This window comes from Hydrogenophaga sp. RAC07, from assembly GCF_001713375.1.
Lineage (GTDB): Bacteria > Pseudomonadota > Gammaproteobacteria > Burkholderiales > Burkholderiaceae_C > Hydrogenophaga.
The window spans coordinates 615,694-727,615 of sequence record NZ_CP016449.1 but is presented as its reverse complement, the minus strand read 5'-3'; the positions used below and the strand labels follow the sequence as shown (position 1 = coordinate 727,615).

The window sequence follows — 111,922 nt, the reverse complement described above, 5'->3', positions numbered from 1 at the left end:
CTTGAGCCCGAGCCACGATTGCCAGGCAAGCGCCGAGCAGGGTGAACAGACCAAGCCCGTGTCGCCGCCTCACTGTGACTGGACCAACTGAACGCCCTTCACAAGGCGCGTACCGTTGCGAACCAACGTGACGCTGATTCGCTTGCCGTCACGCTCCTGCAGTAACGGGCCAAGCGACGCGACACCAGTCAAAGGCACCCCATCGATCTCCGTGAGCAGGTCGCCGACAAGAATGTCTGCGTCAAAGGCCGGTGTGCCATCAACGATCAAACGCACGGCAACACCCCGATTTGATTGAAGCGCTTGGCGCTCCTGATCGGTCAACTCTCTCGGCTCCAGACCAAACGACCACTTGCGTTTGACGAAGTACGCTGCGCCAAAGTCCATGCGATTAACTGTGACTGGCACGAAGGTGGTGGAAGTACCGTAGGTAGTCGTGGTTCCCGAGCCGTAGGCGGTAACTGGTCCCCTTGGGCCGAATGCTGTGGCAGTCCCAGAGCTGTATGAGGTTGTTGTTTTTGGGACGGTTATGGGCATTGCCGTAGTGACCGACCCCGTGAATCGAGGGTTGAGGATCACAACCAAGTCGGCTTTGACCTCAGCGCCCTGCTGAATAGCCGCGTCCTCCGTCTCACGCCTGCCGCTGTTGAAGACCGAGGTGCCGATCAACCCGTAACCGCGCTTCGTGTATTGGTCAGCAACAGCCTGCATGTCGGATGAAGCAATCCGCTCCACAACGGGGACGGCAGGTGGTGGAGCTACCCTTGTAGAGGCGACACGTTCGGGTGTCGCGCCGGCCACTGGCTTATAGAAATCTTTGTACCCCGTGGCGCAGCCTGACAAAGAAGCAACGCAAACTGCAAAGAGCGCATTTCGGACGGTCCCCATGAGCATCGACAACCCCTGTGTCAAAACGTAAACACGCAGGATACGGCTCAAAGGGCTTCATGGGAACAAGTATGAGCAAGCACATCCCACAAATGTGCATTGCTCCCGGGTCAAACCCCCGGGAATCACCCTGCTGCGGACTCCTCAAGCAGCTCGACTACGGCACCCATACGCTCGTCGAAAGCATTGAAGGCCGGCTGGTTCCGGTTGTCTGCCAAGTTGCTCACCATCCGAGCTTCGAGCGCGCCGCGCACGTGTTCTTGAACGATTGGACTGGAACCACACGCCATCAGCACGCCGGTCAACACGGCGCTGTCGGCATCAGCCGTTCCCATCACGCCAGAGAGAATGTCACGAAGCTGGATGACAGCGTCTCTCAACACCGCGTTTTCGCGCTCCACGCGTTCGAGGCGATCAATCATTTCATCGCTATTCATCGTTCATTTCCTTCCAAGTTCATCAACGAGCCACTGGCTCTGAGATCTCAACGTCGCCCCGAGACCGCGAAGCATCGGCCTCACTCCGCCTCGGTATGCATTTACGGCCACGCGGCTCTTTCCCTCTGGTGTCTTCGGTCCTGTGGATTGCACCCACGGCCTCCATGACCGAATCGCTGCGGCCTGGCGCTGACGCCGTTCGGGTGTCCACTCTGATGCCTTCATGGGCTGCGGCCTCCAATAGTTTGTTTGGCGGGTTCGGGATTTCTTGCGCGCGGCTTTCTGGAGCCCCTTCGCCGGCTGGAGACTGAGCACCGTTGTTGACCTGCTGCGGGCCGTTCGCAATATTGGCCTGCTTCACGAACGTGGCCTGGCGTGGGAACTTCAGATCGATGAGCGTCTGAATGGTCGTTCTGCTCTGAGACTGAGCCTTCAGGGCAAGACCGAGAAAGGACTCGTACTGGCGCAAATGCTCTTGACGCTGTGCGCGCTTGGCCAAGCTCGTGAAGATTGTTTGCAGAGCTGTCGCCTGCCCCACCAGCATCCCTTCGATCAGCGTCAGGTCGCCGCCGTGAACGCGTGACATGTTGTCGCTGAGCGCACGCACGATTTCATGAAGCTCCATGTCTTTGCCGAGGATGTTCCCGTTGAAGTCATCGACCACCATGGCGGCATTCAGTGAGGCTTTGAGAGCAGCCTTGGCGGTTGCCTGAGCGGGAGTCATCTCGGGTGTCATTTCGATCACCACAGACTTGGCAACAGCCGTGGACTTGCTGGGCTTGCTGCTCATTGCCCGGCCCCTCTGAAGTTGCCAGTCTGCTGACCAAAGAGCATCCCGGCTTGGTCAGCAAGCCGCGCACGGTCTGCGTTGATCCTCTGCGTGAGGCCCACCAGACTGGAAAGCTCGTTGCGTCCCGTCTGCCCACCACTGAGAAGGATCTCGGAGAGTTTGTTACGGACAGGCTCAGGCGTTGACACACGATTCCATGCGTTGCCGGCGGCGCTCAACATACCAAGCACGTTCCCACTCGATGCACTGCTTGCCGCCTGCCCGGCTTCGGCCAATGCCGCAACATCCAAATCCCCCGCGCCGTACTGGCGCGCCGCCGTTTGAGAACCACGACCCACCGACTCCAATGCCTTGAGACGGCCTTCTTTCGCTGCCTCGGCCGCAAAGCTTCGGAATGCCTGCCCATTACCGAACATGGCGCGCAGTTTCTCCGAGGTAGCGGGCTCCTTCCACATCTTGAGGATCTCAGTCTGCCCGCCCTCTCGGCCCAGCTTCGTCCGCAGAGACTCAAAAGCACCGACACGGAACGCCTGCAGCTCCGAGGCGCTCAGGCCGTCCAGCATCTCGCCGATGGCTACGCCGTCCTTTTGCATCGCGGTGCGACCTGACCGTGCGGCATCCATCAATGCTGACGGGCCAGCAAACGCTTCCCGGGCTTGGCGATACAGGGAGCCACCTTGACCCGTGGTCACTTCGTCCAGCTTGTCGATCAGCGCAGCCTTCAACCGCATCAGGGACGCGCCCTCTGGCGTGAGACCCCCGTTGAGCTTGTCCACCTTGCTGGCGATCTTGGTGTCGAGTGCTTGCTTCACCAAGTCGAGGTCGCGCATGCTGAACGGCTGGGTAGAGCGAGGGTCCAGAGAGAACTGGATGCGATCTGCCGTGGCCATGTCCCGAGCCGTGCGCGTGACGCCGAGTTGATCCGCTGCCTCCACGAGTTCAGTCAGCGCGCGATCTGGCTGCACTTGTACGCGATACAGCCGGTCGTACAGCGGCGCGGCTGCGGTCTGACGCTCATCGATCCAGCGAGCAAGGTTGGGAGCCAGGCGCTCACCGTTCGTGCCCATGGAGCGCTCTGCAGCCGACACCATGCGTCCCGCCCTGCCAGCTTGGCGGGTGTGGATCAACGACTCGGTTGCGGACTTGGCCTTACCAGGAAGGGTTGCAAGCGTGTCCAGTAGTTGCCGGGTGTTCTGTCCTCCAGCATCTGCAACCACTGCGGAGTCACCCAGCTTGTCATAGCGGGCCTGTGCTTGGAGGATGGGATTGGATGCGCCGGATTGAACGACGGAGCCACGGCCATCGCGGACGAAAGCCTCTGCGATCTTGGCGCGTGCCTGGTTCAAAGCCGCGCTGTCGTTCACCCGTGCGGCGATGTTTCCGCCCACGCCAGCAACGGCCCGCTGAACCGGAACAGCGCCAGCACTCAGCACCCCAGAGACGGCCGCACTCTTGGCAGCGTCCCCGGCCACCCCGGCGAAGTCTTCAGCGGTCGAATTGCCCGCACCACTGATGCCCCCGAAGACGGCACCAGAACCCCCAGCCCGCGCACCTTGAGTGAGCATGTTCGTGGGCGCAGCAGCGGCAGGCGCACCCAAGAGCTTGGAGAACGGGTTTGCCACCATCATCGGGGCCGAGGCCATCATCTGAGTGACGCCGGTGAAAACAGGGTTCGCCTCGCGCTCATAGTCCTGCGCACCTCGGGCGTAGTCTCGAACCTCCCGGTAGTTCTCGGAGAACGTTTTCCTCTTGTTCCCCAATACAAGATCCGAGAGCGTGAGGCTTGACTGCGTGAGAGTCTTCCAGGCGCCACCGACACCACCGACGATCTCGTCAGCGAAACCCATTGCGGGACCATTGGCAACCGAGAGCAGTCCACGGACCGCCCCTGGTGCTTCGCGACCTTCTGTGTAGGCCTTGGAGGGCGCGGTTGATTCAGAACCACCTGCGCCTTTGAGCGCCATGAGGCCTTCGGTTGAAACCGTACCGAGGTCACCAGCCTTCAAGGCCAGCAAGTCTTCGGTTGAGAGCATGGACAGATCCATTACCTGCCCCCTTGGCGACGAGCCAGCTCAGCCTCAATGTCGCTCATGGACGGCATCCCGCCGGCTCCCTTTGTCGAGGTGCGCTGACCACGGTCAACGATTACGCGATCCGGATTGGCCCCGTAGTCCGTGGCGCGCTGCCGGTACGCAGCGTCAACCTCCCTCTGCGCGGACTTGGCTTCTTCAAACAACCCTTCAGCTGCAGATTTGAGGTTGCGTTTTTGCGTGGCCGTCATGACACGCCCGCTCTGCAAGGTGTTGGCAATGTTGGTTGCCCGGTCGAACCAGCCCGAGGCATTCAAGGCCATACCGAGTTCAGTCTCACGAACCACCGAGTTCGGATCAAGAAGCTTCATGAAGGCAGTACCAGCAGACAGTGCCGAACCGGGGTTTGTATCCGCCGTCTCAATTGCGCCCATGATCTTCTTCATCGCGGTCGCAGTCTCGGAGAAGCCTTTGCTCTCCGTGCGGTAGTCGTCTTGCAACTTGAGTTCAACGTCCTGAACCTTCTTGCTGACGATGGCCTGCCCTGCAATAGCGTTCGCGCCGCTGTCGGTCTGGAACTTGAGGTCTTGACCGCGCCGGGCCGTTGCCTGACTGGCGATGCTCTCAGGACTTTGCATCTTCTGCACTGGTGCGCCGCCCGTGTTCTGCCCGTAGGTCGGGCTGTTCGGGTTGGTGTCCCGAAAGCTGATCTGCTGCCCGTTGTCGATTTTGTCGGGCTTGGCGGCGAAGAGAGTCAACTGCTGCTCGGGGGTGAGCTGCATCGAGACACCTTCACGCAGCTTCATGCGCAATGCGTTGGGGTCATCGGGCATGCCAGCGATCGAACGCTGGTACATCTCGACGGGGATGATTCCTGCGGCCACAAGCTCCTGTCCGGCCTGCATGACAAGTTCCTTCGAAAGGTCCGGACGTTGGGAAAGGGCACCGAGCGACTGCTTGAAGGTGCTGAAGCGATCGTTTGCGAGTTTGAAGGCCTGTGCATCGACCTTTCCGGTCTGTTCATCAGAGGCAGCGAACTCCTTTTGCATGCCGGGGATCTGAGCGCCCATTCCACGCTGGGCCGCACCCTGGAATAGCTTGTTGCGGTCGATCTTTCCGTCGTGTCCGAGGGACGATTGATACAGCTCAGCAAGTTTGTTCTTGGAAGTTCGGGTCTCCTGTGCGTCCTGCATCTGCATGCGTCGCATCTGATTACCTTGCTGCATACCCTCAAGCTCAAGCATCTTGGCCAGAGCGTTGTGGGGGCTGTCGATCTGAGGGCTTTTGAAGCCGAGGATGATGGACGGGTCAAGTTGCATGTCAGTACCCGTAATAGGCTTCTGCAGATGAGGGGCGCATTGGGTACGAGCTTCCCGGCTTCTGGATCAACTGCATCAGATTGTTGGAAACCTGCCCAACACTGTTCGACCAAGCGTTTGCCTGGCCGATCGCACCTGCAGCCTGCGCATTTCCAACTGCGGCATTCGTTTGCGCGGTCGCATTCCCGAAGGTCTGCGCGGCGTTGCCAATCTGCGTGCTTGCACCCGTGCCCGTATCGATCATGGATTTGAGACGATTGAACTTGTTCGTCTGCTGACCGGTGAAGCGGTTGAAGGCGTTGCCGTACTCCTCCGAGGCGACACCCTGCCCGTACTTCACGAGGGCTTTTTGCGCCGCACCGGAGAGTAGATTTCCGCGAGCTGCCGCACCACCTTCCACGGCTCGTGTGCCTTCGTCCATTCGGAATTGATAGCCGGGGTCTGCTTCAAAGTCGTTCATGCTGAAGTCGCGCATGAGTGATCCGTTTTCATCACCCCCGCTTGCCATGCCGAGGAGCTGGAGAAGGCGGTTATTGGCTTGCAGCCCGGTTTGACGGAAGGGCTCTTGCAATTCGACCTGCTTGTCGAAGACGTAGCGATTTGTGGCATCGGTCCGCGCGGCGGATTGCGACTGTGCGTCTGATGCGTCACCTGCTGCATCTGCTCCGATGAGACCCCCGATGACTGGGCCTGCTACGGCGGCAACTATTCCAAAACTCATGGTGTCTGCTCCACTTTCTCGCGGTTGTCGCGCTGGCGTACAAGTTCGGTAAGGAAACCATCTACTTCTTGTTCCACAAAGCCCACGGCGCGCGGGCCAAGTTCAACAGGCGCTGGAAAGTCCCGACTGCGCAGTCGTTGATAGATCGTGGACCGGGACATGCCCGTCTTGCGGACGACATCGGCAATCCGGAGGATGCGGATGCTGGTTCGGCTCTCAATTTCTGGCACTACGCACTGCATTTCTACGCTCCTTGCTGCACGCTTTTGGACAGCTCATGAATAGGATTTGAAACGCTTGCAGGTGTATGGTCCACCCCGAGAAATGGGTCTTTTTCGGGATGCTCACGGAAGAAGCGACGAGCCTCTCCAAGCAGGTTTTGAACTGTCTTCAGCGTGTACCCGAGCGAGAGCACTTGCACCGCCCGAGCATCCTCGCGAGACACCTCAAGGAGGTGTTCGCTGAATGCAGTGAACAGTTCAACGTCTGATCGTGCGGGGCGCTGGTGTGCGCGTTCAAACCATTCGGCGGTGGCGCGGTGTCCATGAATGACACGGGCAAAAAACTCTTCGTTCCGCTTGCGTGGCCGGCCCCTCTGCTTCGGCTGGCTGCGTGTCTTGGGCTGGAAGCCGCGCATCACCTGGGCGATCTCGTTTGTTTGGAGGTCCATGGGCGCCTCACAACAGCGCAGGTTGCTGCGGAGCAGACGAACCTTGAGACGCAGCCACTTTGCAAGTTGTCGCAGGTGCCTCGGGTTCGTGGGGGGTGTAGTCATCTGCGAAGTCATCGACTGCCATGTCGAGGAGATCAACCAGGGTATTGATCTGGCCCATGTCGTGCGTCAGGTCAGCGTGCTTCCAGTCAGCGTGATTCGCAAAGCCGTGCTGAAGCTGCAGAGCGTGTTCGCGCACACGGAGCATGTTGCGTTTTAGGCGATCAAGGTCACGGGCCTGCTCAGCAAGCGTTAGAAACTCGCCCTCCTTTGGTGGTGGGATGAGGCCAACGCGCTCGGCGAGCAACCGCACTTGGATCGGATGAAGATCAACAATTGCGCCTTCTGAAAATCCTGTGTCCTCCAGGCGCAGGTTGCCGTTTTCAAGTGACTTGATGGTCAGGCTTGGGATTTCGTCGTGGTTAGTCATGGCTAGTGAGGTGTGTAGTTTGTTGAACGTGCGCAGAAATTGCGGGGCGCAGATCCTGCGGGGTGCGAAAGCTGCGGGGGTCATTGATGGACGGCTTGAGGGTTCTCATCGAGCACCCCAGCAATACCGGTAACGGCTGGCGATACGCCCCGCGCCGCGCGTCTCCAGGTGCAACACGCGGTCCATGACGAGGGCAGCGAGCATCTTTGAGGCGTCGGTGAAGTGCACGCCTAGCAGCTCACCTGCCTGCCTGCTGGACAAGAAGAACGGCTCAGGTGCGTGGTGGGCGGCAAGGGCCTCGCAGATGCACACAAGCCGATTGCCCGCCTCGCCATATCCAAGTTCAGCAATGCCTTCGGGCAGCGGCTTTTCATCAAGTCGTTCCATGAGCTTGTCCAGGGTCATGCCGAAAGGAGTCCGCACCGCAGCCAGGCCGCGAATGAAGTCGGTCCACGAGGTGGTGAAGTCGGCAGTCCCGATGTGCGGAAGCGCAAGCCGGTGCCATTCCTGGACCAATGCGCGCAGCTCGGCGGTCGTCGCGTCCGGGTGAACCCCTTTGACCCATCGAGCGAGCGCGAACAAGCACCGATTGCGTTCACCCACCCCACTTGGGATCACGGTCGGGGGCAGGGACCTACAGAAGAGGCCAGAAGATGACTGAGGAGAACTTCTGTCATCCTCTGTTGTCTTCTGTACCTCTTCTGTAGGTGAGAGGGAATCGACGGCAGCGAGAAAGCCCGGGAGGTCGCCTATCGGCCCGTTCTGAATGGGTCGGCCCGTCACGGTCAAGTAACGGCGGTCGCTGTACAACTCCACGTTGATGCCGTCGATCTTTCCGCGTCGGCCCGTTGGAGCCCCGCAGGCACGTCCAAAAGCGCGCAGGCCGGTCCCGGAGGGGGATAGCTCTACGTACCCCGCCCCGATGCGTTTGAGAAGCGCCAGCGCCTCTTTCTTCGGCTGGCCTGCGGTCACGCATTTATCAAGGTCAATCCCGACAAGTCCGTCACCAGCCAGGACAAGGCCAACCCCTGACCAACCGCCTTCACCATAGGCAATAGCTGCAGCTTCGAAAGGCGACCAGGTAGCGGGGTCCGTCACGCTGGCAGTGCTGTTCATCGAGTCGGCCCGATACGGCACCTTTGCACCTCGCCACACCACCCAGCGCGGCACACACCGAAGCTCTGCCGGAATGGCATCAAGCATTGGCGTGAGCACTTAGACGCCCCTGGCCTCGCGCGCGCGCGCGTATTGGTCGCAAAACGATCCACGCTCCAGAGCTGACAGCACCCTCAGAGCTTCAATTAGCCTCTGACGCACGTTCGGGATGTGCTCCAACTTGATGGAGTCACGCTCCAGCCCCTTGGCCTGCGCACGGATCGCCTTGGCGGCTTCGCGGAGCATGCCGGCAGCGTCGGTCTGGGGCTTGGGGACGAAGCCCGCTTCCGGCTCACCATCCAGGTGATATCGGGCAGCTCCGGGGTGGCAAAACGCGTCGCGGTCGTAAAGCGTGACGCGCTCGGTACGGATGACGTAACCGAAGCGATCCTTCAACTCCTTGATCCGGGCCGGAGCTTGATAGCAGCCAATGCGGCGGAGGTCGTAAGACGTCTTCGGACCTTCTCGAAGCGCGGTCAAGATTCGGTCACGCTGTGCTTCCACTGAAGTGCTGTGCGCCGTAAAATTGATATGCGTTTCTTTCGAGGCCCCGTTTGCATCTTGGTCGGTGTGCGGGGCTTCGTTCATTTGGTGGACCTCCGCGACTGGAGTCGGGTCCACAAATAGAAGATAGCGGCCATCATTTCGACACCGCCTTTCCCTGAGCGTCGCGCCATGCGATCAGCTCCGCACCATCGAGTACCGTGCAGCGCGAACTCAGGCGTTTCGGCTGCGGGAAATCCTCGCGCTCCTTGATCCATCGCCACAGGGTGGCTGGGCCAATGCCGAGTAGTTCGGCTGCTTGCTTAGGTCGATAAGACCGGACTTCGTTTAGTGCCACTATGCACCTCCATGAATGCCGCTTTGTCTCAATGACTGCGGGATGGAGGTACTTTCAATCTCGGCCCTACTGAAAAACAGGGGAAAAATTGCTGGGATTTGGCGCGCATTTTCTAGTAGGTGAGGCAGGAGCGGGCGAGCCCATCTCGATGGGTTGCCGCTCCCCGGCTTGTACACCCGGAGTAGGTGGTCAAATCGACAGATCTGACTGCTCTAGAAGAGGACTGTGATGGAAAGTTTTCCCGCTTGGTTTCCCACGGTCGTAGCTATCGGTGGCGTGTTGGGAACCCTCGTTACCGCGGTCGCGACCATTTTTCTCTGGCGTGTCACGAGTGTGTTGGCCGTCGAGACTCAACGGATGGCGATGGCTACATCGCAACCGCATGTTGTGGCGACACTAGACCCCAACCGCTGGTCGATGCGGCACTTTGATCTGAAGGTAGACAACACGGGCAACGCGACCGCCTACGACATCTCGGTCGAGTTCACACCCCCACTTGAGAACGGCGAGGGGCGAAGCGGCGGGATCGAAGTCCCCTTCGCAAAGATCAGTGTTCTGAAGCCAGGTCAAGGTGTTGCCAGCTACCTTGCCGACTACGAACGAGTGAAGGGCAAGGTCTACACGGTTCGAGTGAGTTGGCGCAGGGCAGCAGCAAAACCTGAGCGAGAGGAGAACGTCTACACGCTCAACATGGCTGACAAACAAGGTGTAAGTCAGCTAGGTGACGACCCATTGGTTCAAGTCGCAAAACACATCAAGAGGATGGAAGAGCAATGGAAGCCAATCACCAGCGGTGCAAAGCGAGTCAAGGTTGACGCCTTCACATCCGGAGACCGTTTACATGAACGTCGTGTTGCCGACCGCCAACGGCGCAAGTGGCAGGCACGTAGTCAGAACCCAACGACCGATCTCTCCGATTGAAATTGCTCTGAGGATGGCGTTCGCCTCTCGTAGTGTGTAGCCACAGGCCTCTAGTCTTTTGGACGCCTGCGCCGCCCCTCGTCATACAGGTTACGGAGCTTTTTCAGTCCAGCGGCTCGCTCTTGGTTGGGGGAGCTGTGTCCCATTCTTGAAGAGAGGGCCGGCCACAGAAACTCAAGGGATGTCGCAATATTTGACCCACTCTCGGCTTGATGGGCTGCGACCATTCCGTAAACCTCATCTGGGGCGGGTCCAGCAAACGTCCCCTTAGGTCGGCCAGGCCGACGCTTGGGCGGTATCGGAAAGCGCCCTTGCATGATGGCAAGAAGCCGATTTGGCGAGCGACTCACTAGGCTTGGGCTGGAGGGTCTACCCACTCTCACCTTTTTCTGCAAAGACCGACAGGCCTGTGCATAAAGCTGCTGCTCTTCAGCTTCAACCTGCAGTTTCGCCACCACCATCGTGAGGGCATCCACCAGAGATTCTGCTGCGGGCGTAACAGGCAACCCCACGACATTACTCAGTTCCTTTTTTGTCTCTTCAGCCATGTCGGACAGCCACGAGGCGAAGTCCTCATGAGAACTTGCCTTGATTTGCCATACCTCACGCGAGACGGCCTGATCTCCCCTTTTGTTCAATCTCATCCCATGTCCTTCATTGACCTGCGATGGGCGAACCACCGTCCATGGTCGACTTTCAAACAACCTGTTCGTAGGTCTATGTTGGCAGGAGTGATGGCAGCCGAGCGTCCACCGTACAACGTTACAGATCCAAAAAACTTCAAGACGCTGCCAACGTTTTCCATGTCGATTTTCGTGTTCCCTGGTTGATCTCCTGCAATCGAAGATCAGACATCAAAGGTCAAAATTTTCAGACTGCTTGCCCACCTATCGTCTGCGTCACAAATTCAAGGGCGGTACGGTCTCGCTTCGAGAGGTTGCACGGGACACAAGCGGCGAACAGGTTCGTGATCTCGTCCAGCCCGCCCAGCGCCTTCGGGAATGCATGCTCAATGTGCCACTTGCCATCAAGGCGGAGAGGCGTTGAACAGTAGTGGCACCGACCACCGCATTTGTCGAAGATTTCCCTCCGCCTTCTAGAGACTTGCGCCTGCACCGTGTCTCGAATGGGAGGCTGCGCAAACGCATCAGGTGGCCACAATTCGCCCTGCCCTAGAGATTGCTCGCGGTCCGCTGCCTCAACCCGGGCCAGTTCAGCGGTGGCTCGCAACACTTCCCGAGCAGACGCGAGCGCACTCAGCTTGTCACCTGCGATGCTGAGCACGATCCCCGGGCCGGGTTCGATCACGAGATAGTGCAGGGAATGCAGGCCGTGAGACACGCTCGGCAATGTGGCGAGGGCGTACTTACCCATGCCGAACAAGCCCCCATAGATGGGACGATGTCGGAGCGCCGAGGCGTTCACGGCTTGCACACTCAGTCCATGACGATGATGCAGTTGCGAGTACCGTACTTCGCTTGCATCAACTTCAGAGCCTTTTGGGCCTTGTCACTGCTGTGGAACCAAGGAGTCTTCTGCTCCTTGCCCTCCTTGAGGAAGTGGACGATGTAGCGCGGGGCAGCGATGGGGGCCTGCCAGCGATTGCGCTGATCGTGGAAAATCTGAGAAGCCATGTGAACCTCCTACGTTCAACTGGTCAGGGGCTGGTTGGTGTTAGCGCACCTTCCGGCCCCGTCTTTTTGCCCTGCATAGGCCGCTGCAGGGCTGAGCGGTTACTTCTTGGGCGGCTTTGCCTTGTCGATACGTTCCCGCACCCAAGGCGCGCCGCCGAGTTCACTGAGCTTCTCTTTCTGCGGCACGGTCATCTTGATCGTCACCGGGACCATCACCCCATCTGGTGATTCAGGCTTTCTTCCTTGGCCTCTTCCGGCTCCACCTCGCTTCGCAGGTTGATCGCTCATGTGATTTGATATGGTATTACTTAAACAAACGTGAGACAACCCCCAAATGGGGGAAATGTTCAGGCGCCAGATCTCATTTGCACAACTTTCCCCCCAGCGTTGGGCAGGGTGGTGCAGTAACTGGCCCACGCCTCCATGAGCTTCGTGCGCCTCTCAAACAGGTCGCTGCGCATGTAGGCCGCCTCTGTCTTGTCTCCCAGCCTGTGAGCCATCGCGCGTTCTGTCACCTCTCGCGGGAAGTTGGTCATCTCAGACGCCCAGTTCCTAAATGTCGAACGGAAGCCGTGAGGCACTCCATTGGCCTCCATCCCCTTCATGAGCTTACTCATCGCCATATCTGAAAGCGGGGTGGACTTTCGGGGGGACGGGAAGATCAACTCGGTGCCTGCAGTCTTTGGAATGCTCTCCAGCAACTTGAGCGCGGCAGGAGCAAGCGGCACCCGGTGCGTGACACCCGCCTTCATCCGCTGCTTCGACCCCTCTGAGTCGTCTCCCGGGATCAACCAGGTGTTTGTCTCCAAGTCGATCTCGCTCCACGAAGCGTGGCGCACGTTGTGCGAGCGCACGTTCGTCAGGATCAAGAACTCTAGGGCGCGAGCCGCTGTACCTTCCTGCCTGCGCAGTTGGTCAAAGAACGCGGGCAACTCCTTAACCGGCACGGATGGGAAGTGCTTGGACTTGGTGATCTTGTTTTTGGCGGGGAGCAACGTTGAGAGGTTCCCCTTCCATGCAGCAGGGTTCACCCCGCCTCTCAGGCCTTTTGTCGTCGCCGATGCGAGTACCGACTCGATACGTCCGCGCACCCGGTTTGCGGTCTCAGGCTTGGTGTGCCAGATTGGCTCAAGGATCTGCATGACGTGCTGGAGGGTCACGTCACGAACCATCATGTCGCCGATCAGTGGGTAAGCGTAAGTCTCAAGCGTTCGCTCCCATTGGCTTTCGTGCTTCTCGTTCTTCCAAGATGACTTGTGAGCGGCAATGTGCAGCTCTGCGCAAGTTCTGAACGTCACGTCCTTGGCGCGGCTGGCAGTCAGACTACGATTCTCAGAAATCTGCGCATCAATCGGATCAATGCCCTGTTGCACGCTGTCCCTTGCGATCTGAGCTTTGCGACGTGCATGGGCTATACCCACTCCCGGATAGGCTCCAAGGCCCATCTTGCGACGCTTACCTCCCACCACCACTCTCAAAAACCAGCTTTTGGTTCCTGTAGGGCTGATTTGCAAGTGGAGGCCCGCGACGCCCCCCGCTGCATAAGTCCCAGGCTTGGTGAGACGCGCTATGTCGAGCGCCCCTAGTTCGCTAGCTTTCTTCGGCATCTAATTCCCTATGGGCCATCCGGCGTGCCATCAAGTTTGAGATTGAATGATACGTCGAAAGATCACGCAGGAGGCGAGCCGCTCCCGCTCCCTCTGTAGATCTGGAATTTTGAGACGATATGAGATGTCTCAATGCCTGAAATTGGCGGACACCCTCTCCGCCAGTCAAAAGACACCTGAAAAAGCCCTTGTGGATCAAACATCTGCAAGGGCTTCTTCTTTGGCACTTTCCCCACGCAGTTCCCCCAAGCGTCGCTTGTTTTCCGGCGGAAGCTGCAGACAAGGTCTAAAGGTTCTCCGCCAGAGCCCCCCAGCACCTCGGCCCATTTGCTTGGGGTCGTCCAAGTCGGGCCCACCGCCGGTATCGTCTGGATTGTTCTGGCGACTCCCGCGAGCAGTGTCCGCACTCGCAGTGCGTTGGGCGAGGTCTTCCTCGCCTGTCGAGTCCCACCGATCTCTGACCCGAAGGGGGTGCAGCGTAATTCTTGGACTGGTTTCAGTTGATCAAGCCCAGACTTTCGCGGTACTCGATGGGGCTGAGGGAACCCAACGACATCTTGATCCGTCTTTCGTTGTACCAGAGGATGTAATCGTGCACCGCTCGGATGAACACCTCGATGGTGGTCGACTTCCCATCCCGCGGGTAGAACATCTCATTCTTCAGGCGCCCAAAGAAACCTTCGCAGGCCCCCGTGACCCATCGGCGGAACAACATTCGGGCGTCGCAGTTGTGCTCACGCCAGGGAACGACTGGCTTGCAAGGACCCGTCGCCGTTCGAGCGCTGCCGAATGGGACTGGCCCGTCTCTGGAGGAACAACCTGCATGCTGTGCGGACACCAGGTCCAGCGGCCTTCCGCCAGCGTCGGGACAGGGAACCCGCACCTTTCTCAGGTTGACCCGCGGCTCACCTTCGCTGGCACAGCAGCCCAAGGGCGGGATGGCCACGCTGCGCAGTGCCGGACGCCCTGCAGGTTGAAACGGCCCATCAGGCGCCTTGCACCCTGGCTTCGTAACCGGCCTCGGCCAGCGCGGCAGCCAGGTCTTCCGGCGCGATCATGGCGGTGTGGCTGATCCAGGCGGTCTGCTCGGCCAGGTGCACGTCGGCCTGATTCACACACGGCAGGTCTTGCAGTTCGAACATGACGGCGTCGGCGTCGTCCTGCGTTCGCATGGTGGGGATGTGGAAGATGGTTTCTGGCATGTGGTGCAAGGTTCAGCGCGGGCTCATCCTCACGGCTCCGAATGGCGAACGGTGACATCACCAGGACATGCACATCCGGTCACCGCTTGCGGATGGTTGGACTGCCGGGGCTTGCGGACAGGCCTCGACAGTCGCGAAGTCATTTCTGGATCGGGCGCCTGGCCAACGAGGCCTCGCTGATCTAGTACGCGCCCATGTAGTCACGTTTGCCGATCGGCACGCCGTTGTGGCGGAGGATTGCATAGGTGGTGGTGACGTGAAAGAAGAACTGAGGCAGTCCATAGTTGGCCAAATAGGCTTGGCCGCTCAGCTTCTTTTCCTTGGGCGTACCTGGCCGGAGGACGATTTCACTGCTCTCCTTGCCTTCAAACTGCGCCGCGTTCACGCTGTCCAGAAAAGCCAATGTCTCCGTCAGCAATGCACCAAGATCAGCAAAGGTCGTCTGACTGCCTTCGATCGTTGGAATTTCCACGCCTGCGAGCCGGGCGGCAATGCCGCGCGAGAAGTCGGCCGCAATTTGTACCTGCTTGATCAGTGGAAACATGTCCGGGAACAGTCGAGCCTGCAGGAGGGCATCTGGCTCGATGGCTTTCGCTGAAGCATGCTCGGCGGCCTGCACAAGGATGTTCTGCAAAGCGGTCAGCATTTGCTTCAAGACCGGAACGGAGTGGCTGTACATTGGACTGATCATGTGGATTCCGGTGGGTGTGGTGTTGGGGCCGAAAGCGCAAGCTGCACGGCGCTGGGATGGTTCAGGCTGACCTCGTCCGAACCTCATTCAGATTGCTTCGGAGCCTGCACCACACTTTACCCCGTGGGCGGGAAGGCAAAGCAGACCGGATCGCCGAATCAGCGGGAAACAAGGGGGTGCGCCATTGAGGTCTGCTGTCGTGCGATCTGCCGCCGTTCGTGATGCTGTTCGCCGATCGCCGCTCACTGCTCTCACCGTCGTTTTGACCCGCAAGGTTTCAAGGTCCGAGACCAGTCTTGAGCGGGCATGGGCCAGCAAAGCCCCGTTTCGGAGGGTCTCCGGCCAGGGTGTCTGCCACTTCGGTTGACGGTCATGGCTGCTTCGAGAGCCGCTGGAGCATGCTGCTGGCCTTGAATCTGGGCTTCTTCGCCATGGCAGCCGTGATGGACGAGATCGCCATCATGGTGATCCTCGGCCCCATGTTGATCAGCATTGCCAACCAGTTTGGTGTGGATCCGATCCACTTCGGCGCCATGATCGTCACCAACGTGGCCATCGGCATGGCGACCCCGCCGATCGGCTACTGCCTGTTTGTCGGCATGGCTATCGGGGGCGTCGGTCTTTGGCCTTTGTCTCGCGCAATCGCACCCTTCATCTTGATGATGCTCGTCGTTCTGATGCTGGTGACTTACGTGCCTTCGGTTGCATTGCTGCTGATCCAGTGATTCAAAACCGATCGGGGACCGCGCCGCGGCGATGGCTGCCGCTGATGGGCGAGGTGATGGCGGCTGGAGGCAGCACACTGCAGCGAATGGGCGGCCACCCAAACGCCAGAAGCGTTGGCCGTCGGCTCGCCGCAGTGCAGCAGCGTGCGCGGGCCGACATTGGCTGACGGGTCCAAGGTGGACCGAGGTGGCCGATCGCGCTGTGCATGGACAGGCGCGACCTGCCTGGGGCATGATGCGGCGACACCCCCGCCCAAAATTCCCCATGCAAATCACCGGCAAACGATTCGACGTGGCCATCGTGGGCGGCGGCCTGGCCGGCGTCGTGGCCCTGGCCTATGCGCGCCGGGCCGGGCTGGACGCCGTGGTGCTGGAGCGCCAGGGCCGCGTGGGCGGCCTCTGGCGCGACCTCCCCGCGTGGCAGGACATCCAGATCAGCACCGTCGACTGGCAGCTGGGTGAGCTGCCGCTGCAGGGCGCGACCCAGCCGCACATCCTGGCCAACATCGAAGCCTGGGTCGAGCACTTCGACTTGGCCGACGGCATTCAGCTGAACACGCCCGTGCAGGCCGCGCGCGAAGATGCCGCCGGCTGGGAACTGGTCACGCCCAAGGGCCTGGTGCATGCGAGGCACCTGGTGGCGGCCACGGGCGCGCACAACACGCCCGCGATCCCGGATTGCCCGCGCACCGGGAGCACGGTGCGGGAGTTCCACTCAAGCGCCCTGCGAGACCCAGGCCTGTTGACCGACCGCAGCGTGCTTGTGGTGGGCGGTGGTGCCTCGGCCTTTGACCTGCTGGACCTGTGTTTTCAGCAGGGCGCGCGGCGCGTGGCCTGGGCCTTTCGTGGCACGCGGTGGTTTGTGCCCACGCGCAAACCGAAGCACATCGCCGGCAGCGTGCGCGGCTTTGCCCGCCTGCAGGCCAGCGGCATGACGGCCGCGCAACAAAGCGCCACCATTGGCGCCGACATGCGGGACCGCTACGAAAAATTCGGCATCACCGACATCATGCCCACGCGGCCCTTCGACGTGCTGCACGACCAGCTCATTCCCGGGCGCCCCGGCATGCTCGAGCACTATGCGGACATTGATCGCCACCACGCCAGCGTGGACAACATCACCGGCGACACGGTGGCGCTGTCAAACGGGCAGCGCGTGCAAACCGAACTCCTGCTCTGGGGCACCGGCTACGGCATCGACCTGTCGTACTTCGCGACAGAAGCGATCGCGTCCATCCGCAAGGTGGACGAACTGGCGGCGCGTTGCGGCTGCATCTTTCGCAGCCTGGACGCAGCCAACCTGTATTTCCCCGGCGTCGGCCTGGACGGCATTGGCTCGGCCACGTGGTCCTACTCGTTGCTGTGCCGCACCATCATGTCGCACATACAGGGCACGGCGCGGCTGGACGAGGTGGCGATGGGCCACAAACTCAACCACTTCGACATCGTCAACCACCTCGCCCCGCGCGACCCGGCGAACTACCTACCCGACAGCTGGGAGGCGCACTACCGCGACCTCGCGCTCAACACGCCGGATGAGCGACCGTATCCGATTCCTTGAGGCGAGGTCCGCCCGCTCAACTGGAGGACGGAAGAAGCCATTGAGCAGCATGGTCCCGACGATGGTGCACTCGTCCAGTCCACCCGAGCGCTGCAGGTGGCGCACTGGTGACAAAGGATCATGAGCAGGCCAGAAGCAACGACGTGGGTGTCGGTTTGAGGCTGGTTGCAGTCGGTCGGAATCGACCTTGCGAACGGGTGGTCTCGCCTGAAGCAGACCGTAGGGCAACGTACCGAACCGCCCCGAGGCGGTTCATGCACCCTCACACAGTTGCTACGGAATTCAACCTCTGCGTTTCCAACCGCGCAGCAGCAGCGCATTGCTCACCACGCTCACGCTGCTCAACGCCATGGCCGCACCGGCCACCACCGGGTTGAGCAAACCAGCCACCGCCAGCGGAATGCCGATCACGTTGTAGGCAAAGGCCCAGAACAGGTTCTGGCGGATCTTGCGGTAGGTTCGGCGCGAGATATCGATCGCATCGGCCACCAGCGCGGGGTCGCCCCGCATGAGCGTGATGCCGGCGGCGTGCATGGCCACGTCGGTGCCGGTGGACATGGCAATGCCCACATCCGCCGAGGCCAGCGCCGGTGCATCGTTGATGCCGTCTCCCACCATGGCCACCGAACGGCCACCTTCCTTGAGCCGGTTCACGATGGCCGCCTTGTCGGCGGGCAACACCTGAGCTTCAATGTGATCGATACCGAGCGCGCTGCCCACCGCGATGGCGCTGCCCAGGTTGTCGCCCGTGACCATCACCGTGCGGATGCCCAGATCCTGCAGGCTCCGAATGGCGGTGAAGGCGCTGGCCTTGGGGGTATCACCAAAGGCCAGCATGCCCACCAGCGCAGGTGCCTCCGTCATGTCGGCGAGCCATGACACCGTGCGTCCCTCGTCTTCAAGCTCGCTGGCAGGCTCAGCCAGTGCGGAAGTGTCCACCCCCAGCTCCTGCATGTAACGTGGACTGCCCAGACGCAGTGCGCGTCCCTGCACCTCGGCCGACATGCCCCGTCCCGGCACGGCGCTCACCTTGGCGGCGGAGAGCAAAACAAGGCCGGCCTCCTCGGCAGCGTTCATCACGGCACGCGCGAGCGGGTGTTCGCTGCCTGCCTGGATCGCGGCACTCCAGGACAGCAACTGATCATCATGACCAGGAGCCGCCACAGCCGCCACCAGCGTCGGTTTGCCTTCGGTGAGCGTGCCCGTCTTGTCGAAGGCGACAGTGTCGATGCGGTGCGCCACTTCAAGCGCCTCGGCGTCCTTGATCAGGATGCCTTGGCGCGCGGCCACCCCGGTACCGGCCATGATGGCGGTCGGTGTCGCCAGGCCCAGGGCACAAGGACAGGCGATCACCAGCACCGCCACCGCGTTCAGGATGGCTTGCTCCCAGTTGCCTGTGGCCAGGCCCCAGCCCAGCAGGGTGAGCGCGGCGATCAGCAGCACCACCGGCACAAAGACGGCACTCACGCGGTCCACGATGCGCTGGATCGGGGCTTTCTTCGCCTGTGCCGATTCGACCATGCGCACGATGCGCGAGAGCGTGGACTCGGCACCCACCGCCGTGGTCTCCACCAGCAGCAGTCCTTCCGCGTTGACAGCGCCGCCGGTGACCCTGTCGCCGGCGTGTTTGGCCACCGGAAGGCTTTCGCCCGTGATCAGCGACTCGTCCACCTGGCTGGATCCCGTGATGACGACACCATCGACCGGCATGCGCTCGCCCGGGCGAATCACCACGGTGTCGCCCACCTTGACTTGCGCAATGGCGACGTCCACATCGCCATAGGGCATGCGCACGCGAGCCACCTCGGGCTTGAGCGCGTTGAGGGCAGCGATGGCGGCCGTGGTCTGGCGTCTGGCGCGCGACTCCAGCCACTTGCCCAGCAGCACCAATGTGACGATCACGGCCGATGCTTCAAAGTACAGGTGCGGCATGCCGTGACCGGTGTGCTTGAACAGCAGGTAGACACTCAGACCGTATCCGGCGCTGGTACCCAGGGCCACCAACAGGTCCATGTTCCCTGCACCTGCGCGCACGGCCTTCCAGCCTGCGCGGTAGAAGCGCGCGCCCAGCCAGAATTGAACGGGCGTGGCCAGCGCGAGCTGCAACCATCCATTGATCGTCCAGTCGGAGCCGAACAGCATGGCAATCATGGGCAGCACCAAGGGCAGCGACAGAACGGCGGCGAGCGCTACCGGCCACCATGGCTCCCCTTTGAATCTTGTGGGCTGTGCTCCCTGATCCACGCTGGGTTCCTTGCCCACGCTGTAGCCTGCCTTTTGCACCGCAGCCACCAGGCTGGCAGGCAGCGTGGAAGCAGCGGCGTTCACCGTGGCCCGTTCGGTGGCCAGATTGACGCTGACGTCCTTCACGCCAGCAACGGCCTTCAAGGCCTTTTCGACGCGGCCCACGCACGAAGCGCAGGTCATGCCTTCGATGGGAAACTGATGCTCGATGAGCGACAAAGTGGCGGTGTTCATGAGGTGCTCCTTGGGTTGAGAGAGGAGCGAATGTTTGGCCTTGCCACGATGGCAAGCGCAACGCCAGATTCGACTTGACATTGCCCCCGTGGCAATGTCCACAGTGCGGATTCCCTCAACGCACTTACGGAGTCATCCATGCACGAATTTCACCTCCCCGACATGACCTGCGGCCATTGCGCCTCCAAGGTAAACGTCACTCTGAAACTGGTTGATCCAGCTTGCGAGATACAGGTCGACCTGCCTCGGCGGCTGATCACCGTGAAAAGCGGTGAAGACCGCGATGCTTTGGTCGAAGCGCTGGCTGATGCCGGCTACCCAACTCTCTGATGCCTGCTCGTCAAGGCTCTCTCTGTGAGGGCCTTGACCTTCCCACCATGGCAGGCTGCATCCTCGGCCCATGCCCTCATTCATTCCACGGAGTTCCACATGACCCCACTCATGAACATCGGCGAAGCGGCCGCTGCCGCTGGCGTCTCCGCGAAGATGATCCGCCACTATGAACAGATCGGCCTGCTGCCCGAGGCAGAACGCAGCGAGGCGGGCTACCGACTCTATGGCGACCGGGAGGTCTCGGTGCTGCGCTTCGTCCGGCAGTCGCGCCACCTGGGGTTCTCGGTGGCACAGATCGCCGAGCTCATTGGCCTGTGGAGTGATTCACAGCGCACGAGCCGCGAGGTGAAGGCCGTGGCGCAACGTCACCTGGCGGACCTTGAGGAGAAGCGACGAGAAATCGAGCAGATGATGGACGGGCTCTCGGTCTTGGTGACGGCCTGCCACGGCAACGAACAGCCGCACTGCGCGATCCTGGACAAGCTCTCCCGCGGAACCCTTGCCCAGCACCAGCCCCGGCAAAAACCCCAACTCAAAAGATCCCGTATTCAGACCGAGATACCCAGAGTCGGTACTTCCAGCCCCATCGACCTCATGGCCTGGATGCGCGGCGTGCATGTTCACCATGACGCTACGTGAGTGAATGGACCGATCGTCGTGGTTCGAATTTGACATCCAGGGGCCGTCTCCTGGCTGCTCATGTGACGCTGTCAATGCTGACTTCTTCATTGATGACCATGCTCGATGCATCCACGCCGAACACCCTCAACCCGCCTGGACCAGACAACCGCCGTCGAGCATCGGCCAGGCATTTCAACGCGCGGGCGAGAGGGCCATTCACTCCAGCCGAGATGGGTGAACCTGCCCAGCCTCGGCGTCGACAAAGGCCGGGCTTGGACTCAGCGCGCTGACAGGAAGTCGCCCACTTCGAGCAACACCAGTTCGTTGTCGTCGGCCTTGTTGGGCTCGCGGCTGCTGGAGAACGGCAGGTTGTTGTCGTTGCCGACCACGATGTGCCGCGCATCGACCAGGTCGACATTCTCGATCGTGAAGAAGGGCAAGGTCAGCACGCCGTTGTCCAGCGGCTTGCGGGCCACCTTGTTCGGGTCGGCGATGTTCATCAGGTCGATGTAGCCGATCTTGCGCAAGGGGCCGCCCACGTTGGCTTCGCTCATCTCCACCTTGTACACGCGCTTGAATTTGGCAAGGTCGTGGAAACAATCGGCGCGTTTGGTGGCTTCCGGGCAGGCCTTGTCGGCCGTGCCTTCGCCGTTGTCACGCTCGATGATCAGGCCCTCGGTCGCGCTGATCATGTTGAAGTCGCCGATGGCGTGGTGGTTGGCTTCCAGCACATACTTCCAGTGGCGGCCGGTCCACTGCTGCGTTGCCACGTCGAACTCGAGCACGCGCAGGTAGTGCTTGCCGTCGACGGCTTCGGCGGCCTTGGTTGCCTCGTCGTGGAGCGCACCTTCGAGCAAGGCATACAGCTTGCTGCCGTCTTTCGACGCAGCCATGCCCTCGTAGCCCTTGGAGCGGCGAACCTGGAACTTCACCTCACCACCCGGTGCGCTCGGCGTGGTGACGGCAGGATGGTCGGGCGAACGCACGGGCTTGCCGTCCACCTGCGTCTCGAACACGGCCTGCACCTTGCCGTTCATGTCGGCCTTGATGAGGTAGGGTCCGAACTCTTCGCCGATCCAGATGGAGCCGCCAGCGAACTGGAAGCTTTCGAGATCGAAGTCGGAGCCGGTCAGGTAACGCTTCCTGGTGCCTTCGTGCAGCACGCGGAAGGGCACCTTCTTGTCCGGGTCGTGCAGGAACACGGTCTTCAGACGCGTGAACTGGCCACTCTTGAAGTCGACTTTGTAGTGATTGAGGTAGAGCCCGAAGTCGGGTGAGTTGGCTTTGGCGCCCGCGCCGTTGTCCGTGAGGATCCAGAACGTGCCGTCGGGCATCTTCTTGATGCCCGAATGGCCCTGGGCAGGCTGGCCTTTGAAGGGCAACGAAACACCCGTGGGGCGGCCACCCGAGAGGCCTTCGACGCTGCCCGGCTTTTCGACCAGTTTGCCGGTGGTGAACTTGCCGCTGACCTGCAGGTCGGCCGGCGCATCCTTGGGCGCAGGGATGAAGGTCTGCGCGGGCAGAAGGGCATGACCCGCAAGCGTGGCCGGGTAGGCGTTCTGGGCCTGGGTGGCAACGCTCACACCGGCAAGGGCCAGGACGATCAGTGCATGGGTATGGAGCTTCATGGGGGAGGGCTTTCGTCGGTTGGGATGAACGCGCGCCTCGCTCGCCCGGTGGGTAGCGTGGACAGCTCGCCCAGCTTGCCGGTTCCGCTTGACAGCAGCGCGACACTTTCGTGACGGCGTGTTTACAGGGTCGACCAGTGCGGCTGGAAACTCCAGCGGCCCGGCGGCACCGTTGCGCGCCACCTCGGTCAGCTCGCCCGCGGGGCTGATGCGCACCAACGCGTTGAGTTCGTTGATCGCCACCCACAGCGGGCCCCGCCACTGACGTAGAGGCGACCCTCGCAATCGAAGTCGCTGCCGTTGGCGCCGGGCAGCCCGGTGGCAAAGGTCTGGGCCACGCCGGGACGGGCCGGGTCCGGCTCTGTTGCGCGCAGCCCCGCGGTCCACCACCACCGGTCGTGGGTTCTCCGGGTCGATCCGCATCACGTTGCCCGACACCCGGTCGGCCACGTACAGCAGGCCGTTGCGGTCGGCGCCTGGGCTGCGGAGATGGCACAGCCAGCAAGGGCCAGCGCAAGAACAGCAAGTCAGGCTTGCAGGACACAAGCTCGCGCCCACGTTCGCTATCGCACCGACCGGAACGAACTTCTTGTCCATCCTTGGATGGGTGTCGTGCTAGCCATGTCCGGCGTGGCGAGGCCCAGGCCAGGTCGTCTGGTCGACGGTTGAGGGAGCAGCAATATGAGTGCGCAGACATGGGTGCAAATCAGCTTGGCAGCGGTGCTGCTGAACAGCGGCATGGCCATGGGAAGCCCACTGGTCGATGGTGATCGCAGGTTCCTGGACCGGGTCGCCGAACAGGGCCACGCAGAACAGATGGCCAGCGGCGCGGCGCTCAACAAGGCGACCGACCAACGGGTGCGCGCCTTCGCACGCCGGCTGATGGATGACCAGGTCAACCGCTCTGCCGAGCTGCAAACGCTGTCTGCGTCGAAGGACCACAGGACACCGGGCGAAGCGTCCCTGGCGCACAAAGGCCAGGGAATCCCGATCGTCAAGCTGAGCGAAGAACACTTCGATCTGCGCTACATGCATCAGATCGGCGTGGTGGGCCATGAGGCCAGCGTGCGGCTGTTCGAAGAGGCCTCGCGCAGCGCCCATGACCCCGAGGTCAAAGCCTTTGCCGCCAGGCACCTGCCCACGCTTCGGCAGCGACTGCAAACGGCCAGGCGGCTCAAGGCCGCGGTGGATCTGAAGATCGGTGCCCGCCCCAAGCCCTGAACACGGGGAACGGTGAAGCGCAGCCCCACAGGCGGCAGACAGCCACCCTGCCTGATCGCCTGTGAACATGGACCTGTTCAGGAGAACACACATGACCCCTTCCACCGTGCCATCGCCGAAGCCGGCGTTGATGGACAAGGCCCTCGCCCGAACGTTGACGCGGCCAGGCGGTTGATGCGGTTCAGATCGCCGTGATGTCGGGCAGCAATCGGTCGTATTCGCTCTTCACCACCTGATAACACTCGCAGGTCCTTCGCTCGAGCTTCTGACGGTCCAGGACCGAGATGTGGCCACGCGCATAGCGGATGAGGCCGGCCGCCTGGAGCTTGAGCGCGGCTTCGGTGACGCCCTCGCGGCGAACACCCAGCATGTTGGCGATCAGCTCCTGCGTCATCACCAGCTCATTGCCCGGCAGGCGGTCCAGGCTGAGCAGCAGCCAGCGACACAGCTGCTGGTCCAGCGAGTGGTAGCGGTTGCACACCGCGGTCTGGCTCATCTGGGTGATCAGGGCCTGCGTGTAACGCAGCATGAGGTGCAGGACCGCGCTGGAATGCTCGAACTCGTCCTTGATGACGGCAGCGCGAAGCCGGTAGCCCTTGCCCGCGCTCTGCACCACCGAGCGGTTGGGTGTGGTGCCGCCTCCCATGAAGATGGAGATGCCCACCACGCCCTCGAAGCCGACCACCGCAATCTCGGCCGACGAGCCGTTTTCCAGCACATAGAGCAGCGAGACGATGGCACTGATGGGGAAATACACATACGTCAGTGGTGCCCCCGACTCGTACAACACCTTGCCCAGAGGCAGATCCACCAACTCAAGCTGGGGCAACCAACGTTGCCACTCGGCATCGGGCAAGCAGGACAACAGGTGGTTCTGGCGGGGGTGTTCGGGTTCGGTCAAATGGCGCCCCTCCGGGGTGACAACTGTCCCGGTGCACGGCTGACACGCCGGGTGTACGCCTGCCGGGGCACTTTGAAAAGCACCGTCTGTCCAAATGACCCGGGCCCCGTCCTGCCCCTCCGGCCACGCCCATCCGGCACTGCTGAGGGTCGCAAACGCCAGGAGAACCGCAGACATGAAAAAGCCCCGCGATGCGGGGCTTTCCCTGCGGGCAAGACCCCGTGGCCTCAAGCCGGCGTCAGACGCTCCAGGCCGCCCATGTAGGGACGCAGCACCTCGGGCACGGTCACGCTGCCGTCGGCGTTCTGGAAGTTCTCCAGCACCGCCACCAGCGCACGGCCCACGGCCAGGCCCGAGCCGTTGAGCGTGTGCACGAGCTCGTTCTTGCCTTGCGCGTTCTTGAAACGCGCCTGCAGGCGGCGCGCCTGGAAGGCTTCGCAGTTGGAGACCGAGCTGATCTCGCGGTAGGTTTCCTGCGCAGGCACCCACACCTCCAGATCGTGTGTGCGCGTGGCGCCAAAGCCCATGTCGCCGGTGCACAGCGCCAGCACACGGTAGGGCAGGCCGAGCTTCTGCAGGACGGCTTCGGCGTGGCCAGTCATGGCGTCCAGGGCTTCGTAGCTTTTGTCGGGATGCACGATCTGCACCATCTCGACCTTGTCGAACTGATGCTGGCGGATCATGCCGCGCGTGTCGCGCCCGGCGCTGCCGGCCTCAGACCGGAAACACGGCGTGTGCGCGGTGAGCTTGATCGGCAGCTCGGCCTCGGCCACCACGGTGTCGCGCACCACGTTGGTCAGCGTCACCTCGCTGGTGGGGATGAGGTAGAGCGCTTGCGTGTCGGGCACGGCCTCGCTTTCCTGGCCACCCTTCTTCACCGCAAACAGGTCACCTTCGAATTTGGGCAACTGGCCGGTGCCGCGCAAGGTGTCGGCGTTGACGATGTAGGGCGTGTAGCACTCGGTGTAGCCGTGCTCCTGGGTTTGCACGTCGAGCATGAACTGCGCAAGCGCCCGGTGCAGGCGCGCGATGGGGCCGCGCATGAAGGTGAAGCGCGAGCCGGCGAGTTTGGTGCCGGTGGCGAAATCCAGCCCGAGCGGTTCGCCCACGTCCACGTGATCGCGCACGGCGAAGTCGAACACGCGCGGGGTGCCCCAGCGGCGCAGCTCGACGTTGCCGTGTTCGTCGCTGCCCACCGGCACACTCTCGTGCGGCAGGTTCGGCACGGCTTGCAGCAGGGTGTGCAGCTCGGCCTGGATGACGTCCAGCCGGGCGGCGGAAGCGTCGAGCTCGGCCTTGAGCGCGCCCACCTGCGCCATCACGGCGTCGGCCTCGGCGTGTTGGCCCTTGCCCTTGAGCATGCCGATCCGCTTGGACAGGCTGTTGCGCTGGCTTTGCAGCTCTTCGGTGCGGGTCTGCAGCGACTTGCGCTCGGTTTCCAGGGTCTGGTAGGCGGCCACGTCCAGAAACGGTTGTGGGCTCTTGCGCGTTTCCAGCCGCGCGACGACCCCGGGGAGGTCTTTTCTCAGTTGAACGATGTCTAGCATGCGGCGATTGTAGGTTTGGGCAAGCGGTGCACGACGGGCTCAGCGCAGGTGCTGCAAGGGTGCGGCGTCTTCGCCGTCCATCTTCAGACCCTTGGGCAGCGGGAACTTGATGGTCTCGGTCAGGCCGTCCATGGTGCGCACAGAGATGGCGCCCAGTGCCTTGATGCGCTCGATCACCTGGCGCACCAGGATCTCGGGCGCGGAAGCACCTGCCGTCAGACCCACGCGGCGCTTGCCCTCAAACCACTCGGCCTTGAGTTCGTCGGCGCTGTCCACCATGTAACTCACCGTGCCGAGCTTGACGGCGACCTCGCGCAGGCGGTTGCTGTTGGAACTGGTGGGGCTGCCCACCACGATCACGATGTCCACCTGCGGGCTCAGCAGCTTCACGGCATCCTGCCGGTTCTGCGTGGCGTAACAAATGTCCTGCTGCTTGGGTTCACGCACCTGCGGAAAACGCACCTTCACGGCTTGAAGGATCTCGGCCGCGTCGTCCACCGAGAGCGTGGTCTGCGTCACCACCGCGAGCTTGGACGTCTGCGCAGGCGACACATGCGCCACGTCGGCCACGTCTTCCACCAGGTGGATCCCGCTCTCCAGCTGGCCCATGGTGCCTTCGACCTCGGGGTGGCCCTTGTGGCCGATCATGATGAACTCGAAGCCCTCGCGGTGCAGCTTGGCCACTTCCACGTGCACCTTGGTCACCAGCGGGCAGGTGGCATCGAAGATGTTGAAGCCCCGCTGCTTCGCTTCGTCCTGAATGGCCTTGCTCACACCGTGGGCCGAAAACACCAGCGTCGCACCCGCCGGCACATCGGAGAGTTCCTCGATGAATACCGCGCCCTTGGCCTTGAGGTCGTTCACCACGTAGGTGTTGTGCACGATCTCGTGGCGCACATAGATGGGCCGGCCGAACTTGGCAAGCGCACGCTCGACGATTTCGATGGCGCGGTCAACGCCGGCGCAGAACCCTCTGGGTTCGGCCAGGACAATTTCTTGGGACATCGGCATCACAGCACCCCGATCAGTTGCACTTCAAACCGCACCGGCTGGCCGGCGAGCGGGTGGTTGAAATCGAACAGCACGGCGCCGTCTTCACGCACCTGCAACGCCGCACCCGCGTAGGTGCCGAGGCCGTCGGGCGTGGGGAACTGCACCACGTCGCCTGCCACATACCGTTCATGCGGATCGCCGAGCTCGCTGAGCAGCTTGCGCGCCACCCACTGCACCATCTCGGGCTGGCGCTCGCCAAAGGCCTCGCCCGCAGCCAGCTCGATGACGGTGTGCGCACCCTCTTCCAGGCCCATCAGGCGCTGCTCGATCGCGGGCGAGAGTTCACCCATGCCCAGGCTCAGCGTGGCGGGCTTGCCGGCAAATGTGTCGATGATCACCTGCCCCTGCGGACCGGACATGCGGTAGTGCAGGGTGAGGAAGGAGCCTTCTTGGACTTGGGGCATGGGCGGGGTGGAGAGCATGAGGGAGAGTGTGGCGCACGGGGCCCCGAACCGGGGCTCCGCGCAAGGCGTTGTGCCCGTATTGTAAAAAGCGGGCTGACTCAGGGAGGAAAACCGAATGGATGGCCTTGTCGTGGTGGGACTGAAGAGCTTGCCCACCGACGCGCGACCGCGCGAAAAATTGCTGGCCCGCGGGCCGTCCTCGCTCAGCGACGTGGAGCTGCTGGCGCTGCTGCTGCGCACGGGCATCCGCGGCAAACACGTGGTGCAGCTCGCGCAGGAGCTGCTGGAGCACTTTGGCGGCATGGCCGGTCTGCTGCACACCAGCGCCGAAGCGCTCAAGCAGATCAAGGGTCTGGGCCCGGCCAAACGCGCCGAGGTGCTGGCCGTGCTCGAACTCGCCCGCCGCGCCCTCACCCAGCGCCTGCAGGAAAAAACCCTGATGGAGAACCCCCAGGCGGTGCGCGAATACCTGCAGCTGCAGCTGGGTGGACGTCAGCACGAGGTGTTTGCGGTGCTGTTCCTCGACACGCAAAACCGGCTGGTGGCGCTCGAAGAGCTGTTTCGCGGCACCTTGACGCAGACCAGCGTGTACCCGCGCGAAGTGGTTCTGCGCGCCCTGCACCACCACGCCGCCGCCGTGGTGCTCGCGCACAACCACCCCAGCGGCACCGCCCTGCCCTCGCGCGCCGACGAGGCCCTGACCGCCACCCTCAAGTCGGCCCTGGCGCTGGTGGACGTGAAGGTGCTCGACCACTTCATCGTCACCCGCAACCAGGCCGCGTCCATGGCCGAAATGGGCCTGATCTGACCCTGCAGGGTTGATCGGGTCACCACCCTGCAGCGAACAGGTGCTCCGTCACAATCGCGCCATGAAAGTCAACACGCTGGCCGACCTCAAGGCGCTCAAACGCGCCATGGCCGAGCGGGCCGCGGCCGAAGCCGTCCAGCGCGAGGCGCTGCGCCAGGCCGAGCTGCGACGCGAACGCGAACGCCGCCTGTTTGCGCTGGCCGTGGGGCCGGTGCAAGCCATCGTCGACCCGGGCCGCATCGCGCCACGGGTGGTGCCGGTGGAGCCCCTGCCCGTGCAACGCCAGCGCGACGAAGCTTCGGTGATGCGCGAAGCGCTGAGCGACGAGTTCGACATCGAGACCCTGCTGCACACCGACGAGATGCTGAGCTACCGCTGCCCGGGCATCGGGCCGGACGTGATGCGCAAGCTGCGCGAAGGCAGCTGGAGCATCCAGCGCCAGATCGACCTGCACGGCCTGCGCACCGACGAAGCCCGCGAGGCCCTGGGCCGCTTCATCCGCGAGGCCCACCAGCAAGGTCTGCGCTGCGTGCGCGTGGTGCACGGCAAAGGCCTGGGCTCACCCGGCCGCACCCCGGTGCTCAAAAACCGCGTGCTGCGCTGGCTGGTGCAGAAGAGCGAGGTGATGGCGTTTGTGCAGGCGCGGCCGGCCGAAGGTGGGGCCGGCGCGCTGGTGGTGCTGCTCAGGTCGGGCGGCGCCTGACAGCTCAGCGGGGCGTGAGCCGCATCTCGCCCTTCAGTATCTGAATGTCGAAGCGCGAGAGGAAGCTCTGGCCCAACAGCGCCTTGTCGGCATCCAGCCCCACCAGACCCACCGCCACCGTGGTGCCGTTCAGGCCCAGGTGCCCGGCCTGCACCGGCACCTGGCGCAAGACCCGGCCTTGCAGCGGTCCGTTGGCGGTTTGAAAGGTCACGCTCTGGCCTCCTTCCAGGTTCGCGCGGCGGGCGAAGTCCTCGCTCACGGTCACGGTGCTGGCGCCGGTGTCCATCAGGAAGGTGACGGCTTCGCCGTTGACCTGGCCCTGCACGCGGAAGTGGCCGTCGCGTCCGCGTGGAATCACCAGTTCGCCTTGGTCGTTGGCATACGGCTGGCTGCCGGCTGCGCGGCCTTGCTCGACGTGATCAAACGCCAGGTAAAGCGCCCCCATGAGCGCCAGCCAGAACACCACGATGCCCAGGGCGCCGCGGCGCGTGGTCTGCGCCACGTTGGGCGTGGGCTCGCTCATCCATGCGACCCGGGTTGGTTGCGCATCCAGTCCGCGGTCTGGAAAAAGCTGGTTTTGAGCCGCGCGCGCAGCGCCGCGTCCACACCCGTCTCACCCATCGCCTGGTCCATGCAGGCCAGCCACTGGTCGCGTTCCTGCACGCCGATGGAAAACGGCATGTGGCGCATGCGAAGACGGGGATGGCCGAATTGTTCGGTGTAGTGCTGGGGGCCGCCGAGCCAGCCGCAGAGGAACCAGAACAGTTTTTGCCGCGCGTCTTCGAGCGTGTTGCCATGGGCGGCGCGCAGTTCGGCGTAGCCGGGTTCGATGTCCATCAGGTCGTAGAAGCGGTCGACCAGGGCGCGCACCTTCACCTCGCCGCCGATCCATTCAAACGGGGTGGCAAACGGCGCGGGTTCTTGAATGTCTGTCGTCATGCCGTCGCCTTGCGCAAGGTTTCCACCACCGGCGTGCGCAACACGCTGCGCAGCCCCCACCAGCCGGCCACCAGCGCCAGCACGGCGCCGGCCAGCGCGCCGCCCAGCGGCACCCAGGGCGAGGCGGTCCAGGAGAACTGGAACACGTAGCGCGCGAGCGCCCAGCCCACGGCCACCGCCACGCTCGACGCCAGGAAACCGGCGAGCAGGCCCACTCCCAGCAACTCGATGCGCTGCACCTGGCGCAGCAGCCTGGAGCCTGCCCCCACGGCGCGCAGGATGGCGAATTCGCGTTCGCGCTCACCGCGCGTGGCCGTGATGGCGGCGAGCAGCACCACCAGACCGGCGGCGAGCGTGAAGGCAAACAAGAACTCCACCGCGCTGATGACCTGACCCAACACACGCTGCACCTGCGCGATGGTCTGGCTCATGTCGACGTTGGTGATGTTGGGAAACTGGCGCACCAGCGTGTTGTCGAAGCTGGCGCCGGCAGCACTCGCGCCATCGGGTGCGCGAAAGGCGCTGATGAAGCTCACCGGCACGTTGGGCACGTCGGCCACCGGGAACACCACGAAGAAGTTCACCCGCATGGAGCCCCAGTCCACCTTGCGCAGGCTGGTGATGCGGCCTTCGGTGACTTGCCCGCCGATGTCGAAGCCCAGGCGGTCGCCGAGCTTCAAGCCCAGGGTTTCGGCCAGGCCTTCCTCCACGCTCAGGGCATCGGCTTCGTTGTCGGTCCACGTGCCCTGCACCACCGGGTTGTTCTCGGGCCGCGTGGCTGTGTTGGAGAGGTTGAACTCGCGATCCACCAGGCGGGCTGCGCGGTCGTCGGTGTAGTCCTCGGGCTTCACCGCTGCGCCGTTGACGCTCACCAGCCTGCCGCGGATCATGGGGTACCAGTCGAATCGCTCCACACCGGCGGTGCGCAACGCTTGCTGGAACTCGGTGCCCTGCTCGGGCTGCACGTTGATCACAAAACGGTTGGGCGCGTCGGGCGGCGTGGCGTTGCGCCAGCTGGCAATGAGGTCGGTGCGCAGCAACACGAGCAGCACCAGCGCGAGCAGGCCAACCGAGAGCGCGCTGATCTGCACCACCGCATAGGCCGGGCGGGCCGAGAGCTGGCGCGTGGCCATGACGAGCGCGCGCGGCGCGGTGGCTTCGTTCACGCTGGCGCGCAGCAGGCGCACGGCGGCGTAGCTGGCGGCGGCAAACAGCAGCACGGCGGCCGCAAAACCACCCACTGCAATGCCGCCCAGCAGCAGGTCGCGGCTGGCGGCCAGCAGCAGCGCGGCAAAACCCGCCATGCCCAGCGCCAGCACGGCCAGCGTGGCCGGCTTGAGCTGGCCCACGTCACGGCGGATCACACGCAGCGGTGGCACCTTGGCGAGCTGCAGCACGGGCGGCAGGCCAAAGGCCATCATCAGCGTGAGGCCCATGCCCAGGCCGAGCAGCACCGGCGTGATGCCGGGCGGCGGCAGGCTGGCTTCAACCAGGCCCGCGAGCAGCACCACGAACACGTGGTGCACCGCGTAACCAATGGCCACGCCCAGCGCGCTGGCGAACAGACCCACCAGCGCAAATTCGAGCGTGTAGGCGCGCGCCATGGTGCCTTGCGAGAGGCCGAGCACACGCAGCATGGCGCAGTCGTCCAGGTGGCGTTGTGCGAAGCCGCGCGCGGCGATGGCCACGGCCACCGCGCACAGCAGCGCGGCCAGCAGGGCCACGAGGTTGAGGAATTTCTCGGCTCGCTCCAGCGTCTGCTGCATTTCGGGCCGCCCGCCTTCGAGCGACTCCAGCCGGATGCCGCGCACGCCGGGCTTGGCCACCTCGGCCTGGGCCCATTGATTGAAGCGCGCCACACGGGCTTCGTCACCCACCACGGCCAGGCGGTAGTTGAGGCGGCTGGCGGGCTGCACCAGGCCGGTTGCGGGCAGGTCGGCGTTGTTGATCATCACGCGCGGCGCGAAGCTCATGAAGCCGGCGCCCCGGTCGGGTTCAACCACGATGACACGCGCGATGGTGAGCGACGAGTCGCCCAGCAACAGCGGCTGGCCCATCTGCAGGTTCAGGCTGGCGAGCAAGGCGGCATCGACCCAGGCGGTGCCGGGCGCGGGAATTTCACGCGTCGGCGCATCGGGAGCGGTGGGCGTCTCGGCCACGCGCAGGCTGCCGCGCAGCGGGTAACCCTCGCCCACGGATTTCAAAGCCACCAGCCGGGCGCTCCCGCCCTCTTCTTCCCGGGCGCGGCCCATGGTGGGAAAGTTCAGCGTCTGCGCCACGGTGAGGCCCAGCTCGCGCGCCTGCTGCTCAAAGGCGGGCGGTGGCGCGTTGTCGCTGCTGATCACCACGTCGCCCCCGATGAGCGCTCGCGCGTCGCGCGACAGCCCGCCCTGCAATCGATCGGCAAAGAACCCCACCGCTGACAAGGCCGCCACGGCGAGCGTCACCGCCAGCATCAGCAGCCGCAACTCACCAGCCCGCCAGTCGCGGACCAGGGAAGACCAGCCCAGGGTCCAGAAACGGATGGGCAGGGAGGTGGTGGGTGTACTCATTCGCAGGACCTTATCGCATCAACAAAAGCCACACACCAAACCAGCGCGAAGTGCCTCACCCAGAACACCGCGGAACGGGCTTTGCCCGGCCGCAGGTGTTGCCCCCTTGAGGGGGTGACGCGCTGAAAGCGCGGCGCGGGGGTGCCTCTTATTTCGTTCCAAAGATTCGATCGCCCGCGTCGCCGAGACCCGGAACGATGTAACCGTGTTCGTTCAGGCCCCGGTCCACCGCGGGGGTGTAGATCGGCACATCGGGGTGCGCGTCATGGAAGGTCTTGATGCCTTCGGGGCAGGTGACCAGGCACACAAAACGGATCGAGCGTGGGCCGGTTTTCTTCAAGCGGTCCACCGCCGCCACGGCCGAATTGCCGGTGGCCAGCATGGGGTCGAGCACGATCACGTCGCGCTCGTGCATGTCCTGCGGCATCTTGAAGTAGTACTCCACCGCCTTCAGCGTGGCCGGGTCGCGGTATAGGCCGATGTGGCCCACGCGCGCGCCGGGAATCACCTGCAGCATGCCGTCCAGAAACCCGTTGCCCGCGCGCAAGATGGAGGCCAGCACGACCTTTTTGCCGTCGATCACGCGCGAGGTCATCTTCTCCAGCGGGGTCTCGATCTCGATGTCCTGCATGGGCATGTCGCGCGTGATCTCGTAGGCCAGCAGGGCGCTGAGTTCGTGCACGAGTTCGCGAAAGCTCTTGGTGCTGGTGTCCTTGCGGCGCATCAGCGTGAGCTTGTGCTGCACCAGCGGGTGGTCAATGACGTGGACGTCTCGGCTCATGGGGGTTCCCGGCTAAAAAAAGTGAACCGAGTTTATGCCCGAACCCCCGGGCACACGCCGCGTGAGGACGGTCAGGAGGGCGTGGCTGCGCGCTCCCGCGCCACCGGTGCGGGCGGCGGCACGGCATCGAGCACCAGGCGCTCGGGGTGCGTGTAGCAGAGAAAGTGTTTGTTGGTGGCCCGGCCAATCGCACACAGGCCCACGCGCTGCGCCACGTCCAGACCCATCTGCGTGATGCCGCTGCGCGAGACCACCACCGCCACGCCCATCTGCGCGGACTTGATGACCATCTCACTGGTCAAGCGCCCGGTGGTGTAGAAAATCTTGTCCCCCGGGGGCAGGTCGGTTTGCAGCGGGATCCAGCCGGCGATGGTGTCCACGGCGTTGTGGCGGCCGACGTCTTCAACGAACAGTTGAAGCGCTTCACCGAGGAACAGCGCACACGCGTGCACCGAACCGGCCGACTTGTAGGTGCTCTCTTTGAGCCGGATCGCGTTGACGATGGCGTACAGCTCCGACTGGCGCAGCACCATGGTCTCCGGCAGGCGAATGCTGTCGATCTCGTCCATGAGGTTGCCGAACACGCTGCCCTGGCCGCAGCCGGTGGTGACCACGCGTTTGGAGGTGCGCTCTTCGATGTGGTCGATGCCGTGCCGCGTCTTGACGGAGGCGGCACCCACGTCCCAGTCCACGGTGATGGACTCGATCTCGTCGCTGGAGGCGATCAGGCGCTGGTTGAGCAAATAACCCAGCACCAGCCACTCGGGGTGCGCGCCCAGAGTCATGAGCGTGACCAGCTCGCGCTTGTCCACATACACGGTGAGGTCTCGCTCGGCCGGGATGAAGATGGACTCGCGCTCACCAAACTGGTTCATGACCTCGACTTCGCGGGTCAGCGGTGCACGGGCCTGGGTGAGTAGGGGCAAGGGCATGGGGGCAGACTACAGCAAGTTCGAAGGCAACAAAGTCAAAGGGCCGGCACCCGAAGGTGCGGCCCTTTCACATGCTGGCAAACCGGCAATGGGCAGCGTTGCCGCCGATCACTTGCCGGTGGTGGCGGCAGCGGGCGCCTTGCCGCTGGGCGGGCTGGCCGCCGTGGTGGTGGGCGAATGAGCGCCCGCGGCTTCGACCGGTTTCGCCACGGCGGTAGCAGCGGCTGCCACGTAGGTGAACGGGCCGGGGTCGGCGCAGGCGGGCAGCGCCGCAGCGGGCTTGACCGGCTTGCCGGTGGACGCCGCGGTCTTGAAGTAGTTGCCCGCGGCACGGTCCATGGACAGGCACAGCTTGTAGTTGTCGACCTTGGCGGCCCAGGCCGTCTTGGCCTTGGCTTCCTCGGCCTTGGCCTTGGCTTCGTCGGTCAACACGGGTGCGGGCAGCTTGGCGAACACGGACGTGGCCAACAGCATCGAGAGGCACAGAAGGCTGCGTTTCATGGGATTTCCTTGTCTCAGAGAATGGGGTGGACGCTCAGGCAACGCGCGGCGCATCGCTGGCCGCGGCGGCGGCTGCCGTGCGGTGCGCGGGGATCTTGCCGGCCTTGATGTCGTCGTACCAGAGTTCGTGGTGTTCCTTGGCCCAGGTCTCGTCCACATAGCCGGTCTTCATGGCTTTGTAGGCGCCTTCCATGCCGATGGTGCCCATGTAGATGTGGCCCAGGAACATGGCCATCATCAAAACGGTGGCGACACCGTGGATCATGTGGGCCACCTGCATGTTGGCGCGGGTGTAGTCCACGGCCGGCACGATCTTGTCGAGGAACACGCCGGAGCCCACCACGATCAGGCCCAGGAAGAACACGCCACCCCAGAACACGACCTTCTCGCCCGCGTTGAAGCGGTGCGAAGGCACTTCGGCGCCACCGAACAGGCCACCGGCCTTCATGATCCACGCGAAGTCTTCCTTGCTGGGCCAGTTGTCCTTGAGGAAGGTGAAGAACACCACCACCAGCGACACCGCAAACAGCGGGCCGGCAAAGTTGTGCATGTTTTTCAGTGCGTAGGTCAGCCAGCCAAACAGCGTGCTGCCGATGATGGGCAGCAAGAAGAACTTGCCAAACGCCATCACCACACCCGACACCGCCAGCACCACAAAGGTGATGGCGTTGACCCAGTGAGCGGCACGCTCCACGTAAGTGAAGCGCTCGATGACACGGCCGGTCTCGCTGCCGTGCAGCTTGATCGTGCCTTTGCCAAAGTAGAACAAGGCGAGTGCCACCAGAGCGATCAACAGCAGCGAACCACCGTAAGGAATGATCCAGTCGTTTCGCACCTGGCGCCAGGCTTCACCAGCGTTGGTGAGGCTGGAGCCGGGGTACTGCACAAAGCCCTGGATCATGTTGCCGGACTCGGGGTACGGCAGGCTCGAATAGCCCGTGACACCCTTGCCCACATCGCGCCACATGGGCGCGTTGTTGCCGGGCTGGACCTGGCCGCGCTCGGCATTGGTCTGCTCGCTGTACTTGGGGTCGGTGGACGCGTCGGGCGCGATCTCGAAGATATTGGCGCTCTTGATGCCGCCCTGCTGGGTGGTGGCGGGAGCGGTCACGGCCGCAGGGGCCGGATCGTCCTGCGCAGCCGGTTTTGCAGGGGCTTGGGCCTGAGCCATGCCGGCGCTCAGCGCCAGCAGTGCGGCAGCCAGGAAAGGCGATGCGAGCTGGCGCAAGCCAGCGGTCAAAAACCGTTGCATACAGCGTTCCTCGTCACTTGGACATGCGGGTGTAGTCGTTCTGGCCGTACTGCGCGCGAGCTTTCAGCTGCTGCTCCCAGCTGTTCTTGTCGCCGGTGCTCCAGCCGCTCTGCACGTACTGGCTCTTGCCCACGCCGGTGTAGGGCGCGCCGTCCTGCTTGACGCCGGCGCTGTTCATTTCCTGTGGCTGGTCGCCACAGGCCGCGAGGCCCAATGTCAAAGCCGCAGCTGCGATGGAGAAGATGAAACGCTGGCTCATGATTTGGTCCCTTGTGCAGTGCCGTAGGCGGTGCCCCAGCCCCAGACTTCGGCGCCCTTGCCACGCTGCAACACACGGTTGCGGAAGATGTCGGCCACCACGTCGCCGTCACCGGCGAGCAGCGCCTTGGTCGAGCACATCTCGGCGCAGGCCGGCAGCTTGCCTTCGGCCAGGCGGTTGCGGCCGTACTTCTCGAACTCGTCCTGGCTGCCGTGGGCCTCGGGGCCGCCGGCGCAGAAGGTGCACTTGTCCATCTTGCCGCGCACACCGAAGGTGCCTTGCGACGGGAACTGCGGTGCGCCGAAAGGGCAGGCGTACGAGCAGTATCCGCAGCCGATGCAGACGTCCTTGTCGTGCAGCACCACACCTTCGTCGGTGCGGTAGAAGCAGTTCACCGGGCACACGGCCATGCAAGGCGCGTCGCTGCAGTGCATGCAGGCCACCGAGATGGATTTTTCGCCGGGCACGCCGTCGTTGAGGGTGACCACGCGGCGGCGGTTCACGCCCCAAGGCACCTCGTGTTCGTTCTTGCAGGCGGTCACACAACCGTTGCATTCGATGCAGCGCTCGGCGTCGCAGATGAATTTCATTCTTGCCATTTTTTTCTCCTGTTGCAGCGGGGCGGGTGCTTACGCACGCTCCACATTGCAGATCGTGGTCTTGGTTTCCTGCATCATCGTGACGATGTCGTAGCCGTAGGTGGTGGCCGTGTTGACCGCCTCACCTCGCACCACCGGCATCGCGCCGTCGGGGTAGTAAGGCTTCATGTCTTCGCCTTGCCAGCGGCCGGAGAAGTGGAACGGCAGGAACACGGTGTCCTCGCCCACCCGCGGTGTCACCAGTGCCTGCACGTTGATGCGCGCGCCGGTCGGGCTGCTCACCCAGACACGTTCGCCGTTGCGGATGCCGCGCGCAGCCGCAGTGGCCGGGTTGAGCTCGACGAACATTTCCTGCTGCAGCTCGGCCAGCCAGGGGTTGGAGCGGGTTTCCTCGCCGCCACCCTCGTACTCGACCAGACGGCCCGAGGTCATGATGAGCGGGAATTTCTCGTGCATCTTCTCTTCGATGTTCTTGGTCTGCAGCGACTTGTAGAGCACCGGCATGCGCCAGCGGCTCTTCTGGTCGTCGTGGCTGGGGTACTTGGCCACCATGTCAGGGCGAATGCCGTAGAGCGGCTCGCGATGCTGCGGAATGCCATCGGGGAAGTTCCACACCACGGCGCGGGCCTTGGCGTTGCCGAACGGGTGGCATCCGTGGGCCATGGACACGCGGATGATGGCGCCGGTCGGGTCGGTCTTCCAGTTCTTGCCTTCAGCGGCCTTCTGCTCGGCCTCGCTCAGGTCGGCCCACCAGCCCAGCTTCTTCAGCAGCACGTGGTCGAACTCGGGGTAACCGGTGGTGATCTCGGAACCGACCGAGTACGACCCGTCTTCCGCCAGCAAGCTCTTGCCTTCGCGTTCCACACCGAAGTTGGCGCGGAAGTTGCCGCCGCCGTCCATCACGTGCTTGGAGGTGTCGTACAGGTTGGGCGAGCCAGGGTGCTTGATCTCGGGCGTGCCGTAGCAAGGCCATGGCAGACCGAAATAGTCGCCGGTCATGTCGTAGCCGGTTTCCTTGTCGACAACCTTGCCCTTGGCCTTGAGCGTCTTCACGTCGAAGGCGTTCATGTTGCGCATGTGGGCCTTCAGGCGCTCCGGGCTCTGACCGGTGTAGCCGATGGTCCAGACCGACTTGTTGATCTCGCGCAGGATGTCCTCGGGCACGGGCTCGTCCATGCCCTTGACCTGCTGCATCTTGTAGTTCTTGCTGAGCTCTTTGGCGAAGCCGAGTTTTTCAGCGAACTGGTGCATGATCATGTGATCGCTGCGGCTCTCCCACAGCGGCTCGATGACCTTCTCGCGCCACTGCAGCGAACGGTTCGACGCGGTGCACGAACCGCTGGTTTCGAACTGCGTGGCGGCCGGCAGCAAGTACACCGCGCGGTTGGGGTTCTGGTCTTCGGGCTTGCCGGGCATGGCCGCCATCGACGCGGTGGCCGATGGGTACGGGTCCACCACCACCAGCAGGTCGAGCTTGTCCATCGCGCGCTTCATCTCCAGACCGCGGGTCTGCGAGTTGGGCGCGTGGCCCCAGAAGAACACGCCGCGCAGGTTCGGGCCCTGGTCGATCAGTTCGTTGTTCTCCAGCACGCCGTCGATCCAGCGCGACACGGTGATGCCAGGCTTCTCCATCATGCCGTCGGCGTACTTCGACTTGATCCAGTCGTAGTCCACGCCCCAGGTGGCAGCGAAGTGCTTCCAGGAGCCGGCGGCCAGGCCGTAGTAGCCAGGCAGCGAATCGGGGTTCGGGCCCACGTCGGTGGCGCCCTGCACGTTGTCGTGGCCGCGGAAGATGTTGGTACCGCCACCGCTCTTGCCCACGTTGCCCAGGGCCAGTTGCAGGATGCAGGTGGCGCGCACCATGGCGTTGCCGATGGTGTGCTGGGTCTGGCCCATGCACCACACGATGGTGGCGGGCTTGGCCTCTGCCAGCATCTTCGCCACCTTGAACATCTGGGCTTCGCCCACACCGCAAGCTTCTTCAACCGCTGCGGGGTTCCACTTGGCCATCACGTCGGCCTTCACAGCCTCCATGCCGTAAACACGGTCGTTGATGTACTTCTTGTCTTCCCAGCCGTTGGCGAAGACGTGGTACAGGATGCCGAAGAGGAAAGGAATGTCGGTGCCGGAGCGGATGCGCACGAATTCGTCGGCCTTGGCCGCGGTGCGGGTGAAGCGTGGATCCACCACGATCATCTTGCAGCCGTTTTCCTTGGCGTGCAGCATGTGCAGCATGGACACCGGGTGCGCTTCCGCAGCGTTCGAACCGATGTACAACGCGCACTTGCTGTTCTGCATGTCGTTGTACGAATTGGTCATGGCGCCGTAGCCCCAGGTGTTCGCAACACCGGCCACCGTGGTGGAGTGGCAGATGCGGGCCTGGTGGTCGCAGTTGTTGGTGCCCCAGAAGCTCACGAACTTGCGCAGCAGGTACGCCTGCTCGTTGTTGTGCTTGGAGGAACCGACGAAGTACACCGAGTCGGGGCCGCTGGCCTCGCGCAGCTCTTTCATCTTGGCGGTGATTTCGTTCAGCGCCACGTCCCAGCTGATGCGCTCGTACTTGCCGTTGACCAGCTTCATGGGGTAACGCAGGCGGTACTCGCCGTGGCCGTGCTCGCGCAGGGCCGCACCCTTGGCGCAATGGGCGCCGAGGTTGATGGGGGAGTCGAACACCGGCTCCTGGCGCACCCAGACGCCGTTTTCCACAATCGCGTCGGTGGCGCAGCCCACCGAGCAGTGCGTGCAGATGGTGCGCTTGACTTCGATCTTGCCGGTGCCGTCGATCGACTTGCCTTCAGCGGCCTTGGCCTTCTTCACCAGCACGAGCTGCGAAGCGGCCAGACCGACACCCACGCCCATGCCGGAGCGGCGCAGAAACGCGCGGCGGTCCATGGTGGGCAGGGCCGAAGACAGGCCGCGCTGGAGGTTGTGGACGAAGGTGGAATGCACGCGGGATGCGTGTCCACCCGTGGAGGATGATTTTTTGGTCAGCAGCATGGTTTTGCCTCCTGGGAAGCCGCGTGGGGGACGGCTTGCGCCCCGGTGCGGGGCAGCGAACGAACGAGAACGTGGGGATTCAAGGGACAGCCGTCCGCTCAGATGCGGGTGGTCTGGTAATACTGTTTGACGTGGTCGCTGAGGCTGTAGCCGCCACCCTTGGTGGGCGCGGGTTTGGCCTCGATGGCGGCGGTCTCTTCAACCGGCGCGCGTGGGATCAGGGCAGCTGCCGCGGCGAGTGCGCCGACCGTGGACGCACCGGCGAACAGCGTGCGTCGATTCAGGCCGGAGCGTTCAGCACCTGCGGTCGGGCGGGAGGGCTTGGTCATGCAGATCTCCAGGTTGAAATGGGCCCGCCAACACAACGTGCGGACCTTTTGCATACGTGGAATCTAACCCCAGCCGGAATGGGTTGCAAGGTGGTTCATACGTAGCAAACGGTGATTGCAGCGTTGCAAGCCAAGCGCTCTTCTTGCGGCATTGCAGCATCGGACCTTGCTGCGCTTTTGATAGCCAGAAGCGTGCCATAAGCCAAAGGTATCGGTGTCGCATCAGGCCCGTTTGGCGCCCACCGGCCAGCACACCCTGAGCACACTCACAATCCCGCGGAAGCTCGCACCGCCCGCTTCGGGATTACCCGCATGCCGACGGTGCTGAAGCGCTACAACACCGGACAAGGTGTCGCACGTCGACGCGACAATTTGTCGCACGCACCACGCCTGTTCACGCGCGTCAACACCCCGCACCATCGTGGGGTTTGCGCCAATACCCCACTGTTTTTGTAGGGCTCCTCCGTAGAATCCGGGCGGGTGGACACCTCACTTCTGCCCTCCGGGCCCGAACGAACCCTGGAAGGCTGGCCCGACTGGTCCATCCTGATCGTCGACGACGAACAGGGCATGCTGAACTTCCTGGTGAAGACGCTGGCACCGCGCTGCCACTTCGTGATGAGCGCCACCAGTGCCGAAGACGGCGCGCAGTGGCTGCGTGGCCACCATGTGGACCTGGTCATCCTGGACATCTCGCTGCCCGGCAAGAGCGGCGTGGTCTGGCTCAAGGAGCTGCGCGAACAGGGCTTCACCGGCGAGGTGATCCTGATCACCGCGTTTGCCGACCTCGACACCGCCATTGAAGCGCTGCGCGCGGGCGCGTCCGACTTCATCCTCAAACCGTTTCGTGTGCCGCAGATCCTGAATGCGGTGAAGCATTGCTACGAGCGTTCGCGTCTGCGGCGTGAAAACTTTGTGCTGCGCCGCGCCGTGGCGCAGCCTCCGGGGCGTGGCACGGCACTGGTGGGCAACTCGCAAGACCTGGTGAACCTGCGCGCCTCCATCGCGCGGGTGGCTCCGGTCAACAGCACCGTGTTGCTTCAAGGGGAATCGGGCACAGGCAAGGAACTGGTGGCGCGCGAACTGCACGCCCAGGGCAGCCGCGCCAGCGGTCCGTTTGTGCCGGTCAACTGCGCGGCGGTGTCGCCCGAATTGATCGAGAGTGAACTCTTCGGGCACGCCAAAGGTGCGTTCACCGGCGCCAGCCGCGCGCGCGATGGCCTGTTTCACTACGCCCAGGGCGGCACGCTGTTCCTGGACGAGATCGCCGAGTTGCCACTGCCGATCCAGGCCACGCTGCTGCGCGCGATCGAAGACCTGAAGATCCGCCCCGTGGGCAGCGAACAGTTGGTGCCGCTGAACCTGCGCATCATCGCGGCGACCAACCGCCAGCTCAGCGCCGAGGTGGAGGCGGGCCGCTTCCGCAAGGACCTGTTTTTCCGCCTGCAGGTGGTCGAGCTGAACCTCGCACCGCTGCGCGCGCACAAACAGGACATCCCCGAGCTGGTGGCGCACTTCATGGCGCAGCTCGCGCCTTCGCTGGGCGTGGAGCCGCTGACCATCAGCGACCAGGAAATGGACTTTCTGGCGCAGTACGACTGGCCGGGCAATGTGCGCGAACTGCGCAACCTGATCGAACGCTCGCTGATCCTGGGGGCGCTCAACGTGTCGGCCCTGTACCCCGGGGTGAACAAGGCACCGGACAACGCGACGGCGCCCGCCATGCCGACCGACCTGCACGCCATGGAGAAGCTGCACATCCTCACCGTGCTCGACTCGGTGCAGGGCGACAAGACACGCGCCGCGCAATTGCTGGGCGTCTCCAGACGAACACTCGAGCGCCGAGTGGCGGAGTGGAGCACTTTGTGAAGGCACCCCCGCCGCGCTTCGCGCGACCCCCTCAAGGGGGCGATGCCTGCGGCCCGGCAAAGCCGGTTCCGCGGCATCTCTGGACTGGGTCACGCCGCCTCCAATGACGGTCTGGCGTACCCCCAACTGGCTGGCCGGCTCGGTCCGCAACAAGCTGCTGGCCATGGCCTTGCTGCCGCTGCTGGTGGCGTTTCCGCTCATGGCGCTGGTGCTGGTGCTGTGGGGCAACGCGGCCTACGATCGCTTGCTGATCACCAAGGTGCGCAGCGACCTCGCGGTGGCGCACGGCTACTTCGAGCAGGTGTTGAGCGAGGTGGGCTCGGGCACGCTGGGCGTGGCCGGCTCGCAAGCGCTTTACGCCGCGCTTGCGCCCACCAACAGCGACCGCAATGCTCTGAACGAACAGCTTGCCCTGGCGCGCGAGCGGCTCGGCCTCGACTTCCTGCTGCTCTACAACGCACAAGGCCAGGCGCTGGCGCGCGCCGTGCCCACGGGACTCAGCCGCGCCGACGCCACTTCACACATCCCTCCCATGCCTGCTGCGCTCGGCACAGCCGTGCAGCCTGGCCGCACCAGCGCGCAGGCCCGGCTGCTGCTGCTCGAACCGGAAGCCCTCGACGCATTCGCACCCCACCTGTCGCCGCGCCTGCGCATACCTCTGGTGGCCACGCGCAACGCCGCCCCCGCCACGCGCGAGGCCGAGCATCGCGCCATGGTGATGCTGTCCACCCACCCCGTGCTCGATGCCAAGGGTCGGACCATCGCGGTGCTCGCGGGCGGCCTGCTGCTCAACCAGAACCTCGACTTCATCGACCACATCAACCGCATCGTCTACCCCGAGGGTGCCCTGCCCTTCGGCAGCCAGGGCACGGCCACGCTGTTCATGGACGATGTGCGCATCACCACCAACGTGCGCCTGTTCCAGGACCAGCGCGCCATCGGCACCCGCGTGTCGCAAGCGGTGCGCGACGCGGTGCTGGGCCGCGGCAACACCTGGCTGGACCGCGCCTTTGTGGTGAACGACTGGTACGTGTCGGCCTACGAGCCGCTGCAGGACGCCACCGGCGCGCGCATCGGCATGCTCTACGTGGGCTTCACCGAAGCGCCGTTTCGGCTGGTTCGCTACGCCATGATGGCGGCGCTCGGTCTCATCTTCCTGCTGGTCACCTTGCTGTCGGCCGTGCTCTCGATCCGCTGGGCGCGCAGCATCTTCCAGCCGGTGCAGCGCATGAACCGCACCATGCAGCTGGTGGAAGAAGGCCACAGCACCTCGCGTGTGGGTGAGCTTGAGGCGCGCGACGAACTCGGCGCGCTGGCCGGCCACCTCGACGAACTGCTGGACGTGATCGACGACAAGACCGCCGCGCTGCAGCGCTGGGGCGAAGAGCTCGACCACAAAGTGGCCGAAAGAACGCAAGAGCTGGAGGCGAGCAACGCTTCGCTGCAGATGGCCCAGCTGCAACTGGTCAAAAGCGAAAAGCTCGCGGCCATCGGCCAGCTCACGGCCAGCATCGCGCACGAGATCAACAACCCGATCGCGGTGATGCAGGGCAACCTCGACCTGATGCGCGAGACCCTGGGCACGCACGCGCAGCCGGTGCGCGGCGAGCTGCAGCTGCTGGACGAACAGGTGGAGCGCATGCGTCTGATCGTCACGCAGTTGCTGCAGTACGCACGGCCCACCGAGTACGCGGGTTATGTGGAGTCGCTGGACCTCAACCGCACGGTCAACGACTGCCTGGTGCTGGTGGGGCATCTGATGTCGCAGACGCAGATCGAGGTTCGGCGCGAGCTGCGAAGCACACGCCGCGTGGGCTGCAACCGGCAGGAGCTGCAGCAGGTGATCATCAACCTGTTGATCAACGCGATCCAGGCCATGCCGCAAGGCGGCGTGTTGCGGCTGGTGACGCAGGACTGGGTGCCCGAGGGTCCGCATGGCGTGCACGCGGGCGGCGCGCTCTTGCGCGTGGAAGACGCCGGGCACGGTCTGAGCGCTGAAGCGCAAGAGCGTTTGTTCCGTCCGTTCTTCACGACGAAGAACGACGGCAATGGCCTGGGCCTGTGGATCAGCCAGGGCCTGGTGGAGCGCTACGGCGGCAGCATCTCGGCGACCAACCGGCTGGACGGCAGCGGCGCGGTGTTCACCGTGCAACTGCTGACGGACCCTCAGGCGCCATCGGCCACGGCGACCAACGACGGGCGGCCAGGCGGCCTCTGAACCGGGGCACAAATACTGCCGGGGGGTTATAGGCAGCGCCGGGGGCATGGGCTGCAATCACTGGGTCTTTCAGCCCATGTGGAAACCCGACGTGACCACCTTTCTTCACCTCTCGCGCTGCCTGCGCGTCCTCCCGCTGCCGCCCCTGTTGTTTGCCGCCTTCACGCTCACAGGCTGCGGCGGCGGTGATGGCGACAGCAGCACGCCCCCACCCACGCCGGTCCTGAACGTGGCCATGCAGGACATCAAGACCCTGCGGTTCAGCTGGACCGTCACCGACCAGGCGACCAGCTACCGGCTGTTCGTGCAAACCGATGCGTCGGCGGCGCGCGAGCCTGTGGCCACGCTGTCTGCCAACTCCACGCAGCACGACCTCAACGTCTTCCTGCCCGATCAGGTCAACGCCCGCTACATCCTGCAGGCCTGCAATGCTGCCGGCTGCATCGACGCGGCCACCGCGGATATCCAGACCGCCCTGTTGAACAGCGCCGTGGGGCATTTCCAGGGGACGGCCGTCGGGGACGAGATGGGCATCGCTGTGGCCTTGTCCGCCAACGGCGGCACCCTGGCGGTGGGGGCGCCCGGCGATGACCAGCAGGTCACCGACAGCGGGGCGGTGTACCTGTTCAACCGCAGCCCCACGGGATGGGTGGCGCAGGCGATGGTGAAGGCTCCCACGCCCGCCACGGACGACCGCTTCGGCGTGGCACTGGCCTTGTCGTCCGACGGTCAACGGCTGGTGGTGGGTGCCAGTGGCCACGCCAACGGGAGAGGCGCTGTCCACAGCTTCGACTTCATGGGGGGCCAGTGGGTCCAGACGTGGTTCCAGGTCGATCCATTTCCCTGGACCGTGCTGGACCATCCGCGCCGCTTCGGAGGCGCCCTGGCCCTGTCCGCCGATGGCAACACCCTGGTCGTGGGTCGGGTGGACGGTGACTACACCGCGCTGGTCTTCGGGCGCGACAGCGGCCAGTGGACCTCACAAGCCGCCTTTCCGGCCAGCGGGGCGTTCGACGGGTTCTCATACGCCCTCTCAGGCGATGGCAACACCCTGGTGATCGGACGACCGAGCGCCGACACCGGTGTCGGCACCTCGGGCGCGGTCGATGTCCATGAGCGCACGCTGGGGGTCTGGCAGTCGTCCACAACGCAGCTGATGGCTTCCAACGCCGAAGATGGCGACAACTTTGGCTGGTCGGTGGCCATCTCGGGCGATGGACAGACCATCGCCGTCGGCGCACCTCTGGAAGACGGTGAGAGCTCCGGCGTGAACGGCCCGGACGGGGCAGGAAGCCCCAGGAGCGGCGCCGCCTATGTCTTTGCGCGCAATGGCGGTGCATGGCAACAGCAGGCCTACGTCAAGGCCTCCAACACCGGGCCTGCCGACTGGTTCGGCCATTCGGTGGCGCTCTCCAACGATGGCAGCACACTGGCCGTCACGGCAGCGGACGAAGACAGTTCGGCCCCGGGTCTGGACGGGGTTCAAGGCGACGACAGCATTTCCACTGCCGGCGCCTCCTACGTGTTCCGGCGCCAGGCCGGCGCCTGGCAGCAGAGCCGCTACGTCAAGGCATCCAGCCCCGCCGGATCCGCCCGGTTCGGTGAGAGCATGGCGCTGTCGCTGGATGGCCAGTCGATGGCGGTGGGTGCGGTCAACGACCACCGTCCGGCCAGCGGCATCGGAGACGGCACCGGCGCCGTTTACCTCTACTGACCGGCCGTGGACCGCTGGCTCAGGCCAGCATGTCGAAGCCTTGCGCCTCCACACCCACGAACGCGCGGGTGAACGCCGACAAGGTGGCGTAGAAGCGGGCCTTGGGGTGCGCAGCGATGTCGTCGCACATGCGCGTCACCCAGGGCTGCAGGTGGGTGGTGAAGAACTTCTGCTGCTGCGTGAGGTTGGCCACTTCCACATCGTCACCCGCGATCAGGTAGCGCATCACTTCGCAGAGGTAGGCCACGTGGTCTTCGGTTTCGGACATGGTGTCGTCGCGGCCGAGACCCAGGGCAGCCAGGTCGGTGCGCAGCGCGGCCAGGGGCTTCTCGTTCAGAAAACCGCTCAGGTAGTGCGATCCGAAGAGATAGATCTCTGGCTTGCCCACGCCGCCAAAGAGCGCGTTGTACTCGGCGGTCAAGTCCGCGTCGTCCATCTCGCGCGCAGCGGCCACCACATCGCGCCACGGCTCTTCCAGAAACCCCCCGGCAGCGGGTGCTTCGGTCACGGCCACGCGCAGCTGGGCCAGCAGCTCGCTGGCGGGTGGTGCGTAGTACAGCGCGGCCAGGAGGCCGTACACCTCGGCGCGGGCAGTTTCTTCGTCCAGGGCGGACGTGATCGGAATGCTGTTGTTCATGGCATCAATGGTTTCACAGGTCGGTGATGCGGGTCTCGCCCGGATTGGAGTACAGGTCCACCACGCGGCAGTCGCCGCACATCTTCAGGCGCTCCAGCGCTTCGCCCTGGAACATGGCGTGCCCCGAGAGTTTGCCCAGCATCACCTCGATGCCCTTGAGCGTGCCGAAGGGTTTGGCGCAACGGATGCAGTGGTAGGGCTGCGCCTCGTTGAGCACGCGCAACTGCTTGCGCTGCTCGCCGATCAACAGGCGCGGTTGCAGCGTGATGGCGTCTTCCGGGCACGTGCTGGCGCACAGGCCGCATTGCACGCAGTTCTTCTCGATGAAACGCAATTGCGGGCGCTCGGTGTTGTCCTGCAAGGCGCTGGCCGGGCAGGCGCTCACGCAGCTCAGGCACAGCGTGCAGGTGTCCTTGTTGACGTTGATGGTGCCCAGCAACGATGCGCCGGGCAGCGCGATGGCTTCCATGGCCGGGCGTTGGGCGGCGCTGTCCTGCAGCAGGTGGTCGATGGCGAGTTCCACCGTGGCGCGTTTCTCGGCCTGGATGGCAAACGTGGCGCGGCGCTTGACCGTCTGCGCAGGCGCGATGACCAGGGCGGCGTCGAGCGCCTGCACGTCGTTGGCTTCAATCAGGCGGAAGTGGTGCCCGCTGTAGCCCAGACCCAGCACCAGGGCTTGCGCCACGGCCATCTGCTCGCGCACCGCCTCGCGGTACTGCGGCGCTTCTTCGCCGGTCATGAGCACCCAGACCTGCGAGGCGCCGTAGGCAAAGGCCGAGAGCCACACGTCGAGGCCGATGGATGCCGTGTGCCACAGGGGCATCGGGATCACGCGCGCGGGCACGCCGCGAAACGCCTTGTTCATCGACGCCACGCGGCCGAGTTCGTTGACCAGCGCCGAGCCGGCTTCCTGGCTGTGCAACAGCAGCGCGGCGTTCTGGCCACCCGCCTTGGCGTAGGTGGCCAGCAGGGTGCGCAGCTTGACGCCCTGCTCGCTGGCGCGCGGATACGCATACGACAGCGCACCGGTGGGACACACGGTGGTGCAGGCGCCGCAGCCCACGCAGAGGTTGGGGTTGACGACGATCTGGTTGCGCTTGATCTCGCTGCTGATGGCCAGCGCGGAACAGACTTCCACGCAGGCGTTGCAGCCCACGGTTTCGTTGCGGCCGTGCGCGCAGAGTTTCTGTTTGTAGGTGAAGAACTTGGGCTTCTCGAACTCGCCCACCAGTTCGCGCAGTTTGAGCACCGTGGCCATGCCGGCGGCGTTGTCGATGCCGGAAGCCAGATGGAAATAGCCTTGGGGATGGGCGTGCTGTGAGAACGCGGGCAAGGTCCGCAGGTCCAGCACCATGTCGAATGTTTCGCTGTGCTCCTGGGCGTCGCGCTGGAAGTTGATGGCGCCCACCGCGTCGCAGGCCTTCACGCAGGCGCGGTGGCTCTTGCACTTGTCCATGTCGATCTGGTAGTCCAGACCAATGGCACCCTCGGGGCAGACGGCCACGCACGCGTTGCAACGCGTGCAGAGGTCCAGGTCGATCGGGTTGTTCGTGGTCCAGGCGACCGTGAACGCGCCGAGCCAGCCGCGCACTTCACCGACGGTGCCCGCCATCACCGGGTAGCGGCGCGTCTGCATGCCGGTTCCGCCGGTGGACATCAGGCTGACCTCCAGCGTGTCGGACACGAGGTCTGCCACGCGCTCGGCGTCTTGCAACGCGCCGATGATCAGCAGGCGACCCGCGCTCTTGTACGTGACCGTGGGCACCGGTTCGGCGTCGGGCAGGCGGGCGGCGGCCAGCAGCGCGGCCATCTTGGGCGTGGCGTCCTGGCCCTCGCGGCCCCAGCCGCCGGTTTCGCGGATGTTGACGAACTTGATGGGCCGCACGTCCAGCGACACCGCGCCCTCGGTCTGTTCGGAGAGTTCGGTGAAGAGGCGGCTTTCCTGGGTGCAGGCCACCACCAGGTCCTCGTTGCTGCGCGCCGCACGCTGGAAGGCGGGGGCGTCGCGGCGGCACAGCGTGGTGTGCAGGGTCAGGTCTTCATCCAGGGCCTCGCCCAGAACCTTGGGGTTCAGGAGCATGGTCTGGTTGCAATTGCAGATCAGCGTGGTCATCGTGGGGGTCCGGTGTCTCGGGGACGGTGGTGTCGTTGTTGTCGTCGGGCAAGGCTTCTTCGGCCTCTGGCGCGGCCTGGGCCACCTCTGAGGGCAACTCCGCGGGTTCTTCGAGTGGCTCTGTGCTCACGGTGGCGGCCGGCTTCACTTCGTTCGGGTCGTCCACCAGTTTGAGGAACTGCGCACCCACCATCTTGGCCATGTCGGCCATCGACAGCGGGCTGGGCTGGGAGTAGTCATCGATGTAGATGTCCAGCCCGTCCATGATGTTGTAGTGCGGGTCGGTGAAGAGCTTCTTCACCGCGGCGTTGCGCACATCGGGCGACACGCTGCGCGCCACGAAGGCCGAGTAGTCGGACTCGGGCGTGAGGCGGGCGACGTCATCGAGCGTGAGGGCGGGGGGCGCCTCGGGCGGCTCAGCCACCACGGGTGCCGGGGGAACCATCGGGGCAGCCACGGCGGCGGGCGCGATCACCGCAACCGGCGGCGGAGGCTCGGGTGGCAGCGGCTCACCGGTGCGCACCTGCACCTTGCGGCGCGACCAGCGCGAGAAAAAGTTGTCGTCGTCGTTCGTGGCCATGGTCACTGTCCAGGCGCCTGGCCACCACCGCGCTGCTTGTCGGTGCTGATGCGCACGGGCTGGCCGAAGCGGTCGGTCAGCGGCTGGAAACTCTGCGGGCGCTGGCGGCGCTTGGGTTCGGGCTGGTAGGTGGCGTCCACGAAGCCGCGCAACCAGTCCACCACCTCGGGCGCGGCGGGCACCTGGTCCACGCGCTCCTGCGCGTCGAGCCAGCGGCCGGCGTCGTGGTAGCTGAGCGTCACGATTTGCGGCACGGCCATGGGCTCGCCATCGAGCAGACGGGCTTCGTCGGCACGCCAGAACACCCAGAAGCACGGGTTCGGGCTGTTGAGGTTGAGGAAATAGCCTTCGGCGTCGTCGCGAAACAGCATCACGCGAAAGCGCGGGAACAGCCAGTGGGTGGTGGTGTCGGCTTCACCGCTGACCGCGTCCACAGGCTCCACCGCCTGCGGCTCGTGGTCGTGCTCCACCCCTTCGGCCTCGGTCTCGTCCGGGCTGCCGCGCAGCAACACGTCGGCCAGCACCCAGCGAAAGGGCTGCCAGCGGCTCATGGGGCCACTCACCGGCTCGCGCCGCATCACCACATCGACCTCGATGGCGGGTCGGCTGCGGGTGGGGGCTGGGGGATGGGGGTTGTTCATACGAAGGCAGCAATGTACGGCATCCCGCCTTCGCACGGGACGTGTGTACCCGCTTCACCACGCACGGTTTGCAGCTATGGCAGACCAATCCCTGCCTCGGCGCACCCCGAGGTAAGTCAATAGGTCTCCAAGTGCAGCCGACCTTCGCGTTTGAGCGCTGCGCCGATGGTGTCCCAGTTCAGGCCGGCACCCTGGGCCACATCGCGCAAGGCCAGCACCACGCCCTCTTCCATGCTCTTCAACCCACACACATAGAAGTACGTGTTCGGGTCCTGCAGCAGCACAGCCAGGTCGGCGGCACGCTCGCGCATGGCGTCCTGCACATAACGCTTGGGCGCGCCCGGCGTGCGGCTGAACGCGAAGTTGGTGTCGATGAAGTCCTTGGGCAGGTTCTGCAGCGGTCCGAAGTACGGCAGCTCTTCCTGCGAGCGCGCACCGAAGAACAGCATCAATTTGCCGCCTTCGAACTTGCCCGATGCCCGAAGTCGCCGACGCCACTCGGTCATGGCGCGCATGGGCGCGCTGCCGGTGCCGGTGCAGATCATCACGATGCTAGACCTGGGGTGGTTGGGCATGAGGAAACTGGCGCCGAACGGCCCGATCACCTCGACCTTGTCACCCACCTGGAGGTCACACATGAAGTTGCTGGCCACGCCGCGCACCGGTTCACCGTCGTGGTCTTGCAGCACACGCTTGATGGTCAGCGACAGGTTGTTGTAGCCCGGGCGCTCGCCGTTGCGCGGGCTGGCGATCGAATACTGGCGTGCGTGGTGCGTGCGGCCGATGTCATCGACGCCGGGCGGCACCACACCGATGCTCTGGCCTTCCAGCACCGGGAACGGCATGGCGCCGAAATCCAGCACGATGTGGTGCGTGTCGTAGTCGCTGCCGGCGGTTTTGCCGACCTCGGTGACACGCACGTTGCCGACCACTGTGGCGGTGACCGTCTTCTGCGCGGCCTTGGGGCCGTAGAGGTTGGTGTACGCATGTGCGGCCGACCACGGCGGCAAGGTCGAGCCGAAGGCCGACGAATTGAAGAGCTCCGCACCGCTCGGGTCCTTGGCCACGGCCGGCGCGGCGGCGGGTGCGCGCGCCACGGCCACATCGGCGCCCGCATCGGTCAGGCCCTCCAGCTCTTCCGGCGGCAGCTCGGCGGGCAGCTCGTTCCAGGTGAGCTGCTCTTCGGGCGTGTACGCACGCACCAGCGGCATGGTTCGCCAGTTGTCGATGGAACCGGTGGGGCACGGCGAGATGCAGTCCATGCACAGGTTGCACTTCGCGGCATCGACCACGTAGTTGACGTTGTCGTGCGTGATCGCCTGCACCGGGCAGATCGCTTCACACGTGTTGCAGCGAATGCAGATTTCGGGGTCGATCAGGTGCTGTTTGATGACAGCAAGTTCGGCTGGGGCGTTCATGGGTGTCTCCTGGAGCCCTCCCCCTCGGGGGGAGGGTTGGGTGGGGGCCTGCGGAGTCTCGCAGAAGTTGCGCCGCCCCATCCCTGCCTTCCCCCAGAGGGGGAAGGTGCAAATCCATCAGTTGAAACGAACGTATTCGAAGTCAACCGGCTGGCGGTTGATACCCATCACCGGCGGTGCGATCCAGCCGGCGAACTTGCCCGGATCGACCACTCGGCCCATGAGCGACGCCACGAACGCGAAGTCACCCGGCGTCGGCAGCCACTCGTCCTTGCGGGCGGCCCATTCGGCCTCGTTGATCACCTTGCCTTCGGGCGTGGTCTTCACGCCGGCCAGCGCGCCGATCTGGCGGTTGAAAGCCTTGTGCGGCGCCACCAGGCGGTTCGGGATGCCGGCTTTCTCCAGCACACGGTTCCAGCGGCCCACACCGGCCACCGAATCTCGGATGTAGTCGTCGCGCAGCACTTCGTTGAGCGCGTTGAGCATGGGCACATCCTTCTCGACGATCTGGCCGTTGTGCACTTCCAGCACCTTGTAGGTCTGGCCCTTGAGCACGTGGTCGTCGCCGCGTTTGCCTTCTTCAAAGCGGCCCTTCAGACCCGAGCTGTAAAAGATGGCGGCGTTGCTCGACTGGTCGGCGCCGAACAGGTCGATGGTCACGCTGTAGTGGAAGTTCAAATAGCGCTGGATGGTGCCGATGTCGATGCAACCGGCTGCGCGGATCAGCGCCGGATCGTCGGTCTTGAGTTCGTTCATCACCTGCGCGGTGCGGGTCAACACGCGCGAGATGCCGCTCTCGCCCACGAACATGTGGTGCGCCTCTTCGGTCAGCATGAACTTGGTCGTGCGGGCCAGCGGATCGAACGCACTCTCGGCCAGGGCAGACAACTGGAACTTGCCGTCGCGGTCGGTGAAGTAGGTGAACATGAAGAAGGCCAGCCAGTCGGGCGTCTTCTCGTTGAACGCACCCAGGATGCGTGGGTTGTCCGCATCGCCCGAGGTGCGCTGCAGCAGCGCGTCGGCTTCTTCGCGGCCATCGCGGCCAAAGTGCTTGTGCAGCAGGTAGACCATGGCCCAGAGGTGGCGGCCTTCTTCCACGTTGATCTGGAACAGGTTGCGCAGGTCGTACATGCTGGGCGCGGTCAGGCCCAGGTGGCGCTGCTGCTCCACCGACGCCGGCTCGGTGTCGCCTTGCGTGACGATGATGCGGCGCAGGTTGGCGCGGTGTTCACCGGGCACGTCCTGCCAGGCCTTCTCGCCCTTGTGGTCGCCGAAGTGGATCTCGCGCTCGGCGTCGCCCGGGTTCAGGAAGATGCCCCAGCGGTAGTCGCGCATCTTCACGTGGCCGAACTGGGCCCAGCCCTGCGGGTCCACGCTCACGGCCGTGCGCAGGTACACCTCGTGGTCGGTCGAACCTTCGGGGCCGACGTCGTCCCACCAGTTGATGAAGTTGGGCTGCCAACCTTCGAGCGCACGCTGCAGGGTGCGGTCTTCGCTCAGGTTGACGTTGTTCGGGATCTTGTCGCTGTAGTTGATGCTGGACATGGCTGTCTCTCCAATGGGCAGTTCAACGGTGGAGTCTGTTGCGGTTGCTGCGGGCTCCACCGGGATACCCACCGCACAACGTTGTGGAAAGCGTGTTTCGCGACCTTAGACGCGGTTGAAATCAAAAGCGGCCTTGTCGCCTTTTCCGTAAACCTTCAAGGCACCCTTTTCGCCCACGGCGTTGGGGCGGATGAAGATCCAGTTCTGCCAGGCGGTGAGCCGGCCGAAGATGCGCGTGGCCATGTTTTCCTTCTGCGCAAAACGCAGGTTGGCTTCCAGGCCGGTGAGTGCGTCGGGCGACATGGAGGCACGCTCCTCCAACGCCATGCGCACTTCGTCGTCCCAGTCGATGTCGTCGGGTGCGGCCGTGACCAGACCCAGCGCCAGCGCGGCGTCGGCGTCCAGCGCCTGGCCGATGGCGGCCTCTGCGGCGGCCATCGGGCCGGCTTCTTCATAAAAGCGGCGCTGCAGGCGCGACTGGTCGTTGACCATAGGCAGCACGCCGAAGTTGAAACCGTCGAGCTGCAGCTTGGGCGCCTTGTCGGCGTCGTCGGGCAGGGCCAGCATGTAGGCGCGGTCGGCGCAGAAGGCCAGCTCGGCAAAACAACCCACGAAGCAGGAGCCGGACTCGATGAGCGCGAACAGGCTGCGCGAGGACACATCCAGCCGGGCGAAGGTGCGGCGCATCAGGCCGAGCGTCTCGCGCACCAGCCAGTGGTCCTTGTGTGCCAGCATCACGGCGTCGTTCGCCAGCACGGCGGCGGCATCACCTTCGGTCTTGAGCAACCAGGTGCCGATGTCGAGTTCGTTGGTGCGCAGGCACAGGATGGCGTCGTCGAGTTCGCGCGTCATCTGCAGCGGCCACCAGGCGGCGCCCGCGGCTTCGATCGCGGCGATGTCTTGCGGCTGTGCGCCGGTGGGCGCTTTCAGCGTGATGGTGGCGCTGCGTTTGGCGCGGTCGATGGCCACATTGACAAACGCGTAACCCAGGCCGTTGGCGCTGTCGGTGCGCGCGATGCGCGGCAGGGCCACGCCCTTGCCGGTGGCCGGGCGGTCGCTCTGCGCGGCCAGCGCGGCAGCGCGCTCGCTCACGTGGGCAGCGAACTGCTGCGGCTTGGCGATGGAGTCCACCAGGCGCCAGTCGACCGCCTTCTGGCCGCGCACGCCCTCGCTGGTGGTGCAGAAGATGTCGGCCAGGTCGTGGCGCACATGACGCTTGTCGGTCACGCGGGTCAAGCCGCCGGTGCCGGGCAAGACGCCGAGCAAAGGCACTTCGGGCAGCGACACAGCCGAAGAGCGATCGTCGACCAGCACGATCTCGTCACACGCCAGGGCCAGTTCGTAGCCGCCACCGGCGCAGGCGCCGTTGAGCGCGGCCACGAACTTCAGGCCGCTGTGTTTGGAGGAGTCTTCAATGCCGTTGCGCGTCTCGTTGGTGAACTTGCAGAAGTTCACTTTCCAGGCGTGGCTGGACACGCCCAGCATGAAGATGTTGGCGCCGGAGCAGAACACCCGGTCCTTGGCACTGGTGACCACCACGGTGCGCACCTCGGGGTGCTCGAAGCGCACGCGGTTGAGCGCGTCGTGCAGCTCGATGTCCACACCCAGGTCGTAGCTGTTGAGCTTGAGCTTGTAGCCAGGGCGGATGCCGGCGTCTTCATTGATGTCGATGGACAGCGTGGCTACCGCACCGTCGAACGACAGTTTCCAGTGGCGATACTGGCCGGGGTCGGTGCGGTAGTCGACGGTGGTGGGTGCGGTGCTGGTGGCGGGTGCTGCTGCAACGGGCGCGGTGGCGATGGCGGTGTCACTCATGGGTTTGTCTCCTCGGGGCTGCAGGGAGGCCCCGACAAACCGGCATTCAAATGCCGGCGGGAGCCCAACGAGGTGAATAATAATTCACAATGCCAAAACAGTCAATGCACTTTTATGCATGTTTTGTAACCAGGCCCAACTGCTCACGAACCTGGCTTCGCAGCGCTTGGAAGGCATCGTCCAGGCTGTAGGCGCTGGTGTTGAAGCTCATGTCGGCTTTGGAATAGAAGGCCGAGCGCCCGGCCAGGATGCGCTTCAAATCCTCCATGGCTTCGCGGCTGGCCGCCATGGGACGCATGTCGCCCTGCGCGGCCACGCGTCCCATGTGGTCGGCCGGGTCGGCCTGCAGCCACACCGTGGTGCAGTGGGAGAGCAGGAGGTTGAAATTGGCGGCGTCGGACACCAGTCCGCCCGGCGTGGCGATGACCACCTCGGGGTAGATCTGGATCGCCTCTTCGAGCGCACGGCGCTCGTAGCGGCGGTAGGCCGGGGTACCGTAGAGCGAATGGATTTCGTTGATGCTGCAGCCGGCGAACTTCTCGATCTCGCGGCTGAGCTCGATGAACGCAAATCCGAGGTCGTCGGCCAGGCGCTGGCCCAGCGTGGATTTGCCCGCGCCGCGCAGGCCGATCAGGGCGATGCGCGAGCTGCGGCCGGGGTCGCCACCGGGCGCCGCACCGCCGCCCAGCAGCCCGCCGATGGCCACGCGCACGCGCCGCAAATCGGCCTCGCCCCGGCCTTCCAGCAGCTCACGGATCAACAGCCATTCGGGTGAGCTCGTGCTCACATCACCCAGCAATTCGGCGAGCGAACAATGCAGCGCCTGCGCCACTTGCAAGAGCACCAATATGGAAGCGTTGCCGGTGCCGTATTCGAGGTTGGCCAGATGCCGTTCGGACACGTCGGCCGCCACGGCCACGGCCTTGCGCGTCATGCCGCGGCGCGAGCGCAGGGTGCGCACGCGCTCGCCGAGCGCCACGAGAAAGGGGTTTCGAGCTTCCTCGTCCACGGGAGCGAGGTCAGCGGGCCGTGCGGCGGCCATCAAGCCGGGATCGGCAGCATCCATGGTGTGCCTGAACTTTCAAACGGTTTCATCGGGCTCGGGAAAAACCCGCCGGGGGCTTGCCAAGCGCGGCAACATGCACTTTAATGCACATCTCGGCGCACGCAAGATAGTGCATTTATAGCGCCATTCTCCACCCGCGAACAGCCCCGGCCGCTCGACCACCCGAATTCACCACCATGACCACCACTTCCCTGCTCCCCAACCACCTCGGCGGCCAATGGGTCACCGGCACCGGCGCGGGGACACCGCTTTTCGACCCGGTGCTCGGCACCGAACTGGCGCGCGTGAGCAGCGCTGGTCTGGACCTGGCCGCCGGGTTTGACTTTGCCCGCGAACAGGGCGGCGCCGCCTTGCGGGCCCTGAGCTACGCTGAGCGCGCCGGTCTGCTGGGCGCCATCGTCAAGGTGCTGCAAGCCAACCGCGACGCCTACTACGAGATCGCGACGGCCAACTGCGGCACCACCACCAAGGACTCGGCGGTGGACATCGACGGCGGCATCTTCACCCTGGGCTATTACGCCAAGCAGGGCGAGGCTTTGGGCGATGCGCATGCGCTGCTCGATGGCGAACGCATCCGCATGGGCAAGGACCCGGTGTTCCAGACCCAGCACATCCTGAGCCCCACGCGCGGTGTGGCGCTGTTCATCAACGCCTTCAACTTCCCGAGCTGGGGCCTGTGGGAGAAGGCAGCACCCGCGCTGCTCTCGGGCGTGCCGGTGATCGTCAAACCCGCCACCGCCACCGCCTGGCTCACGCAGCGCATGGTCAAGGACGTGATCGACGCGGGCATCCTGCCGCCCGGCGCGCTCTCGGTGGTCTGCGGTTCGTCCGCCGGCCTGATGGACCAGCTGCAGCCCTTCGACGTGGTCTCCTTCACCGGCTCTGCCGAAACGGCACGCATCATCCGCAGCCACCCGGCCGTGGCCTCCGCTTCAGTGCGCTGCAACATCGAAGCCGACAGCCTCAACAGTGCCCTGCTCGACCCAGGCGCCACCCCCGACAGCGAAGCTTTCGGCCTGCTGGTGAGCGAGGTCGTGCGCGAGATGACGGTGAAGAGCGGCCAGAAGTGCACCGCCATCCGCCGCGTGTTCGTGCCGCGCGCGCTGTACGACGCAGTGGCCCGGGCGATCGGCGCCAAGCTCGTCAAAACCAGCGTGGGCAACCCGCGCAACGAGTCCGTGCGCATGGGCTCGCTGGTGAGCCAGGAGCAGAAAGCCGGGGTGATCGAAGGCATCGCCCGACTGCGCACCGAGGCCGAGGTGCTGTTCGACGGCGGCAGCGCCGCATGGGTGGACGCCGACGCCTCCTCCGCCTGCGTGGCGCCGGTGCTGCTGGGCTCGCGCGAACCCTCCAAGGCAAAAGTGCTGCACGAGGTGGAAGTGTTCGGCCCGGTGGCCACGCTCATGGCGTATGACCGCATTGAAGAGGCCTACGAGCTGATCCGCCGCGGCGAAGGTTCGCTGGTGTGTTCGGTCTACAGCGCCGATCCGGCCTTCATCGCCGCGGCCGCGCTCGAACTCGGTTCGGCCCACGGCCGCGTGCACGCCATCTCGCCCGACGTGGCGGCCAGCCAGAGCGGCCACGGCAACGTGATGCCCATGTCGCTGCACGGCGGCCCGGGCCGCGCGGGCGGCGGCGAAGAACTCGGCGGCCTGCGCGCGCTGGGCTTCTACCACCGCCGCAGCGCGGTGCAGGCCAGCAGCGCCGCGCTGGACGTGCTCGCCGCCTCGGCGGTAGCCTTGAAATACTGATAACCCGAACCCCGCAGAGGAGACAAACCCATGACGACCACCGCCCCACCCGAGCGCTTCAACTTCGCGCGCCACCTGCTCGCGCTCAACACCGGGCGCGCGGCGAAGACCGCCCTGATCGACGACCAGGGCACGCTGAGCTACGGCGAACTCGCCGACCAGGTGCAGCGCTTTGCTGGTGCGCTCAGCGCGCTGGGCCTGCGCCGCGAAGAGCGCGTGCTGCTGCTCATGCACGACTGCAGCGACTGGGTGGTGGCCTTCCTCGGCGCGCTGCACGCCGGCGTGGTGCCGGTGGCGGTGAACACCCTGCTGACCGCGCAGGACTACGCCTACATGCTGACCAACAGCCGCGCACAGGCGGCCATCGTGTCGGCCGCTCTGCTGCCCACCCTGCAGACCGCGCTGGATCTGCAACCCACGGAGGTGAGGCACCTGGTCGTCTCGCGCGCCACCGAGCCCCTGCCCCCAGGTGCGCACGATTTCGCTGCGATCGTTGCAGGCAGTCAACCCACCGCAGCGGCCGACACGCACGGCGACGAACCCGCCTTCTGGCTGTTTTCCAGCGGCTCCACCGGTGCACCCAAAGGCACGGTGCACACCCAGGCCAACCTGTACTGGACGGCCGAGCTCTACGGCAAGGCCGTGCTGGGCTTGCGCGAGAGCGACGTGGTGTTTTCCGCCGCCAAGCTGTTCTTTGCCTACGGCCTGGGCAACGCCCTGAGCTTCCCGCTGAGCGTGGGCGCCAGCGTGGTGCTGATGGCCGAGCGGCCCACGCCACAGGCCTGTTTCAAACGTTTCACACAAGACAGGCCCACGGTTTTCTACGGCGCGCCCACCGGCTACGGCGGCATGCTCGCCAGCCCCGACCTGCCCAGGAAAAGCGACGTGGCGCTGCGCCTGTGTTCGTCGGCCGGTGAAGCGCTGCCGCAAGACATTGGCCAGCGCTGGACCGACCATTTCGGCGTGGAAATCATCGACGGCATCGGCTCCACCGAGATGCTGCACGTGTTCCTCTCCAACCGCCCGGGCGACGTGCGCTACGGCACCACCGGCAAGCCGGTGCCGGGCTACGAGATCGAGCTGCGCGGCGAGGACGGCCAGCCCGTGCCCGACGGCGAGATCGGTGACCTCTACATCAAGGGCCCGAGCGCCGCGCTGATGTACTGGAACAACCGCGCCAAGACCCGCGACACCTTCCAGGGCGGCTGGACCAAGGCCGGTGACAAGTACACGCGGGATGCCGAGGGCTACTGCACCTACGCCGGGCGCAACGACGACATGCTCAAGGTCAGCGGCATCTACGTGAGCCCGTTCGAGGTGGAAGCCACGCTGGTGCAGCACCCCGCGGTGCTGGAGGCTGCCGTCATTGGCAAGACGGACGCCGACGGTCTGACCAAGACCAAGGCTTTCGTGGTGCTCAAGAATGGCGTGCAGGCCACCGAAGCCGAGCTGCAAGCCTTCGTGAAGGAAAAGCTCGCTCCCTACAAGTACCCGCGCTTCATCGAGTTCCTGCCCGAGCTGCCCAAAACCGCCACCGGCAAGATCCAGCGTTTCCGGCTGCGCGAACGGGAAGCCCCCGAGGCCTGATGCCCGCCACCCCGATCAGCCGACTTCCAGGCTGGTCAGGCCGTACAGGCGCGAGAACGCCAGTTGCGGCGCCGGACCGCGGTACATGCGGGCGGTCGGAAAGGTGGCCTGCATGCCCTGGCGCAACGCCAGCTGGGTGGCCGCGGCGTTGCAATCGGGCACATCCATGAAAACCTTGTCCGTGGCGGGCACCCGGGCGCACAGCGCCTCGAACAGGGCCTCGGCAATGGCGGGCGTGTCGGCGCACAACGGGGCCAGCTTGTGGCCATCCACACAGGCCCGGATGACGCCGTAACCCCTGAGCTCACCGTCTTGCCACCACCCGAGTGCATGGCTCTGCGGCATCTGCACCCAGGCCCGCAGAAACGCCAGGCGCGGCTCGGGATGAAAGGCCCGCTCGTAAGCGGCCAGCGCTTCAAATCGAATGTCCGACAGCGGCACCACGTGCGGAACGGTCGCAGCTGCCGCCGAACGACCCGCGCCTTGGTAGCGCACGTTGTACCAGGCGAGTTCAAAGCCGGCACCGCGGTAGTTGTGCTGCTGCGTCACCACGCCATCCAGCCCTACGACGCAGCCGCGCACATGCTCCAGCGAAGCACCCCAGATGGCTTTGCCCAACCCGTGTCCACGCAGCAGCGGATCCACGATGTAGAAGCCCAGGAAGGCGTAGTGCGGGCTGTACCGAACGCACGAGATGGACGCCACCGGTCCATCACCCAGCCACCCCATCAAAAACCCCTCGGGATCGAGGCCGTGCAGGGCATCTCCGTCGTGCAGGCCCGGGTTCCAGCCCTCGCGGGCGGCCCAGTGCATGGCAGTGGAAAGGTGGCTGCGGGTCATGCAGCGAATCTGATAGGACGCAAGTGGCACGTGGAGCTCCCGGGGGTATGGAGCATCACATCCGAAACGCCGGCGACACGCCATACTGCATTGGCACTAGATCGGCACCACGTCTGCACACAGGTCCGGGCGAAAAAAAGCCGGCCCTGGGCCGGCTTCTTCGATGCTCAACGGGCCGCCTGCCGCTTCAGGTTTCCTTTGAAATCTTGATGCTCGGGAACTTGTTGGAGAAGTCCTTGGCCTTGGCCGCGATCTTGATCGCCAGCTGGCGCGCGACCGACTTGTACAGCGCGGCAATCTCGCCCTCGGGGTCGGCCACCACGGTCGGCATGCCGCTGTCGGCCTGCACACGGATGCTCATGTTGAGTGGCAGCGCGCCGAGGTAGTCCATGCCGTACTCGGCCGCCATGTTCTTGCCACCGTCCACGCCAAAGATGTGCTCGGTGTGGCCGCACTTCTCGCACACGTGCACCGCCATGTTCTCCACGATGCCCAGGATGGGCACGCCCACCTTTTCGAACATCTTGATGCCCTTGCGCGCGTCGAGCAGCGCAATGTCCTGCGGCGTGGTCACGATCACCGCGCCGGTGAGCGGCACACGCTGGCTCAGGGTGAGCTGGATGTCGCCGGTGCCCGGGGGCATGTCGACGATCAGGTAGTCGAGGTCTTTCCAGTTGGTCTGACGCAGCAGCTGCTCCAGCGCCTGGGTGGCCATGGGGCCGCGCCAGATCATGGCTTCGTCGCGGTCGATCAGGAAACCGATCGAGATCACCTGCACGCCGTAGTTCTCCAGCGGCTCCATGGTCTGGCCGTCCGCGCTCTCGGGCCGGCCCTCCACGCCCATCATCATGGGCTGGCTCGGTCCGTAGATGTCGGCGTCCAGGATGCCGACCTTCGCGCCTTCGGCGGACAGCGCCAGCGCCAGGTTGACCGCCGTGGTGCTCTTGCCCACGCCGCCCTTGCCCGAGGCCACGGCAATGATGTTCTTCACATTGGGCATGACCTGCACGCCGCGCTGCACCGCGTGGGCCGTGATCTTCATGGTCATGTTGACCGACACGTTGTCCACGCCCGCCACCGACTTGGCCGCGGCGATCAAGGCCTTGCGAAAGACCGGCATCTGGCTCTTGGCCGGATAGCCCAGCTCGACGTCGAACGACACATCGCCGTCGGTGGTTTGCAGGTTCTTCAGCGCCTTGCTGGTGACGAAGTCGCGTCCGGTGTTCGGATCGATGACGGCTTGCAGCGCGGTCAGCAGCGCCTGGGAATCAACAGACATGGGGAAACTCGCTTCAGAGAGGGGGGTGGGGGTATCGGGTCGGGCTGAAGTCTAACGCCCCACCCCGGCCGGGGTCATTCACACAATCGCCATGAGGACATCCCTTACGCCTCCGGCCTAAAATCGCCGGTTCCCCAGAAGAAAGCCCATCCCATGAGCCAGCGACGCCTGTTCGTCACCACCGCCCTGCCCTACGCCAACGGCAACTTCCACATCGGCCACATCATGGAGTACATCCAGGCCGACATCTGGGTGAGGTTCCAGCGCATGCAGGGCAACGAGGTGCACTTTGTCTGCGCCGACGACGCCCACGGCGCGCCCATCATGATCGCGGCCGACAAGGCGGGCAAGACGCCGCAGCAGTTCGTGGCCGACATCGCCGCGGGCCGCAAGCCCTACCTCGACGGTTTTCACATCGCTTTCGACAACTGGCACAGCACCGACGCGCCCGAGAACCACGAACTCGCGCAGCAGATCTACCGCGACCTCAAGGCCAACGGCCTGATCGAGACCCGCACCATCGAACAGTTCTTCGACCCCGAGAAGAGCATGTTCCTGCCCGACCGCTTCATCAAGGGCGAGTGCCCCAACTGCCACGCCAAGGACCAGTACGGCGACAACTGCGAGGTCTGCAGCAAGGTCTACAGCCCCACGGACCTGATCAACCCGTACTCGGCCCTGTCGGGCGCGAAGCCCGTTCTCAAGCAGTCGGAGCATTTCTTCTTCAAGCTCTCCGACCCGCGCTGCCTGGCCTTCCTGGACCAGTGGACGCAAAGCGGCGCGGTGCAGCCCGAGGTGCTGAACAAGATCAGCGAATGGATCGAGCCCGGTGAAGACGGCAAGCCCAAGATGGGCGACTGGGACATCAGCCGCGACGCGCCCTACTTCGGCATCGAGATCCCCGACGCGCCGGGCAAATACTTCTATGTGTGGCTCGACGCGCCGGTGGGTTACCTCGCCTCGCTGAAGAACTGGTTCGGCAAGACGGGCCGCGACTTCGACGCCTTCATGGCCGACCCCACCACCGAGCAGTTCCACTTCATCGGCAAGGACATCATCACCTTCCACACGCTGTTCTGGCCGGCCATGCTGCATTTCAGTGGCCGCAAGACACCCAACGCGGTGTTCGTGCACGGCTTCCTCACGGTGAACAATGGCGAGAAGATGAGCAAGAGCCGCGGCACCGGGCTCGACCCCCTGAAATACCTGGGCCTGGGCATGAACCCGGAGTGGCTGCGCTACTACCTGGCCGCCAAGCTGTCGGCGCGCAACGAAGACATCGACTTCAACCCCGACGACTTCCTGGCGCGGGTCAACAGCGACCTGATCGGCAAGTACATCAACATCGCCTCGCGCGCGGCCGGCTTCATCGCCAAGCGCTTCAACGGCAAGCTGGGTGAAGTCTCGGCCGACGGCGACAACCTCATCGACCACCTGCAGACCGCCGCGCCCGCGATCACCGCGCTCTACGCCGAACGCGAGTACGGCAAGGCGCTGCGCGAGGTGATGCTGCTGGCCGACCGCGTGAACGCCTACGTGGACCAGAACAAGCCCTGGGAACTGGCCAAGCAGGAAGGCATGGACGGCCGCCTGCACGACGTGTGCACCGCGTGCATCGAAGCCTTCCGCCTGCTCACGCTCTACCTCAAGCCGGTGCTGCCTGCGCTGGCGACGAACGTGGAAGCCTTCCTGCAAGTCCAGCCACTGCAGTTCAGCGACGCATCCAGCCTGCTGGGCGCTGGCCACGGCATCAACGCCTACCAGCACCTGATGCAGCGCGTGGACGTGAAGCAACTCGATGCGCTGTTTGAACCACCGCCGGCTCCAGCCGTCGAGCTGACCGTGCCCGGCGGCGAGCCGATCGCCGACACCATCACCATCGACGACTTCGGCAAGATCGACCTGCGCATCGCGCAGATCGTCAACTGCGAAGCTGTGGAAGGTTCGACCAAGCTGCTGCGTCTCACGCTGGACGTGGGTGAAGGCAAGACACGCAATGTGTTCAGCGGCATCGCCAGCGCCTACGCGCCCGAAGACCTGGTGGGCAAGCTCACCGTGATGGTGGCCAACCTGGCGCCGCGCAAGATGAAGTTCGGCGTGAGCGAAGGCATGGTGCTGGCCGCCAGCCATGCGGACGAAACGGAAGAGCCCGGCATCCACATCCTGAATCCGTGGCCGGGCGCGAAGCCCGGCATGCGGGTCAGGTAGACAGACCCCCACGCTCCCCCGCTGCGCGAGGTCCGCTGCCCCCCGCGGGGGCTGATCCGCCTTGGGGCCGCCCGGCGGCGGAGCGTGTTCCCGTCAACGATTCCTTTCCAGGTCCGGATCGGGTACCGACATCGTCCTGATCACGCGCAAATCGGTGTCGAACACCGCGGTGAACACCTTCGAGTCGTTCTGGTTGTTGCCGTCCATGTAGCGCCAGTCGTAATGCGTCTCGCGCTTGAGGTCGTAGGTGGTGACCTTCATGGGCTTGCCGAGCATGCGGCGCACCTCTTCCATGGCCATGCCGGGCACCACCCGCGCGAAGTTGCGCTCGGTGAGCACCTGGCGCAGCGCGGCCATACGCCCGTCGGGGCCGATGGTGATCATGTAGTTCACGTGGCCGGCGGGCTGGCGGTTGTATTCGTAGATCTGCGCGCCGTCCTCGCCGTCCCACACCGCCTCGGGCGCGCCAAAGCGTTCGCGCACGTCGGCTTCGGTGGAAACACCTTCCTCGAGTTCGCTGATGTTCTTCACATCGCACGCGGCGAGCAACATCGCCACGCTCAGCAGGACGAGGAGGCATCCTCGGGCAACAAAGCCAGTCAAACCACGCATGCGGAGCACCTTCTTCAGGGTGAAAAATTCAGTGTAAACCCGCAGTGTTTGAGGTCCTGGCTGTCAGTTTCACGAACCGTTGCCAAAGGTAACATGTCCCATGCTTCAAGGACTGCCGCCCCTCGCTCCGTTCCGTCCGCGACTGCTTCAAGACATCCAGGGCTACAACCGGGACAAGCTGGCGCGCGACGTGGGGGCCGGTGCCACGGTCGGCATCGTGGCCCTGCCGCTGGCCATGGCCTTTGCAATTGCCAGCGGCCTGCAACCCGAAGCCGGGCTGTGGACGGCCATCATCGCGGGCTTCCTGATCTCGGCCCTGGGTGGCACCTCGATGCAGATCGGTGGCCCGGCCGGCGCCTTCATCGTCATCGTCTACGGCATCGTCGAACGTTACGGCGTGGCCAACCTGCTGATCTCCACCGCCAGCGCCGGCGTGCTGCTCTTCCTGCTGGGTCTGTTCCGCCTGGGCACGCTGGTGCGCTACGTGCCCGTCACCGTGGTGATCGGATTCACCAACGGCATCGCGGTCCTGATTGCGCTCTCGCAGGTGCGCGACCTGCTGGGGCTGGACATCGACAAGATGCCGGCCAACTTCTTCGGCCAGATCGGGGCCATCGCCGACCACCTCCACAGCCTCAACCCGTTCGCGCTCGGGCTGGGCGCCCTGTGTGTGCTGGGCCTGGTCGTGTGGCCGCGCCTGTGGGCGGTGGATTCGCAGTTCCGCCGCCAGCTCGAAGCCATTGAAACAGTGAGTGCGCTCAGGGCCACCTCACGCATTCCCGGCCCGGTCGTCGCACTCATCACGCTCTCGCTGCTGGCCTGGGCCCTCAGCCTGCCGGTGGAAACCGTGGGCACGCGCTTTGGCGGCATTCCGCAGGGCCTGCCGGTGTTCGACCTGCCCGACTTCTCGTGGGAAACCGTGCGCCTGTTGGTGACGCCCACGCTCACCATCGCGCTGCTGGGTGCCATCGAATCGCTGCTGTGCGCGCGCGTGGCCGACCAGCTGGGCGACGCGCCCAAGCACGACCCCAACCAGGAACTCATGGCCCAGGGCATTGCCAACGCAGTCGTCCCTTTCTTCGGCGGCATGCCCGCCACCGGCACCATCGCGCGCACCGTGACCAACATCCGCTCGGGCGCCGCCTCGCCGGTGGCGGGCATGGTGCACGCCCTCACGCTGGCCGCCGTGGTGCTGCTGGCGGCACCGCTGGCGTACCACATCCCGTTGTCGGTGCTGGCCGGTGTGCTGCTGTTCGTGGCCTGGAACATGGGCGAATGGCGCGAGTTCGGGCGGCTCAAACACTTCAGCAACCACTACCGGTTGATGATGCTGTCCACCTTCTTCGTCACCATCGTCTTCGACCTCACGGTGGCGGTGGAGCTCGGGCTGGTGCTCGCGGTGGTGCTGTTTGTGCGGCGCCAGAGCGAGATCTTCCGTGCCGAGCCGGTGGCGCGCACCGAGCACCAGGCGACCTACAAACTCTACGGTTCGCTGTTCTTCGGCGCCGTCGCCAAGATCGATCCCATCGTGGCCGATGTCGAACGTTCGCCAACGCCAGTGAACGTGATGCTGGACGCCAGCCAGCTGATTTCGCTCGACACCACCGGGCTGGACGCGTTGGAGCAGCTGCACAAGGCGGTGCACAAACGCGGCGGGCACCTGGGCATGGTGGGGCTGCACCCGCAACCGCGCTCGCTGATCGAACGCTCCGGCTTCGCGGCGCGGCTGAACACCTGCGAGTGACCCCGGGGCGCCTGGGCCCGGGCGCCGACCGGTAAAATCGCGCCTTTCCCCGCACCAGGCTCCGAACACCATGTCCTTCTTCCGCCGCCCCGACTACAAGTCCGACGCCACGTTGTTCATCGAACAGCTCAAGGCCGACAAGCCGGGACTGGAGCAGTCGCAGCGCCAGGGCCGCTCGCTTCTGTGGGACAAGGCCATCGACCGCAGCTTCCAGGCCGAAGCCGAAACCGCCCGCGTGCCCCAGCAACCCTACGTCTACCAGACCGGTTCGGACCACAGCTGATCCGGCGGCGCTCCCCCGACAGCAACATGGGCAACGAGGTCCACACACTCGACGAGGCTCCCCAGGGCCTCGACGCGGTGCTGCCCACCGTGGTGGACCACGTGGCGCTGGCCCGTCTCTACGGCGAACCGCTGTTCGCCATGCCGCGCGACCTCTACATCCCGCCGGACGCGCTGCAGATCTTTCTGGAAGCCTTCGAAGGACCGCTGGACCTGCTGCTGTACCTGATCCGCAAGCAGAACTTCAACATCCTCGACATCCCGATGGCGGCGGTCACGCGCCAGTACCTCACCTACGTGGACGAGATCCGCAACAGCAACCTGGAACTGGCGGCCGAGTACCTGCTGATGGCGGCCATGCTGATCGAGATCAAGTCGCGCATGCTGCTGCCGCCCAAGAAGACGGCCGAGGGCGAAGAGGCCGAAGACCCCCGCGCCGAGCTGGTGCGCCGCCTGCTCGAATACGAGCAGATGAAGCTGGCCGCCCAGCGCCTGGCCGATGCACCCCAGTACGGCCGCGATTTTTTGCGAGCGCAGGTGTACGTGGAGCAGGCCCTGGCGCCGCGCTTCCCCGACGTGAGCCCCATCGACCTGCAAAGCGCCTGGCGCGACATCTTGAAGCGCGCCAAGCTCGTGCAGCACCACAAGATCAGCCGCGAAGAACTCTCCGTGCGCGAGCACATGAGCATCGTGCTGCGCCGCCTGCAGGGCCGCAAGTTCGTCGAGTTCGGCGAGCTGTTCGATCCCGAAAAGGGCTCGCCCGTGCTGGTGGTCACCTTCATCGCGATGCTCGAACTGGCCAAAGAAACCCTCATCGAATTGACACAGGCCGAGGCCTTCGCTCCCATCTATGTCCGCCTGGCTTACACGCCAAGCTAGTTCTTTCCACACATGACCGACCTTCACCGCTTCGACGTCCTCATCATCGGCAGCGGCCTGGCCGGTCTGACCGCGGCGCTGCACCTGTCCACCACCCACCGCGTGGCCGTGGTCACCAAGCGCGCCCTGCTCGATGGTTCGAGCAACTGGGCGCAGGGCGGCATTGCGGCGGTGCTGGCCGAGGGCGACAGCCTGGCCTCGCATGTGGACGACACCCTGGTGGCCGGCGCCGGTCTGTGCGACCTGGAAGCCACGCAGTTCACGGTGGAAAACGCACCCGCGGCCATCGCCTGGCTGCAGGAACTCGGCGTGCCTTTTTCACTGGAACACGGCGAACTGCACCTCACGCGCGAAGGCGGCCACAGCCACCGGCGCATCGTGCACGCGGCCGACGCCACCGGCGCGGCGGTGCAGGCCACGCTCATCGAGCGCGTGCGCAACACGCCGGCCATCAAAGTCTTCGAGCACCACATGCTGGTGGACCTGATCACCGACCGCAAGCTGACCGGCCACGACCCGGCCCGTCAGGTGGCCGAGCGCTGCTTTGGCGCCTACGTGCTGGACACCGTGCGCGACGAGGTGGTGACCTTCAGCGCCGCCCACACCGTGCTGGCCACGGGCGGTGCGGGCAAGGTCTACCTCTACACCACCAACCCCGACACCGCCACCGGCGACGGCATCGCCGCGGGCTGGCGCGCGGGTTGCCAGGTCGGCAACATGGAGTTCATCCAGTTCCACCCGACCTGCCTGTACCACCCGCACGCCAAGAGCTACCTGATCACCGAGGCCGTGCGCGGCGAAGGCGGCCTGCTCAAGCTGCCGCCGCACCTGGGCAGCCACCGTTTCATGCCCGACCACGACCCACGCGCCGAACTGGCGCCGCGCGACGTGGTGGCGCGCGCGATCGACTTCGAGATGAAAAAGCACGGCCTGGACTGCGTGTACCTCGACATCTCCCATCAGCCTTCCGAGTTTCTGCACGAGCACTTTCCCAACATCCTGGCGCGCTGCGCCGAGCTGGGTATCGACATCACGAAAGAGCCGATCCCCGTGGTGCCGGCCGCGCACTACACCTGTGGCGGCATCGTGACCGACCTCGGTGGCCGCACCGACATCGCCGGTCTGTACGCGGTGGGTGAAACCACCTGCACCGGTCTGCACGGCGCCAACCGCCTGGCCAGCAACTCGCTGGTGGAGTGCATGGTGTTTGCCCAGGGTGCGGTGAACGCCATCCGTTCCGTGGCCGTGGTGGACACCCCCGCCATGCCGCTGTGGGACGACAGCCGCGTGACCGACGCCGACGAGCAGGTGGTGATCTCGCACAACTGGGACGAACTGCGCCGCTTCATGTGGGACTACGTGGGCATCGTTCGCACCAACAAACGCCTGGAACGTGCGGCCCACCGCATCTCGCTGCTGCAGTCGGAAATCCACGAGTTCTATTCGCAGTTCCACGTCACGCGCGACCTGCTGGAACTGCGCAACCTGGTGCAGGTGGCCGACCTGATCGTGATGTCGGCCATGCTGCGGCACGAGAGCCGCGGCCTGCACTTCAGCCGCGATTACCCGGACATGTTGCCGGTGGCGAAACCGACCATCCTCGTGCCGCCAGCGCGCTGAACGCGCTCAGGCAGCGCCGATGTTGGGCACCAGCGCACCGGGGTTCTGACCGCTGCGCTGCGCACCGGTGAACGCCAGCATGCGATCAATCGGCAAGCGCGCCCGGGGGATCAGCGCCGGGTCGACGTGGATCTCGTTGAGGCCCTTCTCCAGAATCTGAGCCACACCCGCCAGGCCGTTCATCGCCATCCAGGGGCAGTGCGCGCAGCTCTTGCAGGTGGCGCTGTTGCCGGCGGTCGGCGCTTCGATGAACACCTTGCCCGGGTTCTGCTGGCGCAGCATGTGCATCATGCCGTTGTCGGTGGCCACGATGAACTCCGGCGCGTCCATCTCGCGCGCCGCGCGCAGGATGGCCGAGGTCGAACCCACCGAGTCGGCCAGCGCGATCACGTCGGCCGGGCTCTCCGGGTGCACCAGCACCTTGGCCTGCGGGTGTTCCTTCATCAGCGCCTGCAGCTCGAAGGCCTTGAACTCGTCGTGCACGATGCAGGCGCCGCCCCACATCACCATGTCCGCGCCAGTCTCGCGCTGGATGTAGCCGCCCAGGTGCTTGTCGGGCGCCCACAGGATCTTGTGGCCCTTGTCCTTGAGTGCGCTGACGATGTCCAGCGCACAGCTCGACGTGACCAGCCAGTCCGAACGCGCCTTCACCGCCGCGCTGGTGTTGGCATACACCACCACCGTGCGGTCGGGGTGCGCATCGCAGAAGGCGCTGAACTCGTCGATGGGACAGCCCAGGTCGAGCGAGCAGTTCGCATCCAGGTCCGGCATGAGCACGGTTTTTTCGGGGCTCAGGATCTTCGCGGTCTCACCCATGAAGCGCACGCCCGAGACGATCAGTGTCTGCGCTGCGTGGTCGCGGCCGAAGCGCGCCATCTCCAGCGAGTCGCTCACGATGCCGCCGGTCTCGATGGCCAGGTCCTGCAGATCAGGGTGCACGTAGTAGTGCGACACCATCACCGCGTTGCGTTCCTTCAGCAGGCGGCGGATCTTGTCCTTCAACTCCGCGCGCTGTTTGGGACCAGGCTCCACCGGCACACGCGCCCAGGCGTGCTGCGTGGGGCAGGCGGGTTGTTCGTATTCGACGTCGATGACGGTGGCTTCGGTGTTCATGAGTGTCCTTGTCGCGGCCTCAAAGGGCCTCGAATCGCATGGAGAAATCGATGGCTTTCACGTCTTTGGTGAGGGCCCCGATGGAGATGCGGTCCACGCCGGTCTCGGCCAGTGCACGCACGGTCTGCAGGTTCACGCCGCCTGAAATTTCCAGCACCGCGCGGCCGGCATTGCGTTTGACCGCTTCCTGCAAGGTGGGGATGTCCATGTTGTCCAGCAAGACCATGGTGGCACCACAGGCCAGGGCCTCGTCGAGCTGGGCCAGGGTCTCCACTTCAATCTCGACAAAGCGCGCCTGGGGGGCGGTATCGCGCACGCGCTGCAGCACCTGGGCCACGCCACCGGCCGCGGCAATGTGGTTCTCCTTGATCAGCACCGCGTCATACAGTCCGATGCGGTGATTCACTCCGCCGCCGGTGGTCACCGCGTATTTCTGCGCCAGCCGCAGCCCCGGCAAGGTCTTTCGCGTGTCCACGATCTGCGCGCGCGTGCCGGCCACCGCTTCCACAAACACCGCGGTCTTGGTGGCCACGGCCGAGAGCAGTTGCAGGAAATTGAGCGCCGTGCGTTCGGCTGTGAGCAACGCCTGCGCACGGCCTTCGATGGTGAGCACGGTCTGGTCGACCGCGCAGCGCTGGCCTTCGCCCACATGCCAGGTCAGCCGGGCCTGCGGATCGAGCTCCCGCACCGCCGCCTCGACCCATGGCGTGCCGCAGATCACCGCCGACTCGCGCGCCACGATGCGTGCTCGCGCCGCCTGGTCGGCGTTCACGAGCGCGGCGGTCAGATCGCCCGCGCCCACGTCTTCCGCCAACGCCAGCGCCACATCGCAACTGGCCACTTTCTGCAGGTCGACAAGGGTGAATTCAGAGAGGTGTTTCATGGGCCGCAAGCATACCGGGATGGTCTATAGTCCCGCATTCTCACCCACCCCTGAAACACGCGGGACCCACGCATGAGCACCCCCACCACTTCCCCGCCCATGGCCACGCCCTACGGCACGCTGCCCACCGCCTCACCCCTGCCCCAGCGCAAACCCGTGAGCCTGCCGCGCCTGGCCGAAATGCGCGAGCGCGGTGAGAAGATCACCATGCTCACCGCCTACGACGCCACCTTCGCTGCCGTGGCCGACGCCGCCGGTGTGGAGTGCATCCTGGTGGGTGATTCGCTGGGCATGGTCTGCCAGGGTCTGGCGAGCACCGCCGGCGTGACGCTGGAGACCATGGCCTACCACGTGGAGAGTGTGGCGCGGGGTCTGCGCCGCGTGCAGGCCACCGCCTGGTTGCTGGGCGACCTGCCATTCGGCAGCTACCACGAGTCGAAAGAACAGGCCATGCGCAGCGCAGCGCAGCTGGTGCACGCCGGCGCGCACATGGTCAAGCTCGAAGGCGGTGGCTGGACGGCCGAGACCGTGCGTTTTCTGGTCGAGCGCGGCATCCCGGTGTGTGCGCATCTGGGCCTGACACCGCAGACGGTGCACGCGCTGGGCGGCTACCGCGTGCAAGGCCGCGGCGATGCGGCCGCGCTCGTGCTCAAGCGCCACGCACTCGAACTGCAGGACGCCGGCGCCACCATGGTGGTGCTGGAGATGGTGCCCGCCGCCCTGTCCGCCGAGATCACACGCCAGCTTCCGACCTGCCACACCATCGGCATCGGCGCCGGGAAGGACACCGCCGGCCAGGTGCTGGTGATGCACGACATGCTGGGCGTCAACCTGGGCAAGAACCCCAAGTTCGTGCGCAACTTCATGGAAGGCGCCGGCAGCGTGCGCGACGCCATGGCCGCCTACGTGGCGGCTGTGAAAAACGGGACCTTCCCGGACGACGCGCTGCACGCCTGGTGACCATGAAAATCGTCCACACCCTCGACGACCTTCGCAACACACTGCGACCCTTCAACAGCCCAGCCCTGGTACCCACCATGGGCAACCTGCACGCCGGTCACCTCGATCTGGTGCGTACCGCCAAGCCGTTGGGCGACGTGACGGTCGCCAGCATCTTCGTCAACCGGTTGCAGTTCGCACCGCACGAAGACTTCGACACCTACCCGCGCACCTTGCAGGCCGACTGCGACAAGCTCGCCGCTGCGGGGTGCGACGTCGTGTTCGCGCCGTCGGAAAAAGAGATGTACCCCGAACCGCAGGGCTTCAAGGTGCAGCCGCCCGCAGAACTGGCCGACATCCTCGAAGGCCACTTCCGCCCCGGCTTTTTCACCGGTGTGTGCACCGTGGTGATGAAGCTGTTCCAGAGCGTGTTGTCCGAGGCCAAGGGGGAACGTTTTGCCGTCTTCGGGCAGAAGGATTACCAACAACAGATGGTGATCCGGCGCATGGTGAAGCAATTCGCCTTGCCTATCACCATCATCAGTGGCGACACCCGGCGCGCCCCCGATGGCCTGGCCCTGAGTTCGCGCAACGGCTATCTGAGCGAGGCAGAACGGGCTGAAGCGGTGCAGCTCTCCCTCGCGCTGCGCGCGCTGGGGCGCGACGCACTGGCCGCAGCCGACGGCCTCGTGCGCCAACTCCCCGCGCTGGAAGAACGCGCCATGAAAGATCTCGCCGCTCGCGGCTGGCAGCCCGACTATTTGACCGTGCGTCGCCGCGCCGACCTGCAGGCACCGCTGGCGGGCGATCCACTCGTGGTGCTGGGCGCCGCACGCCTGGGCACAACGCGTCTTATCGACAACTTCGAAATCTGATCACCGGAGGTCTCGCCGTGCTCCAGCTGCGTCCCAACTGCGAATGCTGCAACCGCGACCTGCCCAACGAATCGCTGGACGCGCGAATCTGCACCTTCGAATGCACCTTCTGCAGCGACTGTGCGGAAAGCAAGTTGAACAACACCTGCCCCAACTGCCGTGGAGAGCTGGTGCGCCGACCACGGCGACCCGCAGCGGCGCTGGCGCGCAACCCGGCGTCGACCGAGCGGGTGTTCAACCCGGCGGGTTGCACGCCCGCTTGATCAGAGCAGTTCGTCCTTGGGGTCCCGCCCCATGAGCAGGGCCACCGCCTGCGCGGGCTGCAGGCCACCGTCCAGCAAGGCCACCACCGCATCGGTGATCGGCATGTCCACCCCCAGTGAACGGGCGCGCTGCGCCACCGTGCGCGCGCTGTAGACACCTTCGGCCACGTGGCCGAGCGAATCCACCGCCTGCTGCAGGTTCATGCCCTGCGCGAGCAACTGGCCCACCTTGCGGTTGCGCGAGAGGTCTCCGGTGGCGGTGAGCACGAGATCCCCCAGTCCCGAGAGGCCCATGAAGGTTTCGGCCTTGGCGCCCAAGGCCAGGCCCAGGCGCGTCATTTCGGCCAGGCCGCGGGTGATGAGCGCCGCACGCGCGTTCATGCCCAGCCCCAGGCCATCGCACAGGCCGGTGGCGATGGCCAACACATTCTTCACCGCACCGCCCACCTCCACGCCCACGATGTCGTCGTTGGCATACACGCGCAGCGTGGGGCTGTGGAACGCGGCCACCAGCGTGTCGCGCACGGAAGCATGTTCGCTGGCTGCCACCAGCGCGGTGGGTTGGCCTCGGGCCACCTCCAGCGCGAAGCTTGGACCACTCAACACGCCGGCCAGCAGCTCGGGCGCCACCTGCGCCCGCACTTCGTGGCCCAGCAAGCCGGTGGTCTGCGTGGTGGGGGCTTCAAAACCCTTGCACAGCCACGCCACGGGCGCTCGCTGCTCTGCCAACAGCGTCAACATGTCGCGCAGGCCAGCCATGGGCGTCGCAACGATCACGAGGTCGGCGCCATCGAGCACAGTCGAGCCGCTGTGCAGCGCCCCGGTGGTGACCTGCACCGCAGCCGGCACCGTCACCCCACTCAGGTAACGGCGGTTTTCCCGGTGCTGCTGAAGGTCGGCGGCTTGCTGCGCATCGCGTGCCCACAAGGTGACACGCCGATCCGCTTGCGCCAGGCGGGCCGCACTGATGGCCAGCGCAGTGCCCCAGGCACCCGCGCCGAGCACGACGATGTTCATCGGGCCGGTGCCGGGCAAGGCCTTATTGCGTGACGATGCGGGGTGCGTCGGCAGCGGCTTGTGCCTGCTGCTGCTCGTACATGGCCTGGAAGTTGATCTCGGCCAGGTGCACAGGCGGGAAACCGCCGCGCTGGATGATGTCGGCCACGTTGCTGCGCAGGTAGGGGTACACGATCTGCGGGCAAGCGATGCCCATGATCGGACCCATCTGCTCCTGCGGCAGGTTGCGGATCTCGAAGATGCCGGCCTGCTTGGCTTCGACCAGGAACACGGTCTTGTCCTTGATCTTGGTCGTCACCGTGGCGGTCACGCAGACCTCGAACACGCCGTCGGCGGCCGGGCTGGCTTCCACGCCGAGCTGGATGTCCACTGTGGGCTGTTCCTGCTCGAGCAGGATCGCGGGCGAATTGGGTTGTTCGAGCGACGCTTCCTTGAGGTAGACGCGCTGGATCTGGAAGGTGGGTTCCTGGTTTTCTGCCATGGTGTTGTCTCGAAGAATGCGTTGAAAAAACAAACCCGCCGGGGGAGCGTTCCCGCGGCGGGCACTGGGCTGAATTATGTCAGCCCGGCAAGGCGGCTCTGTGACTCAGGCCTGCAGCATGGGCACCAGCCCACCGCGCCCGTCGAGCGCGTGCAGGTCGTCGCAACCACCCACGTGCTGCTCGCCGATGAAGATCTGCGGAACGCTGGTGCGGCCGGTGATGGCCTTCATCTGCGCGCGCAACTCGGGCTGCCCGTCCACAAACACCTCTTCGAGGTCGGCCACGCCGTGACTTTGCAGCAGAGCCTTGGCGGAGCTGCAGTAGGGGCAATAGGCGCTGGTGAACATCTTGACTTTGGCCATGCAAACTTCCTGTCGGTGCAAAAAAACGAAGCTGAAATGATCAGGCTTTTTGCACCGGCAGACTGGCGGCACGCCAGGCGCCCATGCCACCGGTCAGGGATTGCGCGTTTTCATAGCCCAGCTTTTTCGCCATGGCCACGGCCCGGTTGGCCCTGGAGCCGTTGGCGCAGACCAGGATCAGCTGGGTGGCCTTGTTCTTCACGGCGCCGGGCAGTTTGCTCTCGAATTCGCCCAGCGGAACGTTTTTGGCACCGATCACGTGGCCGGCGGCGAATTCGGCCGGCTCGCTCACGTCCACCACCACCGCCTTGTCGCGGTTCATCAGTTGCACGGCTTGCGTCGTGTTCAGAGAGCCGGCGCGCGATCCGGCCGAAACCGTGGGCCACAACAGCATGGCGCCCGACGAGAACGCCACGGCCAGCAAAATCCAGTTATCGATGAAGAAACTCACGAGGACACCTTTCGAGTAAGCCCGGGATTTTAGAATGGCGGGCTGCCCTGTGCCGCAGTTGCCTCGCGGCCCACCTGTTTTTCTCCGCCCCGCCCCTCCAACGCCACCCCCTTGCCATGTACAAACTCGTCCTGATTCGCCACGGTGAATCCACCTGGAACCTGGAAAACCGCTTCACCGGCTGGACCGATGTGGACCTCACCCCCACCGGACTCAACCAGGCATTGGCCGCCGGTCGCCTTCTCAAAGCCGAGGGTTACGACTTCGACCTGGCCTACACCAGCGTGCTCAAGCGCGCCACGCGAACCCTGTGGCACGTGCTCGACGAAATGGACCGCACCTGGTTGCCGGTGGTGCACAGCTGGCGCCTGAACGAGCGCCACTACGGTGCCCTGCAGGGCCTGAACAAGGCCGACACCGCCAAAAAATACGGTGACGACCAGGTGCTGGTCTGGCGCCGCAGCTACGACACGCCACCGCCTTCGCTGGAAGTGGGTGACCCGCGCAGCGAGCGCGGCGACCGCCGCTACGACCGCCTCAGGCCCGAGGAAATCCCGCTCACCGAATGCCTGAAAGACACCGTGGCCCGCGTGCTGCCGTTCTGGAACGAGGCCATGGCGCCCGCCATCAAGGCCGGCAAACGCGTGGTGGTGGCTGCGCACGGCAACAGCATCCGTGCCTTGGTCAAATACCTCGACGGCATCTCCGAGACCGACATCGTCAACCTCAACATCCCCAACGGCATTCCGCTGGTCTACGAGCTGGACGCCGAACTCAAACCGATCAAAAGTTACTACCTGGGCGACGCCGAGGCAGCGGCCCGCGCAGCCGCGGCGGTGGCAGCCCAGGGCAAGGCCTGAACAAGGGGCCGGTGATTGGGGAACCGAACCGGTTCCCCGTGCTCATAGGTGTATATTGATTCGCCGCCGGGTTGTCCGGCATGGGCGTCATTACTGGGGTAATTCAATGGCAAAACAGGTGAGTCACAAGCTGAAAATTGCAGGCTGGGTGGCCATTGGTGCGGTCGCCGGTGCGCTGACCACGGTGCAGCTGCAAGCGGTGGCCCGCGGCACGCTGGCGCCTTTGCCGCTCGAAGAGTTGCAACAGCTCGCCGCCGTGTTCGGCATGGTCAAGACCGACTATGTGGAGCCGGTGGACGAGAAAAAACTGATCAACGAAGCCATCACCGGCATGGTGGCCAGCCTGGACCCGCATTCCCAGTACTTCGACAAGAAGTCGTTCAAGGAATTTCGCGAGGGCACCAGCGGCCGCTTCGTCGGTGTGGGCATCGAAATCACCATGGAAGACGGCCTGGTCAAGGTGGTTTCGCCCATCGAAGACTCGCCCGCGTTCCGTGCCGGCCTCAAGACCAACGACCTGATCACCAAGATTGACGACACCAACGTCAAGGGCCTGTCGATCAACGACGCCGTCAAGCTCATGCGCGGTGAGCCCAGGACCAAGGTGCTGCTGACCATCTTCCGCAAGGACGAGGACCGCACCTTCCCGGTGACCATCACCCGCGAAGAGATCAAGACGCAGAGCGTGAAGTCGCGCGTGGTCGAGCCGGGCTACGCCTGGGTGCGCGTGTCGCAGTTCCAGGAACGCACCATCGAGGACTTCGCCCGCAAGGTGGAAGACCTTTACAAGGCCGAGCCCAACCTCAAGGGCCTGGTGCTGGACCTGCGAAACGATCCGGGCGGCCTGCTGGACGCAGCCGTGGCCTTGTCGGCCGCCTTCCTGCCGGAAAACGTGACGGTGGTGTCCACCAACGGCCAGCTCGAGGACAGCAAGTTCATCTACAAGGCGGTGCCGCAGCACTACCTGCGCCGCGGCGGCAACGATCCGATCAAACGCCTGACCGAAAACACCAAGGGTGCTCTCAAGCGCGTACCGCTGGTGGTGATCGTCAACGAAGGTTCGGCTTCGGCCAGCGAGATCGTGGCCGGCGCCCTGCAAGACCACAAACGCGCCACCATCCTGGGCAGCCAGACGTTCGGCAAAGGCTCCGTGCAGACGGTGCGTCCACTCGGCCCGGACACTGGCTTGAAGCTGACCACGGCGCGTTACTACACGCCGATGGGCACCTCCATCCAGGGCAAGGGCATCGTGCCCGACGTGCTGGTGGACGAGACCCTGGAAGGCAATGTGTTTGCCGCGCTGCGCACCCGCGAAGCCGACCTGCAGAACAGCCTGACCAACGGCAAGGACCCCAAGGCGGCGGTCGCACCCATGACGGACGCCGCGCGCGCTGCCGAACAGGCGCGCAGCGAAGAGCGTGAAATCGCCCGCAAGCGGCTGGAAGAAGAGGCCCGCAAGAATCCGGGCCAGCGCCTGGTGCCTGAATTCGGCACCGACAAGGACTTCCAGCTCACGCAGGCCATCAACCAGCTCAAAGGTCGTCCGGTCATGGTGAGCAAGAGCCAGACAGTGCGCACCGAAGAGAAAAAAGAAAACTGAGGACACAGCGGGCCGACAGCCCGCTGTGATGCTTTTGGACGACGCACAGCTCCTGCGCTACTCGCGCCACATCCTGCTCAACGAACTCGGCGTCGAAGGCCAGGAAGCCTTGCTGGCTTCGCACGCGCTGATCATCGGCGCCGGTGGCCTGGGTTCTCCTGTCGCGCTGTACATGGGCAGCGCCGGCGTGGGCCACATCACCGTGGTGGACCACGACGTGGTGGACGAAACCAACCTGCAGCGCCAGATCGCGCACAACCTCGCGCGGGTGGGCCATCCCAAGGCCGAATCCATCGTGGAAGCCATCGCCGCGATCAACCCGGACGTGCGCGTCACGCCGATCGTGCAGCGCGCCGACGAAGCCCTGCTCAGTGAACTCATCGCGCAGGCCGACGTGGTGCTCGACTGCACCGACAACTTCGCCACCCGCCACGCCATCAACCGCGCGTGTGTGAAGCACCGCAAGCCGCTGGTCTCGGGCGCGGCGATCCGCATGGACGGGCAGCTCAGCGTGTTCGACGCGCGCAGCCCCGGCAACCCCTGCTACGCCTGCGTGTTCCCCGAATCGGCCGACCTCGAAGAAACCCGCTGCGCGACCATGGGCGTGTTCGCGCCACTGGTGGGCATCGTGGGCACCATGCAGGCGGCCGAAGCCTTGAAGCTGCTCACCGGCCTGGGCTCGCGCCTCACGGGCAAGCTGCTCATGCTGGACGGTCGTGATCTCGCCTTCAACGAGATCACGCTGCCGCAAAACCCGCAGTGCACGGTGTGCGGCATCCCGCACTGATTCAGGCGCACCAGTTCAGCCGCGCGGCGGCATCGGGCACGGCCCGTGGCGCTTGCGAAAGTCGCGCGGCAATTCGGCTGCCGCGTCCTTGAAGATTCCTCGCCTGCTCTTGCGAGCCAGTGCCTCTTCATCAGCAAACGGCCCAAGGCTGCGCCGCCACCGGTACGACCAGGCTTGCCCGTTGGCGACCAGCCAGGCCGCGACATCGTCGCCCTGGTGCACGATGCGAGCCACGCCGCGTCCGTAGTCGTCCTGGGCGCGAACCCGCACCTCCACCACCTGATTCAGCACACGCCGTGCCAACAGATCGCGCGACGTCTCGCCGCCGCTCTGGCAGATCTCCGGCGCGTCGATGCCTTCCAGCCGCAGCTTGCGGTACGGGCCACCGGCCAGCGGCTTCACCCACACGGTGTCACCGTCGAACACGCGGCTCACGCGCGCGCTGTAGACCTCGTCCTGGCGTGGTGCGTCCTGCGCGTTGACGCTCCAGGCCACCAGCGCCACCCCCAAACCCATCCACCAGACCTTCATGCGTTCGCCTTGTCGAGTTCGCGCAGCAGCTTGTCCAGCCGCGCGGAGAGTTGTTCGGTGCTGAGCCGCTCACGAAAGCGCTCCACCATCAGCGGCAGGCTCATGGGGCTGGGGCGGGTGAGCTCCACACAGTGCAGGCTGTGGCTGGCCATGCCTTGCAGGCTGCTGTGCAGCCGGCCAATGTCGAGCTCCTGCGACAGCACCTCGCGCTCCGCCTGGTCCAGCAGCAGGTTGCCGGGGTCGTACTTGCGAAACACCTCGAAGAACAGACCGCTGGAGGCCTGCAGCTGCTTGAGGCTTTTGGGCGCTCCCGGGTATCCGCTGAACACCAGGCCGGCGATGCGCGCGATCTCGCGAAAACGCCGCTGGGCCAGTTCACCCGCGTTGAGCGACGCCATCACATGCGCCAGCAGATCGTCGGTGCTGAACACCGAACGGTCCAGCAGGTGCGTGAGGTTGGCCGGCTCGGTGCTCAACAGTTCGAGGCCATAGTCGTTGACCGACAGGCTGAAGGTGTTGGGCTGCTCGCGCGCCAGCCGCCAGGCCAGCAAGCTGGCCAGCCCCAGGTGCACATGGCGCCCGGCGAACGGGTACAGATACAGGTGGTGCCCCTCGCGGGACTTCATGTGCTCGAGCAGCAACTCACCCGGCCGCGGCAGGCGCGACACGCGGGCCTGGGTCTCCAGCATCGGTCGCGCGGCCTGCATTTCGGGCGAGTCGAAGCGACCCTTTGCGGCCAGCGCCATCTGGGCCAGCACGGCGTCACCCAGCTCGGACGACAGGGGCATGCTGCTGCCTTGCCACGAGGGCACGGCGCCCTTGGACTTTTCGGCCTTCTTCACCCAGGCCGTCATTTCGTGCACGCGGATGAATTCAAGCAGACGCCCGGCGAACACGAAGCAGTCGCCCTTGCGCAAGCGGGCGATGAAGCCTTCTTCGATGGAACCGATGCGCCCGCCGTTCATGAACTTCACCTGCAGCGCTGCGTCGCTCACGATGGTGCCCACGCCCAGCCGGTGGCGGCGCGCGGTGGCGCGGCCCTGCGGCGTGTCGGGCACGCGGTAGACGCCGGCGTCATCGGGCTGGATGCGGTGGTAGTCGGGGTAGGCGTTCAGGCTCTCGCCGCCGCGTTCACAAAAGGCCAGCACCCAGTCGAACGATTCGCGCGAAAGCTCGCGGTAGGCGAACGCGCTGCGCACCTCATCGAACAGGTCATCGGGCATGAATCCACCACCCAGCGCCACGGTGACCAGGTGCTGCACCAGCACGTCCAGCGGTTGTTCGGGGCTGCGCCGGCTCTCCACGCGCCCGGCCAGCGCCGCTTCCCGCACGGCAGCGGCCTCCACCAGCTCCAGCGTGTTGGTGGGCACCAGCGTGACGCGGCTGGGCCGACCCGGTGCATGACCGCTGCGCCCGGCGCGCTGCAGCAACCGCGACACGCCCTTGGCGGAGCCGATCTGCAGCACGCGTTCAACCGGCAGAAAGTCGACGCCGAGGTCGAGCGAGGACGTGGCCACCACCGCCTTCAACTGGCCGGATTTCAGTCCCTGCTCCACCCACTCGCGCACCGCCTTGTCCAGGCTGCCGTGGTGCAGGGCCACCTGCCCGGCCCAGTCGGGCCGCAGGGCGAGCAACAACTGGTACCAGATCTCGGCCTGGCTGCGGGTGTTGGTGAACACCAGCGCGGTGCTGGCGGTTTCCAGCTCTTTCACCACCGGCTCCTGCATGCTTTTGCCCAGATGCCCGGCCCACGAATAACGACCCGGCTCGGGCGGGATCAGCGTGTCGATGGCCAGCGCCTTGTCCACACGCCCGCGCACCAGTTGGGCGTTGTCGGGTCCACAGAGCACACGCAGGGCGTCGTCCAGATTGCCCAGGGTGGCGCTCATGCCCCACACCAGCAGCCCGGGCTGCCAGCGCCGCAGCCGCGCCAGCGCCAGCTGCACCTGCACACCGCGCTTGCTGCCGATGAGTTCGTGCCATTCGTCCACCACCACCGCACGCACACCGGCCAGCTCGTCGGGCGCGTGGGTGCGCGCGAGCAGGAGCGACAGCGATTCGGGCGTGGTGACCAGCACCGTGGGCCAGCGCCGATCTTGCCGGGCGCGCTCCGCGCTGGGCGTGTCACCGGTGCGCAGGCCCAGCGTCCAGCCGGGCGCCAGGTCGGCCAGCGGTGCTCGCAGGGATGCTGCACTGTCGGCCGCCAGCGCCCGCATGGGCGTGATCCACAGTACCGTGAGCGGTGCGGGCTTGTGTGCGGGCAGCGTCTGCAGCAGGTGCTCGATCAGGCCCAACCAGACCGCGTAGGTCTTGCCCGAGCCGGTGGTGGCGTGCAACAGGCCGCTCCGGCCGGCGCCGATGGCAGACCAGACCTCGCGTTGAAACTCGAAGGGCGTCCACAAACGCGAAACCATCCAGCTCGCCGCGCATGCCTGCGGCGGGGTGGATGGTTCGGGGTGCGGAATGGCGATCTGCTTGCGCGGCATCGCTTACACAACAGATGCCCGGGTCATCAGCCCTTCTTGCCACCCATGACGAGCAGCAGGCCGCCGATGACGATGGCGCCCACGCCGGCCCACACCGGCACGTTGACGGTTTCCTTTTCTTTCACGGTGAGCTCCAGCGGGCCGAGCTTCACGGCTTCGGTTTCCTTGGTGTAGCTGAAGCTGCCGTACACCAGCGCGATGGCGCCCGCGGCGATGAGGAGGATGCCGACCAGTTTGGCTGAGTTCATGCTTGTTCCGTTCTTTGATGATGCACTGCCGTCGACAGACCAGGAGCGGCGTCGACGCAACGCTGGGAGCGATGATGCATCAATTGCAATCCCGGCTCAGCCGGGATCGCGGTACTTCGCAGCGGTGATGAACTGACCGAAGGTTTCGCACCAGACGATGACGCTGGTGTAACCCGCGGGATCGGCGCCCGCGGGCAGGGGCACGATGAAGTTCTCGAAGGTCTTCACATCACCCACACGCAGCATGGTTGGCTTCAGGCGCTTGAAGTCGGCCTCGGTCTCCACGAATTCCGGCGACAGGTACAGCTTGTAGTCGGGCCCGGGCGCCAGCCGCCCGGTGAACACGATCTGCTGCAGGCTCAAGCTCACCGTGCCCTCGCCCCAGTGCAGCGGATCGCTGTCTTTCAGGTCGCGACGGAACTCGCCGCTGTACCGCCCACCCGCGGCGGCTTGCGCCACCTGTTCGGTGCTGGGCCCGGGCGGCGCGGTGAGGATGGGCAAGGTGTAGATGCCGGCACCAAAACCGACCAGCAAGGCGAACACGTGCGATGCCAGCAGCCAGGCGGTGCGGCGGCGTGGCACAGGGGCGGCGGTGTTGGTCATGAACGGACTCCTGCGATGTGACCCCGATTCGTCTGGCCAGGGCCGAAAGCCTTACAAGCAAGCTGCAACTCAGGACGGCAGCATGCTCTTCAGACGCAGCAGCCCGGCCACCGTCTGCAGGCAGGCCTGCGCGGCCTCGGTGCCCTTGACGGCAAAGTGGCGCATGAAGTATTTGCGGTGTTCGACATGTTCGTGGAAATGGTGCGGCGTGAGCACGGCGGAAATCATGGGCACGCCGGTGTCGAGCTGCACGTCCATGAGCGCCTGCACCACGGTCTGGGCCACAAAGTCGTGGCGGTAAATGCCGCCGTCCACCACCAGTGCGCTGCCGACCACCGCGGCATAGCGCCCGGATCGCGCCAGCCGCTGCGCATGCAGCGGGATCTCGAACGCACCGGGCACGTCGAACACGTCGATGGCGTCCGCGCCGACACCGGACAGTGCCATCTCCGCAAAAAATGCATCCCGCGCCTGATGAACGATGTCGGCGTGCCACGAGGCTTCGACGAATGCGAAGCGCAGCCCGGCCGGCAGCTGAATGGAGGGGGAAGATTCGGTCTGATTCATGGTGTCCTTGAAACAGGAGGGGCCAACCAATCAGGGCGCACAAGCGCACGCGCACCGCTGCGCGCAACGCAACGGACGCCTGGCTCACGCTCTCTTGCATCCGGACTGTGACCGTCGGTCCCGGGATCTCACCGGGTCTGCTGACCCCATGCCAGGGACAGACCCTGGCGTGGGCGCTCGCGGCACTCGTGCGGTCGTGTCGCCACGCCGCCATCACCGCCGGTGGGGAATTGCACCCCGCCCTGAGAACGCTTGTGTCCGACACGGGGCCGGACGCCTTTGATTCTAGGCACAGCAGGGTCTACGCACTGTCGCGCGGGTTGATGCGCGCAGGCGGCTCAGGCGCTGACGATCCAGCCTTCGAGCGGATCGAATTCGGGCAGGCCCCAGCTCGCATGGCCCGACTCGTGTTGCGCCTGCGCCCAGGCGGCCTGCAGCAGGCAGAGCACGGCGTCCAGGCTGTCGCCGCTGGCGTCGTCGGCCAGCGCATCGCGTTGCGCGTGCGTGAGCTTCAGGCGCAGGCCACCGGCTTGCAGCAGTGGCGCCTGGCCGTTCTCCAGTGCATTGATCAGCGTCTTGCGCGCGATCAGGCGGTCGGGCGTTTGTTTGGCCTTGTCGTCGCTTTTGTACGAAGTGGTGCCCAGCACGCTGCGCGCCAGCAGCCCGGGATAGGCCTCCAGGCCCACACGCGAGCCATCTCCATGCAGCAGACCGGGCAGCGTGATGCCTGCAGCCATGAGGCGCGGCACGCCCGCGTGCAGCATGAAAGCCACCGGCGGGTTGACCCACTTCATGCTCGGGCTGGAGCCGGCCGGTCCGTCGGTGGCGCGGTGGGCGAACTTGCCACCCACCGGGCGGGCGTTGCAGAACCCGGCAAAGGCCTCGCGGATGGTTTCGCGGCTGAGGCCGGCGTAATGGGTCATGCAGGCCGCCCAGTCGGTGGGCCAGCCCAGGGTGGTGACGAGTTCGCGCGGCAAACCGAACGGCAGATCAAAACCGCCCACCCAGTGGCCGGGCTCGGCCATGCGCACCGCCCAGGCTTCAAGCGTCTCGAAGCGCTCCATGCCGTTGATGACGATGCGCTTGCGGTCGGTGCGGCCCACGGCCAGCGTGATGGGTTTGCGGCGGCTCGGCGCGCTGGTGAAATCGCAGCCCAACAAGGACGGCGAAGGTGAAGTCGTCATGCCGTGATCATCCCAGCGCCAGCGCCATCACGCCCGCAGCGATCAACATGGCCCCCAACAGCCGCGCGACCCGGTCACCTTCGCCCAGCAACTGGCCGCCGATCAATGCGGCGAACAACATCGACACCTCGCGCGCCGGCGCCACATGCGACAACGGCGCCTGCTGCATGGCAAAGAGCACCAGCACATAGGCCACCGGGCTCACCACCGCCACCAGCAAGGCGTAGCGCCATTGCGTGTGCCAGAGCTGCACGGCCGTGGGGAGGTCGCGCAGCACGCTGGGCGCGAGCAGCGCCACGCGCACGAAGTTGCCCATGTAGTCCACCAGGATGGGTGACATCAGCACCACCTTGACCGCGTAGCCGTCGACCACGGTGTAGGACGCAATGAACACGCCGGTGACCACGCCATAGACCATGCCCTTGTGCACACGCATGCGCGCCACCGGGTCGTGCGCAGCGCGCAACAGGCCGGGCCCGCCCGCAATCAGGAACACACCACCCACCACGCCGGCAATGCCGGCCAGGCCCAGCGCGGAGATCTGTTCACCCAGCAGCACGATGGCCACCAGCGACGACAACAGCGGACCGGTGCCTCGCGCCATGGGGTAGACCACGGTGAGGTCGGACTTGCGGTAACCGCGCAGCAGGATGACGTAGTAGATGACGTGGAGCACGCCGCTGGCCAGCACCAGCGCCCATTCGATGGCGCCCCAGCCCGGCACCACATCGCGCCCGATCCACCAGCCCAGCGGCGCCCACACCAGCATCATGAGGAAGGCGCTGAAGAAGGCGAAGCGCGCGTCGCCCCCGGCCTTCTTGGCGGCGATGTTCCAGCAGGCGTGGATCAGGCCCGCGAGAACGATCAGGCCGAGCGCAGTCAGGGACATGCAACGTCAGAAGAAGGCAGATCCGAGGGGCACCGCGGGTCCGGCTCCGCCGGCCCGAGGTGCCGTCCCCCTTCCAAGCGCCGCAGACGCGCCAGAGAGGGGGGAAGCCGCGCAGCGGCGCAGGGGGGAGACCTTCAAGCCCTGCCGATGATGCTCGCGGTGGCCATCAACTCTTCGAGCAGGGCAAGAGAAACCTTGCCCGACACCGCGTACGGATCGAACTCGGGCTTCTCCGAGTACTTGAGCACGATGGAGGTGTTGAGCTTGGACAGATTGACCTGGCCCATCGTCCAGCCACCGAAGCGGCGCTCGGTGATTTCTTCGTAGTGCAGCAGTTCCACGCCGGTGTGGCGATCGTCGGCCACGATGTGGTTGTAGAGCGTGTTGACCGCACTGCGACCGCCTTCAATCGCCTGCAGGAACACGCCACCGCCGTAGCACAGCACGCCGGTGATGCCGTAGCCCATGTTGTGCGAACGCGAGGATTCGAGGATGGATTCGATCACGCGGGGGGAATCTTTTTCGACAGCGCGGCTGACGTAGAGGAGGCGGACGAGCATGGTGTTCTTCTTCTGGACGTTCGTTGGATTCAGCGCGGGATGAGCGAGAGGAATTCGCGCCGCAGGTTGGGGTCTTTGAGGAACACGCCGCGCATGACCGAGTTGATCATCTTGCTGTCCAGGTCTTTCACGCCGCGCCAGGCCATGCAGTAGTGGCTGGCTTCCATCACGAGAGCCAGGCCGTCGGGCTGGGTCTTTTCCTGGATCAGGTCGGCCAGCTGCACCACGGCCTCTTCCTGGATCTGCGGGCGACCCATGATCCACTCGGCCAGGCGCGCGTACTTGGACAGGCCGATCACGTTGGTGTGTTCGTTGGGCATCACGCCGATCCAGATGCGGCCGATCACCGGGCAGAAATGGTGGCTGCAGGCGCTGCGCACCGTGATGGGTCCGACGATCATCAATTCGTTGAGATGCTCGGCGTTCGGGAATTCGGTAATGCTGGGCGCCTTGACGTAGCGCCCGTTGAACACTTCCTTGATGTACATCTTGGCCACGCGGCGCGCGGTGTCGCCGGTGTTGTGGTCGTTGTCGAGGTCGATGACCATGCTGTCGAGCACGCCTTTCATCTTCTCGGCGACCTCGTCGAGCAACAGCTCGAGCTCACCCGGCTCGATGAATTCGGCGATGTTGTCGTTGGAATGGAAGCGCTGGCGCGCCGCTTTCACACGCTCGCGGATCTTGACGGACACGGGCGTGCCGATGTCGTCGTCGGGTGCAGGAGGGGTCGTGGGGGGGTCGGTCTTCAGCAGCATGGGCGCATGCTATCACCCGACTTGTCGCGGACCGTTCTCAGTGGTCTTGACCGATTTTCGCTGGGGTTTTCACCAGCAGCTGCTCCAGATCCTGCAACGTGCTCGCCTCGTGCAGGGGTTTGTCGTGCCGGATGCGCTGCATGCGCGGAAAGCGCAGCGCCACGCCGCTTTTGTGGCGGGTGCTGCGGGCGATGCCTTCAAAGGCGAGTTCAAACACCATCGTGGGCCGTACGCTGCGCACCGGCCCGAACTTCTCCAGCGTGTGCTGGCGGATCACCGCGTCGACCGACTTGAACTCGTCGTCGGTCAGGCCCGAATAGGCCTTGGTGAAAGCCACCAGTTGCAGCGCGCCGGGCACGGCGGGTTCGCGCCGGGCAATGGCGTCCACCACGGACTGGGCCTCGGCGGCGCTGGCCGGCGCGCGGCTCCACACGGCGAAGGTGTAGTCGGTGTAAACCGAGGCACGGCGACCGTGGCCGGCCTGGGCGTAGATCAACACGCCGTCGATGCTCAGCGGGTCGATCTTCCATTTCCACCAGGCGAGCACACCGTCTTCGCTGCCGGTGCCCGGACCGGCCCAGCGTTTCTGGCGCCCGGAGCCGTAGACGCTGTCGCGGTGCTTGAGCATGAGGCCTTCCACACCGAGCTTGCGTGCCTTCGAGCGTTGTTCGGCGAGCGTGGTCCAGTCGCTGCCGTCGATGCGCGGAGACAGCCACAGGCGCGGGCCGGTCGCCACGTTCAAACCCGCTGCCAAGGCCTCCAGGCGGGCTCGGCGTTCGGTTTGTGGCAACGCACGCAGGTCTTGTGCGCCGGCTTCCAGCAGGTCGTAGGCCATGAAGCTCACGGGTGCGTCGGCCAGCACCTTGGCGTTGAGCGTCTTGCGGCCGATGCGTTGCTGCAGCAACGCAAACGGCGCGGGCCGACCGGGCCGGTCGCTGCCGGGCAAGGCTGGCCCGCCCTCCTCGTCCCAGACCAGGATCTCGCCGTCGACCACCGTGCTGTCGGGCCAGCGCTGCGCCAGGGCCTGCAACTCGGGGAAGCGGTCGCTCATGAGCTCCTCGCCGCGCGACCACACCCACACCTGACCGGCGCGCTTGACGATCTGGCCGCGGATGCCGTCGAACTTCCACTCGGCCAGCCAGTCGCCGGCCGGTCCCAGCCGCGCCTGCATGGCCTGCGCGATGCCGGTGCTGGCGACTTCCATGTCCAGCAGGCCGTCGCTGGCATCCCTGCCCAGCGGACTGGCGAGAAAAAACGGATAGGGTTGGCTGGGCTCGCGACCGGCATGTTCATCGCCCGCTGTCTCGACGGGAGCCAGCAGCGACCGGTATTGCGCAGCGGTGGGCAGTCGCTTGCCGTCGGTGAAACCCATCATGCGCGCGGCCACCTGTTTGGCGTCCAGCCCCGCGTGTTGGGCGATGGCGCGCTGCACGAGCAGCTTGCTCACACCCACACGGAAACCGCCGCCCACCAGCTTGACCAGCAGGAAACGTCCGGTGGCATCGAGCTCGCGCCACCAGTTGCGCAAGGCCACGGCCACCACCTCGTCGCCCTGCCCGCGCAGCGGCAACAGGCGCTGCTCCATCCAGTCGCTCAGGCTGGTGGCCAGACCGTCTGCGCTCGCGGGCGCGGGCAGCACCAGCGCGATGGTTTCGGCCAGGTCGCCCACGGCCTGGTAGCTCGCGTCGAACAGCCAGGCGGGCAGGCCAGACGCCTCTTCGGCCAGCGCGCGCAGCTGCGCGGTCTTGATCAGCTGGCGCGGTTTTCCGCCCGAGAGGAAGTACACGGCCCAGGCCGCGTCGGCATCGTCCACCGCGCCCAGATAGCGCTGCAGCGCCGTGACCTTGGCGCTGGTCGAGGTGGTCGCGTCGAGTTCGGCGAACAGGTCGGCGAAGCGCTTCATGCTGCGGGAGCGGGCACGATCTCGGCCCGGGTTTCGTGCTCGTCGCCATATTCGGTGTCGAAGCCCTCGGCCTGCAGGCCTTGCTCCTGCAGGTACCTCACCAGCACCGGGACGCTGCCGTGCGTGACGATCACGCGCTCGGCGCCGCTGGCTCCGATGGCGCCCAACAGGCCGGGCCAGTCGGCGTGGTCGCTGAGCACAAAGCCGCGGTCGTGGCCACCGCGCCGGCGCTGGCCACGCACCTGCATCCAGCCGCTGGCGAACGCGTCGGAAAAATCGCCGAAGCGTTTGATCCACGGTGTGCCGAGTGCACTGCCGGGGCAGAGCACCAGCGCGCGCTGCAGACTGGCCTTGTCGGTCACGTCGCTGACCATCAGCGTGTCGGGCAGTGCCACGCCCACCGCGCGGTAGGCGCGGTTGAGCGGCTCGACCGCGCCGTGGCAGACGATGGGGCCGATGGATGCGTCCACCCCGCCCAGGATGCGCTGCGCCTTGCCCAGGCTGTAGCACACCAGCACGCTGGCGCGCCCGGCAGCGGCGTTGTCGGCCCACCACTGGTTGATCTGGCCGAACAGCTCGGCGTCGGGCCGCCAGCGGTAGATCGGCAGGCCGAAGGTGGACTCGGTGATGAAGGTGTCGCAGCGCACCGGCTCGAAGGGTGTGCAGGTGCGGTCGGGCATGGCGCCGGCCGGTGTGGTGCGGTAGTCGCCGCTGGCCACCCACACGCGGCCGCCATGCTCGACCCGCACCTGGGCCGAACCCAGCACATGCCCAGCCGGGTGCAGCGAGATGCGCACGCCGTGGTGCTCCACGGTTTCGCCATAGGCCAGCCCCTGCATCGTGATGCCCTGCCCCAGCCGCGAGCGCAGCAGGCCTTCGGACACCGCGGTGGCCAGGTAGTGCGCATGACCAGGGCGCGCGTGGTCGGCGTGCGCGTGCGTGATCACGGCGCGCTCGACCTTGCGCCAGGGATCGATGTAGAAGTCGCCCGGCGGGCAGTACAGGCCCTGCGGGCGCTGGACGATCAGGTCGTCGTTCATGCGGGGATCCGCCGCCGGGCCGCCCCAAGGCGGATCAGCCCCCCCGGGGGGCAGCGGACCACGCGCAGCGGGGAAGCGTGGGGGCAACGGATCCGCCGCCGGGCCGCCCCAAGGCGGATCAGCCCCCCGGGGGGCAGCGGACCACGCGCAGCGGGGAAGCGTGGGGGCAACGGATCCGCCGCCGGGCCGCCCCAAGGCGGATCAGCCCCCTTGGGGGGCAGCGACCCGCGCAGCGGTGGAGCGTGGGGGCAGTCATCAGTAGCGATGACCGGTGACAAACAAGGTCGCGCGCATGATGCCGAACGCGATTCGATCGAGCACCCTCTGCGTCCAGTGCCGGCTGCTCAAGGCCCGCACATCGACCATGTCGCCCGCGTTCTGTACCAGGCCATCGAGGTGGCTGCGCAGCAACTCGGCAAAGCGCCGGTCGGTGGTCATCACATTGGCCTCGCGCGCCAGCAGCAACGAGAGCGGGTCGAGGTTGGTCGATCCCACCGTGGCCCAGCGCTCGTCCACCACCGCCACCTTGGCATGCAGCGCGCTCGGGGCGTACTCGTGGATCTCGATGCCGGCGTTGACCAGGTGCTGGTAGACCGGCCGCGCGGCGCGGTACTGAAAGAAGTTTTCGTACCGGCCTTGCGAGAGCAAGCGAACCCGCACTCCCCGCGCGGCCGCCAGGATGAGCGCGCGGCGCAGCTTGCGTCCGGGGATGAAGTACGCGTTGGCGATCACGATCTCGCGCCGCGCCGCGCCGATGGCCTTGAGGTAGGCGCGTTCGATGTCGTGGCGGTGGCTCACGTTGTCGCGCAGCAGCAGCGTGGCGCGCGCACTGTCCACGCCCAGGGGCGCGGCGCTGCTGTCGCCAAACGCGCTGTCGCTGCCCTGCCCACTGGTGCGGGCCGTCTCCAGCTTTTGCAGCAGACGCGAGAAGTCGCCCACCGGGCGCGACTCGCGCAAGGCTTCCCACGCCGCCTTGAACTCGCGCCGGCGAGCCTGGCGCGCGGCCTGCAGGCGCCACCACAACTGCTCCATGGTCTCGGCCATGTCCTGCACCAAGGGGCCGGCCACGCGCAATGAAAAGTCCAGCCGAGGAGCGTCCAGCTTGCCCAGCGCCACATCGTCCTGGTCGTCGATGATGTTGATGCCACCACAAAACCCCACCGTGCCATCGACCACGCAGAGCTTGCGGTGCAGGCGCCGCCAGCGGCTGGGCAGCAGCAGGCCGAATCGGCCCAGCGGTGCGTAGATGTGCCAGTGCACGCCGGCGGCGTCGAACCGCTCCCGCCATGTCGGCGGAATGACCGGCGTGCCCACGCCGTCGATCACCAGCCGCACCACCACGCCGCGCTGCGCCGCGCGCTCCAGTGCTTCGGCCACGCTGAGTGCGGAGCCGGCAAACTCGAAGATGTAGGTTTCCAGGTGCACCACACGGCGCGCGGCATCCATCGCCGCCACCAGCGCCGGAAAGAACTCGGCGCCGCCTTGAAGCAGCAGCAACTGGTGGCCCCCTCGCAAAACACCGCGCACGGCGCGCGAACGGCGTGAAGTCCGGGTTCTCGCTTTCACAGCTCCAGCTCGGCGATCAGCGGCAGGTGATCGGACATGCGCGCCCACGCGCGGCCGTGAGGCACCTGCGCCGACACGGGCCGCAGCCCGCGCACGAAGATGCGGTCCAGGTGCAGCAGCGGCAGGCGGGAAGGATAGGTGGGCAGGCGGATGCCTTCAAAGGTGCGCAGGCCGAGGTCGGCCATGGGTTTGAGCAGCTGCGCGCCCCAGTCGTTGAAATCACCCGCCACGATCAGCGGCGCGGTTTCGGGCACGCCGGTGGCGACGTACTCGCCCAGGCGCTGCACCTGGCGGGTACGGCTGGCGTGGATCAGCCCCAGATGTACCACGACCACGTGCACCTCGATGCCGTCGATCAACAGGTGCACATGCAACAGCCCGCGCTGCTCGAAGCGGTGGTCGGACACGTCGGAGTGCTGGGTGCCGATCACCGGCCAACGGGACAACAGTGCGTTGCCGTGTTCGCCGTGGCGCGTGGTGGCGTTGGTGCGGTACACCGCCTCGTAGCCGTCGGGTGTGAGGTAACTGGCCTGGTCCAGGTCGGGCCAGCGGGTGAATTGTTTCTCCAGCTTGCGGTTGTGTTGCCGCACCTCTTGAAGACACACGATGTCGGCATCGAACTGCTCGACCGCGTGCGCCAGGTTGTGGATCTCCAACCGCCTCCCGGGACCCAGGCCTTGTACGCCTTTGTGGATGTTGTAAGTGGCGACGCGAAGAATGCTCATGGGGCAAATCATGCCACCAACCCCACACGCGCCATGCGTCAATCACTTCAAACTTGTGACCATTCTGGGCAGCCACGAGATCGCCTCGGCATTCGACGGCGAGAAGCAGCGCTCGATCGCTTCCGTCCAGGGCAGCCACACCTGATCGCGGTGCTCGCGCGGGCTGAGAACCACCGGCACAGCCCGGGGAATGCACAGGCCGAACAGGTGCTCGGTGTTGTGGGTCACGGCCTCGGCATAGCGGTGGCGCCACTGCGGGTAGATCTCGTACACGTTCTCCAGCGCCCAGTCGGTCAGCGCATGGCCGGGCGCCCGCACATCAAGCCCGGTTTCTTCCGCCACCTCGCGCGCGGCCGTCCGCTCGAAGGGCTCGTCGGGCGAGTCCTTCGAGCCGGTCACCGACTGCCAGAAACCCGGCGCATCGGCGCGTTCGATCAGCAGCACATCCAGCGCCGGGGTGTGGATCACGACCAGCACCGACTGCGGAATCTTCGGTGGCATGGGAGACCGGGTCAGAAGAGGCGAGCCGAATGGCCTGCCGCCCGGGCGCGCTGCAACAGCTTCCAGGCCGACCATGCCCGCAGGGCCAGGCCGAGCGAGCGGCGCGGCCGCCACACGAGCACAGCCAGAACGCTGCCGGCCACCGCCAACGGATTGGCGCGGATCCAGAGCCAGGCGTCCTGCAACCGGTCGGCCCACCTCCAGGCGGGCTGCAACACCTGCAACTGGTCCACCAACTGGCCGCGCAACTGGCCGGAACGCTGCACCAGCAACTGGCGCCGTCGAGCGAGTTGCTCGGCGCGGTCGGGCTCGGCAACGCTCACGACCGCAGCTCCTCGCGGTCCTGCTTGAGTTCTTCCACCGTGGCCGAAAACAGCCGGGTACCGCTGCGCAGGCGCTCACGCGCCAGCCACGCCGCCACCCCCCCGAGGGCGATGAACAAGCCGGCGAACACCGCCAGGGGCAGCAGGCGGTGGCTGTCCCACAGCGCCACCGTGATCAGCATGGCCAGAAAGCACAGCCCCAGGCTGACAAAGGCCACCGCCACGGCGCCATAGATCAGCAGGCCGCCCACACGCAGGATTTCTTCCTGGGCTTCCACGCTGAGCAACTCCAGCCGTAGCTGGAGCAGCTCGAGCACGGTGCCGGTCAATCCCTTGAGCGAGGCCGACAGGCGGGTCGGTGGCGCAGACATGCCGCGACCGTTCAACGCCGGCTGATGAGCAGCCCGATCACCAGGCCAATGCCGGCGGCGGTGCCCACGGCGCGCCAGGGATGCTCGTGCACATAGTCGTCGGTGGCGCGCGCCATCTCGCGGGTTTTTTCCTTGATCGCGTCTTCGGCGTCCAGCAGTTTGTGGCGGGCCAGTCGCAGGTTTTCATTGATGCGCTCGCGAAGCTCCACCACCTTGCCTTCGGTCTGGTGGGCGGTGGCCACCATCAGCTCTTCCGCGTCGGCGATGACGCGCTGCAGATCGGCCACCAGTTTCTCCTTGTTGGCCAGGGTGTCTTGGGCGTTCTTGCTCATGGGAAGGCTCCTTTCAAAAAAGCCATCCTAACAAACCCTCACCCGTATCTGGCCGTACGTTTCGTTACCGCACCTTCCCGGTGCGGAACCTTCGGAAGACCAACAAAAAAAGGGCGGCATGTGCCGCCCTTTTCGCCAGGCCCAACAGGCTCATGCGGTTTTGGCCAGGTCCGTGTTGCGCAGGCGGATGTGCAGTTCGCGCAGCTGCTTCTCGTCCACCAGGCTGGGCGCCTGGGTCAGCAGGCACTGGGCGCGCTGGGTCTTGGGGAAGGCGATCACGTCGCGGATGGATTCGGCACCGGTCATGAGCGTGACGATGCGGTCCAGGCCGAAGGCCAGTCCGCCGTGGGGCGGCGCACCGTACTGCAACGCGTCGAGCAGGAAGCCGAACTTGACCTGGGCCTCCTCGGGCGTGATCTTGAGCGCGTCGAACACCTTCTGCTGCACGGCAGCGGTGTGGATACGCACCGAACCGCCACCGATTTCCCAGCCGTTGAGCACCATGTCGTAGCCCTTGGCGATGCACTTCTCGGGCGCGGTGACCATCCAGTCCTCGTGGCCGTCTTTGGGTGCGGTGAAGGGGTGGTGCACGGCGGTCCAGCGGTCGGCTTCCTCGTCGTGTTCGAACATCGGGAAATCCACCACCCACATCGGGGCCCAGCGGCTTTCGAACAGGCCGTTTTTCTTGCCCAGCTCGCTGTGACCGATCTTCAGGCGCAGCGCGCCGATGGCGTCGTTGACGACCTTGGCCTTGTCGGCGCCGAAGAAGATGATGTCGCCGTTCTGCGCCTTGGTGCGCGAGAGGATGTCTGCAACAGCCTTGTCGTGCAGGTTTTTGACGATCGGGCTCTGCAGGCCGTCGCGGCCCTTGGAAGCGTCGTTGACCTTGATCCAGGCCAGGCCCTTGGCGCCGTAGATCTTGACGAACTCGGTGTAGGCGTCGATCTCGCTGCGGCTCATGTCGGCGCCTCCGCGCACGCACAGGGCAACGACACGGCCACCTTTCATGGTGGCGGGCGCCGAGAACACCTTGAAGTCCACATCGCCCATCACGTCGGTGAGTTCGGTGAACTCGAGCGAGACGCGCAGGTCGGGCTTGTCGGAGCCGAAGCGGTGCATGGCTTCGCTGTAGGCCATCACCGGAAACTCGCCGAGGTCCACGCCCAGCGTGTTCTGGAACACCGTCTTGATCATGCCCTGGAACATGTCGCGGATGTCTTCCTCGGTCAGGAACGAGGTCTCGATATCGATCTGGGTGAACTCGGGCTGGCGGTCGGCGCGCAGGTCTTCGTCGCGGAAGCACTTGGTGATCTGGTAGTAGCGGTCGAAGCCGGCCACCATCAGCAGCTGCTTGAACAGCTGTGGCGACTGCGGCAGCGCGAAGAAGTGACCATCGTGCACACGGCTGGGCACAAGGTAGTCGCGCGCGCCTTCGGGCGTGCTCTTGGTGAGCATGGGCGTTTCGATGTCGATGAAGCCGTTGGCGTCCAGAAACTTGCGCACTTCCATCGCCACGCGGTAGCGCAGCATCAGGTTGTTCTGCATGTAGGGGCGGCGCAGGTCCAGCACGCGGTGCGTGAGGCGCGTGGTCTCCGACAGGTTGTCGTCGTCGAGCTGGAAGGGTGGCGTGACCGAGGGGTTGAGCACCTTCAGTTCGTGGCACAGCACCTCGATCTGGCCGCTTTTCAGCTTGTCGTTGGTGGTGCCGGCGGGGCGCGCGCGCACCAGGCCGGTGACCTGCACGCAGAACTCGTTGCGCACGTCTTCGGCGGTGCCGAACATCTCGGCGCGGTCGGGATCGCAGACGACCTGCACATAACCTTCGCGGTCGCGCAGGTCGATGAAGATCACGCCACCGTGGTCGCGACGGCGGTTGACCCAGCCGCAGAGCTTCACGGTTTCGCCCATTTGGGCCTCGGTTACCAGACCGCAGTAGTGGGTACGCATCGCCATTTCGCTTTTTCTTTCAACAGGTTCGCGGGCCGGGCCCGCGGGGGAACATCAGGGGGTCTTCTGGATGGCGCCATCGGCGCCCACCTTGAGATGCGGGTTCTTGGGGCCGCCGGGCACAATCACGCCCATCGACACGATGTAGGTCAGCGCTTCGTCCACGCTCATCTGCAGCTCCACGCAGGCGCTCTTGCGCACCATCACGAAGTAACCGCCGGTGGGGTTGGGCGTGGTGGGCACGTAGACGCTGTGGAACTCGTCGAGCTCACCCGAGCGCCCCGGCTGGGCCTGGAGCTGAAGCAACACATCACCTGCTGGTGAGCCGGTGAGAAAACCGATGGTCCACATGTCTTCGTGCGGCCACTCGATCAACAGCGCCTTGCGAAACGCGTTGCCCTTCTCGGAAAACAGCGTGTCCGACACCTGCTTCACGCCCGAGTAGATCGAGCGCACCACGGGTATGCGGTGCAGCAGCGCGTGCCACCAGCTCACCAGCTTGTTGCCGATGATGTTGGACGCCAGCGCCCCGATGGAGAGCACCACCACCAGTGCAAACACCACGCCCAGGCCGGGAATGTGCATGCCGAGCAGCTGGTCGGGCTGCCAGCTGGTGGGCAGGATGCGCAGGGTCTGGTCGAGCGTGCTGACCACCCACTCCAGCACCCAGAGCGTGATGATCAGGGGCACCAGCACCAGCAGGCCCGAGAACAACCATTTGCGCAAAGACGGCATGAGGCTCGGCTCAGGAACCCGACGGCGTGGTCGGGGTGGCGCTTGCAGGCGCGGCCGCGGGGGACGCGGCTGGCGCGGGCGCCGGTGCGGCGGCGGCATCACCTGCCGGCTTGGCCGGAGTGGCTGCGGTGGGCGCGCCATCGGAAGCCGGCGTGGCGGCGGGCTTGCTGCCCTCGCGGAAATCGGTGACGTACCAGCCCGAGCCCTTGAGCTGGAAGCCGGCGGCGGTCAGCTGTTTCTTGAAGCTGGCCTGCCCGCACGACGGGCAGACGGTGAGCGGGTCGTCGGACATTTTCTGCAGCACGTCCTTGGCATGACCGCAGGACTCGCACTTGTAGGCATAGATGGGCATGGCGTGAACCTGATGAAGAGGGGGACGTCCCGCCGGGGCAGCCGCCCGACGGGCGCGCCGTGTTCCCTCGCGGGAAGTGGAACAAAACCCGTCATTATAAATTGAGGGGGATTGTCGCGCCGCCCGCCGGGCGGCGGCCCCGACGCCTCAACGGCGCAGGGTCACCACAGGCGCACGCGCACCAGCACCTGCATCACGACCAGCCCGAGCAGGAAGCCCAAACCGCCGTACACGATGGCCTGCAAGAGGCGGTTGGTGCGCCGCTGTTCGGCCAGCAGACTGTCGAGTTCGCGCCGCAGCTCGTGTGGCTTGTGCTGCAGGTAGTCGTTGAGCAGGCGGGGCAAGGCAGGCAACAACTTGGCATATTGCGGCGCCTCGGCCTTGAGCTGCTGCAGCAGCTTCTGCGGTCCGACCTGCTCGACCATCCAGGTCTCGAGGAAAGGCTTGGCGGTGTTCCACAGGTCCAGCTCGGGATCCAGGTCGCGCCCCAGACCTTCGATGTTGAGCAAGGTTTTCTGCAGCAGCACCAGCTGCGGCTGGATCTCGACCTGAAAACGGCGCGAGGTCTGGAACAGGCGCATGAGCACCATGCCCAGCGAGATTTCCTTCAGCGGACGGTCGAAATACGGTTCACACACCGCGCGTATCGCGGATTCGAGCTCGTCCACACGCGTGCCGGCGGGCACCCAGCCCGACTCGATGTGCAGCTCGGCCACGCGCTTGTAGTCGCGGCGGAAAAACGCGGTGAAGTTCTGCGCGAGGTATTCCTTGTCGAACTCGGTGAGCGTGCCGACGATGCCGAAATCGAGCGAGATGTAGCGCCCGAAGGTGGCGGGTGCCGTGCTCACCTGGATGTTGCCCGGGTGCATGTCGGCGTGGAAAAAGCCATCGCGGAACACCTGGGTGAAGAACAGCGTCACCCCGTCGCGAGCCAGTTTCGGAATGTCCACGCCGAGTTTGCGCAGCTCTTCCACGCGGTTGATCGGCAGACCGTACATCCGCTCCATCACCATCACCTCGGTGTGGCAGTAGTCCCAGAGCATTTCGGGGATCAGCACCAGGTCCAGTCCCTGCATGTTGCGGCGCAGTTGTGCTGCGTTCGAGGCTTCGCGCAACAGGTCGAGCTCGTCGTGCAGGTACTTGTCGAACTCGCCCACCACCTCGCGCGGCTTGAGGCGTTTGCCGTCGGCCGAGAGCCGCTCGACCCAGCCCGCCATCATGCGCATGAGGCTGAGGTCCTTGTCGATCACGGCCGCCATGTTGGGTCGCAGCACCTTGACCGCCACCTCGCGCCCGCCGTGGCGGCCATCGCGCAAGGTCGCGAAGTGCACCTGGGCGATGGAAGCGCTGGCCACCGGCACCTGCTCGAAGTGGCTGAACACCTCGCTCAGCGGCTTGCCGAACGCGCGCTCGATGCTGGCCACTGCGACCTCGCTGGGAAACGGCGGAACGCGGTCCTGCAGGCGGGCGAGTTCGTCGGCGATGTCGGGGGGCAGCAGGTCGCGCCGGGTGGAGAGCACCTGGCCGAACTTCACGAAGATGGGCCCCAGGCGCTCCAGCGCCTCGCGCAGCCGCTCGCCCCGAGGCTCATCGAGGTTGCGTCCGACGGAAACGATGCGCGTGAGCAGGCGGATGCCACGACCGCGGAAGCTGGAGAGCACCAGCTCGTCCAGCCCGTAGCGCAACACCACCCAGACGATGAAGGCGCCGCGAAAGAGCCGCGTCATGCGCTCGGTCCGCCGTCGCGCGGCGGCACGCCGGCTTCGGACGTGGGCGCAGATGCAAAGGGCGGCCGGGGCGGAAACCCGCCGGGCATGCGGTCCACAAACGATTTGATGGCCGTTGACGCGGAGCGCGCGAAACGCGCGATGGTGTGGGCGGTGGCATCACCCACCACGCGGGACAGGTCTTCCTCCACGTCCCAGCGCACGTTGTCCACCAGCCAGGCCACCTCGGCCGCGAGTTGCACGTCACCCTGGATGTCCACGCCCGGCTTCTGCCCAGCCAGCACGCTTTGCGCGAGTTCCAGCGGCGAGGTCTGGGTGAGTGTGACGCTCAGCTCGGGCTGGACGCCAGGCTCACAACGCTCGAGCAGACCGGCCGCGGTGGGCGCGAGCGTGAGGTTGAAATCGCCCCACTGGATGCGAACCGGCTTGCCTTTCTGGCGCTTCAGGCGGTCTTGCGCCGCAGGCTCCTGCATCAACACGTGGTTGAGGAACAGCACCAGGCGGTTTTGCAACTCGTCCACCACCCAGTCGGGCGGGCGGATCGAGCCCAGCAGGGACTGCAGAAAGTTCAGGGGTGAAGCGCCGGACGTGCCGGGGCCAGATGGAGAAACGGGTGGTTCATTTTTCATGACCACCCGATTTTGACGGATAAAACCCGGCGGGCGGCGCCTTCGGCCATTGCCCCGACGGCACCGGGCCTTGCGCCCGGCCGAGGTGCTTACTGCAGGGCCTGCACGCCTGCCACCAACCAGCCGCCCGAACCGGTTTTGGGACGCGTGATGTTCCAGACTTCGCGGAAAGGGTTCGGGCCGGAGGACACGTCTTCCCGGATCATTCCCGAAAACTCCACGCTGGCCATGTAGGCATCGTCCAGCTCCTCGATGCCGAGCAACTGGGCGTCGAGCATGACGACGTCGGTCTTGTTGACGCTGACACCGCTGGTGGCTTCGCGTTCGGCCAGCTGGCTGCGGATCTGCTCCAGCATGCCGTCGGTCATCATGGCGCGCAGGCTCGGAATGTCCGAGCGGTCCCAGGCGTCCTGCAGGCTCACGAAATTGACCTTGGAGGCCTTGAGGAAACCCTCGACATCAAAGCCGGCCGGCACGCCCCAGCTCTGACCGCCACCCAAGGCGGAGCCGATCAGCGAACCACCGGCAGCGGGGGCATGGGCGGTGTCGAGCGAGGCCGGGCCGCTGCGTTCCCACGGTCGGGCCGACGCATCGTTGCCCACGTTCTGCGGCGAGTAGCTGCGCGGCGTGGCCGGGTCGAACTGGGAGTTGCCCGACTGGGTGAGCGGACCGCCGGCGCTCTGGTAGGCCATGTTGCCCACGCCGCTGGACGCTGCGCGGCGGCGCATCAGCATGCCGATCACGGCCATGGCGACGGCAGCCAGCAAGGCGAACATCAGGAACTGCGCAAAGCCTTCGCCAAAACCCAGGGCCGACGCCAGCCACGCCAGGCCCAGGCCCGCGGCCAGACCGCCCAGCATGGCGCCCCACGGGCGCTTGGGCGCCGCAGCAGCCGCCGGAGCCGCGGTGGCAGGACGGGCTGCGGCATTCTGCGCGGGCGCCTGGGGCGACGCCTGCTGCGTGGGCGCGGTGCTGCGCTGCGTCACATTGCCCGACTGCTTGCCGATCGACAGGCCGCCACCCAGGCGCTTGGCCCAGACATCCTGTGAGCCCAGCGCCATCGCGCAGACCAACACCACCGACCACAGCTTGTTCATGTCCCCGTCTCCTTCAGTCAAAAATCCGACATCTGCTCAGCACTTGATGCCCACGTGCAGCGCCACCACCCCGGCGCTGAGGTTGTGCACATCCACGTGGCCAAAGCCCACGCCGCGCATCATCTGACGCAACGCCTCCTGCCCAGGGTGCATGCGGATGGACTCGGCGAGGTAGCGGTAACTGTCCTCGTCGTTGGCCACCAGCTTGCCCAGCTTGGGCAGCACGTTGAACGAGTACCAGTCATAAGCTTTTTCGAACGGCTTCGCCACCCGGGAAAACTCCAGCACCAGCAACTTGCCCCCCGGTTTGAGCGTGCGGTGCATCTCGGTCAGTGCGCCTTCCTTGTTCGTCATGTTGCGCAACCCAAAGGCCACCGACACGACATCGAACGAATCGCTGGCAAACGGCAATTTTTCGGCGTCGCACACCAGGGTCGGGAGCACCACGCCCATGTCGAGCAGGCGGGTGCGGCCTTCGCGCAGCATGGCCTCATTGATATCGGTATGAAACACACGACCTGAAGGGCCCACCTTCTTCGCGAAGGCCAGCGACAAATCGCCCGTGCCTCCCGCGATGTCGAGCACCTGCTGGCCCGGCTGCGGGTTGGCCACGGTGAGCGTGTATCGCTTCCAGAGGCGGTGCAGACCGGCCGACATCAGGTCGTTCATCACGTCGTACTTGGGCGCGACCGAGTCGAACACGCTGCGCACGCGAGAGGCCTTCTCGCGCTCGTCGACCGTCTTGAAACCGAAATGGGTGTCTGCCATGACCGTGCCTTCAGTGGCTGCCGCAGGCGTGGCCGCCCTTTTCGATCATGGGCGCGTCGCGCTCCATGCCGGCAGCGGCCAGCCGCGCGGTGTAGTCAGCCCACAGATCGGCTTGCTTGGAGCCGAGGAAATACAGCAGGTCCCAGGAGAAGATGCCCGAGCTGTGGCCGTCCGAAAACGTGGGCTGCACCGCGTAGTTGCCCACCGGCTCCAGCGCCACGATGCCGACGTCGCGCTTGCCGGTCTGCAGCACTTCCTGGCCCGGGCCGTGGCCTTGCACTTCGGCCGAGGGCGAGTACACGCGCATCAGTTCGAAAGGAATCTTGAATTCCTGGCCGTCGGAAAAGCCGATCTCCAGCACGCGCGACTGCTGGTGCAGCGTGATGGATTGCGGCGAGGGGGTGTTCTTGTCGAGTCCGGCCATGGGTTTGTCTCTCTCTGTGTGTTGTGGGGTCAGACCAGCACGCGTTCGATGCCGCCTTCGTTGGCTTTGGCCACGTAGGTGGGCAGCCAGTCTTCGCCGAGGATCTGGCGCGCCATCTCGACCACGATGTAGTCGGCTTCAAGCAAGCCGTTGTTGAGGTCGTCTCCATAGCGCGTGAGGCCTTGCAGGCAGCTCGGGCACGAGGTGAGGATCTTCACGTTGTCCTGGGCGCCCACGGTGCCGGCGGAGCGCAGGGCGGCTTCGCCCTTGAGCAACTCTTCTTCCTTGCGGAAGCGGATCTGGGTGGAGATGTCGGGACGGGTCACGCCCAGCGTGCCCGACTCACCGCAGCAACGTTTGCTCTCCAGCACGTTGTCGCCGACCAGCGCCTTCACCGTCTTCATGGGTTCCTGCAGCTTCATGGGGCTGTGGCAGGGGTCGTGGTAGAGGTAGCCGCCCTGCCCGGCTGGCAAGGTGATGCCCTTTTCGAGCAGGTATTCGTGGATGTCGATGATGCGGCAGCCGGGGAAAATCTTCTCGAATTCGTAGCCCTGGAGCTGGTCGTAGCAAGTGCCGCAGCTCACCACCACGGTCTTGATGTCGAGGTAGTTCAGCGTGTTGGCCACGCGGTGGAACAGCACGCGGTTGTCGGTGATGATCTTCTCGGCCTTGTCGAACTGACCACTGCCTCGCTGCGGATAACCGCAGCAGAGATAGCCCGGGGGCAACACGGTCTGCACGCCGGCATGCCACAGCATGGCCTGCGTGGCCAGGCCCACCTGGCTGAACAGGCGCTCGGAGCCGCAGCCAGGGAAATAGAACACCGCCTCGGTCTCGGCGGTGGTGCCCACCGGGTTGCGGATGATGGGCACGTAGTCCTTGTCTTCAATGTCCAGCAAGGCGCGCGCGGTCTTCTTGGGCAAGCCCCCGGGCATCTTCTTGTTGATGAAGTGGATCACCTGCTCCTTGATGGGAGCCGCCCCCAGCGTGGCCGGCGGCGCGCTGGTCTGCTTGCGCGCCAGCCGCTTGAAGAGGTCGTTGGCCAGGCGCTGGGCCTTGAAGCCCACGCCCACCATGGCGCCGCGCATGAACTTGATGGTTTCGGGGTTGGTGGCGTTGAGGAACAACATGGCCACGGCATTGCCCGGACGGAAGCTTTTCTGACCCATCTTGCGCAACAGGTTGCGCATGTTCATGGTCACGTCGCCGAAGTCGATCTTGACCGGGCACGGGCTCAGGCACTTGTGGCAGACCGTGCAGTGGTCGGCCACATCCTCAAACTCTTCCCAGTGCTTGATGCTGATGCCGCGGCGCGTCTGTTCTTCATACAGGAAGGCCTCCACCAGCAGCGAGGTCGCGAGGATCTTGTTGCGCGGGCTGTACAGCAGGTTGGCGCGCGGCACGTGGGTGGCGCAGACCGGTTTGCACTTGCCGCAACGCAGGCAGTCCTTGACCGAATCGGCAATGGCGCCGATGTCGCTCTGCTGCATGATCAGCGACTCGTGCCCCATGAGGCCGAAGCTGGGTGTGTACGCGTGGGAGAGATCGGCGCTGCGCAACTGGGCGTCGTTGCCCACACCCTGGCGCAGCAGCTTGCCCTTGTTGAAGCGCCCTTCGGGATCGACCTTGGCTTTGTAGTCGGCGAACGGGCGCAGCTCCTCGTCGGTGAGGAACTCCAGCTTGGTGATGCCGATGCCGTGCTCGCCGGAGATCACACCGTCCAGGCTGCGCGCCAGGACCATGATGCGGGCCACGGCTTCGTGTGCCGTCTGCAGCATCTCGTAGTCGTCGCTGTTGACCGGAAGGTTGGTGTGCACGTTGCCGTCGCCCGCGTGCATGTGCAGCGCGGCCCAGACGCGGCCCTTGAGCACACGTTTGTGAATGGCAGTGCACTCTTCCAGCACGGCGCCGAAAGCGGCGCCGGTGAAGATCTGCTGCAGCGGCGCACGCAGCTGGGTTTTCCAGCTGGCGCGCAGGCGGTGGTCTTGCAGCTGCGGGAACAGCGTTTCTACATCGCGCAACCAGCCGGCCCACAGCGTGCGCACTTCGCGCACCAGCGCCAGGGCTTGTTGCACGCGGTCTTCGAGCAGCTCGGCGCTGGGGATGTCGTTGGCGTCGTCGGTTTTGCCCAGGGGCAACTGGCCCTTGGCGAAAAAGGCCTCCAGTGCATCGGCCAGCTTGATTTTGTTGCGCAGCGAGAGCTCGATGTTGATGCGCTCGATGCCCTCGGTGTACTCGCCCATGCGCGGCAGCGGGATCACCACGTCTTCGTTGATCTTGAAGGCGTTGGTGTGCTTGCTGATGGCCGCCGTGCGCTTGCGGTCAAGCCAGAACTTCTTGCGCGCCTCGGCGCTGATGGCCACAAAGCCTTCGCCGCTGCGCGAGTTGGCGATGCGGATCACCTCGCTGGTGGCGCGCGCGACATCGTCGGCGTCGTCGCCCACGATGTCACCAATGAGCACCATCTTGGGCAGGCTGCCGTTGCCCTTTTTGCTCTTGGTGGCGTAACCCACAGCCTTCAGGTACCGGTCGTCCAGGTGCTCCAGGCCAGCGAGCAACACGCTGGATCGCTTCTGTTCCGCGAACATGAAGTCCTTGATCTCGACGATCGAAGGCACGCAGTCGCGCGGGTTGCCGAAAAACTCCAGGCACACGGTGCGCACGTGTTCCGGCATGCGGTGCACCACCCAGCGCGCGCTGGTGATCAGGCCGTCGCAGCCTTCCTTTTGAATGCCGGGCAGGCCACTCAGGAACTTGTCGGTCACGTCCTTGCCCAGGCCTTCCTTGCGGAAGGTCTTGCCGGGGATCACGAGCTGCTCGGTGCGAACCGGCGTCTTGCCGTCGGCCTCGAAATACTTCAGCTCAAAGCTGGCCACATCGGCGTCGTGGATCTTGCCGAGGTTGTGGTCCAGCCGGGTGACTTCGAGCCACTGGGCTTGCGGCGTGACCATGCGCCAGCTCAGCAGGTTGTCCAGTGCCGTGCCCCACAACACCGCTTTCTTGCCGCCGGCATTCATGGCGATGTTGCCGCCGATGCACGAGGCTTCGGCCGAGGTCGGGTCCACCGCAAACACGTGGCCCGCGCGCTCGGCCGCATCGGCCACGCGCTGCGTGACCACGCCGGCTTCGGTCCAGATGGTGGGCAGGGGTTTGTCGTGGCCGGGTGCCTTCACCCACTCCACCTCGGTCATGGCTTCGAGCTTTTCGGTGTTGATCACCGCGCTCTTCCAGGTCAGCGGGATCGCGCCGCCGGTGTAACCGGTGCCGCCTCCGCGCGGAATGATGGTCAGGCCCAGCTCGTAGCAGCCTTTGACCAGCAAGGCCATCTCCGTTTCGGTGTCGGGCGTGAGCACCACAAACGGGTATTCCACGCGCCAGTCGGTCGCGTCGGTCACGTGAGACACACGCGAGAGACCGTCGAACTTGATGTTGTCGTGCGCAGTGAGCTTGCGCAGTGCCTTGGTGGCGCGCTGGCGCAGCGCGGCCATGGCTTCAAACGAGTGCGAGAACGCGTCCACCGCGCCCTTGGCGGCCTGCAGGAGCTCGGCCACCAGCTCGTCGCGCCCCGCGTCGTCTTGCGGCGTGCGGCGCTTCTGCACCTCGCCCAGGCGGTGGTGCAAGGCATCCACCAGCTGTTTGCGGCGTTTCGGGGTGTCCAGCAGGTCGTCCTGCAAGTAAGGGTTGCGCTGCACCACCCAGATGTCGCCCAGCACCTCGTACAACATGCGGGCCGAGCGGCCGGTGCGGCGTTCGCCGCGGAGCTCGTTCAACAAGGACCAGGCCCGCTCGCCCAGCAGCCGCTGCACGATTTCGCGGTCGGAGAAAGAGGTGTAGTTGTAGGGGATCTCGCGCAGGCGCGGTGCTTCGTCGGTGTCCACGGCGAAGAGCGAGAGCGGTGTGGGAGCGTTCATGGGTGTGGCAGACGCCAACGTGACAGTGGGTAGCCCAAGATGGTACCGCAGGGCCCATTCACACATCCCCCTTATGGAATCCCCTGTTGTCACCGACAGGAAACGCCGTTGCAATCGTTTCGTCACACAAAGCCGATACCCTACCGCCTTCCCGTCACAAGAAACTTTTGGAGCAACCATGAAAAAGCGATTCCTCCCCCTGACCGGCGCGCTGGCACTGGCCGCCCTGATCAGCGGCCCGGCCCACGCACAAACCGAGATCCAGTGGTGGCATTCCATGGGCGGCGCCCTGGGTGAGTGGGTGAACGACCTGGCTAAGGACTACAACGCCAGCCAGACGCAATACAAGATCGTTCCAACGTTCAAGGGCAGCTACGACGAGTCCATGACCGCGGCCATTGCGGCCTTCCGCTCGGGCAACGCGCCCCACATCCTCCAGGTGTTTGAAGTGGGCACCGCCACCATGATGGCCAGCAAGGGCGCCATCGTGCCGGTGGGCAAGGTCATGCAGGACGCCGGCGTGGCGTTCAACCCGGCGGCCTATGTGCCGGCGGTGGCGGGTTACTACACGGCTCCCAACGGCCAGATGTTGAGCTTCCCCTTCAACAGCTCCACCCCCGTTTTCCACTACAACAAGGACGCGTTCAAGGCGGCGGGCATGGACCCGGAGAACCCACCCAAGACCTGGCCTGAAGTGGCGCTGGCCGCCGGCAAGCTCAAGGCCGCAGGCCACAAGTGCCCCTTCACCACCAGCTGGGTGAGCTGGACGCAGCTGGAGAGCTTCTCGGCCTGGCACAACACCGAGTTCGCCACCAAGGGCAACGGCATGCGCGGCATCGACGCCCGCCTGACCTTCAACACGCCATTGCATGTGCGCCACATCGAGAACCTGGCCAACATGGCCAAGACCGGCCTCTTCGTCTACAAAGGCCGTGGCAATGCAGCAGACGCCACCTTCGTCTCGGGCGAGTGCGCCATGACAACCGGATCGTCCGCGCTGTACGGCAACATCAAGCGCAACAGCAAGTTCGCCTCCGGCATTGGCACCCTGCCCTACTACCCTGACGTGGCCGGCGCACCGCAGAACACGGTGATTGGTGGCGCGAGCCTGTGGGTGATGTCGGGCAAGAAGGCGGACGAGTACAAGGGCGTGGCCCAGTTCTTCGCCCACCTGTCCAAGCCGGCTGAAGCCGCCAAGAGCCACCAGCGCACCGGTTACCTGCCGGTGACCCTGGAGTCGTTCAAGCTGACCGACACCAGCGGCTTCTACAAGCAGAACCCAGGCACCGACGTGTCGGTCACGCAGATGATCCGCAAGACCACCGACAAGTCACGCGGCATCCGCCTGGGCAATTTCGTGCAGATCCGCACCATCAACGACGAAGAACTGGAGCAGGTCTGGGCTGGCAAGAAGACGGCCAAGGAAGCCCTGGACGCCGCCGTGAAACGCGGCAACGAGCAGCTGGAACGCTTCGAAAAAGCCAACAAGTCCTGATATTCTCGGCCGGGCACTTCGCGGTGCCCCACCCGCCCCATCGCCGGCACCACCGGTCGGGGCGGGTTTTTCGTTGAATGTCCTCTCCTTTTTTGAACTGAGAGCCCCATGGAAAAACGTGTTCGGTTCAAGTCCTCGTGGCTGCCCTGGGCGCTGATCGCGCCGCAGATGACCATCGTGCTGGTGTTCTTTTTCTGGCCCGCCGCCCAGGCGCTGTACCAGAGCCTGTTGACCCAGGATCCCTTTGGCCTGTCCACCGAGTTCGTGGGCCTGGAGAATTTCCGGCGTCTGTGGGCCGACGACACCTACCTCGCCTCCTTTACCACCACCGCGGTGTTTTCGCTCCTGGTGGCCGTGATCGGTCTGTCGATTGCCCTGCTGCTGGCCGTGTACGCCGACCGCGTGCTCAAGGGTTCGGGCGTCTACAAGACGCTGCTGATCTGGCCCTACGCCGTGGCGCCCGTGGTGGCCGGCGTGTTGTGGTTGTTCATGTTCGCCTCGCCCATGGGCGTGGTGGCTTACTACCTGCGCGCGGTGGGCATCGAGTGGAACCACCTGCTCGACGCCGACCACGCCATGACCCTGATCGTGGCGGCTGCCGTGTGGAAGCAGATCTCCTACAACTTCCTGTTCTTCCTGGCCGGCCTGCAGTCGATTCCCAAATCGTTGATTGAAGCCGCCGCCATCGACGGTGCGGGCCCGTGGCGCCGCTTCTGGTCCATCGTGTTCCCGCTGCTCTCGCCTACCACCTTCTTCCTGCTGGTGATCAACATCGTCTACGCCTTCTTCGACACCTTCGGCATCGTCGACGCCACCACGCAGGGTGGCCCGGGCAAGGACACGGCCATCCTGGTCTACAAGGTCTACTACGACGGCTTCAAGGCGCTCGACATGGGCGGCTCGGCCGCGCAGTCGGTGGTGCTCATGGTGGTGGTCATCACGCTCACGGTGATCCAGTTCCGCTTCGTCGAGAAAAAGGTGCAGTACTGATGATCGAAAAACGCCCCGGCCTCACGGTCCTGTCCCACGTCGTTCTCATCCTCGGCGTGCTCATCGTCGGCTTCCCGCTCTACATCACCCTGGTCGGCTCCACGCAGACCTCGGAGCAGATTGCCCAGTCTTTCCCCATGTCGCTGGTGCCCGGCAACAACATGCTGGAAACCTACCGCACCGCGCTCTTCGGTGGCGAAACGGAAGCCGGCAGCCGCATTCCCGCGGCTGCGCCCATGATGTGGGTCAGTCTGGTGAGCGCGCTGGTGATCACCATCGGCAAGATCGCCATCTCGCTGCTCTCGGCCTTTGCCATCGTGTATTTCCGCTTCCCGATGCGTAACCTGGTGTTCTGGATGATCTTCGTGACCCTGATGCTGCCGGTGGAAGTGCGCATCGGTCCAACCTACGAGGTGGTGGCCAACCTGGGCATGCTCAACACCTACGCCGGTTTGACGGTGCCGCTCATTGCGTCGGCCACCGCCACCTTCCTGTTCCGGCAGTTTTTCCTGACCGTGCCCGATGAGCTGGTGGAGGCGGCGCGCATGGACGGCGCGGGCCCCATGCGCTTCTTCAAGGATGTGCTGCTGCCGCTGTCCAAGACCTCGATCGCCGCGCTGTTCGTGATCCAGTTCATCTACGGCTGGAACCAGTACCTGTGGCCGCTGCTGGTGACCACGGAAGAATCCATGTACCCGGTGGTCATGGGCATCAAGCGGCTCATTTCGGGGGATTCGTACACCGAATGGAACGTGGTGATGGCCACCGCCATCCTGGCCATGCTGCCGCCGGCGCTGGTCGTGATCTTCATGCAACGCTGGTTCGTCAAGGGCCTGGTAGACACCGAAAAGTAAAGACAAACATGGCCTCCATTTCCCTGCGCAACGTCGTCAAACGTTATGGCTCCGGCAAGACCGAGCTGCAAGTCATCCACGGCGTCAATGCCGAAATCTCCAACGGCGAATTCATTGTCATCGTCGGCCCGTCGGGTTGCGGCAAATCCACCCTGTTGCGCATGGTCGCCGGGCTCGAAGAAATCAGCGGTGGCGACATCTGCATCGGCGAGCGTGTCGTCAACGAACTGGAGCCGGCCGAGCGCGACATCGCGATGGTGTTCCAGAACTACGCGCTGTATCCGCACATGACCGTGTTCGACAACATGGCCTATGGCTTGAAGATCAAGAAAGTGCCGATCGCCGAGATCAAGCAGCGTGTGGACAAGGCCGCCGGCATCCTGGAGCTGGGTCACCTGCTGGAGCGCAAGCCGCGCGAACTCTCGGGCGGGCAGCGCCAGCGCGTGGCCATGGGCCGCGCCATCGTGCGCCAGCCTCAGGTGTTCCTGTTTGATGAGCCGCTGTCCAACCTCGACGCCAAGCTGCGCGCCCAGACGCGCCTGGAGATCCAGAAGCTGCACCGCGAACTTGGCATCACCAGCCTGTTCGTCACGCACGACCAGGTGGAGGCCATGACCCTGGCCGAACGCATGATCGTGATGAACGCCGGCAACATGGAGCAGTTCGGCACCCCCGAGGAGGTGTACTCGCGCCCCGCCACCACGTTCGTCGCCAGCTTCATCGGCTCGCCGCCCATGAACCTGCTCAAGAACGCCCCGGGCGGCAAACCAGGCCAGATTCTGGGCGTGCGCCCCGAGCACCTGGACATCGGCACCGAAGGCTGGGCCCTGCACGTGGATACCGTGGAACTGCTGGGTGCCGAGCGCCTGGTGCATGTGCGCCTGGGCGACGAAAAGCTCATCATCCGCACCCACGAGGACCAGGGCGCACCGCTGGTGGGCAGCACCATCCAAGCCCAGCCGCGGCTGGATCGGCTGCATTGGTTTGACGCTGAGACAGGCAAGCGGGTGTGAACGTGGCGGATCAGAAAGCGGCCTGGCCCTATCCCCGTTGGATTGCCCACCGCGGCGCGGGAAAGCTCGCGCCTGAAAACACCCTGGCCGCGTTCCGGCTGGGCGCCTCCCACGGCTACCGCATGTTCGAGTGCGACGCCAAGCTCAGTGCCGACGGCGTGGTGTTCCTGCTGCACGACGACACGCTCAACCGCACCAGCAACGGCCGAGGTATCGGCGGCGACCAGTCGTGGAGTGCCTTGAGCCAGCTCGACGCGGGCAGCTGGCATTCACGCGGCTTCGCGGGGGAACCCCTGGCCACGCTGGAAGGCGTGGCGCGTTTTTGCCAGGCCAACGCCTGCTGGCTCAACATCGAGATCAAGCCCACACCGGGCCTGGAAGCGCAAACCGGCCGGGCCGTGGCGGCTGCAGCGCAGCGGTTGTGGAAAGACCAACCGGACCGCCTCCCGCTGCTCACCTCGTTCCGGCCCGAAGCCTTGCAAGGCGCGATGTTCACCGCGCCCGAACTGCCGCGCGGCCTGCTGCTGGACACATTGTGGGATGGCTGGCTGGACGTGGCCCGCTCGCTGGAGTGTGTGGCCATCGTCTGCAACCACGCGCTGTGGGACACCGCGCTGGTGGCCACCACCCGCGAACACGGCCTGCGCACACTGGCCTACACGGTGAACGACGACTGGGCGGCCCGGCGCCTGCTGGATCTGGGCCTGGACGGCATCATCACCGACCGCGTGGATCTGTTCGCGCCGGGCGCCTGAATCGGCGCCCGATTCAGCGCCCGCGCAGCCACCAGGCCAACGTGCCCTGAACCAGCACCAGGGCCGCGTAGGTGGCGATCTTGCCGTCGCGGCCAAAGTACACCAGACCCACGAGCAGCACCCCAATACCGGCAACACACAGCAGCGAAAGTTGCATGGCGCTGCCAATACCCGGTCGGCTTTTCCGGCGGATGCGCAGGCCGGCCCACAAGAACATACCCACGCCCAGCGCGGGCGCCACAAAACCCGCGAGATGGGCCAAGACAGACAAAGGTGTCATTGAGAGTTGACAGTGACATGCATAAGCGATCAATTTTATAATCCGCGCATGTCTGTCTGGACCCTCGGCATCAACCATCACACGGCTCCGCTCGATTTGCGGGGCCGTTTTGCGTTTGCGCTCGACCAGATCCAGCCCACGCTCGACGGTTACCGCCAGAGTCTGGCGCGCCAACCCGAGGCCACCCTGCTCTCCACCTGCAACCGCACCGAGCTCTACGGCGCGGGCGACGCGTCCGCCGTGGACCCCACGCTGGACTGGCTGGCCCAGACCGGTGGCGTCAGCACCCATGTGCTGCGCGACCACGCCTATGTGCTGCGCGACGACCAGGCCGCCCGCCACGCGTTTCGCGTGGCCAGCGGTCTGGACAGCATGGTGCTGGGCGAAGCGCAGATCCTGGGCCAGATGAAAGACGCCGTGCGCGCGGCCAACGACGCGGGAGCGCTCGGCAGCACGCTGCACCAGTTGTTCCAGCGCTCGTTTGCCGTGGCCAAGGAGGTGCGCAGCTCCACCGAAATCGGCGCCCACTCCATCAGCATGACCGCCGCCGCTGTGCGCCTGGCCTCGCAGTTGTTCGAAGACCTGAAAGACATCCGCGTGCTGTTCGTCGGCGCGGGCGAAATGATCGAACTCGCCGCCACCCACTTCGCCGCCAAAACGCCCAAGAGCATGGCAATCGCCAACCGCACGCTGGAGCGCGGCGAAAAACTGGCCAACCGCTTTGGCGCGCAGGTGATCCGCCTGGCCGACCTGCCCGACCGCCTGCACGAGTTCGACGCCGTCATCAGCTGCACCGCCAGCACGCTGCCCATCATCGGCCTGGGTGCCGTGGAGCGGGCTCTGAAGAAACGCCGCTACCGCCCCATGTTCATGGTCGACCTGGCCGTGCCGCGCGACATCGAATTTGAAGTGAAGGCGCTGACCGACGTGTACCTCTACACGGTGGACGACCTGGCCACCGTGGTGCAGACCGGCAAAGAGAACCGCCAGGCCGCCGTGGCCCAGGCCGAGGTGATCATCGACGCCGGCGTGGCCAGCTTCATGAACTGGATGGAGCAACGCAACCCCGCCAGCGGCGTGGTGCCCCTGATCCAGCAGATCAACGCACAGGCCGATGAGTGGCGCGCGGTGGAGCTCGCCCGCGCACGCCGCATGCTGGCCAAGGGCGAACCGGTGGAAGCCGTGCTCGAAGCCTTGTCCAAAGGCCTCACCCAGAAGATGCTGCACGGCACGCTGGCCGAGCTGCACACCGGTGACAGCGCCGCACGAACGGCCACCGCACAAACCGTCTCGCGCCTCTTTTTGCGCGAATCTTCGGCCAGGTCGCCACGCGATCCGCAGGCCTAGCGGCTTGCCCCAAGGCATGGCCATCCGCGGTTCGTTGCCGCCGGATGGCTTGCCCGCCGACACCGACATTCACCACCCATGAAACCCTTCGTCCGCGACACCCTGCTGCGCCAACGCGCCCGCCTGCACGAGCTCGACGCCCTGCTCTCCGCGCCCGACGTGGTGGACAACCTGGAGCGCTTCAAGACGCTGAGCCGCGAACACGCCGACGCCTCCACCGTGGTCGAGGTGTTCAACCGCTACCTGCAGCGCGAAGCCGATCTGGCCGCCGCCAACGAGATGCTGGCTGATGCCGACATGGCCGACATGGCCCGCGAGGAAATCGACACCGCGCAGGCCGACATGGACCGGCTCGACACCGAGCTGCAGCAGCTGCTGCTGCCCAGGGACCCCGACGACGAGCGCAATGCTTTCGTGGAGATTCGGGCCGGCACCGGCGGCGACGAATCGGCGCTGTTCGCT

The 111,922-nt window shown here is 65.2% G+C and carries 111 protein-coding genes, 1 pseudogene and 1 riboswitch (1 of these 113 cut by a window edge); of the genes and pseudogenes, 31 read left to right on the top strand and 81 right to left on the bottom strand.

Annotation, left to right across the window (positions count from 1 at the left end; genetic code table 11):
- Positions 1–69 precede the first annotated feature (69 nt).
- The 12 genes from BSY239_RS03420 to BSY239_RS21910 all read right to left on the bottom strand — a co-directional run bounded on the left by BSY239_RS03420 (position 70) and on the right by BSY239_RS21910 (position 9,323).
- Positions 70–939, bottom strand: a complete 870-nt coding sequence (locus BSY239_RS03420) for a PDZ domain-containing protein (RefSeq protein WP_216637495.1) — start codon at positions 937–939, stop codon at positions 70–72.
- 74 nt (positions 940–1,013) lie between these two features.
- Positions 1,014–1,325: a hypothetical protein gene (locus BSY239_RS03415; RefSeq protein WP_069045608.1), complete on the bottom strand. Its 312-nt coding sequence runs from the start codon at positions 1,323–1,325 to the stop codon at positions 1,014–1,016.
- A gap of 22 nt (positions 1,326–1,347) precedes the next feature.
- Complete coding sequence (locus BSY239_RS03410) at positions 1,348–2,115, bottom strand: hypothetical protein (protein WP_069045607.1); 768 nt, start codon at positions 2,113–2,115, stop codon at positions 1,348–1,350.
- Positions 2,112–4,148 carry a hypothetical protein gene (locus tag BSY239_RS03405; RefSeq protein WP_156775401.1) on the bottom strand — a complete coding sequence of 679 codons (2,037 nt, stop codon included), beginning with the start codon at positions 4,146–4,148 and terminating at the stop codon, positions 2,112–2,114. Before BSY239_RS03405 ends, BSY239_RS03410 begins: the two co-directional genes overlap by 4 nt.
- A gap of 11 nt (positions 4,149–4,159) precedes the next feature.
- Positions 4,160–5,464 carry a hypothetical protein gene (locus BSY239_RS03400; RefSeq protein WP_069045605.1) on the bottom strand — a complete coding sequence of 435 codons (1,305 nt, stop codon included), beginning with the start codon at positions 5,462–5,464 and terminating at the stop codon, positions 4,160–4,162.
- Position 5,465: 1 nt separating this feature from the next.
- The gene (locus BSY239_RS03395; RefSeq protein WP_156775400.1) at positions 5,466–6,185 is read right to left on the bottom strand and encodes a DNA transfer protein p32; all 720 of its coding nucleotides are present in this window, start codon (positions 6,183–6,185) and stop codon (positions 5,466–5,468) included.
- Complete coding sequence (locus BSY239_RS21915; RefSeq protein ID WP_083239782.1) at positions 6,182–6,427, bottom strand: helix-turn-helix transcriptional regulator; 246 nt, start codon at positions 6,425–6,427, stop codon at positions 6,182–6,184. Before BSY239_RS21915 ends, BSY239_RS03395 begins: the two co-directional genes overlap by 4 nt.
- 2 nt (positions 6,428–6,429) lie before the next feature.
- On the bottom strand, positions 6,430–6,855 hold the full coding sequence (locus BSY239_RS22335; RefSeq protein WP_156775399.1) for a hypothetical protein: 426 nt from the start codon (positions 6,853–6,855) through the stop codon (positions 6,430–6,432).
- 7 nt (positions 6,856–6,862) lie between these two features.
- Positions 6,863–7,327: a hypothetical protein gene (locus tag BSY239_RS03385; protein WP_069045602.1), complete on the bottom strand. Its 465-nt coding sequence runs from the start codon at positions 7,325–7,327 to the stop codon at positions 6,863–6,865.
- 105 nt (positions 7,328–7,432) lie between these two features.
- Positions 7,433–8,530, bottom strand: coding sequence for a hypothetical protein (locus BSY239_RS03380; RefSeq protein WP_156775398.1), 1,098 nt, complete (start codon positions 8,528–8,530; stop codon positions 7,433–7,435).
- A 12-nt stretch (positions 8,531–8,542) separates the two neighbouring features.
- Positions 8,543–9,070, bottom strand: a complete 528-nt coding sequence (locus tag BSY239_RS03375) for a helix-turn-helix domain-containing protein (RefSeq protein WP_069045600.1) — start codon at positions 9,068–9,070, stop codon at positions 8,543–8,545.
- 52 nt (positions 9,071–9,122) lie between these two features.
- The gene (locus BSY239_RS21910) at positions 9,123–9,323 is read right to left on the bottom strand and encodes a helix-turn-helix transcriptional regulator (RefSeq protein WP_083239781.1); all 201 of its coding nucleotides are present in this window, start codon (positions 9,321–9,323) and stop codon (positions 9,123–9,125) included.
- Between the two features lie 228 nt (positions 9,324–9,551).
- Between BSY239_RS21910 and BSY239_RS03370 the strand changes: the two genes are divergently transcribed.
- The gene (locus BSY239_RS03370; RefSeq protein ID WP_069045599.1) at positions 9,552–10,244 is read left to right on the top strand and encodes a hypothetical protein; all 693 of its coding nucleotides are present in this window, start codon (positions 9,552–9,554) and stop codon (positions 10,242–10,244) included.
- A gap of 50 nt (positions 10,245–10,294) precedes the next feature.
- Here BSY239_RS03370 and BSY239_RS22585 read toward each other — a convergent pair whose 3' ends face one another.
- The 8 genes and pseudogenes from BSY239_RS22585 to BSY239_RS03340 form a co-directional block, all read right to left on the bottom strand.
- Positions 10,295–10,888 (bottom strand): hypothetical protein, encoded by a 594-nt coding sequence (locus BSY239_RS22585; protein ID WP_172823068.1) that lies wholly within the window; start codon positions 10,886–10,888, stop codon positions 10,295–10,297.
- A 226-nt stretch (positions 10,889–11,114) separates the two neighbouring features.
- Positions 11,115–11,678, bottom strand: coding sequence for an HNH endonuclease (locus BSY239_RS03365; protein ID WP_069045598.1), 564 nt, complete (start codon positions 11,676–11,678; stop codon positions 11,115–11,117).
- A 2-nt stretch (positions 11,679–11,680) separates the two neighbouring features.
- Positions 11,681–11,878: a hypothetical protein gene (locus tag BSY239_RS03360; protein WP_069045597.1), complete on the bottom strand. Its 198-nt coding sequence runs from the start codon at positions 11,876–11,878 to the stop codon at positions 11,681–11,683.
- Between the two features lie 99 nt (positions 11,879–11,977).
- The gene (locus BSY239_RS22330) at positions 11,978–12,166 is read right to left on the bottom strand and encodes a hypothetical protein (RefSeq protein ID WP_156775397.1); all 189 of its coding nucleotides are present in this window, start codon (positions 12,164–12,166) and stop codon (positions 11,978–11,980) included.
- A 59-nt stretch (positions 12,167–12,225) separates the two neighbouring features.
- Positions 12,226–13,485, bottom strand: coding sequence for a tyrosine-type recombinase/integrase (locus BSY239_RS03355; RefSeq protein WP_069045596.1), 1,260 nt, complete (start codon positions 13,483–13,485; stop codon positions 12,226–12,228).
- Between the two features lie 496 nt (positions 13,486–13,981).
- A pseudogene (locus BSY239_RS03350) lies at positions 13,982–14,173 on the bottom strand (IS3 family transposase); the annotation flags it as partial.
- Between the two features lie 298 nt (positions 14,174–14,471).
- The gene (locus BSY239_RS03345; RefSeq protein WP_069045594.1) at positions 14,472–14,687 is read right to left on the bottom strand and encodes a hypothetical protein; all 216 of its coding nucleotides are present in this window, start codon (positions 14,685–14,687) and stop codon (positions 14,472–14,474) included.
- Between the two features lie 181 nt (positions 14,688–14,868).
- The gene (locus BSY239_RS03340; RefSeq protein ID WP_069045593.1) at positions 14,869–15,378 is read right to left on the bottom strand and encodes a DUF1993 domain-containing protein; all 510 of its coding nucleotides are present in this window, start codon (positions 15,376–15,378) and stop codon (positions 14,869–14,871) included.
- 347 nt (positions 15,379–15,725) lie between these two features.
- Here BSY239_RS03340 and BSY239_RS03335 point away from each other — a divergent pair, with 347 nt between their 5' ends.
- Together BSY239_RS03335 and BSY239_RS03330 are read left to right on the top strand one after the other, a co-directional pair.
- Complete coding sequence (locus BSY239_RS03335; protein WP_335583418.1) at positions 15,726–16,103, top strand: TRAP transporter large permease subunit; 378 nt, start codon at positions 15,726–15,728, stop codon at positions 16,101–16,103.
- 265 nt (positions 16,104–16,368) lie between these two features.
- Entirely contained in the window at positions 16,369–17,664 is a 1,296-nt protein-coding gene (locus BSY239_RS03330) for a flavin-containing monooxygenase (RefSeq protein WP_069045591.1), read from the top strand.
- A 282-nt stretch (positions 17,665–17,946) separates the two neighbouring features.
- Here the strand turns inward: BSY239_RS03330 and BSY239_RS03325 are convergent, their stop codons facing one another.
- Positions 17,947–20,223: a heavy metal translocating P-type ATPase gene (locus BSY239_RS03325; RefSeq protein WP_069045590.1), complete on the bottom strand. Its 2,277-nt coding sequence runs from the start codon at positions 20,221–20,223 to the stop codon at positions 17,947–17,949.
- Positions 20,224–20,280: 57 nt separating this feature from the next.
- On the opposite strand from BSY239_RS03325, the gene BSY239_RS21905 reads away from it, so the two are divergent.
- Complete coding sequence (locus BSY239_RS21905; RefSeq protein WP_056265276.1) at positions 20,281–20,472, top strand: heavy-metal-associated domain-containing protein; 192 nt, start codon at positions 20,281–20,283, stop codon at positions 20,470–20,472.
- A 99-nt stretch (positions 20,473–20,571) separates the two neighbouring features.
- Positions 20,572–21,114 carry a Cu(I)-responsive transcriptional regulator gene (gene cueR, locus BSY239_RS03315; protein WP_069045588.1) on the top strand — a complete coding sequence of 181 codons (543 nt, stop codon included), beginning with the start codon at positions 20,572–20,574 and terminating at the stop codon, positions 21,112–21,114.
- Between the two features lie 260 nt (positions 21,115–21,374).
- Here cueR and BSY239_RS03310 read toward each other — a convergent pair whose 3' ends face one another.
- Complete coding sequence (locus BSY239_RS03310; RefSeq protein ID WP_069045587.1) at positions 21,375–22,724, bottom strand: esterase-like activity of phytase family protein; 1,350 nt, start codon at positions 22,722–22,724, stop codon at positions 21,375–21,377.
- Between the two features lie 699 nt (positions 22,725–23,423).
- On the opposite strand from BSY239_RS03310, the gene BSY239_RS03305 reads away from it, so the two are divergent.
- A complete protein-coding gene (locus BSY239_RS03305) occupies positions 23,424–23,945 on the top strand; it encodes a DUF4142 domain-containing protein (RefSeq protein WP_172823067.1) in 522 nt (173 codons plus the stop codon).
- A 181-nt stretch (positions 23,946–24,126) separates the two neighbouring features.
- Here the strand turns inward: BSY239_RS03305 and BSY239_RS03300 are convergent, their stop codons facing one another.
- The 4 genes from BSY239_RS03300 to BSY239_RS03285 form a co-directional block, all read right to left on the bottom strand.
- On the bottom strand, positions 24,127–24,846 hold the full coding sequence (locus tag BSY239_RS03300; protein ID WP_172823066.1) for a Crp/Fnr family transcriptional regulator: 720 nt from the start codon (positions 24,844–24,846) through the stop codon (positions 24,127–24,129).
- 227 nt (positions 24,847–25,073) lie between these two features.
- Positions 25,074–26,393: a serine--tRNA ligase gene (gene serS, locus BSY239_RS03295; RefSeq protein WP_069045585.1), complete on the bottom strand. Its 1,320-nt coding sequence runs from the start codon at positions 26,391–26,393 to the stop codon at positions 25,074–25,076.
- A gap of 39 nt (positions 26,394–26,432) precedes the next feature.
- Positions 26,433–27,404 carry a 4-hydroxy-3-methylbut-2-enyl diphosphate reductase gene (gene ispH, locus BSY239_RS03290; protein ID WP_172823065.1) on the bottom strand — a complete coding sequence of 324 codons (972 nt, stop codon included), beginning with the start codon at positions 27,402–27,404 and terminating at the stop codon, positions 26,433–26,435.
- The gene (locus BSY239_RS03285) at positions 27,404–27,850 is read right to left on the bottom strand and encodes an FKBP-type peptidyl-prolyl cis-trans isomerase (protein ID WP_442905760.1); all 447 of its coding nucleotides are present in this window, start codon (positions 27,848–27,850) and stop codon (positions 27,404–27,406) included. Before BSY239_RS03285 ends, ispH begins: the two co-directional genes overlap by 1 nt.
- A gap of 133 nt (positions 27,851–27,983) precedes the next feature.
- Between BSY239_RS03285 and radC the strand changes: the two genes are divergently transcribed.
- On the top strand, positions 27,984–28,658 hold the full coding sequence (gene radC / locus BSY239_RS03280; RefSeq protein ID WP_069048743.1) for a RadC family protein: 675 nt from the start codon (positions 27,984–27,986) through the stop codon (positions 28,656–28,658).
- A 61-nt stretch (positions 28,659–28,719) separates the two neighbouring features.
- Positions 28,720–29,361, top strand: a complete 642-nt coding sequence (locus BSY239_RS03275) for a Smr/MutS family protein (RefSeq protein ID WP_069045582.1) — start codon at positions 28,720–28,722, stop codon at positions 29,359–29,361.
- A 4-nt stretch (positions 29,362–29,365) separates the two neighbouring features.
- Here the strand turns inward: BSY239_RS03275 and BSY239_RS03270 are convergent, their stop codons facing one another.
- The 11 genes from BSY239_RS03270 to BSY239_RS03220 all read right to left on the bottom strand — a co-directional run bounded on the left by BSY239_RS03270 (position 29,366) and on the right by BSY239_RS03220 (position 40,502).
- Complete coding sequence (locus BSY239_RS03270; protein WP_069045581.1) at positions 29,366–29,884, bottom strand: retropepsin-like aspartic protease family protein; 519 nt, start codon at positions 29,882–29,884, stop codon at positions 29,366–29,368.
- Positions 29,881–30,300: a group II truncated hemoglobin gene (locus tag BSY239_RS03265; RefSeq protein ID WP_069045580.1), complete on the bottom strand. Its 420-nt coding sequence runs from the start codon at positions 30,298–30,300 to the stop codon at positions 29,881–29,883. Before BSY239_RS03265 ends, BSY239_RS03270 begins: the two co-directional genes overlap by 4 nt.
- A complete protein-coding gene (locus BSY239_RS03260; RefSeq protein WP_156775396.1) occupies positions 30,297–32,852 on the bottom strand; it encodes an ABC transporter permease in 2,556 nt (851 codons plus the stop codon). The genes BSY239_RS03265 and BSY239_RS03260 overlap by 4 nt, the downstream gene beginning before the upstream one ends.
- 148 nt (positions 32,853–33,000) lie before the next feature.
- Positions 33,001–33,633 carry a uracil phosphoribosyltransferase gene (gene upp / locus BSY239_RS03255; protein WP_069045579.1) on the bottom strand — a complete coding sequence of 211 codons (633 nt, stop codon included), beginning with the start codon at positions 33,631–33,633 and terminating at the stop codon, positions 33,001–33,003.
- Between the two features lie 71 nt (positions 33,634–33,704).
- The gene (locus BSY239_RS03250) at positions 33,705–34,565 is read right to left on the bottom strand and encodes a formate dehydrogenase accessory sulfurtransferase FdhD (protein WP_069045578.1); all 861 of its coding nucleotides are present in this window, start codon (positions 34,563–34,565) and stop codon (positions 33,705–33,707) included.
- Between the two features lie 108 nt (positions 34,566–34,673).
- Positions 34,674–35,066, bottom strand: coding sequence for a hypothetical protein (locus tag BSY239_RS03245; RefSeq protein WP_069045577.1), 393 nt, complete (start codon positions 35,064–35,066; stop codon positions 34,674–34,676).
- A gap of 34 nt (positions 35,067–35,100) precedes the next feature.
- Complete coding sequence (locus tag BSY239_RS03240) at positions 35,101–36,318, bottom strand: formate dehydrogenase subunit gamma (protein WP_069045576.1); 1,218 nt, start codon at positions 36,316–36,318, stop codon at positions 35,101–35,103.
- 13 nt (positions 36,319–36,331) lie between these two features.
- Positions 36,332–36,577 carry a hypothetical protein gene (locus tag BSY239_RS03235; protein ID WP_069045575.1) on the bottom strand — a complete coding sequence of 82 codons (246 nt, stop codon included), beginning with the start codon at positions 36,575–36,577 and terminating at the stop codon, positions 36,332–36,334.
- Positions 36,574–37,176 (bottom strand): formate dehydrogenase FDH3 subunit beta, encoded by a 603-nt coding sequence (gene fdh3B, locus BSY239_RS03230; protein ID WP_056272861.1) that lies wholly within the window; start codon positions 37,174–37,176, stop codon positions 36,574–36,576. The genes BSY239_RS03235 and fdh3B overlap by 4 nt, the downstream gene beginning before the upstream one ends.
- A 30-nt stretch (positions 37,177–37,206) precedes the next feature.
- Positions 37,207–40,173 (bottom strand): formate dehydrogenase subunit alpha, encoded by a 2,967-nt coding sequence (locus BSY239_RS03225; RefSeq protein ID WP_069045574.1) that lies wholly within the window; start codon positions 40,171–40,173, stop codon positions 37,207–37,209.
- Positions 40,174–40,271: 98 nt separating this feature from the next.
- A complete protein-coding gene (locus BSY239_RS03220) occupies positions 40,272–40,502 on the bottom strand; it encodes a formate dehydrogenase (RefSeq protein WP_069048741.1) in 231 nt (76 codons plus the stop codon).
- Between the two features lie 480 nt (positions 40,503–40,982).
- Here BSY239_RS03220 and BSY239_RS03215 point away from each other — a divergent pair, with 480 nt between their 5' ends.
- From BSY239_RS03215 to BSY239_RS03205, 3 genes are all read left to right on the top strand, one after another.
- Complete coding sequence (locus BSY239_RS03215; protein WP_083239779.1) at positions 40,983–42,371, top strand: sigma-54-dependent transcriptional regulator; 1,389 nt, start codon at positions 40,983–40,985, stop codon at positions 42,369–42,371.
- Between the two features lie 103 nt (positions 42,372–42,474).
- Positions 42,475–44,589 (top strand): sensor histidine kinase, encoded by a 2,115-nt coding sequence (locus BSY239_RS03210; protein WP_069045573.1) that lies wholly within the window; start codon positions 42,475–42,477, stop codon positions 44,587–44,589.
- A gap of 91 nt (positions 44,590–44,680) precedes the next feature.
- Positions 44,681–46,303, top strand: a complete 1,623-nt coding sequence (locus BSY239_RS03205) for a WD40 repeat domain-containing protein (protein ID WP_172823064.1) — start codon at positions 44,681–44,683, stop codon at positions 46,301–46,303.
- 19 nt (positions 46,304–46,322) lie between these two features.
- Here the strand turns inward: BSY239_RS03205 and BSY239_RS03200 are convergent, their stop codons facing one another.
- The 8 genes from BSY239_RS03200 to BSY239_RS03165 all read right to left on the bottom strand — a co-directional run bounded on the left by BSY239_RS03200 (position 46,323) and on the right by BSY239_RS03165 (position 56,094).
- Complete coding sequence (locus BSY239_RS03200; protein WP_069045571.1) at positions 46,323–46,940, bottom strand: TorD/DmsD family molecular chaperone; 618 nt, start codon at positions 46,938–46,940, stop codon at positions 46,323–46,325.
- A gap of 13 nt (positions 46,941–46,953) precedes the next feature.
- Entirely contained in the window at positions 46,954–49,053 is a 2,100-nt protein-coding gene (locus BSY239_RS03195) for a 4Fe-4S binding protein (protein WP_236944128.1), read from the bottom strand.
- A complete protein-coding gene (locus BSY239_RS03190) occupies positions 48,980–49,633 on the bottom strand; it encodes a DUF3306 domain-containing protein (RefSeq protein WP_069045569.1) in 654 nt (217 codons plus the stop codon). The genes BSY239_RS03195 and BSY239_RS03190 overlap by 74 nt, the downstream gene beginning before the upstream one ends.
- A gap of 2 nt (positions 49,634–49,635) precedes the next feature.
- Positions 49,636–50,274, bottom strand: coding sequence for a DUF3305 domain-containing protein (locus BSY239_RS03185; RefSeq protein WP_069045568.1), 639 nt, complete (start codon positions 50,272–50,274; stop codon positions 49,636–49,638).
- Positions 50,275–50,390: 116 nt separating this feature from the next.
- The gene (gene boxA, locus BSY239_RS03180; RefSeq protein WP_069045567.1) at positions 50,391–51,692 is read right to left on the bottom strand and encodes a benzoyl-CoA 2,3-epoxidase subunit BoxA; all 1,302 of its coding nucleotides are present in this window, start codon (positions 51,690–51,692) and stop codon (positions 50,391–50,393) included.
- A gap of 117 nt (positions 51,693–51,809) precedes the next feature.
- Complete coding sequence (gene boxB / locus BSY239_RS03175; protein ID WP_069045566.1) at positions 51,810–53,237, bottom strand: benzoyl-CoA 2,3-epoxidase subunit BoxB; 1,428 nt, start codon at positions 53,235–53,237, stop codon at positions 51,810–51,812.
- A gap of 105 nt (positions 53,238–53,342) precedes the next feature.
- The gene (gene boxC / locus BSY239_RS03170; RefSeq protein WP_069045565.1) at positions 53,343–55,052 is read right to left on the bottom strand and encodes a 2,3-epoxybenzoyl-CoA dihydrolase; all 1,710 of its coding nucleotides are present in this window, start codon (positions 55,050–55,052) and stop codon (positions 53,343–53,345) included.
- 112 nt (positions 55,053–55,164) lie between these two features.
- A complete protein-coding gene (locus tag BSY239_RS03165) occupies positions 55,165–56,094 on the bottom strand; it encodes a helix-turn-helix transcriptional regulator (protein ID WP_069048739.1) in 930 nt (309 codons plus the stop codon).
- A gap of 200 nt (positions 56,095–56,294) precedes the next feature.
- Between BSY239_RS03165 and BSY239_RS03160 the strand changes: the two genes are divergently transcribed.
- Positions 56,295–57,869 carry a 3,4-dehydroadipyl-CoA semialdehyde dehydrogenase gene (locus BSY239_RS03160; protein ID WP_069045564.1) on the top strand — a complete coding sequence of 525 codons (1,575 nt, stop codon included), beginning with the start codon at positions 56,295–56,297 and terminating at the stop codon, positions 57,867–57,869.
- Between the two features lie 30 nt (positions 57,870–57,899).
- A complete protein-coding gene (locus BSY239_RS03155) occupies positions 57,900–59,456 on the top strand; it encodes a benzoate-CoA ligase family protein (protein WP_069045563.1) in 1,557 nt (518 codons plus the stop codon).
- Between the two features lie 15 nt (positions 59,457–59,471).
- Here the strand turns inward: BSY239_RS03155 and BSY239_RS03150 are convergent, their stop codons facing one another.
- Positions 59,472–60,296, bottom strand: coding sequence for a GNAT family N-acetyltransferase (locus BSY239_RS03150; protein WP_083239776.1), 825 nt, complete (start codon positions 60,294–60,296; stop codon positions 59,472–59,474).
- 187 nt (positions 60,297–60,483) lie between these two features.
- Positions 60,484–61,575 carry an iron-sulfur cluster carrier protein ApbC gene (gene apbC / locus BSY239_RS03145; protein ID WP_069045561.1) on the bottom strand — a complete coding sequence of 364 codons (1,092 nt, stop codon included), beginning with the start codon at positions 61,573–61,575 and terminating at the stop codon, positions 60,484–60,486.
- 153 nt (positions 61,576–61,728) lie between these two features.
- On the opposite strand from apbC, the gene metG reads away from it, so the two are divergent.
- Positions 61,729–63,783, top strand: coding sequence for a methionine--tRNA ligase (metG, locus tag BSY239_RS03140; RefSeq protein WP_069045560.1), 2,055 nt, complete (start codon positions 61,729–61,731; stop codon positions 63,781–63,783).
- A gap of 93 nt (positions 63,784–63,876) precedes the next feature.
- Here the strand turns inward: metG and bamE are convergent, their stop codons facing one another.
- A complete protein-coding gene (bamE, locus tag BSY239_RS03135; protein ID WP_069045559.1) occupies positions 63,877–64,395 on the bottom strand; it encodes an outer membrane protein assembly factor BamE domain-containing protein in 519 nt (172 codons plus the stop codon).
- Between the two features lie 100 nt (positions 64,396–64,495).
- On the opposite strand from bamE, the gene BSY239_RS03130 reads away from it, so the two are divergent.
- The 4 genes from BSY239_RS03130 to nadB all read left to right on the top strand — a co-directional run bounded on the left by BSY239_RS03130 (position 64,496) and on the right by nadB (position 68,920).
- Positions 64,496–66,139, top strand: coding sequence for a SulP family inorganic anion transporter (locus BSY239_RS03130; RefSeq protein ID WP_069045558.1), 1,644 nt, complete (start codon positions 64,496–64,498; stop codon positions 66,137–66,139).
- A gap of 70 nt (positions 66,140–66,209) precedes the next feature.
- Positions 66,210–66,422, top strand: a complete 213-nt coding sequence (locus BSY239_RS03125; protein ID WP_069045557.1) for a DUF3460 family protein — start codon at positions 66,210–66,212, stop codon at positions 66,420–66,422.
- Positions 66,423–66,448: 26 nt separating this feature from the next.
- The gene (locus BSY239_RS03120) at positions 66,449–67,300 is read left to right on the top strand and encodes a segregation and condensation protein A (protein ID WP_069045556.1); all 852 of its coding nucleotides are present in this window, start codon (positions 66,449–66,451) and stop codon (positions 67,298–67,300) included.
- Between the two features lie 12 nt (positions 67,301–67,312).
- Positions 67,313–68,920 (top strand): L-aspartate oxidase, encoded by a 1,608-nt coding sequence (nadB, locus tag BSY239_RS03115; protein ID WP_069045555.1) that lies wholly within the window; start codon positions 67,313–67,315, stop codon positions 68,918–68,920.
- A gap of 6 nt (positions 68,921–68,926) precedes the next feature.
- On the opposite strand, the gene nadA is transcribed toward nadB, so the two are convergent.
- Positions 68,927–70,033: a quinolinate synthase NadA gene (nadA, locus tag BSY239_RS03110; protein WP_069045554.1), complete on the bottom strand. Its 1,107-nt coding sequence runs from the start codon at positions 70,031–70,033 to the stop codon at positions 68,927–68,929.
- 19 nt (positions 70,034–70,052) lie between these two features.
- On the bottom strand, positions 70,053–70,916 hold the full coding sequence (nadC, locus tag BSY239_RS03105) for a carboxylating nicotinate-nucleotide diphosphorylase (protein WP_069045553.1): 864 nt from the start codon (positions 70,914–70,916) through the stop codon (positions 70,053–70,055).
- A 72-nt stretch (positions 70,917–70,988) separates the two neighbouring features.
- Between nadC and panB the strand changes: the two genes are divergently transcribed.
- From panB to BSY239_RS03090, 3 genes are read left to right on the top strand one after another with little or no spacing between them, the layout of a single operon-like run.
- Positions 70,989–71,876 carry a 3-methyl-2-oxobutanoate hydroxymethyltransferase gene (gene panB, locus BSY239_RS03100; protein ID WP_069045552.1) on the top strand — a complete coding sequence of 296 codons (888 nt, stop codon included), beginning with the start codon at positions 70,989–70,991 and terminating at the stop codon, positions 71,874–71,876.
- A gap of 2 nt (positions 71,877–71,878) precedes the next feature.
- The gene (panC, locus tag BSY239_RS03095; protein ID WP_069045551.1) at positions 71,879–72,730 is read left to right on the top strand and encodes a pantoate--beta-alanine ligase; all 852 of its coding nucleotides are present in this window, start codon (positions 71,879–71,881) and stop codon (positions 72,728–72,730) included.
- 17 nt (positions 72,731–72,747) lie between these two features.
- The gene (locus tag BSY239_RS03090; protein ID WP_069045550.1) at positions 72,748–72,993 is read left to right on the top strand and encodes a DUF1272 domain-containing protein; all 246 of its coding nucleotides are present in this window, start codon (positions 72,748–72,750) and stop codon (positions 72,991–72,993) included.
- On the opposite strand, the gene BSY239_RS03085 is transcribed toward BSY239_RS03090, so the two are convergent.
- From BSY239_RS03085 to BSY239_RS03070, 4 genes are all read right to left on the bottom strand, one after another.
- Entirely contained in the window at positions 72,994–74,010 is a 1,017-nt protein-coding gene (locus BSY239_RS03085; protein ID WP_069045549.1) for an NAD(P)H-dependent glycerol-3-phosphate dehydrogenase, read from the bottom strand. It lies immediately after the preceding gene.
- A gap of 22 nt (positions 74,011–74,032) precedes the next feature.
- Positions 74,033–74,491 carry a protein-export chaperone SecB gene (gene secB / locus BSY239_RS03080; protein ID WP_069045548.1) on the bottom strand — a complete coding sequence of 153 codons (459 nt, stop codon included), beginning with the start codon at positions 74,489–74,491 and terminating at the stop codon, positions 74,033–74,035.
- A 105-nt stretch (positions 74,492–74,596) separates the two neighbouring features.
- Complete coding sequence (grxC, locus tag BSY239_RS03075) at positions 74,597–74,854, bottom strand: glutaredoxin 3 (RefSeq protein WP_069045547.1); 258 nt, start codon at positions 74,852–74,854, stop codon at positions 74,597–74,599.
- Between the two features lie 40 nt (positions 74,855–74,894).
- Positions 74,895–75,305 (bottom strand): rhodanese-like domain-containing protein, encoded by a 411-nt coding sequence (locus BSY239_RS03070; RefSeq protein ID WP_069045546.1) that lies wholly within the window; start codon positions 75,303–75,305, stop codon positions 74,895–74,897.
- Between the two features lie 116 nt (positions 75,306–75,421).
- Between BSY239_RS03070 and gpmA the strand changes: the two genes are divergently transcribed.
- From gpmA to BSY239_RS03055, 3 genes are all read left to right on the top strand, one after another.
- A complete protein-coding gene (gene gpmA / locus BSY239_RS03065) occupies positions 75,422–76,165 on the top strand; it encodes a 2,3-diphosphoglycerate-dependent phosphoglycerate mutase (RefSeq protein WP_069045545.1) in 744 nt (247 codons plus the stop codon).
- Positions 76,166–76,283: 118 nt separating this feature from the next.
- On the top strand, positions 76,284–77,765 hold the full coding sequence (locus BSY239_RS03060) for a S41 family peptidase (RefSeq protein WP_069045544.1): 1,482 nt from the start codon (positions 76,284–76,286) through the stop codon (positions 77,763–77,765).
- A 34-nt stretch (positions 77,766–77,799) separates the two neighbouring features.
- Entirely contained in the window at positions 77,800–78,552 is a 753-nt protein-coding gene (locus BSY239_RS03055; protein ID WP_069048738.1) for a HesA/MoeB/ThiF family protein, read from the top strand.
- Between the two features lie 15 nt (positions 78,553–78,567).
- Here BSY239_RS03055 and BSY239_RS03050 read toward each other — a convergent pair whose 3' ends face one another.
- From BSY239_RS03050 to BSY239_RS02925, 26 genes are all read right to left on the bottom strand, one after another.
- Positions 78,568–79,083 carry a thermonuclease family protein gene (locus tag BSY239_RS03050; protein ID WP_069045543.1) on the bottom strand — a complete coding sequence of 172 codons (516 nt, stop codon included), beginning with the start codon at positions 79,081–79,083 and terminating at the stop codon, positions 78,568–78,570.
- Complete coding sequence (locus tag BSY239_RS03045; protein WP_069048737.1) at positions 79,080–81,497, bottom strand: ligase-associated DNA damage response DEXH box helicase; 2,418 nt, start codon at positions 81,495–81,497, stop codon at positions 79,080–79,082. The genes BSY239_RS03050 and BSY239_RS03045 overlap by 4 nt, the downstream gene beginning before the upstream one ends.
- A gap of 98 nt (positions 81,498–81,595) precedes the next feature.
- Positions 81,596–81,817 (bottom strand): hypothetical protein, encoded by a 222-nt coding sequence (locus BSY239_RS03040; protein ID WP_069045542.1) that lies wholly within the window; start codon positions 81,815–81,817, stop codon positions 81,596–81,598.
- Between the two features lie 96 nt (positions 81,818–81,913).
- Entirely contained in the window at positions 81,914–82,420 is a 507-nt protein-coding gene (locus BSY239_RS03035) for a DM13 domain-containing protein (RefSeq protein ID WP_069045541.1), read from the bottom strand.
- 69 nt (positions 82,421–82,489) lie between these two features.
- Entirely contained in the window at positions 82,490–82,987 is a 498-nt protein-coding gene (locus tag BSY239_RS03030) for a 6,7-dimethyl-8-ribityllumazine synthase (RefSeq protein ID WP_069045540.1), read from the bottom strand.
- Between the two features lie 84 nt (positions 82,988–83,071).
- Positions 83,072–83,241: riboswitch (FMN riboswitch) on the bottom strand.
- Between the two features lie 84 nt (positions 83,242–83,325).
- A complete protein-coding gene (locus tag BSY239_RS03025) occupies positions 83,326–84,171 on the bottom strand; it encodes a DUF429 domain-containing protein (RefSeq protein ID WP_069045539.1) in 846 nt (281 codons plus the stop codon).
- A gap of 7 nt (positions 84,172–84,178) precedes the next feature.
- The gene (locus BSY239_RS03020) at positions 84,179–85,060 is read right to left on the bottom strand and encodes a DMT family transporter (protein ID WP_069045538.1); all 882 of its coding nucleotides are present in this window, start codon (positions 85,058–85,060) and stop codon (positions 84,179–84,181) included.
- A gap of 134 nt (positions 85,061–85,194) precedes the next feature.
- Positions 85,195–85,620, bottom strand: a complete 426-nt coding sequence (locus tag BSY239_RS03015; protein WP_069045537.1) for a BLUF domain-containing protein — start codon at positions 85,618–85,620, stop codon at positions 85,195–85,197.
- A 29-nt stretch (positions 85,621–85,649) separates the two neighbouring features.
- A complete protein-coding gene (folE, locus tag BSY239_RS03010) occupies positions 85,650–86,375 on the bottom strand; it encodes a GTP cyclohydrolase I (RefSeq protein ID WP_069045536.1) in 726 nt (241 codons plus the stop codon).
- 37 nt (positions 86,376–86,412) lie between these two features.
- Positions 86,413–88,278: an ATP-dependent DNA ligase gene (locus tag BSY239_RS03005; protein WP_069045535.1), complete on the bottom strand. Its 1,866-nt coding sequence runs from the start codon at positions 88,276–88,278 to the stop codon at positions 86,413–86,415.
- Positions 88,275–89,318: a ligase-associated DNA damage response exonuclease gene (locus BSY239_RS03000; RefSeq protein ID WP_069045534.1), complete on the bottom strand. Its 1,044-nt coding sequence runs from the start codon at positions 89,316–89,318 to the stop codon at positions 88,275–88,277. The genes BSY239_RS03005 and BSY239_RS03000 overlap by 4 nt, the downstream gene beginning before the upstream one ends.
- Positions 89,319–89,573: 255 nt before the next feature.
- On the bottom strand, positions 89,574–90,815 hold the full coding sequence (clsB, locus tag BSY239_RS02995) for a cardiolipin synthase ClsB (protein WP_236944127.1): 1,242 nt from the start codon (positions 90,813–90,815) through the stop codon (positions 89,574–89,576).
- 65 nt (positions 90,816–90,880) lie between these two features.
- Entirely contained in the window at positions 90,881–91,609 is a 729-nt protein-coding gene (locus BSY239_RS02990) for an endonuclease/exonuclease/phosphatase family protein (RefSeq protein WP_172823063.1), read from the bottom strand.
- Between the two features lie 42 nt (positions 91,610–91,651).
- Positions 91,652–92,110, bottom strand: a complete 459-nt coding sequence (gene nudB / locus BSY239_RS02985; RefSeq protein WP_069045531.1) for a dihydroneopterin triphosphate diphosphatase — start codon at positions 92,108–92,110, stop codon at positions 91,652–91,654.
- 11 nt (positions 92,111–92,121) lie between these two features.
- Complete coding sequence (locus tag BSY239_RS02980) at positions 92,122–92,433, bottom strand: YqjK family protein (protein WP_069045530.1); 312 nt, start codon at positions 92,431–92,433, stop codon at positions 92,122–92,124.
- The gene (locus BSY239_RS02975) at positions 92,430–92,804 is read right to left on the bottom strand and encodes a phage holin family protein (protein WP_069045529.1); all 375 of its coding nucleotides are present in this window, start codon (positions 92,802–92,804) and stop codon (positions 92,430–92,432) included. The genes BSY239_RS02980 and BSY239_RS02975 overlap by 4 nt, the downstream gene beginning before the upstream one ends.
- Positions 92,805–92,815: 11 nt before the next feature.
- Entirely contained in the window at positions 92,816–93,136 is a 321-nt protein-coding gene (locus BSY239_RS02970) for a DUF883 family protein (RefSeq protein ID WP_056273030.1), read from the bottom strand.
- A gap of 150 nt (positions 93,137–93,286) precedes the next feature.
- Complete coding sequence (aspS, locus tag BSY239_RS02965) at positions 93,287–95,089, bottom strand: aspartate--tRNA ligase (protein WP_069045528.1); 1,803 nt, start codon at positions 95,087–95,089, stop codon at positions 93,287–93,289.
- Positions 95,090–95,137: 48 nt separating this feature from the next.
- A complete protein-coding gene (locus BSY239_RS02960) occupies positions 95,138–95,818 on the bottom strand; it encodes a DUF502 domain-containing protein (RefSeq protein WP_069045527.1) in 681 nt (226 codons plus the stop codon).
- Between the two features lie 10 nt (positions 95,819–95,828).
- Positions 95,829–96,170: an FmdB family zinc ribbon protein gene (locus BSY239_RS02955; RefSeq protein WP_069045526.1), complete on the bottom strand. Its 342-nt coding sequence runs from the start codon at positions 96,168–96,170 to the stop codon at positions 95,829–95,831.
- Positions 96,171–96,331: 161 nt separating this feature from the next.
- Positions 96,332–97,897 carry a ubiquinone biosynthesis regulatory protein kinase UbiB gene (ubiB, locus tag BSY239_RS02950; protein WP_069045525.1) on the bottom strand — a complete coding sequence of 522 codons (1,566 nt, stop codon included), beginning with the start codon at positions 97,895–97,897 and terminating at the stop codon, positions 96,332–96,334.
- Complete coding sequence (locus BSY239_RS02945; RefSeq protein ID WP_069045524.1) at positions 97,894–98,526, bottom strand: ubiquinone biosynthesis accessory factor UbiJ; 633 nt, start codon at positions 98,524–98,526, stop codon at positions 97,894–97,896. The genes ubiB and BSY239_RS02945 overlap by 4 nt, the downstream gene beginning before the upstream one ends.
- Before the next feature lie 89 nt (positions 98,527–98,615).
- A complete protein-coding gene (locus tag BSY239_RS02940) occupies positions 98,616–99,623 on the bottom strand; it encodes a Tim44 domain-containing protein (protein WP_069045523.1) in 1,008 nt (335 codons plus the stop codon).
- Between the two features lie 36 nt (positions 99,624–99,659).
- Positions 99,660–100,391, bottom strand: coding sequence for a bifunctional demethylmenaquinone methyltransferase/2-methoxy-6-polyprenyl-1,4-benzoquinol methylase UbiE (gene ubiE, locus BSY239_RS02935; RefSeq protein ID WP_069045522.1), 732 nt, complete (start codon positions 100,389–100,391; stop codon positions 99,660–99,662).
- Positions 100,392–100,401: 10 nt separating this feature from the next.
- A complete protein-coding gene (locus BSY239_RS02930) occupies positions 100,402–100,815 on the bottom strand; it encodes a gamma-butyrobetaine hydroxylase-like domain-containing protein (RefSeq protein WP_069045521.1) in 414 nt (137 codons plus the stop codon).
- A 29-nt stretch (positions 100,816–100,844) separates the two neighbouring features.
- Positions 100,845–104,726: a DUF3683 domain-containing protein gene (locus BSY239_RS02925; protein WP_069045520.1), complete on the bottom strand. Its 3,882-nt coding sequence runs from the start codon at positions 104,724–104,726 to the stop codon at positions 100,845–100,847.
- A 178-nt stretch (positions 104,727–104,904) separates the two neighbouring features.
- Between BSY239_RS02925 and ugpB the strand changes: the two genes are divergently transcribed.
- From ugpB to ugpQ, 5 genes are all read left to right on the top strand, one after another.
- A complete protein-coding gene (ugpB, locus tag BSY239_RS02920) occupies positions 104,905–106,221 on the top strand; it encodes a sn-glycerol-3-phosphate ABC transporter substrate-binding protein UgpB (protein WP_069045519.1) in 1,317 nt (438 codons plus the stop codon).
- Between the two features lie 108 nt (positions 106,222–106,329).
- Positions 106,330–107,211, top strand: a complete 882-nt coding sequence (gene ugpA / locus BSY239_RS02915) for a sn-glycerol-3-phosphate ABC transporter permease UgpA (RefSeq protein ID WP_069045518.1) — start codon at positions 106,330–106,332, stop codon at positions 107,209–107,211.
- Positions 107,211–108,065: a sn-glycerol-3-phosphate ABC transporter permease UgpE gene (ugpE, locus tag BSY239_RS02910; protein WP_069045517.1), complete on the top strand. Its 855-nt coding sequence runs from the start codon at positions 107,211–107,213 to the stop codon at positions 108,063–108,065. The genes ugpA and ugpE overlap by 1 nt, the downstream gene beginning before the upstream one ends.
- An 8-nt stretch (positions 108,066–108,073) precedes the next feature.
- A complete protein-coding gene (gene ugpC, locus BSY239_RS02905; RefSeq protein WP_069045516.1) occupies positions 108,074–109,078 on the top strand; it encodes a sn-glycerol-3-phosphate ABC transporter ATP-binding protein UgpC in 1,005 nt (334 codons plus the stop codon).
- 2 nt (positions 109,079–109,080) lie between these two features.
- Positions 109,081–109,833 carry a glycerophosphodiester phosphodiesterase gene (gene ugpQ, locus BSY239_RS02900; RefSeq protein WP_069048736.1) on the top strand — a complete coding sequence of 251 codons (753 nt, stop codon included), beginning with the start codon at positions 109,081–109,083 and terminating at the stop codon, positions 109,831–109,833.
- A 13-nt stretch (positions 109,834–109,846) separates the two neighbouring features.
- Here the strand turns inward: ugpQ and BSY239_RS02895 are convergent, their stop codons facing one another.
- Positions 109,847–110,104 carry a hypothetical protein gene (locus BSY239_RS02895; RefSeq protein ID WP_156775395.1) on the bottom strand — a complete coding sequence of 86 codons (258 nt, stop codon included), beginning with the start codon at positions 110,102–110,104 and terminating at the stop codon, positions 109,847–109,849.
- Positions 110,105–110,161: 57 nt separating this feature from the next.
- Here BSY239_RS02895 and hemA point away from each other — a divergent pair, with 57 nt between their 5' ends.
- Both hemA and prfA read left to right on the top strand, forming a co-directional pair.
- A complete protein-coding gene (gene hemA / locus BSY239_RS02890) occupies positions 110,162–111,460 on the top strand; it encodes a glutamyl-tRNA reductase (protein ID WP_069045514.1) in 1,299 nt (432 codons plus the stop codon).
- Positions 111,461–111,538: 78 nt separating this feature from the next.
- A protein-coding gene (gene prfA / locus BSY239_RS02885) for a peptide chain release factor 1 (protein ID WP_069045513.1) crosses the window boundary here: on the top strand, positions 111,539–111,922 show its beginning. 705 nt of this gene lie beyond the right edge of the window; only the first 384 of its 1,089 coding nucleotides appear in the window; the start codon lies at positions 111,539–111,541; the stop codon falls past the right edge of the window.

Excerpts from the sequence above, each read along its gene's own strand:
- BSY239_RS03415 (WP_069045608.1), bottom strand. The coding sequence starts at position 1,325 with ATGAATAGCGATGAAATGATTGATCGCCTCGAACGCGTGGAGCGCGAA.
- BSY239_RS03410 (WP_069045607.1), bottom strand. The coding sequence starts at position 2,115 with ATGAGCAGCAAGCCCAGCAAGTCCACGGCTGTTGCCAAGTCTGTGGTG.
- BSY239_RS03405 (WP_156775401.1), bottom strand. The coding sequence starts at position 4,148 with ATGCTCTCAACCGAAGACTTGCTGGCCTTGAAGGCTGGTGACCTCGGT.
- BSY239_RS03400 (WP_069045605.1), bottom strand. The coding sequence starts at position 5,464 with ATGCAACTTGACCCGTCCATCATCCTCGGCTTCAAAAGCCCTCAGATC.
- BSY239_RS03395 (WP_156775400.1), bottom strand. The coding sequence starts at position 6,185 with ATGAGTTTTGGAATAGTTGCCGCCGTAGCAGGCCCAGTCATCGGGGGT.
- BSY239_RS21915 (WP_083239782.1), bottom strand. The coding sequence starts at position 6,427 with ATGCAGTGCGTAGTGCCAGAAATTGAGAGCCGAACCAGCATCCGCATC.
- BSY239_RS22335 (WP_156775399.1), bottom strand. The coding sequence starts at position 6,855 with ATGGACCTCCAAACAAACGAGATCGCCCAGGTGATGCGCGGCTTCCAG.
- BSY239_RS03385 (WP_069045602.1), bottom strand. The coding sequence starts at position 7,327 with ATGACTAACCACGACGAAATCCCAAGCCTGACCATCAAGTCACTTGAA.
- BSY239_RS03380 (WP_156775398.1), bottom strand. The coding sequence starts at position 8,530 with ATGCTTGATGCCATTCCGGCAGAGCTTCGGTGTGTGCCGCGCTGGGTG.
- BSY239_RS03375 (WP_069045600.1), bottom strand. The coding sequence starts at position 9,070 with ATGAACGAAGCCCCGCACACCGACCAAGATGCAAACGGGGCCTCGAAA.
- BSY239_RS03370 (WP_069045599.1), top strand. The coding sequence starts at position 9,552 with ATGGAAAGTTTTCCCGCTTGGTTTCCCACGGTCGTAGCTATCGGTGGC.
- BSY239_RS22585 (WP_172823068.1), bottom strand. The coding sequence starts at position 10,888 with ATGAGATTGAACAAAAGGGGAGATCAGGCCGTCTCGCGTGAGGTATGG.
- BSY239_RS03360 (WP_069045597.1), bottom strand. The coding sequence starts at position 11,878 with ATGGCTTCTCAGATTTTCCACGATCAGCGCAATCGCTGGCAGGCCCCC.
- BSY239_RS22330 (WP_156775397.1), bottom strand. The coding sequence starts at position 12,166 with ATGAGCGATCAACCTGCGAAGCGAGGTGGAGCCGGAAGAGGCCAAGGA.
- BSY239_RS03355 (WP_069045596.1), bottom strand. The coding sequence starts at position 13,485 with ATGCCGAAGAAAGCTAGCGAACTAGGGGCGCTCGACATAGCGCGTCTC.
- BSY239_RS03345 (WP_069045594.1), bottom strand. The coding sequence starts at position 14,687 with ATGCCAGAAACCATCTTCCACATCCCCACCATGCGAACGCAGGACGAC.
- BSY239_RS03340 (WP_069045593.1), bottom strand. The coding sequence starts at position 15,378 with ATGATCAGTCCAATGTACAGCCACTCCGTTCCGGTCTTGAAGCAAATG.
- BSY239_RS03330 (WP_069045591.1), top strand. The coding sequence starts at position 16,369 with ATGCAAATCACCGGCAAACGATTCGACGTGGCCATCGTGGGCGGCGGC.
- BSY239_RS03325 (WP_069045590.1), bottom strand. The coding sequence starts at position 20,223 with ATGTCAAGTCGAATCTGGCGTTGCGCTTGCCATCGTGGCAAGGCCAAA.
- BSY239_RS21905 (WP_056265276.1), top strand. The coding sequence starts at position 20,281 with ATGCACGAATTTCACCTCCCCGACATGACCTGCGGCCATTGCGCCTCC.
- cueR (WP_069045588.1), top strand. The coding sequence starts at position 20,572 with ATGACCCCACTCATGAACATCGGCGAAGCGGCCGCTGCCGCTGGCGTC.
- BSY239_RS03310 (WP_069045587.1), bottom strand. The coding sequence starts at position 22,724 with ATGAAGCTCCATACCCATGCACTGATCGTCCTGGCCCTTGCCGGTGTG.
- serS (WP_069045585.1), bottom strand. The coding sequence starts at position 26,393 with ATGCTAGACATCGTTCAACTGAGAAAAGACCTCCCCGGGGTCGTCGCG.
- ispH (WP_172823065.1), bottom strand. The coding sequence starts at position 27,404 with ATGCCGATGTCCCAAGAAATTGTCCTGGCCGAACCCAGAGGGTTCTGC.
- BSY239_RS03285 (WP_442905760.1), bottom strand. The coding sequence starts at position 27,850 with ATGCCCCAAGTCCAAGAAGGCTCCTTCCTCACCCTGCACTACCGCATG.
- BSY239_RS03275 (WP_069045582.1), top strand. The coding sequence starts at position 28,720 with ATGAAAGTCAACACGCTGGCCGACCTCAAGGCGCTCAAACGCGCCATG.
- BSY239_RS03270 (WP_069045581.1), bottom strand. The coding sequence starts at position 29,884 with ATGAGCGAGCCCACGCCCAACGTGGCGCAGACCACGCGCCGCGGCGCC.
- BSY239_RS03265 (WP_069045580.1), bottom strand. The coding sequence starts at position 30,300 with ATGACGACAGACATTCAAGAACCCGCGCCGTTTGCCACCCCGTTTGAA.
- BSY239_RS03260 (WP_156775396.1), bottom strand. The coding sequence starts at position 32,852 with ATGAGTACACCCACCACCTCCCTGCCCATCCGTTTCTGGACCCTGGGC.
- upp (WP_069045579.1), bottom strand. The coding sequence starts at position 33,633 with ATGAGCCGAGACGTCCACGTCATTGACCACCCGCTGGTGCAGCACAAG.
- BSY239_RS03250 (WP_069045578.1), bottom strand. The coding sequence starts at position 34,565 with ATGCCCTTGCCCCTACTCACCCAGGCCCGTGCACCGCTGACCCGCGAA.
- BSY239_RS03245 (WP_069045577.1), bottom strand. The coding sequence starts at position 35,066 with ATGAAACGCAGCCTTCTGTGCCTCTCGATGCTGTTGGCCACGTCCGTG.
- BSY239_RS03240 (WP_069045576.1), bottom strand. The coding sequence starts at position 36,318 with ATGCAACGGTTTTTGACCGCTGGCTTGCGCCAGCTCGCATCGCCTTTC.
- BSY239_RS03235 (WP_069045575.1), bottom strand. The coding sequence starts at position 36,577 with ATGAGCCAGCGTTTCATCTTCTCCATCGCAGCTGCGGCTTTGACATTG.
- fdh3B (WP_056272861.1), bottom strand. The coding sequence starts at position 37,176 with ATGGCAAGAATGAAATTCATCTGCGACGCCGAGCGCTGCATCGAATGC.
- BSY239_RS03225 (WP_069045574.1), bottom strand. The coding sequence starts at position 40,173 with ATGCTGCTGACCAAAAAATCATCCTCCACGGGTGGACACGCATCCCGC.
- BSY239_RS03220 (WP_069048741.1), bottom strand. The coding sequence starts at position 40,502 with ATGACCAAGCCCTCCCGCCCGACCGCAGGTGCTGAACGCTCCGGCCTG.
- BSY239_RS03210 (WP_069045573.1), top strand. The coding sequence starts at position 42,475 with ATGACGGTCTGGCGTACCCCCAACTGGCTGGCCGGCTCGGTCCGCAAC.
- BSY239_RS03200 (WP_069045571.1), bottom strand. The coding sequence starts at position 46,940 with ATGAACAACAGCATTCCGATCACGTCCGCCCTGGACGAAGAAACTGCC.
- BSY239_RS03195 (WP_236944128.1), bottom strand. The coding sequence starts at position 49,053 with ATGACCACGCTGATCTGCAATTGCAACCAGACCATGCTCCTGAACCCC.
- BSY239_RS03190 (WP_069045569.1), bottom strand. The coding sequence starts at position 49,633 with ATGGCCACGAACGACGACGACAACTTTTTCTCGCGCTGGTCGCGCCGC.
- BSY239_RS03185 (WP_069045568.1), bottom strand. The coding sequence starts at position 50,274 with ATGAACAACCCCCATCCCCCAGCCCCCACCCGCAGCCGACCCGCCATC.
- boxA (WP_069045567.1), bottom strand. The coding sequence starts at position 51,692 with ATGAACGCCCCAGCCGAACTTGCTGTCATCAAACAGCACCTGATCGAC.
- boxB (WP_069045566.1), bottom strand. The coding sequence starts at position 53,237 with ATGTCCAGCATCAACTACAGCGACAAGATCCCGAACAACGTCAACCTG.
- boxC (WP_069045565.1), bottom strand. The coding sequence starts at position 55,052 with ATGAGTGACACCGCCATCGCCACCGCGCCCGTTGCAGCAGCACCCGCC.
- BSY239_RS03165 (WP_069048739.1), bottom strand. The coding sequence starts at position 56,094 with ATGGCCGCCGCACGGCCCGCTGACCTCGCTCCCGTGGACGAGGAAGCT.
- BSY239_RS03160 (WP_069045564.1), top strand. The coding sequence starts at position 56,295 with ATGACCACCACTTCCCTGCTCCCCAACCACCTCGGCGGCCAATGGGTC.
- BSY239_RS03155 (WP_069045563.1), top strand. The coding sequence starts at position 57,900 with ATGACGACCACCGCCCCACCCGAGCGCTTCAACTTCGCGCGCCACCTG.
- BSY239_RS03150 (WP_083239776.1), bottom strand. The coding sequence starts at position 60,296 with ATGACCCGCAGCCACCTTTCCACTGCCATGCACTGGGCCGCCCGCGAG.
- apbC (WP_069045561.1), bottom strand. The coding sequence starts at position 61,575 with ATGTCTGTTGATTCCCAGGCGCTGCTGACCGCGCTGCAAGCCGTCATC.
- metG (WP_069045560.1), top strand. The coding sequence starts at position 61,729 with ATGAGCCAGCGACGCCTGTTCGTCACCACCGCCCTGCCCTACGCCAAC.
- bamE (WP_069045559.1), bottom strand. The coding sequence starts at position 64,395 with ATGCGTGGTTTGACTGGCTTTGTTGCCCGAGGATGCCTCCTCGTCCTG.
- BSY239_RS03130 (WP_069045558.1), top strand. The coding sequence starts at position 64,496 with ATGCTTCAAGGACTGCCGCCCCTCGCTCCGTTCCGTCCGCGACTGCTT.
- BSY239_RS03125 (WP_069045557.1), top strand. The coding sequence starts at position 66,210 with ATGTCCTTCTTCCGCCGCCCCGACTACAAGTCCGACGCCACGTTGTTC.
- BSY239_RS03120 (WP_069045556.1), top strand. The coding sequence starts at position 66,449 with ATGGGCAACGAGGTCCACACACTCGACGAGGCTCCCCAGGGCCTCGAC.
- nadB (WP_069045555.1), top strand. The coding sequence starts at position 67,313 with ATGACCGACCTTCACCGCTTCGACGTCCTCATCATCGGCAGCGGCCTG.
- nadA (WP_069045554.1), bottom strand. The coding sequence starts at position 70,033 with ATGAACACCGAAGCCACCGTCATCGACGTCGAATACGAACAACCCGCC.
- nadC (WP_069045553.1), bottom strand. The coding sequence starts at position 70,916 with ATGAAACACCTCTCTGAATTCACCCTTGTCGACCTGCAGAAAGTGGCC.
- panB (WP_069045552.1), top strand. The coding sequence starts at position 70,989 with ATGAGCACCCCCACCACTTCCCCGCCCATGGCCACGCCCTACGGCACG.
- panC (WP_069045551.1), top strand. The coding sequence starts at position 71,879 with ATGAAAATCGTCCACACCCTCGACGACCTTCGCAACACACTGCGACCC.
- BSY239_RS03085 (WP_069045549.1), bottom strand. The coding sequence starts at position 74,010 with ATGAACATCGTCGTGCTCGGCGCGGGTGCCTGGGGCACTGCGCTGGCC.
- secB (WP_069045548.1), bottom strand. The coding sequence starts at position 74,491 with ATGGCAGAAAACCAGGAACCCACCTTCCAGATCCAGCGCGTCTACCTC.
- grxC (WP_069045547.1), bottom strand. The coding sequence starts at position 74,854 with ATGGCCAAAGTCAAGATGTTCACCAGCGCCTATTGCCCCTACTGCAGC.
- gpmA (WP_069045545.1), top strand. The coding sequence starts at position 75,422 with ATGTACAAACTCGTCCTGATTCGCCACGGTGAATCCACCTGGAACCTG.
- BSY239_RS03050 (WP_069045543.1), bottom strand. The coding sequence starts at position 79,083 with ATGAAGGTCTGGTGGATGGGTTTGGGGGTGGCGCTGGTGGCCTGGAGC.
- BSY239_RS03045 (WP_069048737.1), bottom strand. The coding sequence starts at position 81,497 with ATGGTTTCGCGTTTGTGGACGCCCTTCGAGTTTCAACGCGAGGTCTGG.
- BSY239_RS03040 (WP_069045542.1), bottom strand. The coding sequence starts at position 81,817 with ATGAACTCAGCCAAACTGGTCGGCATCCTCCTCATCGCCGCGGGCGCC.
- BSY239_RS03035 (WP_069045541.1), bottom strand. The coding sequence starts at position 82,420 with ATGACCAACACCGCCGCCCCTGTGCCACGCCGCCGCACCGCCTGGCTG.
- BSY239_RS03030 (WP_069045540.1), bottom strand. The coding sequence starts at position 82,987 with ATGAATCAGACCGAATCTTCCCCCTCCATTCAGCTGCCGGCCGGGCTG.
- BSY239_RS03025 (WP_069045539.1), bottom strand. The coding sequence starts at position 84,171 with ATGACGACTTCACCTTCGCCGTCCTTGTTGGGCTGCGATTTCACCAGC.
- BSY239_RS03020 (WP_069045538.1), bottom strand. The coding sequence starts at position 85,060 with ATGTCCCTGACTGCGCTCGGCCTGATCGTTCTCGCGGGCCTGATCCAC.
- BSY239_RS03015 (WP_069045537.1), bottom strand. The coding sequence starts at position 85,620 with ATGCTCGTCCGCCTCCTCTACGTCAGCCGCGCTGTCGAAAAAGATTCC.
- folE (WP_069045536.1), bottom strand. The coding sequence starts at position 86,375 with ATGCTGCTGAAGACCGACCCCCCCACGACCCCTCCTGCACCCGACGAC.
- BSY239_RS03005 (WP_069045535.1), bottom strand. The coding sequence starts at position 88,278 with ATGAAGCGCTTCGCCGACCTGTTCGCCGAACTCGACGCGACCACCTCG.
- BSY239_RS03000 (WP_069045534.1), bottom strand. The coding sequence starts at position 89,318 with ATGAACGACGACCTGATCGTCCAGCGCCCGCAGGGCCTGTACTGCCCG.
- BSY239_RS02990 (WP_172823063.1), bottom strand. The coding sequence starts at position 91,609 with ATGAGCATTCTTCGCGTCGCCACTTACAACATCCACAAAGGCGTACAA.
- nudB (WP_069045531.1), bottom strand. The coding sequence starts at position 92,110 with ATGCCACCGAAGATTCCGCAGTCGGTGCTGGTCGTGATCCACACCCCG.
- BSY239_RS02975 (WP_069045529.1), bottom strand. The coding sequence starts at position 92,804 with ATGTCTGCGCCACCGACCCGCCTGTCGGCCTCGCTCAAGGGATTGACC.
- BSY239_RS02970 (WP_056273030.1), bottom strand. The coding sequence starts at position 93,136 with ATGAGCAAGAACGCCCAAGACACCCTGGCCAACAAGGAGAAACTGGTG.
- aspS (WP_069045528.1), bottom strand. The coding sequence starts at position 95,089 with ATGGCGATGCGTACCCACTACTGCGGTCTGGTAACCGAGGCCCAAATG.
- BSY239_RS02960 (WP_069045527.1), bottom strand. The coding sequence starts at position 95,818 with ATGCCGTCTTTGCGCAAATGGTTGTTCTCGGGCCTGCTGGTGCTGGTG.
- BSY239_RS02955 (WP_069045526.1), bottom strand. The coding sequence starts at position 96,170 with ATGCCCATCTATGCCTACAAGTGCGAGTCCTGCGGTCATGCCAAGGAC.
- ubiB (WP_069045525.1), bottom strand. The coding sequence starts at position 97,897 with ATGACGCGGCTCTTTCGCGGCGCCTTCATCGTCTGGGTGGTGTTGCGC.
- BSY239_RS02945 (WP_069045524.1), bottom strand. The coding sequence starts at position 98,526 with ATGAAAAATGAACCACCCGTTTCTCCATCTGGCCCCGGCACGTCCGGC.
- BSY239_RS02940 (WP_069045523.1), bottom strand. The coding sequence starts at position 99,623 with ATGAACAAGCTGTGGTCGGTGGTGTTGGTCTGCGCGATGGCGCTGGGC.
- ubiE (WP_069045522.1), bottom strand. The coding sequence starts at position 100,391 with ATGGCAGACACCCATTTCGGTTTCAAGACGGTCGACGAGCGCGAGAAG.
- BSY239_RS02930 (WP_069045521.1), bottom strand. The coding sequence starts at position 100,815 with ATGGCCGGACTCGACAAGAACACCCCCTCGCCGCAATCCATCACGCTG.
- BSY239_RS02925 (WP_069045520.1), bottom strand. The coding sequence starts at position 104,726 with ATGAACGCTCCCACACCGCTCTCGCTCTTCGCCGTGGACACCGACGAA.
- ugpB (WP_069045519.1), top strand. The coding sequence starts at position 104,905 with ATGAAAAAGCGATTCCTCCCCCTGACCGGCGCGCTGGCACTGGCCGCC.
- ugpA (WP_069045518.1), top strand. The coding sequence starts at position 106,330 with ATGGAAAAACGTGTTCGGTTCAAGTCCTCGTGGCTGCCCTGGGCGCTG.
- ugpE (WP_069045517.1), top strand. The coding sequence starts at position 107,211 with ATGATCGAAAAACGCCCCGGCCTCACGGTCCTGTCCCACGTCGTTCTC.
- ugpC (WP_069045516.1), top strand. The coding sequence starts at position 108,074 with ATGGCCTCCATTTCCCTGCGCAACGTCGTCAAACGTTATGGCTCCGGC.
- hemA (WP_069045514.1), top strand. The coding sequence starts at position 110,162 with ATGTCTGTCTGGACCCTCGGCATCAACCATCACACGGCTCCGCTCGAT.